The sequence below is a fragment of the Mesorhizobium sp. WSM4310 genome, from assembly GCF_007003935.1.
Lineage (GTDB): Bacteria > Pseudomonadota > Alphaproteobacteria > Rhizobiales > Rhizobiaceae > Mesorhizobium.
Map to the genome: position 1 here is coordinate 1 of NZ_VFTA01000008.1, position 112960 is coordinate 112960.

Annotated in this window: 102 protein-coding genes and 2 tRNA genes (1 of these 104 cut by a window edge); 49 read left to right on the top strand and 55 right to left on the bottom strand. The window is 63.4% G+C overall.

Features of this window, described 5'->3' with window-relative positions; translation table 11 throughout:
• From FJV80_RS11055 to FJV80_RS11115, 13 genes are all read right to left on the bottom strand, one after another.
• Positions 1-865, bottom strand: an 865-nt coding sequence (locus tag FJV80_RS11055; RefSeq protein ID WP_142876369.1) for an ABC transporter permease, incomplete at its 3' end; no start/stop codon positions are given.
• Positions 866-920: 55 nt separating this feature from the next.
• Positions 921-1832, bottom strand: a complete 912-nt coding sequence (locus tag FJV80_RS11060; protein ID WP_095770435.1) for an ABC transporter substrate-binding protein — start codon at positions 1830-1832, stop codon at positions 921-923.
• Positions 1833-2012: 180 nt separating this feature from the next.
• Positions 2013-3230, bottom strand: coding sequence for an MFS transporter (locus FJV80_RS11065; protein ID WP_142876370.1), 1218 nt, complete (start codon positions 3228-3230; stop codon positions 2013-2015).
• Positions 3227-3727 (bottom strand): transcription antitermination factor NusB, encoded by a 501-nt coding sequence (gene nusB, locus FJV80_RS11070; protein ID WP_019857616.1) that lies wholly within the window; start codon positions 3725-3727, stop codon positions 3227-3229. The genes FJV80_RS11065 and nusB overlap by 4 nt, the downstream gene beginning before the upstream one ends.
• Positions 3724-4218, bottom strand: a complete 495-nt coding sequence (gene ribH, locus FJV80_RS11075) for a 6,7-dimethyl-8-ribityllumazine synthase (RefSeq protein WP_095770437.1) — start codon at positions 4216-4218, stop codon at positions 3724-3726. Before ribH ends, nusB begins: the two co-directional genes overlap by 4 nt.
• Before the next feature lie 109 nt (positions 4219-4327).
• The gene (locus FJV80_RS11080) at positions 4328-4945 is read right to left on the bottom strand and encodes a riboflavin synthase (protein WP_095770438.1); all 618 of its coding nucleotides are present in this window, start codon (positions 4943-4945) and stop codon (positions 4328-4330) included.
• Positions 4946-4957: 12 nt separating this feature from the next.
• Complete coding sequence (ribD, locus tag FJV80_RS11085) at positions 4958-6088, bottom strand: bifunctional diaminohydroxyphosphoribosylaminopyrimidine deaminase/5-amino-6-(5-phosphoribosylamino)uracil reductase RibD (RefSeq protein ID WP_179301000.1); 1131 nt, start codon at positions 6086-6088, stop codon at positions 4958-4960.
• Positions 6089-6090: 2 nt separating this feature from the next.
• Positions 6091-6570 carry a transcriptional regulator NrdR gene (gene nrdR, locus FJV80_RS11090; RefSeq protein WP_010915593.1) on the bottom strand — a complete coding sequence of 160 codons (480 nt, stop codon included), beginning with the start codon at positions 6568-6570 and terminating at the stop codon, positions 6091-6093.
• 95 nt (positions 6571-6665) lie between these two features.
• Positions 6666-6995 carry a GlpM family protein gene (locus tag FJV80_RS11095; RefSeq protein ID WP_019857610.1) on the bottom strand — a complete coding sequence of 110 codons (330 nt, stop codon included), beginning with the start codon at positions 6993-6995 and terminating at the stop codon, positions 6666-6668.
• 26 nt (positions 6996-7021) lie between these two features.
• Positions 7022-7474: a hypothetical protein gene (locus FJV80_RS11100; RefSeq protein ID WP_245317961.1), complete on the bottom strand. Its 453-nt coding sequence runs from the start codon at positions 7472-7474 to the stop codon at positions 7022-7024.
• 222 nt (positions 7475-7696) lie between these two features.
• Complete coding sequence (gene glyA / locus FJV80_RS11105) at positions 7697-9010, bottom strand: serine hydroxymethyltransferase (RefSeq protein WP_095770440.1); 1314 nt, start codon at positions 9008-9010, stop codon at positions 7697-7699.
• Between the two features lie 193 nt (positions 9011-9203).
• Positions 9204-10847: a Na+/H+ antiporter gene (locus FJV80_RS11110; protein ID WP_142876371.1), complete on the bottom strand. Its 1644-nt coding sequence runs from the start codon at positions 10845-10847 to the stop codon at positions 9204-9206.
• A 309-nt stretch (positions 10848-11156) separates the two neighbouring features.
• Positions 11157-12410, bottom strand: coding sequence for a murein L,D-transpeptidase (locus tag FJV80_RS11115; protein WP_095770442.1), 1254 nt, complete (start codon positions 12408-12410; stop codon positions 11157-11159).
• Between the two features lie 357 nt (positions 12411-12767).
• Here FJV80_RS11115 and FJV80_RS11120 point away from each other — a divergent pair, with 357 nt between their 5' ends.
• On the top strand, positions 12768-13301 hold the full coding sequence (locus FJV80_RS11120; RefSeq protein ID WP_142876372.1) for a hypothetical protein: 534 nt from the start codon (positions 12768-12770) through the stop codon (positions 13299-13301).
• A 29-nt stretch (positions 13302-13330) separates the two neighbouring features.
• On the opposite strand, the gene FJV80_RS11125 is transcribed toward FJV80_RS11120, so the two are convergent.
• From FJV80_RS11125 to FJV80_RS11140, 4 genes are all read right to left on the bottom strand, one after another.
• Positions 13331-13732, bottom strand: a complete 402-nt coding sequence (locus tag FJV80_RS11125; protein ID WP_245317963.1) for a hypothetical protein — start codon at positions 13730-13732, stop codon at positions 13331-13333.
• A 192-nt stretch (positions 13733-13924) separates the two neighbouring features.
• Positions 13925-14440: a winged helix DNA-binding protein gene (locus tag FJV80_RS11130; protein ID WP_008875359.1), complete on the bottom strand. Its 516-nt coding sequence runs from the start codon at positions 14438-14440 to the stop codon at positions 13925-13927.
• Positions 14441-14678: 238 nt separating this feature from the next.
• On the bottom strand, positions 14679-15101 hold the full coding sequence (locus FJV80_RS11135) for a DUF6163 family protein (RefSeq protein ID WP_095770445.1): 423 nt from the start codon (positions 15099-15101) through the stop codon (positions 14679-14681).
• Complete coding sequence (locus tag FJV80_RS11140; RefSeq protein ID WP_142876373.1) at positions 15098-16141, bottom strand: enoyl-CoA hydratase/isomerase family protein; 1044 nt, start codon at positions 16139-16141, stop codon at positions 15098-15100. Before FJV80_RS11140 ends, FJV80_RS11135 begins: the two co-directional genes overlap by 4 nt.
• A gap of 185 nt (positions 16142-16326) precedes the next feature.
• Between FJV80_RS11140 and FJV80_RS11145 the strand changes: the two genes are divergently transcribed.
• The 3 genes from FJV80_RS11145 to FJV80_RS11155 all read left to right on the top strand — a co-directional run bounded on the left by FJV80_RS11145 (position 16327) and on the right by FJV80_RS11155 (position 19363).
• Positions 16327-17148 carry a DUF2066 domain-containing protein gene (locus FJV80_RS11145; protein WP_142876374.1) on the top strand — a complete coding sequence of 274 codons (822 nt, stop codon included), beginning with the start codon at positions 16327-16329 and terminating at the stop codon, positions 17146-17148.
• 149 nt (positions 17149-17297) lie between these two features.
• The gene (gene hemB, locus FJV80_RS11150; protein ID WP_142876375.1) at positions 17298-18329 is read left to right on the top strand and encodes a porphobilinogen synthase; all 1032 of its coding nucleotides are present in this window, start codon (positions 17298-17300) and stop codon (positions 18327-18329) included.
• 386 nt (positions 18330-18715) lie between these two features.
• The gene (locus FJV80_RS11155; RefSeq protein WP_095791606.1) at positions 18716-19363 is read left to right on the top strand and encodes a dihydrofolate reductase family protein; all 648 of its coding nucleotides are present in this window, start codon (positions 18716-18718) and stop codon (positions 19361-19363) included.
• Between the two features lie 139 nt (positions 19364-19502).
• Here FJV80_RS11155 and ppk2 read toward each other — a convergent pair whose 3' ends face one another.
• Entirely contained in the window at positions 19503-20423 is a 921-nt protein-coding gene (ppk2, locus tag FJV80_RS11160) for a polyphosphate kinase 2 (RefSeq protein WP_142876376.1), read from the bottom strand.
• 281 nt (positions 20424-20704) lie between these two features.
• Between ppk2 and FJV80_RS11165 the strand changes: the two genes are divergently transcribed.
• Complete coding sequence (locus FJV80_RS11165; RefSeq protein WP_095770449.1) at positions 20705-21748, top strand: aldo/keto reductase; 1044 nt, start codon at positions 20705-20707, stop codon at positions 21746-21748.
• A gap of 3 nt (positions 21749-21751) precedes the next feature.
• Here the strand turns inward: FJV80_RS11165 and FJV80_RS11170 are convergent, their stop codons facing one another.
• Positions 21752-22738: a glycosyl transferase family 90 gene (locus tag FJV80_RS11170; RefSeq protein ID WP_142876377.1), complete on the bottom strand. Its 987-nt coding sequence runs from the start codon at positions 22736-22738 to the stop codon at positions 21752-21754.
• Positions 22739-22934: 196 nt separating this feature from the next.
• Here FJV80_RS11170 and FJV80_RS11175 point away from each other — a divergent pair, with 196 nt between their 5' ends.
• The gene (locus FJV80_RS11175) at positions 22935-23081 is read left to right on the top strand and encodes a hypothetical protein (protein WP_019857598.1); all 147 of its coding nucleotides are present in this window, start codon (positions 22935-22937) and stop codon (positions 23079-23081) included.
• Positions 23082-23135: 54 nt separating this feature from the next.
• Here the strand turns inward: FJV80_RS11175 and FJV80_RS11180 are convergent, their stop codons facing one another.
• Complete coding sequence (locus FJV80_RS11180) at positions 23136-23396, bottom strand: DUF982 domain-containing protein (RefSeq protein ID WP_010915577.1); 261 nt, start codon at positions 23394-23396, stop codon at positions 23136-23138.
• Between the two features lie 102 nt (positions 23397-23498).
• A complete protein-coding gene (locus FJV80_RS11185; RefSeq protein WP_095770451.1) occupies positions 23499-24164 on the bottom strand; it encodes a GntR family transcriptional regulator in 666 nt (221 codons plus the stop codon).
• A gap of 117 nt (positions 24165-24281) precedes the next feature.
• On the opposite strand from FJV80_RS11185, the gene FJV80_RS11190 reads away from it, so the two are divergent.
• Together FJV80_RS11190 and FJV80_RS11195 are read left to right on the top strand one after the other, a co-directional pair.
• Entirely contained in the window at positions 24282-25535 is a 1254-nt protein-coding gene (locus FJV80_RS11190) for a multidrug efflux MFS transporter (protein ID WP_142876378.1), read from the top strand.
• 24 nt (positions 25536-25559) lie between these two features.
• Complete coding sequence (locus FJV80_RS11195; protein WP_142876379.1) at positions 25560-25925, top strand: DUF423 domain-containing protein; 366 nt, start codon at positions 25560-25562, stop codon at positions 25923-25925.
• Between the two features lie 17 nt (positions 25926-25942).
• On the opposite strand, the gene FJV80_RS34500 is transcribed toward FJV80_RS11195, so the two are convergent.
• Positions 25943-26092: a hypothetical protein gene (locus tag FJV80_RS34500; protein ID WP_185975181.1), complete on the bottom strand. Its 150-nt coding sequence runs from the start codon at positions 26090-26092 to the stop codon at positions 25943-25945.
• Between the two features lie 352 nt (positions 26093-26444).
• Between FJV80_RS34500 and FJV80_RS11205 the strand changes: the two genes are divergently transcribed.
• A complete protein-coding gene (locus tag FJV80_RS11205; RefSeq protein WP_142876381.1) occupies positions 26445-27521 on the top strand; it encodes a substrate-binding domain-containing protein in 1077 nt (358 codons plus the stop codon).
• Between the two features lie 8 nt (positions 27522-27529).
• On the opposite strand, the gene FJV80_RS11210 is transcribed toward FJV80_RS11205, so the two are convergent.
• A complete protein-coding gene (locus FJV80_RS11210; protein ID WP_095770456.1) occupies positions 27530-28708 on the bottom strand; it encodes an OpgC family protein in 1179 nt (392 codons plus the stop codon).
• 201 nt (positions 28709-28909) lie between these two features.
• Here FJV80_RS11210 and FJV80_RS11215 point away from each other — a divergent pair, with 201 nt between their 5' ends.
• Positions 28910-29569, top strand: coding sequence for an alpha/beta hydrolase (locus FJV80_RS11215; RefSeq protein WP_142876382.1), 660 nt, complete (start codon positions 28910-28912; stop codon positions 29567-29569).
• A 59-nt stretch (positions 29570-29628) separates the two neighbouring features.
• Here FJV80_RS11215 and sthA read toward each other — a convergent pair whose 3' ends face one another.
• The gene (sthA, locus tag FJV80_RS11220) at positions 29629-31014 is read right to left on the bottom strand and encodes a Si-specific NAD(P)(+) transhydrogenase (protein ID WP_095770458.1); all 1386 of its coding nucleotides are present in this window, start codon (positions 31012-31014) and stop codon (positions 29629-29631) included.
• 213 nt (positions 31015-31227) lie between these two features.
• Between sthA and FJV80_RS11225 the strand changes: the two genes are divergently transcribed.
• The 3 genes from FJV80_RS11225 (at position 31228) to FJV80_RS11235 (ending at position 33627) form a co-directional block, all read left to right on the top strand.
• Positions 31228-31698, top strand: coding sequence for an RDD family protein (locus tag FJV80_RS11225; protein WP_095788425.1), 471 nt, complete (start codon positions 31228-31230; stop codon positions 31696-31698).
• 139 nt (positions 31699-31837) lie between these two features.
• On the top strand, positions 31838-32602 hold the full coding sequence (locus FJV80_RS11230; RefSeq protein WP_019857587.1) for an arginyltransferase: 765 nt from the start codon (positions 31838-31840) through the stop codon (positions 32600-32602).
• Between the two features lie 128 nt (positions 32603-32730).
• Positions 32731-33627, top strand: a complete 897-nt coding sequence (locus tag FJV80_RS11235) for a DMT family transporter (protein WP_142876383.1) — start codon at positions 32731-32733, stop codon at positions 33625-33627.
• 39 nt (positions 33628-33666) lie between these two features.
• Here the strand turns inward: FJV80_RS11235 and FJV80_RS11240 are convergent, their stop codons facing one another.
• Positions 33667-34884: an AI-2E family transporter gene (locus FJV80_RS11240; protein WP_095770461.1), complete on the bottom strand. Its 1218-nt coding sequence runs from the start codon at positions 34882-34884 to the stop codon at positions 33667-33669.
• Positions 34885-35137: 253 nt separating this feature from the next.
• Positions 35138-37390, bottom strand: a complete 2253-nt coding sequence (gene parC, locus FJV80_RS11245) for a DNA topoisomerase IV subunit A (RefSeq protein ID WP_142876384.1) — start codon at positions 37388-37390, stop codon at positions 35138-35140.
• Positions 37391-37717: 327 nt separating this feature from the next.
• On the opposite strand from parC, the gene FJV80_RS11250 reads away from it, so the two are divergent.
• Positions 37718-38908, top strand: a complete 1191-nt coding sequence (locus FJV80_RS11250; protein ID WP_095770464.1) for a hypothetical protein — start codon at positions 37718-37720, stop codon at positions 38906-38908.
• A 117-nt stretch (positions 38909-39025) separates the two neighbouring features.
• On the opposite strand, the gene aspS is transcribed toward FJV80_RS11250, so the two are convergent.
• A complete protein-coding gene (gene aspS, locus FJV80_RS11255; protein WP_185975188.1) occupies positions 39026-40816 on the bottom strand; it encodes an aspartate--tRNA ligase in 1791 nt (596 codons plus the stop codon).
• A gap of 239 nt (positions 40817-41055) precedes the next feature.
• Between aspS and FJV80_RS11260 the strand changes: the two genes are divergently transcribed.
• From FJV80_RS11260 to FJV80_RS11275, 4 genes are all read left to right on the top strand, one after another.
• On the top strand, positions 41056-41238 hold the full coding sequence (locus FJV80_RS11260; protein WP_245438043.1) for a hypothetical protein: 183 nt from the start codon (positions 41056-41058) through the stop codon (positions 41236-41238).
• Positions 41239-41374: 136 nt separating this feature from the next.
• Positions 41375-42619 carry an MFS transporter gene (locus FJV80_RS11265; RefSeq protein WP_095770466.1) on the top strand — a complete coding sequence of 415 codons (1245 nt, stop codon included), beginning with the start codon at positions 41375-41377 and terminating at the stop codon, positions 42617-42619.
• Positions 42620-42694: 75 nt separating this feature from the next.
• On the top strand, positions 42695-43846 hold the full coding sequence (rnd, locus tag FJV80_RS11270; RefSeq protein WP_095770467.1) for a ribonuclease D: 1152 nt from the start codon (positions 42695-42697) through the stop codon (positions 43844-43846).
• Positions 43847-43860: 14 nt separating this feature from the next.
• Positions 43861-44895, top strand: coding sequence for an acyltransferase (locus tag FJV80_RS11275; protein WP_142876386.1), 1035 nt, complete (start codon positions 43861-43863; stop codon positions 44893-44895).
• A 7-nt stretch (positions 44896-44902) separates the two neighbouring features.
• Here the strand turns inward: FJV80_RS11275 and FJV80_RS11280 are convergent, their stop codons facing one another.
• Genes FJV80_RS11280 through guaB form a run of 3 tightly spaced genes read right to left on the bottom strand, consistent with a single transcriptional unit; the run spans position 44903 to position 47425 of the window.
• Positions 44903-45322, bottom strand: coding sequence for an MAPEG family protein (locus FJV80_RS11280; protein ID WP_095770469.1), 420 nt, complete (start codon positions 45320-45322; stop codon positions 44903-44905).
• Between the two features lie 26 nt (positions 45323-45348).
• Positions 45349-45972: a hypothetical protein gene (locus FJV80_RS11285; protein WP_095770470.1), complete on the bottom strand. Its 624-nt coding sequence runs from the start codon at positions 45970-45972 to the stop codon at positions 45349-45351.
• Positions 45923-47425: an IMP dehydrogenase gene (gene guaB / locus FJV80_RS11290; RefSeq protein ID WP_010915551.1), complete on the bottom strand. Its 1503-nt coding sequence runs from the start codon at positions 47423-47425 to the stop codon at positions 45923-45925. Before guaB ends, FJV80_RS11285 begins: the two co-directional genes overlap by 50 nt.
• A 262-nt stretch (positions 47426-47687) precedes the next feature.
• Here guaB and FJV80_RS11295 point away from each other — a divergent pair, with 262 nt between their 5' ends.
• Positions 47688-49109, top strand: coding sequence for an MFS transporter (locus FJV80_RS11295; RefSeq protein WP_142876387.1), 1422 nt, complete (start codon positions 47688-47690; stop codon positions 49107-49109).
• Positions 49110-49117: 8 nt separating this feature from the next.
• On the opposite strand, the gene FJV80_RS11300 is transcribed toward FJV80_RS11295, so the two are convergent.
• Both FJV80_RS11300 and FJV80_RS11305 read right to left on the bottom strand, forming a co-directional pair.
• Positions 49118-49915, bottom strand: coding sequence for an RlmE family RNA methyltransferase (locus tag FJV80_RS11300; protein WP_142876388.1), 798 nt, complete (start codon positions 49913-49915; stop codon positions 49118-49120).
• Positions 49912-51267, bottom strand: a complete 1356-nt coding sequence (locus FJV80_RS11305) for a Ppx/GppA phosphatase family protein (RefSeq protein WP_142876460.1) — start codon at positions 51265-51267, stop codon at positions 49912-49914. The genes FJV80_RS11300 and FJV80_RS11305 overlap by 4 nt, the downstream gene beginning before the upstream one ends.
• Positions 51268-51678: 411 nt before the next feature.
• Here FJV80_RS11305 and FJV80_RS11310 point away from each other — a divergent pair, with 411 nt between their 5' ends.
• From FJV80_RS11310 to FJV80_RS11335, 6 genes are all read left to right on the top strand, one after another.
• On the top strand, positions 51679-52611 hold the full coding sequence (locus tag FJV80_RS11310) for a lysylphosphatidylglycerol synthase domain-containing protein (protein WP_095770473.1): 933 nt from the start codon (positions 51679-51681) through the stop codon (positions 52609-52611).
• A 176-nt stretch (positions 52612-52787) separates the two neighbouring features.
• Positions 52788-52861 (top strand) — tRNA-Gln (locus FJV80_RS11315).
• A gap of 529 nt (positions 52862-53390) precedes the next feature.
• Complete coding sequence (locus FJV80_RS11320) at positions 53391-54515, top strand: HlyD family efflux transporter periplasmic adaptor subunit (RefSeq protein WP_246688944.1); 1125 nt, start codon at positions 53391-53393, stop codon at positions 54513-54515.
• Entirely contained in the window at positions 54499-57237 is a 2739-nt protein-coding gene (gene rbbA / locus FJV80_RS11325; protein WP_142876389.1) for a ribosome-associated ATPase/putative transporter RbbA, read from the top strand. Before FJV80_RS11320 ends, rbbA begins: the two co-directional genes overlap by 17 nt.
• Before the next feature lies 1 nt (position 57238).
• Positions 57239-58366 carry an ABC transporter permease gene (locus FJV80_RS11330; RefSeq protein WP_246688945.1) on the top strand — a complete coding sequence of 376 codons (1128 nt, stop codon included), beginning with the start codon at positions 57239-57241 and terminating at the stop codon, positions 58364-58366.
• 366 nt (positions 58367-58732) lie between these two features.
• On the top strand, positions 58733-59113 hold the full coding sequence (locus FJV80_RS11335) for a cupin domain-containing protein (RefSeq protein WP_095770476.1): 381 nt from the start codon (positions 58733-58735) through the stop codon (positions 59111-59113).
• Between the two features lie 186 nt (positions 59114-59299).
• On the opposite strand, the gene FJV80_RS11340 is transcribed toward FJV80_RS11335, so the two are convergent.
• Entirely contained in the window at positions 59300-59755 is a 456-nt protein-coding gene (locus FJV80_RS11340) for a hypothetical protein (protein WP_246688946.1), read from the bottom strand.
• Between the two features lie 158 nt (positions 59756-59913).
• Between FJV80_RS11340 and FJV80_RS11345 the strand changes: the two genes are divergently transcribed.
• The 4 genes from FJV80_RS11345 to FJV80_RS11360 all read left to right on the top strand — a co-directional run bounded on the left by FJV80_RS11345 (position 59914) and on the right by FJV80_RS11360 (position 63680).
• Complete coding sequence (locus FJV80_RS11345; protein WP_142876390.1) at positions 59914-60546, top strand: hypothetical protein; 633 nt, start codon at positions 59914-59916, stop codon at positions 60544-60546.
• A 105-nt stretch (positions 60547-60651) separates the two neighbouring features.
• Positions 60652-60725: transfer RNA gene (locus tag FJV80_RS11350), tRNA-Cys, on the top strand.
• Between the two features lie 369 nt (positions 60726-61094).
• A complete protein-coding gene (locus tag FJV80_RS11355; protein ID WP_179295929.1) occupies positions 61095-61775 on the top strand; it encodes an outer membrane protein in 681 nt (226 codons plus the stop codon).
• 225 nt (positions 61776-62000) lie between these two features.
• Positions 62001-63680: a hypothetical protein gene (locus tag FJV80_RS11360; RefSeq protein WP_142876391.1), complete on the top strand. Its 1680-nt coding sequence runs from the start codon at positions 62001-62003 to the stop codon at positions 63678-63680.
• Positions 63681-64198: 518 nt separating this feature from the next.
• On the opposite strand, the gene FJV80_RS11370 is transcribed toward FJV80_RS11360, so the two are convergent.
• A complete protein-coding gene (locus FJV80_RS11370; protein ID WP_095770482.1) occupies positions 64199-64981 on the bottom strand; it encodes a hypothetical protein in 783 nt (260 codons plus the stop codon).
• Positions 64982-65128: 147 nt separating this feature from the next.
• On the opposite strand from FJV80_RS11370, the gene FJV80_RS11375 reads away from it, so the two are divergent.
• From FJV80_RS11375 to FJV80_RS11405, 7 genes are read left to right on the top strand one after another with little or no spacing between them, the layout of a single operon-like run.
• A complete protein-coding gene (locus tag FJV80_RS11375; protein ID WP_179296313.1) occupies positions 65129-65755 on the top strand; it encodes a DUF4129 domain-containing protein in 627 nt (208 codons plus the stop codon).
• Positions 65752-66966 (top strand): DUF4350 domain-containing protein, encoded by a 1215-nt coding sequence (locus FJV80_RS11380; protein ID WP_142876392.1) that lies wholly within the window; start codon positions 65752-65754, stop codon positions 66964-66966. The genes FJV80_RS11375 and FJV80_RS11380 overlap by 4 nt, the downstream gene beginning before the upstream one ends.
• The gene (locus FJV80_RS11385) at positions 66953-67909 is read left to right on the top strand and encodes a MoxR family ATPase (protein WP_142876393.1); all 957 of its coding nucleotides are present in this window, start codon (positions 66953-66955) and stop codon (positions 67907-67909) included. The genes FJV80_RS11380 and FJV80_RS11385 overlap by 14 nt, the downstream gene beginning before the upstream one ends.
• Entirely contained in the window at positions 67906-69210 is a 1305-nt protein-coding gene (locus FJV80_RS11390) for a DUF58 domain-containing protein (protein ID WP_095770485.1), read from the top strand. Before FJV80_RS11385 ends, FJV80_RS11390 begins: the two co-directional genes overlap by 4 nt.
• A complete protein-coding gene (locus FJV80_RS11395) occupies positions 69207-70226 on the top strand; it encodes a stage II sporulation protein M (protein WP_142876394.1) in 1020 nt (339 codons plus the stop codon). Before FJV80_RS11390 ends, FJV80_RS11395 begins: the two co-directional genes overlap by 4 nt.
• Positions 70213-71076, top strand: coding sequence for an RDD family protein (locus tag FJV80_RS11400; RefSeq protein ID WP_142876395.1), 864 nt, complete (start codon positions 70213-70215; stop codon positions 71074-71076). Before FJV80_RS11395 ends, FJV80_RS11400 begins: the two co-directional genes overlap by 14 nt.
• Before the next feature lie 24 nt (positions 71077-71100).
• Positions 71101-71376 carry a hypothetical protein gene (locus FJV80_RS11405; RefSeq protein WP_179295927.1) on the top strand — a complete coding sequence of 92 codons (276 nt, stop codon included), beginning with the start codon at positions 71101-71103 and terminating at the stop codon, positions 71374-71376.
• A 19-nt stretch (positions 71377-71395) separates the two neighbouring features.
• Here FJV80_RS11405 and FJV80_RS11410 read toward each other — a convergent pair whose 3' ends face one another.
• Positions 71396-72082 (bottom strand): D-lyxose/D-mannose family sugar isomerase, encoded by a 687-nt coding sequence (locus tag FJV80_RS11410; protein ID WP_095770488.1) that lies wholly within the window; start codon positions 72080-72082, stop codon positions 71396-71398.
• Positions 72083-72267: 185 nt separating this feature from the next.
• Here FJV80_RS11410 and FJV80_RS11415 point away from each other — a divergent pair, with 185 nt between their 5' ends.
• Positions 72268-73326 carry a D-TA family PLP-dependent enzyme gene (locus FJV80_RS11415; RefSeq protein ID WP_142876396.1) on the top strand — a complete coding sequence of 353 codons (1059 nt, stop codon included), beginning with the start codon at positions 72268-72270 and terminating at the stop codon, positions 73324-73326.
• A gap of 28 nt (positions 73327-73354) precedes the next feature.
• On the opposite strand, the gene FJV80_RS11420 is transcribed toward FJV80_RS11415, so the two are convergent.
• From FJV80_RS11420 to hutI, 8 genes are all read right to left on the bottom strand, one after another.
• The gene (locus FJV80_RS11420) at positions 73355-74119 is read right to left on the bottom strand and encodes a heme ABC transporter permease (RefSeq protein ID WP_095770490.1); all 765 of its coding nucleotides are present in this window, start codon (positions 74117-74119) and stop codon (positions 73355-73357) included.
• A gap of 162 nt (positions 74120-74281) precedes the next feature.
• On the bottom strand, positions 74282-76054 hold the full coding sequence (locus tag FJV80_RS11425) for a glucan ABC transporter ATP-binding protein/ permease (RefSeq protein WP_095770491.1): 1773 nt from the start codon (positions 76052-76054) through the stop codon (positions 74282-74284).
• A 380-nt stretch (positions 76055-76434) separates the two neighbouring features.
• Positions 76435-85026 carry a glucoamylase family protein gene (locus tag FJV80_RS11430; RefSeq protein WP_142876397.1) on the bottom strand — a complete coding sequence of 2864 codons (8592 nt, stop codon included), beginning with the start codon at positions 85024-85026 and terminating at the stop codon, positions 76435-76437.
• 288 nt (positions 85027-85314) lie between these two features.
• The gene (locus FJV80_RS11435) at positions 85315-85893 is read right to left on the bottom strand and encodes a HutD family protein (protein WP_142876398.1); all 579 of its coding nucleotides are present in this window, start codon (positions 85891-85893) and stop codon (positions 85315-85317) included.
• Positions 85894-85905: 12 nt separating this feature from the next.
• The gene (gene hutU / locus FJV80_RS11440; protein ID WP_185975182.1) at positions 85906-87579 is read right to left on the bottom strand and encodes a urocanate hydratase; all 1674 of its coding nucleotides are present in this window, start codon (positions 87577-87579) and stop codon (positions 85906-85908) included.
• Positions 87580-87607: 28 nt separating this feature from the next.
• A complete protein-coding gene (gene hutG, locus FJV80_RS11445) occupies positions 87608-88426 on the bottom strand; it encodes an N-formylglutamate deformylase (protein ID WP_095791634.1) in 819 nt (272 codons plus the stop codon).
• Complete coding sequence (gene hutH, locus FJV80_RS11450; protein WP_095791635.1) at positions 88426-89967, bottom strand: histidine ammonia-lyase; 1542 nt, start codon at positions 89965-89967, stop codon at positions 88426-88428. The genes hutG and hutH overlap by 1 nt, the downstream gene beginning before the upstream one ends.
• Positions 89964-91193: an imidazolonepropionase gene (gene hutI / locus FJV80_RS11455; RefSeq protein ID WP_185975183.1), complete on the bottom strand. Its 1230-nt coding sequence runs from the start codon at positions 91191-91193 to the stop codon at positions 89964-89966. The genes hutH and hutI overlap by 4 nt, the downstream gene beginning before the upstream one ends.
• A 97-nt stretch (positions 91194-91290) precedes the next feature.
• On the opposite strand from hutI, the gene FJV80_RS11460 reads away from it, so the two are divergent.
• Together FJV80_RS11460 and hutC are read left to right on the top strand one after the other, a co-directional pair.
• On the top strand, positions 91291-92646 hold the full coding sequence (locus FJV80_RS11460) for a formimidoylglutamate deiminase (protein ID WP_095770496.1): 1356 nt from the start codon (positions 91291-91293) through the stop codon (positions 92644-92646).
• A 13-nt stretch (positions 92647-92659) separates the two neighbouring features.
• Positions 92660-93406: a histidine utilization repressor gene (hutC, locus tag FJV80_RS11465; protein WP_095770497.1), complete on the top strand. Its 747-nt coding sequence runs from the start codon at positions 92660-92662 to the stop codon at positions 93404-93406.
• A 127-nt stretch (positions 93407-93533) separates the two neighbouring features.
• On the opposite strand, the gene FJV80_RS11470 is transcribed toward hutC, so the two are convergent.
• Complete coding sequence (locus FJV80_RS11470) at positions 93534-93878, bottom strand: RidA family protein (protein WP_095770498.1); 345 nt, start codon at positions 93876-93878, stop codon at positions 93534-93536.
• A 221-nt stretch (positions 93879-94099) separates the two neighbouring features.
• On the opposite strand from FJV80_RS11470, the gene aztA reads away from it, so the two are divergent.
• From aztA to FJV80_RS11490, 4 genes are all read left to right on the top strand, one after another.
• Positions 94100-94912 carry a zinc ABC transporter ATP-binding protein AztA gene (aztA, locus tag FJV80_RS11475; protein WP_142876401.1) on the top strand — a complete coding sequence of 271 codons (813 nt, stop codon included), beginning with the start codon at positions 94100-94102 and terminating at the stop codon, positions 94910-94912.
• Entirely contained in the window at positions 94912-95787 is an 876-nt protein-coding gene (gene aztB, locus FJV80_RS11480; RefSeq protein WP_142876402.1) for a zinc ABC transporter permease AztB, read from the top strand. The genes aztA and aztB overlap by 1 nt, the downstream gene beginning before the upstream one ends.
• A 30-nt stretch (positions 95788-95817) precedes the next feature.
• Positions 95818-96759 carry a zinc ABC transporter substrate-binding protein AztC gene (aztC, locus tag FJV80_RS11485; RefSeq protein WP_142876403.1) on the top strand — a complete coding sequence of 314 codons (942 nt, stop codon included), beginning with the start codon at positions 95818-95820 and terminating at the stop codon, positions 96757-96759.
• 225 nt (positions 96760-96984) lie between these two features.
• Entirely contained in the window at positions 96985-97323 is a 339-nt protein-coding gene (locus tag FJV80_RS11490) for a TIGR01244 family sulfur transferase (protein WP_142876404.1), read from the top strand.
• Here FJV80_RS11490 and FJV80_RS11495 read toward each other — a convergent pair.
• Entirely contained in the window at positions 97320-97787 is a 468-nt protein-coding gene (locus FJV80_RS11495) for an Lrp/AsnC family transcriptional regulator (RefSeq protein ID WP_095791639.1), read from the bottom strand. The two genes, FJV80_RS11490 and FJV80_RS11495, sit on opposite strands and share 4 nt — an antisense overlap.
• Positions 97788-97924: 137 nt before the next feature.
• On the opposite strand from FJV80_RS11495, the gene hppD reads away from it, so the two are divergent.
• Both hppD and FJV80_RS11505 read left to right on the top strand, forming a co-directional pair.
• Positions 97925-99040 carry a 4-hydroxyphenylpyruvate dioxygenase gene (hppD, locus tag FJV80_RS11500; RefSeq protein WP_142876405.1) on the top strand — a complete coding sequence of 372 codons (1116 nt, stop codon included), beginning with the start codon at positions 97925-97927 and terminating at the stop codon, positions 99038-99040.
• A gap of 76 nt (positions 99041-99116) precedes the next feature.
• The gene (locus FJV80_RS11505; protein WP_280951023.1) at positions 99117-99290 is read left to right on the top strand and encodes a type II toxin-antitoxin system prevent-host-death family antitoxin; all 174 of its coding nucleotides are present in this window, start codon (positions 99117-99119) and stop codon (positions 99288-99290) included.
• A 14-nt stretch (positions 99291-99304) separates the two neighbouring features.
• Here the strand turns inward: FJV80_RS11505 and FJV80_RS11510 are convergent, their stop codons facing one another.
• The 5 genes from FJV80_RS11510 to hmgA are packed head-to-tail and all read right to left on the bottom strand — an operon-like array spanning position 99305 to position 103417.
• Positions 99305-99841, bottom strand: coding sequence for a DinB family protein (locus tag FJV80_RS11510; RefSeq protein WP_095770505.1), 537 nt, complete (start codon positions 99839-99841; stop codon positions 99305-99307).
• A gap of 20 nt (positions 99842-99861) precedes the next feature.
• On the bottom strand, positions 99862-100875 hold the full coding sequence (locus FJV80_RS11515) for a fumarylacetoacetate hydrolase family protein (protein ID WP_095770506.1): 1014 nt from the start codon (positions 100873-100875) through the stop codon (positions 99862-99864).
• Positions 100876-100890: 15 nt separating this feature from the next.
• Positions 100891-101232: a hypothetical protein gene (locus tag FJV80_RS11520; RefSeq protein ID WP_142876406.1), complete on the bottom strand. Its 342-nt coding sequence runs from the start codon at positions 101230-101232 to the stop codon at positions 100891-100893.
• Between the two features lie 2 nt (positions 101233-101234).
• A complete protein-coding gene (locus FJV80_RS11525) occupies positions 101235-102092 on the bottom strand; it encodes an MBL fold metallo-hydrolase (protein ID WP_185975189.1) in 858 nt (285 codons plus the stop codon).
• An 11-nt stretch (positions 102093-102103) separates the two neighbouring features.
• Positions 102104-103417, bottom strand: coding sequence for a homogentisate 1,2-dioxygenase (gene hmgA, locus FJV80_RS11530; protein ID WP_095770907.1), 1314 nt, complete (start codon positions 103415-103417; stop codon positions 102104-102106).
• Positions 103418-103534: 117 nt separating this feature from the next.
• On the opposite strand from hmgA, the gene FJV80_RS11535 reads away from it, so the two are divergent.
• The gene (locus FJV80_RS11535; protein ID WP_142876408.1) at positions 103535-104020 is read left to right on the top strand and encodes a MarR family transcriptional regulator; all 486 of its coding nucleotides are present in this window, start codon (positions 103535-103537) and stop codon (positions 104018-104020) included.
• Between the two features lie 2 nt (positions 104021-104022).
• Here FJV80_RS11535 and FJV80_RS11540 read toward each other — a convergent pair whose 3' ends face one another.
• From FJV80_RS11540 to FJV80_RS11550, 3 genes are read right to left on the bottom strand one after another with little or no spacing between them, the layout of a single operon-like run.
• Positions 104023-104646: a DUF4304 domain-containing protein gene (locus FJV80_RS11540; RefSeq protein ID WP_142876409.1), complete on the bottom strand. Its 624-nt coding sequence runs from the start codon at positions 104644-104646 to the stop codon at positions 104023-104025.
• A gap of 31 nt (positions 104647-104677) precedes the next feature.
• The gene (tdh, locus tag FJV80_RS11545; RefSeq protein ID WP_095770509.1) at positions 104678-105712 is read right to left on the bottom strand and encodes an L-threonine 3-dehydrogenase; all 1035 of its coding nucleotides are present in this window, start codon (positions 105710-105712) and stop codon (positions 104678-104680) included.
• A 52-nt stretch (positions 105713-105764) separates the two neighbouring features.
• Positions 105765-106952 (bottom strand): glycine C-acetyltransferase, encoded by a 1188-nt coding sequence (locus FJV80_RS11550; RefSeq protein ID WP_142876410.1) that lies wholly within the window; start codon positions 106950-106952, stop codon positions 105765-105767.
• Between the two features lie 308 nt (positions 106953-107260).
• Here FJV80_RS11550 and FJV80_RS11555 point away from each other — a divergent pair, with 308 nt between their 5' ends.
• Positions 107261-109330, top strand: coding sequence for an EAL domain-containing protein (locus FJV80_RS11555; protein ID WP_095770511.1), 2070 nt, complete (start codon positions 107261-107263; stop codon positions 109328-109330).
• Between the two features lie 68 nt (positions 109331-109398).
• A complete protein-coding gene (locus tag FJV80_RS11560) occupies positions 109399-110139 on the top strand; it encodes a polysaccharide deacetylase family protein (protein ID WP_142876411.1) in 741 nt (246 codons plus the stop codon).
• An 18-nt stretch (positions 110140-110157) separates the two neighbouring features.
• On the opposite strand, the gene FJV80_RS11565 is transcribed toward FJV80_RS11560, so the two are convergent.
• Complete coding sequence (locus tag FJV80_RS11565) at positions 110158-110586, bottom strand: MarR family winged helix-turn-helix transcriptional regulator (protein WP_095788389.1); 429 nt, start codon at positions 110584-110586, stop codon at positions 110158-110160.
• A 117-nt stretch (positions 110587-110703) separates the two neighbouring features.
• On the opposite strand from FJV80_RS11565, the gene FJV80_RS11570 reads away from it, so the two are divergent.
• Positions 110704-111111 carry a hypothetical protein gene (locus tag FJV80_RS11570; RefSeq protein ID WP_095788388.1) on the top strand — a complete coding sequence of 136 codons (408 nt, stop codon included), beginning with the start codon at positions 110704-110706 and terminating at the stop codon, positions 111109-111111.
• A gap of 159 nt (positions 111112-111270) precedes the next feature.
• Here the strand turns inward: FJV80_RS11570 and FJV80_RS11575 are convergent, their stop codons facing one another.
• Positions 111271-112960 carry the 3' portion of an NADH:flavin oxidoreductase gene (locus tag FJV80_RS11575; protein ID WP_142876412.1) on the bottom strand. Its footprint extends 356 nt past the window's final position, so only the last 1690 of its 2046 coding nucleotides appear in the window; its start codon lies beyond the right edge, outside the window — the gene reads right to left on this strand; its stop codon occupies positions 111271-111273.

Consider the following 112960-nt stretch of genomic DNA (forward strand, 5'->3'; position numbering starts at 1 on the left):
GGGGGGGGGGCGGGCGGCCCCCCCCCACGCCGGCGAGGCCGACCACGGTGTTGGCCACAACCGGCAGCAGCGAATAGAGGAACAGGGCGACGAAGGCCGGCGCCGTGCCGATGCCTCTGATGCCGAGCGCGGCCGCTCCCGGCACATGCGTGGCGACCCAGCCGAGCGGCGCGATCAGCAGGCCAAACAGCGCGATCGAAGGAATGGTCTGGATGATGTTGAGCACGTTGAGCACACCGGCCCGCAGCCTTTCGACACGATGACAGAGTATGCCGAGCGGCAGGCCGACGACGACCGCCGCAAGCAGCGAGCCAAGCGCCAGCGTCACATGCTTGGAACCTTCGACCCAGAAACTGTCGGCGCGGTTGGCGTATTCCTTGAGGATGGAAAGGTCGTTCCAGGCCCCCGACACCAAGAGCAGCCCAATGGCCCCGGCGGCGGCAACCAGCACACCGACACGGGCCCATGGCGACAGGTTCAGCCTCGTCAGCACGTCCGCCAGCAAAAGCGTGAAGGCAAAGATGAGTACCCAGAAACCGGAGGCCGGCGATACCCTGGCAAGGGTATTGCCAGCCGGCGTCAAGAATGTGCCAGCGACGCCGACGAGCAGCGCGAGCGCGGCAAGCGCCACGACACTGGACGCAAGGCGCAGCATAAGCGGTGTCCTGAAGAGCGCTGTGAGCGCCGCGACGATCACGATAGCCATCAGCAATGGCCCGGCGGTTGCCGGCAGCGCCTCGAGAATCGAGCGCGCCTGGCCCGGAACGATCCGATTGGCGCGGAACGTGGCGAAGGGAGCGAGGAACGCCGCATAGGCCGCGATCGCGGCAATGACCACGCCGAGCTTGTCGAAACGGATGTTCACGCCCTCCCCCGTCGGTCGTTCCGGCGCGCCACGCGAGCGGCGCGCCGGAATCGTCCTACTTCAGAAAGCCGTTCTTCTTCAGGAAGTCCTCGGCGACGCCCTTGACCGGCTCGCCGCCAACCTGCACACGGCCGTTCAGTTCCTGCAGCGTGACCAGGTCGAGCTTGGCAAAGACCGGCTTCAGCAGCGTCTCGATTTCGGGATGTTGCTTGAGCACGGATTCGCGGATGATGGGCGCCGGCTGGTAGACCGGCTGCACGGCCTTGTCGTCCTCGAGCACGACAAGGCCCGACGGCGCGATGCCGCCATCGGTGCCGTAGACCATGGCGGCGTTGGCGCCACTGGTCTGGTTGGCGGCCGCGGCGATGGTCGCCGCGGTGTCACCGCCCGAAAGCGTGATCAGTTGGTCCGGCTTCAGCGTGAAGCCGTAGGTGGTCTGGAAGGCCGGAAGGGCGGCCGCCGAATTGACGAACTCGGCGGAAGCCGCGAGCACCACCTTGCCGCCGCCGGCGACGTATTTGCCGAAGTCCGACAGCGTCACGAGCTTGTTCTGGTCCGTCACTTCCTTGCGCAGGGCGATCGCCCAGGTGTTGTTGGCCGGCGCTGGCGACAGCCAGACGATCTTGTTGGCGTCGTAGTCGAGCTTCTTGGCCGTCTCATAGGCCTTGGCGGCGTCCTTCCAGACCGGGTCGTCGGCCTTCTCGAAGAAGAAGGCGGCGTTGCCGGTGTATTCGGGATAGATGTCGATCTCGCCGGCGGTGATCGCCTTGCGCACCACCGGCGTGCCGCCGAGCTGGATGCGGTCCGATGTCTTGATGTTGTTGGCATTGAGAACGAGCTGGATGATGTTACCGAGCACGCCACCCTCGGTGTCAATCTTCGAGGAGACCACCACCTGAGCACTGGCGGAAGCTGCCGTGATGGCCAGCGCCAATGCCGCGCCGGCGAAAACCTTGACTGAAAACATCGTGAAAACCCTTTGCTGTGAACCGGAATGCGGCGGCCGCATATGAGCATGGGTTCAACGGCCAGTCGGGGCACACGGTTTCATAACAATAGGCACAGGCGCAATAATTTTGTTTCAGATCGGCAAATTCAACCGAAGCAATCCTGACAGCATCATGCCAGTTCGACAGCAGTTTTGGGATCAGGTGCGCGCGTTGCGCGGAGCCGTCAACTTGAGTGCGCCGAGGGCCACGAAGCACAGAACGGTGACCGGAAAGATCATCCAGTTCAGCATCTCCCAGCCCCAGGCGTTGTAGACCATGCCCGACAGCAGCGACGCGCAGGCGACGGAGCCGAACAGGACGAAGTCGTGGAACCCCTGCACCTTGCCCTTTTCCGACGGCCGGTAGCTGGCCGCGACCATGGCGGTGGCGCCGATGAAGCCGAAATTCCAACCAAGGCCGAGCAGGATCAGCGACGTCCAGAATTGCCACAGCGCCAGCCCCGACAAGGCAACGGCAGCACAGCCGATGAGCATGATCAGGCCGATGGCGACAATGCGCTCGGCGCCGAAGCGGTGGATCAGCGAGCCGGTGAAGAAGCTCGGCGCGAACATCGCCATGACGTGCCATGAAATGCCCAGCGTCGCATCGTCCTCCGACAGGCCGCAACCGACCATGGCCAGCGGCGCGCCGGTCATGACGAAGCTCATCAGCGCGTAACTGCCGACGGCGCAGAACAGCGCGGCGACGAAGCGCGGCCTGGTGACGATTTCGGACAGGGGCCTGGCATCGCCGCCGGAAACGTCAACCTTGCTCGCCGCCTTCGCCGGCAGGCGCAGAAACGACAGGATCATCGCGCCGACGGCTGCCAGCGGCAGGATGGAGGCGAACGATCCGGCAAACATCACCGGTGCGAACAGTTCCCGGGTGAAGATGACGATCTGCGGCCCGAGGATGGCGGTGACAATGCCGCCGGCCAGCACGAAGGAGATGGCGCGCGCCTTGAACTGCGGAGGCGCATTGTCGGCGGCTGCGAAGCGGAATTGCTGGACGAAGGCGCCACCGATGCCGATCACCAGCAGCGCGAACGCGAACAACCAGAAACTGCCGTGGAAAAGCGCCAGTGTGGCAATCAGGCCGCCAAGCGCGGTGACGACGGTTCCGGTCATGAAGCCGCCGCGCTGGCCCAGCTGGCGGATAATGGCCGCGGCGGGCAAGGCGCCGAGCGCGACGCCGATGTTGAAGCCGGTGATCGGCGCCGTGGCCAGCGATTTGTCGGCACCGAGCAGGTATTGGCCGGCCAGCGCGCCCATCGAAATGGCGATGGGTGCCGCCGAGCCGATAATCGCCTGCGAGGCGGCGAGGATCAGCGCGGTGCGCCGCGCCTCCCTGCCCGTCTCGATGGCGATGGCCGTCACGATGCGTCCTTGCCCCGCCCCTCGCCGCGCACCCGGCGTGACACGCGGTCGAGCACGGCATTGACGAGTTTCGGCTCGTCTTCCTCGTAGAAGGCCTTGGCAATGTCGACATATTCCGAAACGATGACCGCCACCGGCACGTCCTCGCGCTTCATCAATTCATAGACGCCCGCGCGCATAATGGCGCGCAGCGTCGAATCGAGCCTCGACAGCGGCCAATCATCGGTCAATGCCTGGCGGATGACTGGATCGATGGTCTTCTGGTTCTCGACGACGCCGGTCAGGATGGCGCGGAACCATTGCGCATCCGCCTCGCGATAGAGCGCGCCGTCGACTTCCTTGCCAAGCCGGAACGCCTCATATTCGGCGGTGATCTCGAAGACACCGCTGCCGGCGACATCCATCTGATAGAGCGCCTGCACAGCGGCCAGACGGGCCGCGCCACGCTTGTTGGCATGGCGCACAGCGGGCTGTCCGGGCGAAGCGGGTTCGCTCACGATCGCGCTCCCAATTGTTCCTTGAGCGCGATCATGGTCAGCGCCGCACGCGCGGCAAAGCCACCCTTGTCGCCTTCCGAGCGCTTGGCCCGCGTCCATGCCTGGGCGTCGTTCTCGGTGGTCAGGATGCCGTTGCCGACACAGACCGAGTCCTGCACGGACAGGTCCATCAGCGCGCGGCTGGATTCATTGGCGACGATATCGAAGTGATAGGTGTCGCCACGGACGATCGTGCCGAGGGCGACAAACCCATCGTAATTGGTGCCGCCTTCCGCCGCGCCGTCCAGCGCGAAGGTGATCACTGCGGGAATTTCGAGCGAACCTGGAACGGTGACGACGTCGTAAGTCGCGCCCGCTTCATCGAGCGCGCTCGTCGCGCCGTCGAGCAGCGCGTCGGCAAGGTCGTCGTGAAAGCGCGCTTCGACAATCAGCAGATGCGCCTTCGCCTTCGGACGAATGAAGGCTTTGCCGTGTTGGGATGTACCAGCCATAAAAGTCTCCGGGGGGTTGCCGGTGACTTAGGCCGAAGCCGGATTGATCGCAAGCGGAAGATTGCTGGAGTGTGTCTGACGCATTGGACCGGCCGGTCCGGCAGACTTTCTAGAGCCCCTCTTTCGCCGCCTCCGCCAGTCGTGCCGCATAGCGGGCCATGGTGTCGATCTCGAGATTGACGCGGTCGCCGACCTTGCGCTCGCCCCACGTGGTCACGGTCAGCGAGTGGTGGATCAACAGCACGTCGAAGCGGGTGCCCTCGACCTTGTTGACGGTGAGCGAGGTGCCGTCGAGCGCGACGGAGCCCTTTGGCGCGATGAATTTGGCCAGATGACGCGGTGCCTCAAGCGTGAAGCGCACCGCGTCGCCCTCGTCCTTGCGCTCGACGATCTCGGCGGCGCCGTCGACATGGCCCGATACGATGTGGCCGCCGAGTTCGTCGCCTATCTTCAGCGCCCGTTCGAGATTGACCTTGGTGCCGGATTTCCAGCTCGACGCCGTGGTAAGCCGCAAGGCCTCTTCCCAGGCCTCGACCTCGAACCAGCGCGCGTTCGAGCCATGTTCGGGCAGCGCCGTGACCGTCAGGCAGACGCCGCCACAAGAAATCGAGGCGCCAATGGCGATGGTTTCGGGGTCATAGGCGGTATCGATGCGCAAGCCGACGCCTTCGCTGAGCGGCTTGATGGCCGCGACGGTGCCGATATCGGTGACAATTCCGGTAAACATCGATGCTGATCCCTAGAGGTCCCTTACCCACTCGGCGTAGCTGTCCTCGCCGAAGCGCATCTCGCGCAACTTGCGGAAGCCTGCCGGGATATGGTCGGCATCGACCGGCGATGCAATGCCATCCTCGCCAATAGCCTCCGGCCCCTGGAACAACACGATGCGATCGACCAGATCTTCGTCGAGGAATGCCTTGGCGACCTGGGCGCCGCCCTCGACCAGCACGCTTGCCATGCCGAGCGCCGCCAGGTCTTCGAGCAGTTCCGGCAAGGCGACGACGCCGTCATGGGTTTCGGTGCCGATGAAGCGTACGCCGGCGCGTTCGAGCGCGGCGCGACGGTGCGGATCGGCTTCAAGACAGGCAGCGACATAAAGCGGCACGCGGTCGACACCGGAAACCAGCTTCGAGGCTTCCGGGAGCCGTATCTGGCGATCGAGGATGATGCGCGCCGGCGAACGGTTCTCCAGCCCCGGCAGGCGCACGGTCAGCGCCGGATCGTCTTCCAGCGCCGTGCCGATGCCAATCAGTATGGCGTCGGACTCCGCGCGCATCAGATAGACGTCGCGGCGCGCGATCTCGCCGGTGATCGCGACCTGGCCGGCGCCTTTCCTGCCGATCTGGCCATCGCTCGAAAGCGCAAGCTTCAGCGTCACTTCCGGACGTTTTCGCAGAGATCGAATCAAATAACCCGCCATCTGCTCGGCGGCTTCCGTGGCCAGGACCTTCTCCACCACCTCGATGCCGGCGGCGCGCAGGATGGCATAGCCCTTGCCGGAGACACGCGGATCCGGGTCGCTGGCGGCCCCCACGACGCGCGCAATGCCGGCATTGACCAGCGCGATGGCGCAAGGCGGGGTGCGGCCGTGATGCGCGCAAGGTTCTAGCGTGACATAGGCGGTGGCACCACGCGCGAGCGCGCCGGCCTCGGCCAGCGCCTCGGTCTCGGCATGCGGCCGGCCGCCGACCGCGGTGACACCGGTGCCGACGATCATCGGCCCCGCGCCGTCATCTCGCACGATCAGCGTGCCGACGGAAGGATTGGTGGAGGTGCGGCCGGCATTCCTGCGCGAAAGCCGCAAGGCGGCGGCCATGAAACGACGATCAAGGGCCGCTTGTTCGGCCTCGCTCAGTTGCGATGCTGCCATGCTCAGCCGGCGTCCTCTTCACTCTTGTCTTCGTCGCCCTTCAGCTCGCCCAGGAGTTCATGAAAATCCTTGGCCTCGCGGAAATTGCGGTAGACCGAGGCAAAACGCACATAGGCGACGTCGTCGAGCGACTTCAGCGCCTCCATGACCAGCCGGCCGACCTCGCCGGAGGCCACTTCCGTCTCGCCGGAGCTTTCGAGCTGGCGCACGATGCCGGTCACGGCGCGGTCGATGCGTTCGGGATCGACATTGCGCTTGCGCACCGCGATCTCGACCGAGCGCAGCAGCTTGTCGCGGTCGAACGGCACTTTACGGCCCGACTTCTTGACCACGACCAGATCGCGCAACTGGACGCGTTCGAAGGTGGTGAACCGGCCGCCGCAATCGGGGCAGACACGCCGCCTGCGGATCGCCGCGCCATCCTCGGCGGGGCGCGAATCCTTCACCTGCGTATCTTCGGACTGGCAATAGGGACAGCGCATGGAGAGCCTTGGGTTCGAGAATCTGGTGAGGCGAAAGGCTTAGAGCCTTTCCGACCGGGATTGAAGCCGTTCCGTCTCTTCAACGGACTGCAGCATCAGAGATAGCGAGGCGCGAGGAAGATTGCCAGCGCGGCAACCAGCCAGACGGCGATGCCGCCGGCAACAGCCAGGCGATAGTCGACCTTGTCGATGAACAACCAGCAGGCGCCGAGGAAGGCAAGATAGGCGGGAATTGTCTTCATTCCGGCAAGGCAGGCATCGCGGAAACCGCCCGGATCGCCCTTGGCGCCGACGGCGAGCAAGGCAATGACGGCAAAGGTCGGCGCCAGCGGCAGGATACCTGGCAGGACATTGCCCCGCTTGGACGCCCAGACGATCAGCGCCGTCACCAGCCCGCCGACCACACCCTTCCAGACAATGTCCATCCGCGGTCCCTACTGCGACCGAGCCGTCACGGCGCGACATCCTTGGTCGGGAAGCCGCAAGACGTTCCGAGGTTGCGGTAGGCCTTGGTGAAGCCGTCCATCGGGATGCTGGCGAAGGCCTGCTTGCCGAAAGTCACGTCGAGCGAGACGACCTGACGCATGGCTCGCAGCAGCGCGAGACTGGTCTTGGCCTGGTTGTCGACCGTCCAGCTCGGACGGCCGATGCCGGCATCGTTGGAATAGACCGTTGCCGAAACCTTGACGCCGGGATCGCCGAACGTCGCCGCGATCTTCTTGCCGGTCGGCAGTTGCTTGTTGTCGACGGTGAGCATGATGGCGGGATAGGCATCAGGCGGCAGCGCATCGCCGGTCGAGATCGACAAGGTCAGCGTGCCTGAATTGCCATTCGCGTCGAAGAACGCCGTCGAAGCCGCACAGGTCTTGTGCGCATCCTGGCCGGTATCGAGTGTATCGACCATGGTTGTCCATCGGCCGAAGGTGCTCGTGGCAGGCATGTCCGGAGCGGGCTGTGTCTGCGCCGAAGCGGGCCCACAGACGGCCAGCCAGCCGATAGCGCCGAGTAACGCGATACGAAAATTGCCCATCATCGTTTCTCCAGTTCCATGCGCCACCCGATCAGGGTGGCCCACCGCCGGCGGATAAAAGATGACGCTTCGCGCCTGGTCAATCGATAAGGATGGTCAGCCGAGATACGGATAGAGCGGAAAACGATCGGTCAACGCCACGACCTTGGCCTTGACCGCCGCCTCGACCGCGGCATTGCCCTCGTCCGAATTGGCGACCTTGAGACCATCCAGCACTTCGGCGATCAGCTTGCCGATCTCTCGGAATTCGGCCTGGCCGAAGCCGCGCGTGGTGCCGGCCGGCGTGCCCAGGCGCACGCCCGAGGTGACGAAAGGCTTTTCCGGATCGAAGGGAATGCCGTTCTTGTTGCAAGTGATGTTGGCGCGGCCAAGGGCTGCCTCGGCGCGCTTGCCGGTGGCGTTCTTGGGGCGCAAATCGACCAGCATCAAATGGTTGTCGGTGCCGCCGGAGACGATGTCGAGGCCCGTCTCCTTGAGGCTCGAAGCCAGCGCCTTGGCGTTGGCGGCCACACTCTCGGCATAGACCTTGAAGCTTGGCTTAAGCGCCTCGCCGAAGGCCACCGCCTTGGCGGCGATGACATGCATCAGCGGGCCGCCCTGCAGGCCGGGGAACACCGCCGAGTTCATCTTCTTGGCAATCTCTTCGTCGTTGCACAGGATCATGCCGCCGCGCGGGCCGCGCAGCGACTTGTGCGTCGTGGTCGTCACCACATGGGCGTGCGGCAATGGCGAGGGATGCACGCCGCCCGCCACCAGGCCAGCGATGTGCGCCATGTCGACCATCAGATACGCGCCGACCGCATCGGCGATCTCGCGAAAGCGCTTCCAGTCCCAGATGCGCGAATAGGCGGTGCCACCGGCCAGGATCAGCTTCGGCTTGGTCTCATGCGCGGTCTTCTCGATCGCGTCCATGTCGAGCAGATGGTCTTCCTTGCGCACGCCATAGGAGACGACCTTGAACCACTTGCCGCTCATGTTGACCGGCGAGCCATGAGTGAGATGGCCGCCGGAATTGAGGTCGAGGCCCATGAAGGTGTCGCCGGGTTGCAGCAGCGCCAGGAACACCGCCTGGTTCATCTGGCTGCCGGAGTTCGGCTGGACGTTGGCGAAATTGCAGCCGAACAGCTTCTTCGCCCGCTCGATGGCCAGTTCCTCGGCCACGTCGACGAACTGGCAGCCGCCATAGTAGCGCTTGCCCGGATAGCCCTCGGCATATTTGTTGGTCATGATCGACCCCTGCGCCTCGAGCACCGCGCGCGAAACGATGTTTTCCGAGGCGATCAGCTCGATCTCGTGGCGCTGGCGACCGAGTTCATTGCGGATGGCACCGAAAATCTCCGGATCGGCGTCTTCCAGCGTGGTTTCGAAGAAGGATTCGAATTTGTTCGACGCTGCCGCTGCTGTTGCCATGGCCTGAAATCCTCCGGTTCGGGGCAATTTGTTTATGCTTATCGTTGCCCCAAAACCGCTGCACACTTTTGGGCGACACGCATTGCCGCGCCATTAACACAGTTGTTTTCGACCCGCCACGTTTGCGGCGCGAAATTTGGTGGCCGGTTTGCGGCAGAGACTGCAAATCCGCAGCCGCCGAGCACCGCCGGTGCTATTTCCGTGTCTGCCTGCCGTTCAAAAGGGCTTCCGTCAGGGTGATCTCGGTGAACAGCGCCCGCGCTGTGTGGTCGTTGATCTCGCCGCGGCGAAGCATGGCGCGCAAGGCGCCACGCTCGGCGGCGATGCCGGCGAGCCTCAGATCGATCTCCAGCCTTCCCGCCTCCCGCACTTCGGCGCGCGCCTCATCGGCCTCGTCGGACGCCGCGATGCGGCGCCGATAGGCCGCGACAATGCCGTTGGCGGCGGCGAGCTTGAGGCCGGGCACATCGCCCTCCTCTTCATCCGTCTGGGCGATGCTTTCGAGGTGGGCGATCGCCGCCTTCGCAGCGCCAACGCGAGCCATGCGTTCCTCGGCGGCGCCGGCGTCTTCGCCGGGCTCGACCAGCCCGCGCGCGATCACCGGCAAGGCCAGGCTGGCGATCACAAGGGAGCAGATGATGACGCCGGCGGCGAAGAAGATGACCAGGTCGCGCGCGGGGAATGGCGAACCGTCCTGGAGGGCCAGCGGCAGCGACAATATGCCGGCCAGCGTGATGGCGCCGCGCACGCCCGAGACCGAACCGGCGAGCCGCACGCGCAGGCCGAACGGTTCGGTCTTACGCTTGCCGAGCCGCGCCGCAAAACCCGCCGTGATGTCGCCGATCCAAATCCAGACGAAGCGGAGCGCGATCAGGCAAAGGGTCAGCAGAAGGACCGTCAGCACCGGCTCGAGCAGCCAATGGCGGCTGGACAGCTCCGGCGGCACCTTGCGGATGATTTCGGGAAGCTGCAGGCCGAGCACTATGAACAGCGCGCCGTTGAAGACGAAGGAAAACGTCGTCCACAGCGAGATCGTCTGCATGCGCGCCGAGACGCCGAGAAAGCGGAATATACCGGTGCTTCCGGTCAAGAGACCGGCGGTCACCGCGGCCAGGATGCCCGAGGCCCCGAAATGCTCGGCGCCGAGATAGGCGACGAAGGGAAGCAGGACGGTGATCAGCACCTGCGCCTCGGCGGGCACGCCGCCTATGCGGTTCAGGAGTTGCAGCGCCTTGGCGGCGACGAACAAGGCCGCCACGCCGGCCAGGATACCGACCGCCACTGCGTAGACAAAACTCAGCGAAGCGGCGGCAAAGGAAAAACTGCCGGTCAATGCCGCCGCGACGGCAAAGCGAAACATGACCAGGCCCGACGCATCGTTGAGCAGGGACTCGCCTTCCAGAATGTGCATCAGCCGCGCCGGGACGACGTTCCTGTCGACGATCGAGGAGACGGCCACCGAATCGGTCGGCGACAGCACGGCCGCGAGCGCGAAGGCCACGACCAGTGGAATGCTCGGCACCAGCCAGTGCAAGGCATAGCCGAAACCGACAATGGTGAAAAAGACGAGGCCGATGGCAAGGTCGAGGATCGGCCCGCGCAGTGCCATCAGCTCGCGCTTGGGCGCGCCGAAGGCATCGCTGAACAGCAGCGGCGGAATGAACACCAGCAGGAACAGCTCCGGATCGATCTCGACATGAATGCCGCGCACCGGCCAGGCAAGGGCAGCACCTATGGCGATCTGCAGGACCGGCAGCGGCACCCGCACCAGCCGCACCAGCGCGCCGGAAACAGCGACGAAGACCAGCACGACGAGGACGAAGATAGCGGCTTGCATGGCACGATTCCGGCTGTTTTGCGAACCATGCGCAATCGTCGTCCTCGCGTCCAGACAGCGCCGGAACGGCGATGGCCGAGGCCGGCCTATGTTTGCGGTATAGAAAAAGCGGACCGCGCGGACGGCAGGCCGTCCATGCAAAAGGCGTTGCCCAAGCGACCGTCCGCTTCCGCGTCGACAATGTTGCAAACTCGGCGCCGTCAACCGCGCGCAAGCGATGGCGCGGTTGGTCAACCAACGGCTGATCTAACCACCCTGCAAACGAAAGGCCGCCCCTTCGAACGGCCTTTCGTCAAAATTGTCAGTCTCTTAGAGTGAAGAGGTAATCTGCAGTTCGCTGGCGCCGTCGAGCGCGTAGACGTCGTCGCGGAACTGCACGACCCCCGGGGCCGTCGACCAGGCCGAGAGATAGAGGAAGTGGACCGGAACCGGGTTGGTGACCTGGATCGGCGTGTTTTCGCCGGTCTTGATCGCCGCCTCGAAATGCTGACGGTCCCAGCCCGGCGTGTCGCGCAGGATCCAGGTGACGAGGTCGCGCACATTCTGCACGCGCACGCAGCCCGAGGAATCGAAACGCATCATCTTGCCGAAAAGGCTCTGCTGCGGCGTATCGTGCATGTAGACGCCGTCGGGGCTGGGGAAATTGATCTTGACCGAGGCCATCGCGTTGCCCGCGCCAGGATCCTGGCGGAAGCGATACTTGGCGGCGTCGTCGGTCGACCAGTCGACAGTGAGCGGATCGACCTCGCTGCCGTCCGGCGCGAACAGGCGGATATGGCTGTCCTTCAGATAATCGGGATTCTTGCGCATCAGCGGAATGATGTCCTTGCGCACAATCGAGACCGGCGCGTTCCAGTACGGATTGACGATGATCTCGTTGATCTTGGAATTGACGATCGGCGTCTGCCGATCGATCTTGCCGACGATCGCGGTGTGGCGGAGCACGACACGGTCGTTCTCGACCGCTTCGATCTGCGCGGCCGGAATGTCGACCAGCACGTAGCGGCTGCCGAGCGTCCCGGCCTTCTCCTTGAGCCGCTGCAGGTTGGTTTGCAACTGGCCGAGCCGGATCTGCGCCGAAACGTTCATCGCCGCATAGGTGTATTTGCCCATGGAGCCGTCGGCCGGCAGGCCATGGCGCAACTGGAAGCGCTTGACCGCGGAGTCGACATAGGAATCGAAGGCGGTCGAGATGCCGGCGCTCTGCGACAGATCGCCCGCGGCCATCAGACGCTTGCGCAGCGGCACGACATCGGGATCATCGACACCGAGCTGCAGTTTCTTGGTCGCGGGGACCTCTGCCCAGCCGCCCTGCCCGACGATGTTTTGGTACTGCGCGACCGCCTGCTCGGTGAAGGCGACGGTCTGCGGGCTGAAGATCGGCAGCGTCGAGGCCACTTTGCCGCCTTCGCTGGCGCGAGCGTCGAACTGGTCGTCCCAATTGCCGCGGGCCGAGGATTTCAGGATATCCCCGATCACATCCTGCGCGCTCGCACGGCCGGCCACCATGGCGGCGGCGAGCAACGAGGCTCCGGAAAGGAAAAAGCGGCGGCTGGTTCTCATGGACGTTCCAGACATTCTTGTAGCATTCGATCAGGGGCGATTTTGCCCGCACTCTAAAGTTGGCAATCTTAACAATTAGCCAACCATGTCCGCATCGGTTCGGCCACAAACGCGTGACGCACCGTCCGGTTCCAGGTGAACGCACAGCCTTGACCGCAGCTTCACCGGCATCCTCGGTTCCATTGGAATATGGCGGCAACGTGGCCTTGGCCCGCGATTTGCATCGGGCGACGCAGCGAAATGAAGAGCCCGTGCCTTTTCGGTACCGACGCGCGATCGGCGGCCGCGACATCGACCGATGAACCGCAGGCCGATGATGATACACTGACAAGCCAGTCCAAAGCGAGGAATGAGACCATGCCTGGTGTCCTTTCAGTCGTCGCGGCCTTCGCTTTGGCCGGAGGTCCAAACGGCAGCAGTCCAACGCCGGAGGAGACGGTCGCCTATTTCGTGCACGGCCTGGAACAGGGCGCGATCCCCAAATACGGGCAGCAGGCCGACGAACCGATGAAGCAGGTGTCCCGATCGCCGGCTATCTTCACCAGCACGGGCCCGAACGAGGTCGGCGACAAAACCGAAACGATCAGGTTCATCGTCACCAGGCTGGACGATTGCACCTACAAGGCAGAACAGCAGTTCGAGGAGGACGGCGACATCTACTACCGCCTGACCTACGAAGTTCGGCTTGGTAACGTGACCGCCCTGTCGTTCGACAGTCCGCCTTTTGCCATCTCGCTCAAGGGACTGGTGAAATCCTGCTCAACCGACACCGAGGGCAGCTGCGACCTGACGCGAGAACCCGAAACAATCGGCCCGTTCTTCGGCGAACCAGGCCCGGCCGAACAGGCGCTTACCTATTTCCACGAGAAATTCTGTCCGCTGAAGCCGTGATCCTGTCTGGCTGACTGTCGCACGATCCCTCAGCGTGGAGTTGCAACATTTGGGTCCGGACTTGGCTGCGCCCTCAATTCCGAACATCTTTGCAACACCTCATGCTGAGGATAGCGCAGGACCTTGTTATCCTCCAGTTTGAGCAACAGTTCCCGTCTCTCATCCGTGCTTTCACCATCCGTACACGACATGTCCAGGATGACGACATCCAGGCGGTTGATCTTCTGCACCTTGTCCAACGTGCAGCCCACCTCCCACATCTCCACTGCCTTGTCGGTATACGTCACGATCGAGTCATTGTGGTCACATGGGGAACTGCCTTCCGCTGCGAAAGAACCCTTCCACCACTCCTCGGCGAAGGCCGTTTGCGGGACCAGCAAAAGCACTGCGGCAACCGAGCAAGTCCTCGAGCGTTTTCCCAGACCCATCATGCGCGCGCTTCCCAGCCGTGACATTAGGCACTGCTGCAGCGAAAGCAAACCTGGCGGGATAGTGCCGACCGGGCGCCTGGGCTTCGGGATCAGGAAAAGAAAAAGGGCCGATGCCTTTCGGCACCAGCCTTGACCAGAGGTCGACATTTCGGCCGCGCTTCTGTGGCGCGGGCCAGATCTGATGTGGATGGCTTACATCCGGTAGGCGATGGTGTCGTTCCAGAAGCGGTCGAGGCGCTGCAAGGCGCGGTTCATCTGCTTGAACTCGTCGGTGTTGATGCCGCCGACCTGCTCGATCGAGCCGACATGGCGCTCATAGAGACCGGCGACGACCTCGGCCACCTCATTGCCCTTCGGGGTCAGCGAAACGCGGACCGAACGGCGGTCGATGCGCGAGCGTTGGTGGTTGATGAAGCCGAGATCGACCAGCTTCTTCAGATTGTAGGAGACATTCGAGCCGAGATAGTAGCCACGCGAGCGCAGTTCGCCGGCGGTCAGCTCGGAGTTGCCTATGTTGAAGAGCAGCAGCGCCTGGATGGCATTGATGTCGGAACGGCCGTTGCGGTCGAATTCGTCCTTGATGACATCAAGCAGACGGCGGTGCAGCCGCTCGACGAGCTGCAGCGATTCCATGTACAGCGAGCGGATAGCCTCGCGGCGGTCGTCGGAAACGTTGGCGGTCTTCGCCGCCGGACGCGAATTGATCACTGTCTTTGCCTCTCGTTTGTCGCCCTGGTGATTTTTTGTTTTTCACCTTGATCGCGACACTATCGAATACTCATAAAATTCGACTTAAACGCTAGGGCTAACAAGAGCTTACCGGTAAGAGGTTTCGGAAGAGGCTTAACGAACGGTCACCCGAGTAAGGATAATTAACCTAAAGGCTTAGGCACTTATCGCAGGGCTCAATCCGGGCGTTTGCCAAGTCGTCAACGGCCTCAACGGCTTAGTGCCGGACGGGGCGTTTCTGCAGCCAGATGACGACGCGAAAGACGATGTAGAGCAGCGCCACCGCCGCATGCGAGACCACGATCAGCGGCCGATGGCCAAAAAGCTCGGGAAACCCGGCATACATGACGGTCTCGGTGACCGCGCAGATGAACCAGATCACCGGGCCCCACGAGGCCAGCATCCACAACCCCGCCGCGGCAAAGGGGAAAAACACGGCGAGCATCACCGCCGCCACCTGCCAATGCACCGGCATCAGGTCGAAGCGCCACAGCGGGCCCGGATAGAAGCCGATCAGCTTGATCCAGTACAGGATGCCGAACAGCAGGCAGTAGCCTGATATGACGCGCTGGAACCAGGCGAAGATCACCTCGACCGTCGAGGGCTGCAGGACGACGCGTCTCGACGTCACCTCGTTCATAGCGGGAGTTCCCGTTCGCCGAGCGGGGCGAAATAGGCCTCGACATCCGCCTCGCCGACCGCATCGAGCGTTGCCGGCCGCCATTGCGGCTTCGATCCCTTGTCGATGATGGCGGTGCGGATGCCTTCGTAGAAATCGTGGCCGGCAAGCATGCGGTTGAGGATGCGGAACTCCATCTTCATGCACTCGTCCATCGACAAGGTCTGCCCGGCGCTGATCTGCCGCCAGGCGACGCGAAGGCTGGTGGGCGAGCGCGTGCGCATCGTCGCCAGCGTCTTTGCCGCGAATTCGTCGGTGCCCGCCGCGCGGTCCAGGCTATCGATGATATCCTGCAGCGACGGTTGGGCGAAATGGCGGGAGATCGCTTCCAGCGTCGGCCTGTCGGTCTCCCGCTTTGCCGGGACGAAGAAACCGCGCAGCACCGATTCCGGATCGCCGGTAAGCACCAGCCGATCGAGAAAGCTGGCCTGGTCCTCGGCCTTGATGGTGTGGGTGGCCAGCCCCGACCACAGCGCATCGCCATGGCGGATGCGGTTGCCGGTCAGGGCCAGATACATGCCGAACGAGCCGCCAAGGTCGGGCAACAGATGGCTGGCGCCGACATCCGGGAAAAAGCCGATGCCGACCTCCGGCATGGCGAACTGGGCATTCTCGGTCATCACCCGGTGCGAGCCGTGAAAGGAAACGCCGACGCCGCCGCCCATGACGATGCCGTCGATGAGCGCCACATAGGGTTTCTTGAAGCTGTTGATGCGGGCGTTGAGCCTATACTCGTCGGCGAAGAACTCGACCGGCAGCTTTCCAGCCCGGCCGGCTTCATAAATGTGCAGGATGTCGCCTCCAGCCGAAAACGCCCTGCCCTCGGCCTTGACCAGGACGACGTCCACGCCGTCGTCGCGCTCCCAGGCATGCAGGGCCTTGCCCAGCGCCCTGACCATGCGATGGGTGACGGCATTGAGCGCCTGCGGTCGCGTCAGCGTGACGACACCGGCCCTGCCCAAGCGCTCGAAGCGAATTTCGTCGCCTCCATCAAAATCCATCGCCAGAGAATCCCTCCCCCGCGCCTGCGGGACTGAAGTGCTAAAGGCGGCGCATGGGTGCGTCAATGGCAGCAGTCTCCGCGCCGTGGTCTTGGCGACCGGCGGCGGGCGGTGCTACGAAGATCGCCGCCGTTGCAAGCGACGCGCCGATATCGCGCACAGACGGCGTCGGGGAACAGCTGGCCATGCCCGGATTTCTTCGTGCCGTGCTTTTGACGATCGGGGTCATGATCGCTGGCCTGGCGCCTCGTGCCGCATTGGCCATCACGACCGACGATCTCTACCAGTCGCGGACCATCGTCACCGGCCAGGGCGAGGTGAACCGCCGGATAGGCTTCAAGGATTGCCTGGACCGGGTTCTGGTCAGGGTTTCAGGCGATCAACGCCTGCTGGAGAAACCCGAAATGGCGGCTCTGCGCGACAAGGCAGGCGATTTTGTCGACTCCTTCCGCTACCATGACCGGCTGGAGGGCATTCCGATCCATGACGAGCAAGGCACGCATGACCGGCCGCATGATCTGACCTGTCTCTACAAGCCCGCCACGGTCAACAAGCTGCTCGCGCAGCTTGGCAGCAAGCCCTGGCTTGGCGAACGGCCAACGCTCGCCGTCTTTCTCACCGTCGAACAGGGCGCGAGGCATTTCGCGCTCAGCGCCGAGGAGGAGCGTGGCAAGACGATGCGCGAGTCTTTCGCCAATGCCACCGATCCGCTGTTGATGCATGTCGTATTTCCGAAGGCGGTACAGCTGGCCGAGCTGGGCGAAAAAGGGCTGCGCACCGACGACATGGCAAGGCTGGATCTGCTGGCCAAACAGGCCGGTGGCGCGCAAGCGCTCGCCGGCAGCATCGTCTGGAGCGACAAGAATCTCGGGTGGATCGCCGATTGGCGCCTGGCCGATCACGGCAAGACCTATCGCTGGCGGGTGCGTGGCGTCAGCTTCGACGAGGCGTTCCGCGTGGCAATTGGCGGCGCCGCGCAGGTTCTTTCGGGTAATGGGCAGCCCTGACCGGATAGATATGGCGGGACGCGCCCATCTCGGCTTTACCGAGCATCTGCCCACAAGGCGGAGATTGGCGGCTTCGGCCTGGCACAATCGTGTCGCATTGGTCAGCGGCAAGGGCTCGTGATAAAACCTGCTGATCCGGAGTATTGGCCATGAACAAATTCACCCCGACAAAGCCAGCCGGCGCGCGCAGCGTCGACGACGTGACCGGCAGCCGCCGCCTGCGCCGCATGCGCAAGGCCGACTGGTCGCGCCGCCTGGTCCAGGAGAACCGGCTTTCGGTCGACGACCTGATCTGGCCGATCTTCGTTGTCGAGGGCAGGAATGTGCGCGAGCCGATCGCCGCCATGCCTGGCGTCTTCCGCCTGTCGGTCGATCTTGCCATCAAGGAGGCCGAACGCGCGGCCAGGCTCGGAATTCCGGCACTCGCCACCTTCCCCAATGTCGAACTGGCCTTGCGCGACCAGACCGGCTCGCACATTCTCGACCCGGAAAACATCATCAACCGCGCCACTCGCGCGATCAAGGACGCGGTGCCCGGGATCGGCATCATCACCGACGCGGCGCTCGACCCGTTCACCAGCCACGGCCATGACGGCATCCTGCGCGACGGCATCATCGTCAACGACGAAACGGTCGAACAGGTCGCGGCGGCGGCCGTCATCCAGGCAGCGGCCGGCGCCGACATCATCGCGCCATCCGACATGATGGACGGCCGGATCGGCGCCATACGCGACGCGCTCGACGCCAACGGTTTTCAGGACGTCGCGATCATGTCCTATGCGACGAAGTTCGCCTCGGCCTTCTACGGCCCCTATCGCGAGGCCGTCGGCACCGCAGGCCTGCTCAAGGGCGACAAGAAGACCTATTACATCGACCACGCCAATTCGGATGAGGCGGTGCGCGAGGCCGAGCAGGACATCGCCGAGGGCGCGGACATGCTGATGGTCAAGCCCGGCCTGCCCTATCTCGACATCATCCGCCGGCTCAAGGACGAATTCCAGATGCCGACCTTCGCCTACCAGGTGTCGGGCGAATATTCGATGATCAAGGCGGCGGGCGCCAATGGCTGGATCGACGGCGAGAAGGCGATGCTGGAATCGCTGCTCGCCTTCAAGCGCGCCGGCTGCGACGGCATCTTGACCTATTTCGCGCCCGAAGTGGCCGAAATGCTGAAGGGGTAGTCCGGCCTGGCCGGCAAAGCCTTTCAGTAGACGTCACCAATCTTTCGACCGGTCGGCATTTCTTTCGAATTCTCGCAGACAAAAACCGGCAGCCCCGGCTATGATAGCCGCACGGCCGGAGACGGCCGGCAGCCCGCACGTCGCCAGGAGGCATGGCGAACGCCTCCAGGATACGTCCTGACCCGCTTCACCCGTCGGGCGATCGGCGGCCGTCCCAGCGGCCGGTTGTGATCCGAATCGATCGTCACGAAACGATAGGGACATCGCTTGGAGGCGAGATCCGGGTATGTGTCTTTTTCCCCTTAGAAAATAGCGCTTGCAATTTGCAATTGGTTTGCTAAACAACAACCGATTGCAAAACGCAACTGGTTATCGAGGAGGCTTTCATGTCCATGCTGCGTGTCAACGCATTCACCCTATCGCTCGACGGCTATGGCGCCGGCCCCGATCAGGATCTGCAAAATCCGCTCGGCATCGGCGGGGAATCCTTGCACAAGTGGTTTATCGACACCCGCACCTTCCGTGAGATGGTGCTCGGGCAAGAGGGCGGCACCACCGATATCAACGAGGCGTTCGCGGCGCGCAGTTTCGAAAATGTCGGCGCCTGGATCCTCGGCCGCAACATGTTCGGGCCGATCCGCGGCGAATGGCCTGACGACAGCTGGAAGGGCTGGTGGGGCGACAACCCGCCCTACCATGTGCCGGTGTTCGTGCTGACGCACCACGCGCGGGCACCCATCACGATGGAAGGCGGCACGACCTTTTATTTTGTGACCGACGGCATCCATTCGGCGCTCGAGCAGGCGAAGGCCGCGGCGGGCGGCAAGGATGTGCGGATCGGCGGCGGGGTCGCCACCATCCGGCAATATCTGCAGGAGAGCTTGATCGACCAGATGCATCTGGCAATCTCGCCGGTGTTGCTTGGCAAGGGCGAGCACCTCTTCGCCGGCCTGGATATGTTGAGGCTTGGCTATCAATGCACCGAGCAGGTGGCGACGGCGCTTGCCACGCATGTGGTGATCAAGCGGGCGTAGTTACAGCGCTTTCTCCCCGCCAGCGGCAATTTCATCAGAACAGGTTTGGCTGCGCAACGCCAACGATCGAAGTCAGCGCCGCCCCTCATCCGCCCTTCGGGCACCTTCTCCCCGTGAAACGGGGAGAAGGAAAAGGTGCTCAATACTTCTCCGGCACGTAGAGCTCGCGCGGCAGCGTCTGGCGCTCGTATTCTGGGTTGAAGACGCGTTCCGGCAGCGTGATCTCCTCGTGCGGCACCTCTTCATACGGCATCTGCTTGAGCAGATGATCGATGCAGTTCAGCCGCGCCCGCTTTTTGTCATTGCCCTCGACGATGAACCAGGGCGCCTCGGGAATGTTGGTGCGGGCGAAGGTCTCTTCCTTGGCCTTGGTGTACTGCTCCCAGCGCACGCGCGACTGCAGATCCATCGGCGACAGTTTCCACTGCTTCATCGGGTCATGGATGCGCATCAGGAAGCGCATCTGCTGCTCCTCGTCGGTGATCGAGAACCAGTATTTGACCACGGTGATGCCGGAGCGCACCAGCATCCGCTCGAACTCGGGAACGTCGCGGAAGAATTCCTCGACCTGGCCGGCATCGGCAAAGCCCATCACCCGCTCGACGCCGGAGCGGTTGTACCAGGAGCGGTCGAACAGCACGATCTCGCCGCCCGCCGGCAGATGCGGGACATAGCGCTGGAAATACCATTGCGACTTCTCGCGCTCGGTCGGCGCCGGCAGCGCCACGACACGGCAGATGCGCGGGTTGAGCCGCTGGGTTATGCGCTTGATGACGCCACCCTTGCCCGCGGAGTCACGGCCCTCGAAAATCACCACCAGCTTCTTCTTATAATAGGCGACCCAGGACTGCAGCTTGATCAGTTCGGACTGCAAGGTGATCAGGTCGCGAAAATATTGCATGCGGTCGATCGAAGGCGGATGCGCGTTCTTGTAGATCTTGGCGATCTCCATCGACAGCGCCGGCTCCGACATTTCGAGCTCATAGTCTTCGTCGAGCGTGTCGGCGAGCTCGGCTTCGAGCCAATCCTTGGCGGGAGAATTCTGTCTTTGCTCAGTCATTTGCACTGCTCCGCTTGCAAGCCCTGTCGGTTCCCATACGGCGCCCCAAATTGCTGGCTAGCGGCCTGGAAGGGAAACACCTGAGCCGACTTCAATATAGAGCGGCAGTGACGGTTTTATTGCAGCCGGACGCTATAGCGGCCGCAGCGGTGTCCGCCATGTCCAATCGATCCATCGCCATGGCATGGCGACAAGCCGGCCGAATTGTCTTACAAATCCTCTGTCGCATTCCGGGCTGCCCTTTGGCCCCGCCCCCATTTAACGCAATCGCGAGGACTGACATGGAATACCGCATCCTTGGCCGTTCCGGCCTGAAGGTTTCGACACTGACTTTGGGCACCATGACCTTCGGCGGCACCGGGCCCTTCGCCGCGGTCGGCAACAGCGATCTTGGCGAAGCCAAGCGCATGATCGACATGTGCATCGATGCCGGCATCAATCTCATCGACACGGCCAATGTCTACTCCAACGGCCTGTCGGAGGAGATCATCGGCGAGGCACTCGGCGGCAAGCGCAGGAACGACGTGCTGATTGCCTCCAAGGCGCGCATGCGGATCGGCAGTGGACCGAACGACGAAGGCCTGTCGCGCCACCACCTGATTCGCGAATGCGAGAAGAGCCTGAAGCGGCTGAAGACCGATGTCATCGACATCTATTTCGTCCACCAGTGGGACGGGCTTACCCCGGTCGAGGAAACGGTCGCGGCGCTCGACACTTTGGTCAACCAGGGCAAGGTGCGCTATATCGGCTGCTCCAACTGGTCCGGCTGGCAGGTGATGAAGGCGCTGTCCGTCAGCGACAGCCGTCACCAGCAGCGCTTCGTCACCCAGCAAATCCACTACACGCTGGAGGCACGCGAGGCGGAATATGAACTGCTGCCGATCTCGGTCGACCAGGGGCTGGGCGTGCTGGTCTGGAGCCCGCTCGCCGGCGGCCTGCTGTCCGGCAAATACCACCGCGACAGCCCGACCGCACGGCAACTCGCCGGCTGGTCCGAGCCGCCGATCCGCGACGAGGACCGGCTCTGGCGGATCGTCGATGTGCTGGTCGAGATCGGCAAGGCTCGCGGCGTATCGGCCGCGCAGGTGGCGCTGGCCTGGCTACTCGGCCGTCCCGCTGTCTCCTCGCTGGTGATCGGCGCCCGCAACGATGCCCAGCTCAAGGACAATCTCGCGGCCGCAAGCCTGGCGCTCAGCCCTGAGGAACGCCAGCGCCTCGACGCGGTCAGCCGGCCGCCCGTGCTCTACCCCTATTGGCACCAGCAATTGACGGCCAAGGATCGCTTCGGCCCTGCCGACACGGTTCTCGACCGCAGCGTCATCTGACCATCAGGCGGAGGCGCGCTTGCCCTCGATGAAGCGCCAGAGCTCGGGATCGGGCTCGATCTGGCCGCTGAGCACGAAGTATTTGTAGAGCACGAGCAGGGAGATCGCCTGCTCGTCTCGCTCATTGGAGAATTTCCGGCAATAGGCATTGGCCGCGGCAATGATGCGCTCTGCCTGCGCCGGATGTCGTTCGAAATGGCGCACCTTTTCGTCGAGATCGGCGAAATCCGGATCGAGCGGCACATAGTGGACATTGGCCTCGAGCTGGCGCTCCGCGAACCATGTCTCGTATGTCGGCGGCGGCATCAGGCAAAGCGACTTCGAGCTCAAGATCCATTTGAGGTTGGTCGCCACGTCATTGCCCTCGAGCGAGACGATGTAGCGGTAGCGCTGGTGCTGGCTGATGCTGAGAAAGGGCTTGGCGTATTCGGCCGGTGCGTTCGGCTTGTGCGAGCCGGCATCGCAGAATGGCAGGTCGCGCACCGCTTGCAGAAACCGTGTCCTGATCGGATTGTTGAGATCACCGCGCCAGACCACCATAGGCAACTTGTCGGCGAACGAGATGGTGTCAGCCGGCATCTGGAAGTGACGGAATTTGTCGAGCTTCATGATGACCGCGTTCTGGTCGTCATCACGAATCGGCCTATCCTTGACGATCGTCGGCACCTTCGGCACGTCCCTGACGTCGCCGAATTCGACGTCGATGAGCAATCCGGGATCGAAATAGCGGGCGAATTCCTTCAGGTCGTAATAGTACATGGTCGGCGTGAACGGCAGTTTGCTGATGCGCACCGCATTGGCGCTTGGCGCGAAACCGTCCTGCAGCTTGTTGTAGTAGTTCAACCGCCGCCGCGCCGCCTCGTCGGAACGCATGGCCTGTTCTAGACGAATTGCCAGCCTGCGGCGGAACAGGGCTTGGGGAATGACATCGCGCACGACGTTTCGCGCATAGTAGAAAACCCGTGCCGACGTCCGCGCAATTGTAGCCATGATTCACTTGGTCAAAACAAACGGGCAGCACTCAAATACGCTGGCGCCCCGCGTTTCCTACATCATTATGGCGCCGATCTGGCAAGCCCCTCGATCTCCGGGGCCGCGCCCGTGCACTGTCGTTTCAGCTGTTGTGTTTGACGGCTAATGCTCCTAGGCAGGGTCGGAGCCGCAAGGCAGGTCAAAAGGAGCCGATATGGCACGAGCACCAAACTACGATCAGGAACGCAAGGAACGCGACCGGCAGAAGGCGGCGAAGAAAGCCGAAAAGCTGGCGGCCAAGGTTGCCGCGCGCGAACGTTCCAAGCCCGAGGCAGAGATCGAAAACGAAACGGCGGAATGACGGCAAAAGGCCCGCATATGCGGGCCTCGCGTCAATCCAGGCTGTGGTCCTGCGTCAGGCAGGAGCCTTGTCGCTGACAAAAACGTCCACTTCGCGCGCCGCGGCGATAAAGGCGCGCCGCGCGTTCATCGCCGGCTTGTCGCCGGCCAGTGCGTCGTGGCAGGCCTGCAGCGCCGCGCGATGCTTGGGACTGCGCTTGCCTGGCCAGCTGTTGAGTAGATATTCGGATGCCTCGCGGGCCGTTCGCAAGAGCTGGGTGCTTCCCGCCGTGACGGACTTGACGGTCACTGGTGTTTCAAATCGGTTGTTTTCCATCGCCGCTCTTACGCCATCGGCGTCCGTGAAGCGAGGCCGAAAGTGCGCTTGGCGCGAGGCGTCGCCTGTTTTTGCCGGCGAGCGCCCTGCCCCATAGCGGTGCTAAGCAGCGACGACGGCAAATCCCCTGGCGCGAAGGCCGCGCCGGTCGTTGGCGAGCGACGTCACCAGCCGGTCGCGGCTGCCGACGATGTGCGCAGAAAGCAGGCGGGCCGCTTCATCGGCATCGCCGAGGCGTGCCGCGGCCAGAATGGCGCGGTGTTCGGCCCAGGCGCGACCAAGGGCCGCTTCGTCACGCACTTCCAGCCAGCGAGCGCGCGACAGGCGCGTCATGGCATCGCGCACCGCCCTGAACAGAAATTCGTTGCCGGACAGGCGCGCCAGCTCGATGTGAAAATCCATGCCGACACGATGCCACTCCTCGCGCGGCGTATTGTCGTCGCAGGAATCGAGCATCGCCTCGATCACGTCGATGGTGCTGCTTTCGGCATGCGTGCATGTCAGCCGGACAGCCGCGACCTCGACTGCTTCGCGATAGACCGCGATCTGCTCGAGCTCGGCAAGGTTGATGGGCGATACCGTCCAGCCGCGGCCATCCCTGCCGACCAGCCCCTCGGTCTCCAGCCGCAGAAGTGCTGCCCTGACCGGCGTGCGCGAGGCGCCGAAGCGGCCTTCGATCCAACGCTCGGTCAATTTCTCGCCTGGACCGATCTCAAGCCCCAGGATCATCTCGCGCAACTGCCGTTCGACATTCTGCATCTGCGACATAGCGCTTCCTTGTTCCGAAGCCGCATTGACAGCAGCCGGGTTGGAGTTCATGACGGATACCAGTTTGGTATCCCAAAATGGTATCCGCAACAAGCGCTGATATCGGGCAGGCAGGACATGACACAGGAAGACACGCAACAGAGCGGCTACAACATCCACTGGCGGCGCAATCTCGCCGTCTGTTTCGGTGGCTCGTTCAGCACGCTCATCGCCATGACCCTGCTGTTGCCCTTCCTGCCGCTTTACGTCGAACAGCTCGGCGCGCAAGGCCATGCCGCCATCGTGCAATGGTCCGGCATCGCCTATGGCGCCACCTTCTTCGCCGCGGCCTTGGTCGCGCCCTTGTGGGGACGGCTGGGCGACCGCTACGGCCGCAAGGTGATGCTGGTGCGCGCCAGCTTCGGCATGGCGATCTGCATGTCGCTGACAGGCATGGTCGAGACGGTCTGGCAACTGGTGCTGCTGCGCCTGCTGATCGGCTTTGCCGGCGGCTATTCCTCGGGGTCGACCATATTGGTGGCCATGCAGACGCCCAAGGACCGTTCCGGCTGGGCGCTGGGCGTGCTGTCTGCGGGAATAACGGCGGGCTCGCTGGTCGGGCCCCTGCTTGGCGGTGCGCTGCCGCCAGTGATCGGCATTCGCGCCACCTTCCTTCTGTCCGGCGGCGTCATCTTCCTTGCCTTCCTGGCAACGACCTTCCTCATCAAGGAGACCCCGCGCCCGAAGCCGGTAAAGGCGGGATCTGGCGCCAGGCCGAAAAGCGGCTGGTCACGGATTCCAGACAAGCGCCCGGTCGTGGCCATGCTGATAACCGGTATGCTGCTGGCCCTCGCCAACATGTCGCTCGAGCCGATCATCACCGTCTATGTGCAGCAGCTCATCGAGGATCAGAGCCGGGTGACGATGGTCGCCGGCGTGGTGATGTCGGCGGCGGCGCTGGGCACCATCCTGTCGGCGTCCTGGCTCGGCAAGCTCGCTGACCGCGTCGGTCACTGGAACGTCGTCGTCGGGGCGCTGACCGTCTCGGCCCTGCTGCTGATACCGCAAGCCTTCGTCACCAATGGCTGGCAACTGATCGGCCTGCGCCTCCTGATGGGTCTGGCGCTCGGCGGCTTGCTGCCTTGCATCACCAGCGTCATCCGCCACAACATCCCGGACGGCGTCGGCGGCAATGTGCTTGGCCTGGCGATCTCGGCGCAGTATGTCGGGCAGGTTGCGGGACCATTGACCGGCGGCTTCGTCGGCGGTCATTTCGGCATGCGGGCGGTGTTTCTCGGCACATCGGCGCTGATGGCCGGCGGCGCCGTCTACAACTGGATCGTCCAGTCGCGGCGCATACGGCATATGGCGCTGGAAGCAAGTGAGTCCTGAGAGCGTTAGAGGGAGCTGGCCGACATGAATTCCGCCGAACCGAGCGCCAGCCGTCTCCTCGTGCTTGCCGGCGGTCTCTCCGGCGCGGCGGGCGTGGCGCTGTCGGCAGCGGCCGCGCACCGCGGCGGCGCCTTTACCGGCACGGCCGCGTCGTTCTTCTTGATGCACGCGCCTGTCTTCCTCGCCGTCGGCCTCATCGGCGCGAATCGCTGCCTGCGGATCGCGAGCCTCGTCCTGCTTGCCGGGCTCCTGCTTTTCGCGGGCGATCTCCTCGCCCGCGATTTCCTCGGATCGAGACTGTTTCCGATGTCGGCGCCAATCGGAGGCACCCTGCTCATCGCCGGCTGGCTGGGGATCGCGATCTCCGCCCTGGTGCGTCCGCGTTCCTGAGACCGACTACGCGGGTATCAATCCTTGGGACGTTCGATACGTACCCAAAGATCGCGATTGCGCGCGGCCGGCTTCGTCAGGCGCCGCACCCTCGGCCGCTCGGCGGCCGGGGCGATGCCCCAGTAGTTGCGATAGATGTCCTCGAACAAATGCTTGATGGGATGCATGGTTCTTCTCCCTTTGAATTGAATCGATCCAATCAGTGAGCAAAAAATGCGTCGGTTAGCTGCACTTGCGCTCCACAAGGAAGCGAAGATCGCGAATCCAAGGGCCGGTCCTGCCCCGGCGCCTGGAGCTGTTGGCGGATCCGATCCGCCAGCCGTTGCGGTAGATGTCTTGATAATTGACGGGATGCATGGCTACCTCCTCCTTGTCACTCAGCAGAGGCAAATCTGCAGTTTGGATCGATTCAAACATAGACTTCAAGGCATCTTCGGTCAAGCAAAATTTGAATCGATCCAACGAAAATGCTAGATGCAAATCCGGAACGTGCTAAATGCATGTCAGGAGGCACGCACAATGGCGTCACTCACCGCAGGCAATCGAAGACCCGTCCGGCTGGCCGACATCGCCAAGGCCGCCGGTGTTTCGCACGGCACCGCATCCAATGTCTTCAGCCGCCCGGAGATCGTGCGCGAGGAAGTCCGCGAAAGGGTAAAGGCGGCGGCCGAGGCGATGGGCTATGGCGGGCCGGATCCCAAGGGCCGCCTGTTGCGGGCGGGCAAGGTCAACGCCATCGGCGTTGCCACGGCCGAACCCCTCTCCTACTTCTTCGACGATCCCTTCGCGCGCGTCATGATGGCGAGCATCTCGCAGGCCTGCGACGCTACGGGAGCCGGCATCTCCCTGGTCTCGGCCGCCAACAATGAACAACTGGCCTGGAACATCCAGAGCGCCTTGGTCGACGGCTTCATCGTCTTCTGCATCGAAGGCGGCTCGCGCCTCGTGGAACTGGCACGCGAGCGCAAATTGCCCTTCGTGGCGCTCGACCTGGACTCCGAGGATGGGGCGGTTGCGGCGATCGGCGTCGACAACATCGCCGGCGCCAGCCTGGCGGCTCGCCATCTGACGGATCTCGGACATCGCCGCTTCGCCGTCCTGGCACTGCCTTTTGCCGACGGCAGGACAGGGCTCGTTTCACCCGAGCAGGTTCGATCCGCGACCTATGCGGGAACGCGCGACCGCCTCACCGGCTATCTCCAGGAACTCTCGCGGGTCGGCATCGACACATCCAAGGTGCCCGTCTACGAGACCGCCAACGATGCGGCCAGCACGAAAGCGGCGCTCGAAACCATCTTCGCCGTCAAGGAGCCGCCCACGGCCATCCTGGCGATGTCGGACAAGATAGCCCTGGTGACGCTCGAATGGCTGAGCGCACGCAAGCTCAACGTCCCAAACGATGTTTCCATCGTCGGGTTCGACGGTGTTCCGGAAGCCGCCATGTCGGAGCCGCCCTTGACCACGATCGCCCAGCCGATCGCCGAAATGGGCCGCCTTGCCGTCAAGGCGATCCTGGAGAGCGACGGCAAGGTCAGCCGGCAATTGCTGCCGGTCGAGCTGATCGTGCGCGCCTCGTCGGCTCCCCCGCGCGGCTGAAACGCCCCTCAGCGATTGGCCCTTGCTACCGCCGAGATGCCGAAAGACGCACGCACCGGCGTGATGTCCTTTTGCGGCGCGCGAACCTTGCCCAAGCCACCGATGGCCGACAGCCATTCGAGATAGAAGGCCAGCGCGAACTGCATGGCGATGCCGGCCGACAGCAGCAGGGTGTCATAGGCAAGCCCGCCCGGATTGATCAGTTTCATCACCTGCGCGACCATGGCGATCACCGTGCCGGCGATGAAGACCGGCAGAGAGCGCTTGCCGAGTATCGCCAGCGGGTGATCAGGGCTGGTGCGGAACAGGTTCGACAGCGCCGGCAAGGCGACGATGAGGTAGCTGACCGCCAGTATATGCAACAGCCGCGGCAGCGACAGGAACGTCTTGTCGAAGCCACCGAGCACCACGGGAAGCTTGAACCAGGTTATCTGCCCCCAAAGCGGGCTGTGCACCCAGACCAGCGCCGTCGCCACATAGGCCGCGGCCGCGCCGACCAGCCAGCGGTTGACCGGAATGACTCCGCCGCGCCTGACATGCAGCATGGCCGCAAGGCCGATGTTGAACAGGAACTGCCAGGACAGCGGGTTCAGGAACCAGAAGCCGGGCTCGGGATAATTGGGCGGAGCGATCTGCCAGATGCCGGCGACGAGCCACAGCGCACCGGACGCGGCAAGTGCCGCGGCAGGCCGGTAGCTGATGAGCAGGACGAAGGCCGGAGCCATCAAGAGCAGCGCGGCGTAGACTGGCAGGATGTTGTTGTAGCCAAGCTGATGGCCGAGCGTGACGATGCCGACCAGCACCTCCGGCGTGTTCTTCATCAATGGCTCGATGTTGATCAGTTTCAGCAGCTCCGGGCGCCTGGCGAACACCGCCACGGTGCAGAACAAGCCGATCACCACCATCGTGGTGACGATGTGGGCGACGTAGAGCACGGCTGCGCGCCGCCACATCTTCAACGTGGCCAGAAGCCGACCACCCGGCCGGAACTTGGTGCCGTAGGCGAGCGCGACCGAGATGCCGGAAATCAGCACGAAAGCCTCGGCCGCGTCCGAAAAACCTAAATTCTTGTAGGTCAGGGTTTCGAAAGCCGTGCCGGGCACATGGTCGATGAAAATGATGATCAGGGCCAGCGCGCGCAGCACATCGATACGCGTATCGCGTTGGGGCGAAATAGGGGTAGTCATCGACAAAAGGCCTCAAAGCTGGTTGTTCATGTCCAGCAATGCGACCCCCGGCGCACCGCTTCGATTCCTCCCACGCGGAGTATATCGGCGCATAAACGGGCCGGAATGCGCCCGGTTCAATCAACTTTCGCGGAGCATGAAAATATTGCGTTTTGAAGCCGGCAAATTGAGCGGAACCTCATATAATCAAGAGGATGCGGGATGATCGGCGACGACCCCGAAAACGCCCCCCTGGTCACGGATATGGCCTTTGCCTATCGCCTCATGGCCGCTGGCAGAGACAGCCGTGAGTGCCTGTTCCTGCTGCATGGGTCGGGTGTCGACGAGACGACCCTGATACCGCTGGCAAGACGGATCGCGCCCCGCGTCACGCTGGTCGCGGCGCGTGGCCGCATCCCCCAGGAGGACGGTTTTCGCTGGTTCGAGCGGATAAACCCGACGCGCTTCGAACAGAAGAGCATCCTCGTAGAGACGGCGGCTTTCGCTTCATTCGCAAGCGAGGCAGCCAGACGCCATGGGCTCGATCCCGATCGCGCAACGTACCTCGGCTATTCGAACGGCGCCAATCTGGTTTCCAGCCTGATGCTGCTCCATCCAGGCATCGTCCGCCAGGCGGCACTGCTGCGACCGATGCCCGTCCTCGACCATGTGCCCGCGACGGACCTGGCGGGAACAAGGATGCTGATCATCGCCGGTGCCGCCGACGAGACCTACGGACCGTTCGCGCCGGCGCTGGTGACGCTGCTCGGCCGCCACGGCGCCGAGATCGACGCCCGGATCATTCCCTCGGGCCATGAAATCGGCGATCCGGACGCGGACATAGTCAGGCAATGGCTGGTGGGATCGGCTGCCGTGGCGTAGGCCCAATCGCAGGCCGCGACCCGTGCCTGCGCTCCGGCAATCGACAGAAGGACTGGAGCCTACCGCCCCATCCTGTTCCAGGCATCAAGCCCGGCTATCTTGTAGGCTTCCGCCAGCGTCGGATAGTTGAAGGTGTTGTTGACGAAGAAGTCGACGGTGCCGCCCAGATTGATGACGGCCTGGCCGATGTGAATGAGCTCTGTGGCGCCCTCGCCCACGATGTGCGCGCCGAGCAGGCGGCGCGTTTCGATCGAGAACAACAGCTTGAGGAAGCCGGTGTTGACGCCCATGATGTGGCCGCGCGAGGTCTCGCGGAAACGCGCCACGCCGACCTCATAGGCGGCCCCACTTTCACGCACCTGTTCCTCGGACTGGCCGACGGTCGAGATCTCCGGCACCGCATAGATGCCATAGGGGAAGGTTTCCGGCGGCGGCGGTAGCGTCACGCCGAAAGCGTGGCAGGCGGCCACCCGGCCCTGCTCCATCGAGGTCGAGGCTAGACTCGGAAAGCCGATGACGTCGCCGGCGGCGTAGATGTTGGGGACGCTGGTCTGGAAGGTCTGCGGATCGACCTTGATGCGGCCTCGGGAGTCTGCCTCGATTCCGACCACGTCGAGGCCCAGGCTGCCGACATTGCCGGTGCGGCCTGCGGCGTAGAGCACGACTTCCGAACGGATGGTGCGGCCATCGGCCAGTTCCACTTCGGCGGCTTCGGGCTTGGAGCGGATTTCCTTCACCGCGCTGCCAAGCCTTATCGTCATGCCGCGATCGCGCATCTGGTGGATGAAATCGTCGACGATCTCGCGGTCGACGAAATCGAGGATGGAATTGCGCGGCTCGACCAGCGTCACCGGCACGTCGAGCGCGGAAAAGATCGTGGCGTATTCGACGCCGATGACACCGCCTCCGATCACCGTCAGCGTGCGCGGCAGGCGGTCGAGTTCCAGCATCTCGTCACTGTCGAAGACGCGGGTCTTGTCGAAGGGCACATCGCGCGGCCGGTGCGGCCTGGTGCCGACCGCGACCAGGGCGTTGGCGAATCCGACTTCGCTGTAATCGCCATTGTCTGATGTCAGGCTGACCTTGTTGGGGCCGAGAAATTTCACCGCCGCGCGGGCGCTCTTGACGGTGTTGCGGATGAACTGGTGCTGCAGCACCTCGACCTCGTGATCGAGCGTCTTGTGCAGGCGTTCGATCAGATCGCCGACGGAAATGTCCTGCTTGACCCTGTAGCCGCGTCCATAAAAACCGCGCTCGCGCCAGCCCGAGAGATTAAGCACGGTTTCGCGCAGCGTCTTCGAGGGGATGGTGCCGGTGTGTACGGAGACCCCGCCGAGGCGCCGGCCGCGGTCGACCACCAGCACCGATTTGCCGAGCTTGGCCGATTGCACGGCGGCGCGGCGGCCGGAGGGGCCGCTGCCGATGACCAGCATGTCATAGTCCATAGTGCCCCGTCCCTCTGCCCCTGAGCGCATTTGTTGCGCCGCAGCAAGCTAATGCCATCCGCCCGGCAAATTCAACCGATTCGGATCGTGTCCTGTGTCGCTCGCGCCTTGCGCCCCCCGACGGGATCCCGACCTTGATTCCTACACAGGCCTTCACCATTTCATTGGCGTGCGGCCCGCACCCTATGTTGGGCCTTGTTACGAGGAAATGACATGAACGCGCGCGTTCTTGACGGCGAAATCATCAACACCCGGCTTGACGATGTCCGGGCCTATGAAGGCGTGCGCACACGGCGCATCCTGGCCTTCGTGCTCGACTACATCATCGTTGCTCTGCTCACCATTCCCTTCGCCATACTGGTGTTCTTCCTCGGGCTTTTGACCCTCGGTCTCGGCTGGATGCTGTTCGGCGTCCTGGTGCCGGCCGTCGCCATCCTCTACATCTGGAACACGCTGGGCAGCGCCGACCAGGCGACCACGGGCATGAAGATGATGGGTATCCGCCTCGATCGTCTCGACGGGCGGCCGATCGACGGCCTGACCGCGGTCGTCCATTCCGTGCTGTTCTGGGCGGGCAACGTCATCCTGTCGCCGCTGGTCCTGCTGGTGACCTTGTTCTCCGACCGCAAGCGCACGCTGCACGACCTTTTGCTTGGCACGGTGGTCAGCCGCACCGACCGTTAAGGGCGTTTTTCGGGAGCGCTTCTGCCTTGTCGGCGCAAATGTGAAGGCGTTCGCATGCCTGCGCCTTCACAATCCTGTTGAATTTTTCGCTTTCCGCGCCAAAGGTAGAGCGACTCGAAGGAGCGTTTCCAAGACGTAAATGACGCAGCATCCGACCCAGTCGCCGCAGTTCTTCCTGACAGCGCCGTCGCCGTGCCCCTATCTCGACGGCCAGTTCGAGCGCAAGGTGTTCACGCACCTGGTCGGCGACAAGGCGTCGGAGATGAACGACCTGTTGACGCAAGGCGGCTTCCGGCGCTCACAGAACATCGCCTACCGCCCGGCCTGCGAGACATGCCGCGCCTGCGTTTCGGTGCGCATCCTCGCCCAGGAATTCACCGCCAGCCGCAACATGAAGCGTGTGCTGCAGCACAATTCCGACCTCGTCGGCGCTATGCACAATGCCGAGCCCTCGACGGAACAATATTCGCTGTTCCGCAGCTATCTCGATGCCCGCCACCGTCGCGGCGGCATGTCCGACATGACGGTGCTCGACTATGCCATGATGGTCGAGGATACCCACGTCGACACCAAGGTGATCGAGTACCGGCGGCGTGGGCCCGACACCTTCATCACCGGCAAGGGTCAGGGCGAACTCATCGCGGTGGCGCTCACCGACAAAATGGCCGACGGCCTGTCGATGGTCTATTCCTACTTCAATCCCGATTTCGAGGAGCGTTCGCTCGGCACGTTCATGATCCTCGATCACATCGCCCGCGCCAGGGCGATGGGCCTGCCCCATGTCTACCTCGGCTACTGGGTCAACGGCTCTCGCAAGATGAATTATAAGATGCGCTTCATGCCGCAGGAGCATCTCGGCCCCAAGGGCTGGGAGCGCTACACCAACGAAGCGGTTTCACGCTGAGTTTATCCACGATCCGCGCTTAAACGGTTTCAAGGCAGGGGATGCTGGTCTTTCAGCCGGTCGGCTGGAGAGAGTGCGCCATTGCACCGGTCAGCCCTCGGCCTGCATTTCATTGCGAAAGTTCCTGCATGTCCTCTCACAACCACCACCAGAAGGGCCTCTTGATAACCGCCATTGGCGGGCTGACTCTGACCGTCGACATTCCGCTGATCCGCCTCGCCGATGGCGGCGCATGGACGATCCTCATGTTGCGCACCGGCACCACTTTCATGGCTGCCCTGGTCATCTGGGCAGTCTGGCGCTCGCTGCGCAAGAACGCGCCGCAACTCATTCCAGGCTGGACAGGACTCGTCGTCGCCGCGTTCTACGGGCTTGGCTCGATCGCCTTCATCACCGGCGTCTTCAATACCTCGACGGCCAATCTCGTCTTCATCCTGGCTTTCACCACCATGTTCTCCGCGCTGCTGTCATGGCTGTTCCTGAAGGAGCGGCCGCGGCCTGCGACGCTCGCCGCGCTGGCGTTGATGATCTTCGGCGTGGCCATCATCGTCGGCGATTCGATCGGCGCCGGACATCTGTTCGGTGACCTGATGGCGCTGTGTTCGGCCTTCTGCATCGCATCGGCCATCACCATCTCGCGAGCCAGCGGCAAGGACATGGGTTTCACGGCTCTGATCGGCGTCATCCTGCCGCTTATCGTTGCGGTGTGCATGGTCTCGAAGACCGGCTTTCACGTGAACGCGCCCTGGTGGATCATCTTCAACGGCGCCGTCATCATGCCGATCTCGTTCTTCTGCCTCGCCGCCGGGCCGAAATACATTTCGGGGCCGGAAGTGGCGATGTTCTATCTGCTCGAAACCGTGCTGGCGCCGGTCTGGGTGTGGATGATCTTTGCCGAGACACCGACCCGCAACAGTCTGATCGGTGGCGCGATCCTGATCGTCACGCTGGTCGCCCATTCGCTCTGGCAACTGCATGACGGCCGTAGGCAGCGGGGTGACCTTGCGGTGCACCATCCGGTCTGACTTGTAATTGATGGGCCTGGCGCAAGTCGCGTTTCGGGATCAGGCGCTGGCCTTCTTCGCCACGCCGGGTTCCGGCAGGATTTCAATCTGCGGCGGCCCGCCTTCGATTTCGGCCGCCGAGTCGGCGGTCAACTCGTCGACCAGTTCCACCTCGCGCAGCCACTCGCGCCAGATGGCGACCAGCAGCGCCATCAGCACCGGGCCGATGAACAGGCCGAGGAACCCCATCGTCTTGACGCCGCCGATCAGGCCGAAAAAGGTCGGCAGGAAGGGCAGCTTTATCGGCCCGCCGACGAGCTTCGGGCGCAGTGTCTTGTCGACGATGAACAGTTCGACCGCGCCCCACAGGAACAGCGCCAGACCGGCCATGGGCGAGCCGCTGGCGGCCAGATAAATCGAGACAAGGGTGAAGGACAAAGGCGCCCCGCCGGGGATGAGCGCCATGACGCCGGTCAGGGCGCCAAGCGTCACCGGCGACGGCACGCCAGCCAGCCAGTAGGCGATGCCCAGCACCAGCCCCTCGCCGATGGCGATCACGGTCATGCCGGTCACCGTCGAGGAAATGGTCGCCGGGACGACTCGCGAAATCCGCTCCCATCGCGTCGGCAGGATGCGTTCGCCCAGGCGATCGACCTGGCCGGCAAAATGCTCGCCGTCGCGATAGGCGAAGAACAGGGCGATCATCATGAACAGCAGCGTCAGGAGCAGCCCAAACGCACTGCCGCCGGCGGCGAGCGCGCCGCGATAGATGCTGCCTATGTTTGCGCCGCTGATCAGCTGGATCAGTTCACCAATGCCGCCGGGATGACCAAAATTGGTCGTCCATTGCTCGTTCAGCCAGTCGCCTACGACAGGCATGGTCGCGATCCAGTGCGGCGTCACGGCCCCATGCCGATTGGTCTCGATCGCCCAGCCGACCCACTCGCGCACCTCGTTGATGGCGTAGGTGCCGGCGAGCGCGATCGGTATCACCAGGAAGGCGAGGATGAACAGGATGGCCAGAGTGGCGGCGATAGTGCGGTTGCCGCCGACACCAGCCAGCAGCCGCTGGTAAAGCGGCCAGCTGGCGAAAGCGATGACAAGTGCCGCCAGCACCGGGAACAGGAAACCGTGGAAGAAATAGACGCCGGCGGCGACGATCAGCACCAGCAGCCAGCGCGCCGCCGACAGCGGCGGAATGACGGCCGACCGCAGCGGCGTCGACAGGCCGAACAGGCGCTGCTGCCGTTCCGGTTTCTGGATCCTGGATTCTTTCAAACGCCCGTCTCTCCCAAACACCTTTCCCCGTTATGCACTGATATAGTGCAGCAATCGTGACGATACTCCAAATGCCCTGGAATCGGCCCCCTTGAGGGAGGTGGCCGGCTGGCCAGAGGGGGGTTGCCGCGCGTAAAGCGCCAGCGTTCTCTGCTCAAAGTATCAGGTCGCGTCCGGTCGAAGCCGGAGGCCGGTCCGGTCGAACCGACCCTCTGTCGCCTTTGGCGACGTCTCCCCTCGAGGGGGAGAGCAGCTACCCGAACTTGCCCGTCCTCGGGAAACCCTTCGGCACCATGCGGCCGGCCGATGCCCGGGCGCCGATCCATTCGGCCAGTTCCTCGCGCGACCTCGTGAAAGTGCGGTCGGCCGAATCCTGCCAGGACAGGCCCGTCTCCAAGCTGAACGGCTTGAGATCGAGCAGGCCGCCATCCTTGTATTTCTGCAGCCGCACGCCCTTGCCGCGGCCCATCTCGGGAATTTCCGAAAGCGCGAACACCAGCATTTTCCGGTTCTCGCCGACGATGGCGAGGTGATCGCCGGTGACCGGCACGCAACGCTTGGCCTCGTCCGGCGCCTTGACGTTCATCACTTGCTTGCCCTTGCGGGTGTTGGCGACCACTTCCTCCTCCGGCACGATGAAGCCATTGGCGTCATATGAGGCCAGCAGCAGCTTGCGCTTCGGATCGTGGACGAAGGCGGTGACGATGTCCTGGTCATTGTCCATGTCGACGATGATGCGGATCGGCTCGCCATGGCCGCGCCCGCCGGGCAGCCGGTCGGCGCCGATTGTGTAGAACTTGCCGCCGGTGGTGAAGACCAGCACCTTGTCGGTGGTCTGCGCGTGGAAGGCGAGCTTGAGGCTGTCGCCTTCCTTGAAGGTCAGCGTCGAAAGGTCGGCCAGATGCCCCTTCATCGCCCGCAGCCAGCCTTTTTCCGAAACCACCACGGTGACCGGCTCGCGCTCGATCATGGCGTGCGCGATGTCGGTCAGGTCGTGCTCGGGTGCATCGGCGAACTGGGTGCGGCGCTTGCCGAGGTCGGTCTCCGGGCCGAACTTGTCACGGATGTTGGTGACTTCCCACTTGATCGTCGACCATTGCTTGGCATCGGACGCCAGCAGCGCCTCGATCTGCTTCTTCTCGGCGCTCAGGCCATCGAATTCCTTGCGGATCTCGAATTCTTCCAGCTTGCGCAAGGCGCGCAGGCGCATGTTGAGGATGGCCTCGGCCTGGTTGTCGGTGAGCGACCAGCGGGCCATCATCACCTGCTTGGGCTCATCCTCCTCGCGGATGATCTTGATCACCTCGTCGATGTTGAGATAGGCGATCAGGTAGCCGGCAAGGATCTCCAGCCGTCTTTCGATCTCGCCCAGGCGATGTTTCGAGCGGCGGATCAGAACGTCGCGGCGGTGGTCGAGCCATTCCTGCAGCACGCCCTTCAGCGACAGCACGTTGGGCACCTTGCCGCGCGACAGCACATTCATGTTGAGGGGGAAACGGCTTTCAAGCTCGGTGAGCTTGAACAGCGATTCCATCAGGATGCCCGGATCGACGGAACGGCTCTTCGGTACCAGCACGACGCGGATATCCTCGGCGCTTTCGTCCCTGATGTCCTCGAGCAGCGGCAGTTTGCGGGCCATCAGCAGTTCGGCGATCTTCTCGATCAGCCGCGCCTTCTGCACGCCATAGGGGATTTCGGTGACGACAATGCTCCAGGTGCCCCTGCCCTGGTCCTCCTGGCTCCATTTCGAGCGCACACGAAAACCGCCGCGGCCGGTCTCGTAGGCCTCGAGAATGGAGGCGCGGCTGTCGATGATGATGCCGCCGGTCGGGAAATCCGGACCCTGGACGAAATCCATCAGCTTCGACACCGGCGCATCGCGATGCTCGATCAGGTGCAATGCGGCGTCGCAAAGCTCGGCCGCATTGTGCGGCGGGATCGATGTCGCCATGCCGACCGCGATGCCGGACGAGCCGTTTGCCAAGAGGTTCGGGAAGGCGCCGGGGAGCACCACCGGCTCCTCGTCCTCTTCATTGTAGGTCGGCCGATAGTCGACGGCATCCTCGGTGATGCCGGACAACAGTTCGGTCGCCACATCGGTCATACGCGCTTCGGTGTAGCGCATGGCGGCGGCGTTATCGCCGTCGATGTTGCCGAAATTACCCTGCCCGTCGACCAAGGGATAGCGCATCGAAAAATCCTGCGCCAACCGCACCAGCGCGTCGTAGATCGACTGGTCGCCATGAGGGTGGAACTTACCCATGACCTCGCCGACGATGCGGGCGCATTTGGCAAAACCCTGGTCGGGGTTGAGCCTAAGCAGCCGCATGGCGTGCATAATGCGGCGATGGACCGGCTTCAGCCCGTCGCGGACGTCGGGCAGCGCCCGGTGCATGATGGTCGACAGCGCATAGGCCAGATAGCGCTCTTCCAGCGCCTTCTTCAGATCGACCGGTTCAATGTGATCGCCACCGCCATCTTGAGGCGGCAAAAGCCTTTTTCCCATGGGCTGGAACTAGCCGAGCGGGCGATTCGCGGCAAGAGGCCGACAGATATACCCGCCGTTCTGCAACATGAAACCGTATGCCTGGGGATGTCGACCAACATCAGCCTGTTACATCAGGCCTTTATGGCCAAGCGTGATGATATCGGGCAACCGGCTCTTCATGACAAATTCACCGGTTTGCGCCAAGACGGTGGGATCGAGTTTGCCTTTCACCGTGATTTTCGACCATGGTACCGGGACACGCCTTTTTCCCGTCCAGTTCGTCACGGAATGGTGATGGCGCGAAGAATTGAAAAACAATTTCAGGACACTCTCAGGGACCTTGCGATGACAATCAAACGCTCAACTCTCCGGAAATTCGCTCTTTCGACCTTCTTGTTCACACTGCCGCTGAACGCGGCCCTTGCCCAGGATGCCGCAGTTGCCGACCGGCTGAAGGCCGCGCTGGCTGCCCAGGGCGTCAACATCTCCTGGACCGGGGTGACCGGCGACAACACCAGCATGGTGCTGCAGGGCGTTGCGATCAAGCCGGCCGCGGAAAAGGAGGCCCTCACCATCGGCGACGTCAAACTCGAGAACGTGACCGCGGCCAATGGTGGATTCGATATCGGCACCGTCTCGACCTCGGCCTTCGAGCACGCCAAGGACGGCGTCACCCTCAACCTCAGCCCCTTCGTCATCCATGACATGGTGGTTCCGGCCGATGGCGCCACCGGCCCGCTGGGCTCGCTGATGATGTACAAATCCGCCGAACTCGCCAACATGACGGTCAAGGTCGCCGACAAGACCGCCTTCTCGATGGATGGGCTTGCCATCCAGATCACGCCGCCCGCGGACGGCAAGGCGATGGAATTCACCGGCAATACGGAAAAATTCACGGCCGATCTCTCTTTGGTCGACGACCCCAAGTCCAAGGAAGTCATCGATGCGCTGGGCTACCAGAACATTTCGGGCAATCTCGCAATGGCTGGCACCTGGCAGCCCTCGGACGGCAAGATGGAACTGTCGAAATACGACATCTCCGTCGAGAATGCCGGCACGCTCGGCATGACCTTCGACCTCGGCGGCTACACGATCGACTTCATCAAGTCGCTGCAGGAAATGCAGAAGAAGATGGCCGCGCAGCCTGAAGGCGCGGACAATTCGGCGCAAGGCATGGCCATGCTCGGCCTGTTGCAGCAGCTGTCGTTCAACGGCGCCTCGATCCGTTTCGACGACGATTCGCTGACCGGCAAGGTGCTGGAATATGTCGGCAAGCAGCAAGGCATGTCGGCCAAGGACATCGCCAACCAGGCCAAGGCGATCGTGCCCTTCGGCATGGCGCAGCTCAACAATCCGGAACTGACGGCGCAGGTGACCGCGGCGGTCAGCAAATATCTCGACGACCCGAAGAGCCTCGAAATCTCGGCCGAGCCGCCGGCCTCGGTGCCGTTCGCGCTGATCATGGCCGGCGCCATGTCCAACCCGCTCGACCTGCCGAAGACGCTCGGCATCAGCGTCAAGGCGAACGAAGACTGATCGAACGGCCTCAGAATACAAAAATAGCCCGGCAGCGATGCCGGGCTATTTTTTTGGATTATCGAGTCGAAAGAATCGGTTCTGGCGGGTTTTTAAAGTACTGCCCGAACCTCGCCATCAGGCGTCCTTCCTGGTCGGGGCGACACGCAGTGCTAGTTCGCGAAGCTGCTGCGGGCTTGCTTCCGACGGCGCGCTCATCAACAGGTCGTAGGCCTGCTGGTTCATCGGGAACATGGTGATCTCGCGCAGGTTCTTGGCGCCGACCAGCAGCATGACGACGCGGTCGACGCCGGCCGCCATGCCGCCATGCGGCGGCGCGCCATACTGGAAGGCGCGGTAGAGGCCGCCGAAGCGTTCCTCGACGGTGGCACGGTCCAGTCCGACCGTCTCGAAAGCCTTGACCATGGTTTCGGGCAGATGGTTGCGGATGCCGCCTGATGCAATCTCGAAACCGTTGCAGACCATGTCGTACTGGAAGGCCTTGATGCCGAGCAGGTCCTCGCCGTTCAGCGCATCGATACCGCCCTGCGGCATCGAGAACGGGTTGTGGGCGAAGTCGATCTTCTTCTCCTCCTCGTTCCGTTCGAAGAACGGGAAGTCGACGATCCAGCACAATTCGAAGCGCTCGCGGTCGACGAGATTCAGTTCCTCACCGGCGCGCGTGCGGGCCGCACCAGCGAAAGAAACGAACTTCTTGGGATCACCGGCAACGAAGAAGGCGGCATCGCCGTCGGCAAGGCCGAGCTGCTGGCGGATCGCCTCGGTGCGCTCCTCGCCGATGTTCTTGGCAAGCGGACCGGCGCCTTCGAGCTTGTCGCCCTCCTTGCGCCAGAAGATGTAGCCCAGCCCCGGCTGGCCCTCGCCTTGCGCCCAGGAATTCATGCGGTCGCAGAAGGCACGGCTGCCGCCGGTCTTGGCAGGAATGCCCCACACCTCGGCCTTCGGGTCGTTGGCCAGGATGTTGGCGAACACCTTGAAGCCGGAATCGCGGAAATGATCGGAGACGGCCTGCATTTCGATCGGGTTGCGCAGGTCTGGCTTGTCGGAGCCGTATTTGCGCATGGCGACATCGTAGGGAATGCGCTGGAACTTCTGCGTCACCGGCTTGCCGTTGGCGAAGGTCTCGAAGACGCCCCGCATCACCGGTTCCATGGTCGACAGCACGTCGTCCTGTTCGACAAAGCTCATTTCCAGGTCGAGCTGGTAGAATTCGCCCGGCAGACGGTCGGCGCGCGGGTCCTCGTCGCGGAAGCACGGCGCGATCTGGAAATAGCGGTCGAAGCCCGACACCATGATCAGCTGCTTGTACTGCTGCGGCGCCTGCGGCAGCGCGTAGAACGTGCCGGGATGGATGCGCGACGGCACGAGGAAGTCGCGCGCCCCCTCGGGCGATGAAGCCGTCAGGATCGGCGTCGAGAATTCGGTGAAGCCGACATCGTTCATGCGCTTGCGCATCTCGGCGATGATTTTTGTGCGCGCCACGATGTTCTTGTGCAGCGTGTCGCGGCGCAGGTCGAGGAAGCGGTACTTCAGCCTGATGTCCTCGGGATAGTCCGGCTCGCCGAACACCGGCAGCGGCAATTCCTTGGCCGCCGACAGCACCTCGATCTCGCGGGCGAAAATCTCGATCTCGCCGGTCGGCAGGTTGGCGTTGACCGTTTCCGGCAGGCGCGCCTTGACCTCGCCGTCGACGCGGATGACCCATTCGCCGCGCACGGTCTCGGCGACCTTGAAGGCTGGCGAATCGGGATCGGCGACGATCTGGGTCAGGCCATAGTGGTCGCGCAGGTCGATGAACAGCAGGCCGCCATGGTCGCGCACGCGATGCACCCAGCCCGACAGGCGAACGGAAGAGCCGACGTCGCTCTTTCTCAACTGGGCACAGGTATGGCTGCGGTAACGGTGCATTGTCATTGGTAAAGTCCGGGGTGCTGGGTGGCAGGCCAAAGCATCGAAGCCCGGCCCAAAATTTGCGCGAAAAGCGCATGGGAGGCCGGATTTGTCAAGGCAAGGAGACGTTGGGCCGTATCCAGGTTCGACCGTCAGGGCTCAAGTCTTTGCCGGCCTCCACGCATTGCCGCTGGACGTGTTTCCTGAGACAACGCATTTATCAAGCGATCTGGTATCAAGCGACCTGGAGACGCCCAGTGCCAAAACGCACTCTCCCGCCGGGCATTGGGCCACACAATGGCCGCGAGCTGGAACTGATGCTTCAGGGCGACAAGCCAATGGCCTTGTTCCAGGCCGAACCGGGCATGGACACCGAAGATATTGGCGACGCCGTCGCACATGCTGCATCGCTGAAACTGCTGAATTCTAGCATGGATTGAACGACTGCGTCCCAAGCCGGGACGAATTCGCCATGGAATGCAACGGCCTGCCCCCTCAATGCCGGCCTACATTTGCCGCTGGCATTGACGAGGGTAATGGTTCAAGAAGGGATCACCGATACGTGATCGCCTTTTCATGTCCTCCATCCGCCCGCTGATCCCGCTTCTTGTCGCCGCAGGCATCCTGCTCGGCGGCAATGGGCTGCAAAGCACGCTGATCGCACTGCGCGGCGCGCAGGAGGGGTTTTCCGCTTCCTCCATCGGCCTGATGGGCACCTTCTATTTCGCCGGCTTCCTGCTCGGCTGCCTGGCCATTACCCGAATCATGAAGGCGGTCGGCCATATCAGGGCGTTTTCGGCACTGGCCGCCATTGCATCGGTCGGCACTCTGCTGCTGGTTCTGGTGCTCGATCCTGTGATGTGGTGCGCCGTGCGCTTTGCCGGCGGCTTCTGCTTCGCCGGACTGTTCACGATCGTCGAAAGCTGGCTGAATTCCGGCGTCACCAACAAGGATCGCGCGCGGGTGCTGGCGATCTACCGGATGGTCGACACCGGCTCGGTGACATCGGCCCAGTTCCTGATCCCGGTCTTCGGCGCCGGCGGCTTCACCATCTTCGCCATCATGTCGATCATGATAACGCTGTCGCTGGTGCCGGTCTCGCTCGGCGACCGCTCCAACCCGACACCGCCGGAGGAGGTCAAGCTCGACCTGGCGCGCGTCTGGCGCATTTCGCCGCTCGGCTGCTTCGGCTGCATCGCCGTCGGCGTCACCAACAGCGCATTTCGCACGCTGTCGCCGGTCTATGCCGAACAGATCGGCATGTCGGTCGCCGATGTCGTAACCTTCGTCAGCGTCGGCATTTTCGGCGGCGCCATCATCCAGTATCCGCTCGGCTACCTCTCCGACCGCTGGGACCGGCGCCGGGTGCTGTTGCTGACGACCTGCTGCGCGATGCTTTCAGCCCTGGCGCTGGTGTTCATCGCCGGCAGCAATCCGCTGTTCAACTTCATCATCATCTTCATCTTCGGCTGTTTCGCCATGCCGCTTTATTCGCTGTCGGCGGCGCATTCCAACGACCGCGCCGGCACGGGCGAGTTCGTGCTGATCAATGCGGCGCTGATGCTGTTCTACTCCTTCGGCGCCATCGGCGGCCCTTTCGCCGCCTCGACAGTGATGCAGCATTTCGGGCCGAGCGCGCTGTTCGTTTTCAGCGCCACCGTCTATGCGATCTTCATCGCCGTCATCCTCTACCGGATGCAGGCACGCTCCGGCGTGCCCGTGGGCAAGCGCAGCCGCTTCATCGCGCTGTTGCGCACGTCGACCGTTTTCGCGCGGCTGGCCAGGCGCAATGGCGATACCGATGGCCCGGGAAGCGCATGATGGCGGCGCCAAAGCTTGACGAAAGCCTTCCCGGCTGAAATCTAGGAAGACCTTACTCCTGCCAAAAGCGATTTGATGCACGTCATCACCACACAGAAAGAACTCGAGACCGTTCTCGCCGCTTTCGAAAAGTCGGATTTCGTTACCGTCGACACCGAGTTCATCCGCGAAACGACCTTCTGGCCGATCCTGTGCCTGATCCAGATGGCGGCGCCCGGCGTCACCGCGCTGATCGACCCGCTGTCGCCCGACATCAACCTCGCCCCGTTCTTCCGGCTGATGGCCAACGAGGCCGTGGTCAAGGTCTTCCATGCGGCGCGCCAGGACATCGAAATCATCGTCCATCTCGGCGATCTCGTGCCGCACCCGGTGTTCGACACGCAGGTCGCGGCCATGGTCTGCGGCTTCGGCGACAGCGTTTCCTACGATCAGCTCGTGCAGCGCATCACCGGCGCGCGGCTCGACAAGTCGTCGCGCTTCACCGACTGGCGCCACCGGCCGCTGTCCGAGAAGCAGCTCGATTACGCGCTCGCCGACGTCACCCATCTGATCGAGGTCTATCAGCATTTGAGCGCCGAACTGGCGCGGGAGAACCGTGCCCACTGGCTGAACGAAGAGATGGACGTCCTGACCTCGCGCGAGACCTACGATCCGCATCCCGAAGACGCCTGGAAGCGGCTGAAGATGCGGCTGCGCAAGCCGCAGGAACTGGCGATCGTGCAAGCCGTGGCGGCATGGCGCGAACGTGAGGCGCGCGAGCGCGACGTGCCGCGCGGCCGCGTGCTCAAGGACGACGCGATCTACGAGGTGGCGCAGCAGGCGCCGCGCGACACGGCTGCCCTCGCCAAGCTGCGCACGACGCCCAAGGGCTGGGAGCGCTCCTCGACGGCGACGGCCCTGCTTGGGGCGGTCAATACCGCGCTGGCCTTGCCCAAGGAGCAGATGCCGAAACTGCCGAAGAATTTCCAGCCGCCGGAAGGCTCGAGCGCCGCCGCGGAATTGTTGAAAGTGCTGCTCAGGATCGTCGCCGAAAAGCAGGGCGTGGCCTCGAAGGTGCTGGCCTCCAGCGACGACATCGACCGCATCGCCGCCGAAGGCGAGGACGCCGATGTGCCGGCACTGCAGGGCTGGCGGCGCGCCGTGTTCGGCGAAGCGGCGCTGAAGCTGGTGCGCGGCGAGATCGGGATAAAGTTCGACAAGCGTAAAATAGCGGTGTTCGACCTCTAGAGGCTTTCTAGCCGATGCGTTCGGATCAGGACGAGAACCGGCGATACGAAGCGATCGACGCATTGCGTGCGATTGCCGTGATGCTGGTTCTGATCTTCCACTATACGTCCCGCTTTCCCACCGACTACATCGGGTTCGACCACCAGATGACGCTGCCATGGCAAGGGATAGTTGGCGTCTTTCTCTTTTTCATTATCAGCGGCTACTGCATCGCGATGACAGCAGAGCGGTCTGGAACCGTGTGGATGTTCTGGCTGCAGAGATTTACGCGGCTGGAGCCCGCGCTCATCGCCTGTATCTCGATCACGCTTGTCGTGGTTGCGGCTCTGGGTCTTCCGGGTAGGGAGGTTTCAGCGCTCGACGGACTGAAAAACGCAAGCTGGGTAACCCTGTTCGCTCCAACGCCGCTTGTCGACGGCGCCTACTGGTCACTGCTTGCGGAAGCAAAATTCTACTTCGTGTTCGGCCTCATCTTCTATCTCTGGCCAAATCGCGTCCTCGTCCTTTTCACCGGCTTTACCGTTCTGGGCGCAATTGCACAGTTTTCAGGGTTGTGGAGAGACCATCAGGCTCTGATTTACCCCTTCAAGGGCGTCGCCATGCCGTATTTTCTGTTCCCCTACAGCCTCTTCTTCTTGATGGGCATCGCGGCGAGGCGATCGACCCGAACTGTGCAGACGGTCGTGACAGCCGGATGCCTGGTGGTTGTTGTCAAGCTGTGGGGCGGTTCAGCATTCAGTGCCTGGGTGATCGCGCTTTCAATTCTTGGGGTCATCGGCCTCCAGCTGCGCGATATCAAGATCTGGCGAAGCGTTAGTTACATCGGCTTGATCAGCTATCCTCTGTATCTTCTGCACCAGAATGTCGGTGTCGCGATCATACGATGGCTGGCTCCGTGGATCGCCTCCCCGTATCTTCGGATCGGCATAGCGTTCTGCACCGTGGTCGCCCTTGCAGCATTCGTCGCGTGGGCGGTCGAGCATAGATTTCGGCGGAGGATCGAAATCCATGCGGCGCGCTTGATGTCGAGGGCCGCAACCCCCGCATGACCCTGCCTCAGACGATGTCGAGCAAATGCAGCGCAAACCAGATCCAGGCCAGCGCCAGCACCACCGCACCGGCGAAGAAAGAGCGGCTGCGCAGCCGCAGATTGTTGCTGGTCAGGTGAACCCAGGCATGAAAATAACGCGTCAGGACGAAAATCCACGCCAGCGCCAAGGTCAGATAGTTGACCCCGTTGGTGACGTGGAGCGTCAGGCACAGCACATAGAAAAGCACCGGCAGTTCGAACTGATTGCAGAGATTGGCGGCAACGGTGATGCTGGACGCCGGCTCGGTCGAGCGGGCCTTGTACTGTCCGACCTCGGCCTCACCTGATCTGATTGCGCCATTTCTGCGGCGCCCCAATACGCCGTAGACGATGTAGACCAGAGCCACATGCGCCAGAACGGGCCAGAAGATCGTCGTCTGGTTCATGGATATTTCCCCTGCTCTGTCCGGCTTCAGGCCTGGCGTCTTTGGCCCACCAGCCAGAAAGCGGCGATGACGACCACCGGGATGGCGAGAAGCGCGAATTTGGTGACGATCAGAGCAGAAGCGAAAGACAGTGAATCCGGGTTGGCCGACAGGAAATCGGACAGAAGCCGCGCCACGGCGATGTTCTGGGCATAGTCGGCCAGCGTGTAGGGCAGCACCAGAACCAGGGCGAAGATCGACTGCACCTGCCCGGGAAGCTCGCGGAAGTTCTGCAGGCGCCGGCCGCTGGCCAGGACCAGGCTCACCAAGGTCAGCGACAGCAGCGCCGGGAACAACAGATCGAAGGTCAGATAGTGCCAGACCAGAATGATCTCGCCGCCGCGCCGTCCGAGCGCCGTCAGCCAGGCCATGCCTTCGTCGGGCGTGAAGCCGAAATAGCGCATGTCGAGCGACGGCAGGCCGCCGCTCAACTGGCGGAAATAGAAGAATTCCATCACCGTCATGGCGATGAAAACCGCCGCCGACAGGAAACACAGTGCGGCCGCGTGGCGTGGCAGCCGCAGGACCGTCGCGGTCAGGCTCCGCCCGAGCCCGTATTGTTCAGGCTCCGCCGGGATAGTTCGGGCTTTCGCGGGTAATCGTGACGTCATGGGCGTGGCTTTCACGAAGTCCGGCGTTGGATATGCGCACAAAAGTGGCGCGCTCGCGGAAATCGGCAAGGTCGCGGCCACCGACATAACCCATAGCGGCTTTTAGCCCGCCCGCAAGCTGGTGCAGCACGCCAGACACAGGTCCTTTGTATGGAACCTGGCCCTCAATGCCTTCCGGGACCAGTTTGAGGGTATCGCGCACCTCGGCCTGGAAGTAGCGATCGGCCGAGCCGCGCGCCATGGCGCCGACCGAACCCATGCCGCGATAGGCCTTGAAGGAGCGACCCTGGTGCAGATAGACCTCGCCCGGGCTCTCATCGGTTCCGGCCAGCAGCGAGCCGATCATGGCGGCACTGGCGCCGGCGGCGAGCGCCTTGGCGAGATCGCCGGAATATTTGATGCCGCCGTCGGCAATCACCGAGACGCCCGACTTATGCGCCGTCTCGACGGCGGACATGATGGCTGAAAGCTGCGGCACGCCGACACCGGCGACGATGCGGGTAGTGCAGATGGAGCCCGGGCCGATGCCGACCTTGACGGCGTCGGCGCCGGCGTCGATCAGCGCCTGCGTGCCTTCGGCGGTGGCAACGTTGCCGGCCAGGATGCGCACCGAGTTGGAGAGTTTTTTCGCCCGGGTGACGGCGTCGAGCACGCGCTGCGAATGGCCGTGCGCGGTATCGATGACCAGAAGATCGACCCCGGCGTCGATCAGGCGCTCGGCGCGCTCGAAGCCATCGTCGCCGACGCTGGTGGCGGCCGCCGCGCGCAGGCGGCCCTGCGCATCCTTGGTGGCGTGCGGGTTGAGCTGCGACTTCTCGATGTCCTTGACGGTGATCAGGCCGACGCAATTGCCCTGCTTGTCGACGACGACGAGTTTTTCGATGCGGTGCTGGTGCAGAAGCCGCTTGGCTTCGTCCTGGTCGACATTCTCCTTGACCGTGATCAGGTTCTCACGGGTCATCAACTCATAGACCTTCTGCGCCGGGTCGGAGGCAAAGCGCACGTCGCGGTTGGTCAGGATGCCGACCAGCCTGCCAGTCTTGTGGCCGCCAGTGCCGCCATTCTCGACCACCGGAATGCCCGAGATCGAATAGGTTCGCATCAGCGACAGCGCATCGGCGAGCGTGGCGTCCGGACCGATGGTGACCGGATTGACCACCATGCCGGATTCGAATTTCTTCACCTGCCGCACCTGCTCGGCCTGTTCGGCCGGCGAGAAATTGCGGTGGATGACGCCGATGCCGCCGGCCTGGGCCATGGCGATGGCAAGACGCGCCTCGGTGACGGTGTCCATCGCGGCGGAGAGGATCGGCACGTTGAGATCGATGTCGCCCGCGATGCGGGTGCGGACATCGGTTTCGCCGGGCATGACCTCGGAGTGACCCGGCTGCAAAAGCACGTCGTCAAAGGTCAGCGCCAGTGCGCCTGTGGACGTTTCGATGATTTTTGCCATGGCCAGCCCTTTAGAATGCGGAAAAAGCGCTGGACCGGAATGGACAGCGCCGACTCTCATCTTCCCTTTCAGGATTGGCGCTGGCTGGTAACACGTCGCGACGCGGATGAAAAGCCGATCGTTGCATTGCACAACAGCCACCCACGGTTGCGGTCGCACAAAAGTGACAGCAATTTAACACGACATGGGTGTCCAGCCATGATAACCGCCCCCTGTATCGGTTCGCCCCCGGCCGAAGAGAAAATTTGAAACGGTCACGCTCGTGAATCGCACCATTCCGCTGATCCTGGCGGTCGCACTTTTCATGGAAAACATGGATTCGACCGTCATAGCGACATCGCTGCCGGCGATCGCCGTCGACATCCACACCAGCCCGATCGCGCTCAAGCTGGCGCTGACGGCCTATCTGGTGTCGCTGGCGATCTTCATTCCCATCAGCGGCTGGATGGCCGACCGCTTCGGCGCCAAGAACATTTTTCGCGCCGCGATTGCGGTGTTTATCGTCGGTTCGGTCGCTTGCGCCTTGTCCGGTTCGCTGCCGGCCTTCGTGGTGTCGCGCTTCCTGCAAGGTATTGGCGGCGCCATGATGACGCCGGTCGGGCGCCTGGTGCTGGTGCGGGCCACGCCCAAGAGCGACCTGGTCGCCGCCATGTCGTGGCTGACCGTTCCCGCGCTGGTCGGACCGCTTGTCGGCCCGCCGATCGGCGGCTTCATCACCACCTACTTCACCTGGCACTGGATCTTCCTGATCAATGTGCCGATCGGCCTGGTCGGCATCTGGCTGGCGACGCGCTTCCTGCCGGAAACCGAATCGATGGAGACGCCGCCGCTCGATTTCATCGGCTTCGTGCTGAGCGGGCTTGCGGCATCCGGCGTGGTCTTCGGCCTGTCGGTGGTCAGCCTGCCCTATCTGCCGCCTGCGACCGGATTCATCACCGTGGGGGTCGGGCTGCTGTCGGGCGCACTCTACCTCATGCATGCGCGGCGCGCCAAAAATCCACTGCTGGCGCTCGAACTGTTCCGCAACCAGGTGTTCCGCTCATCGGTGCTTGGCGGCTCGCTGTTTCGCATCGGCATCGGAGCAGTGCCGTTCCTGCTGCCGCTGATGTTCCAGATCGGTTTCGGGCTGACGCCGTTCCAGTCCGGCATGATCACCTTTGTCTCGGCGGTCGGCGCCATCGGCATGAAATTCGTCACCGCACTGATTTTTCGCCTCGCCGGATTCCGCCGCGTGCTGATCGTCGGCTCGCTGGTCGCCGCCGCATCGATCGCCATCTACGGCCTTTTCACCCCGGAAACGCCTTACGCACTGATGCTGGCCATATTGCTGGTCGGCGGCTTCATCCGCTCGATGTTTTTCACCGGGGTCAACGCGCTCTCCTATGCCGAAGCGTCGGCCGAAGACACCAGCAAGGCAACGCCGATCACGGCGGTGTTCCAGCAGCTGTCGATCGCGCTTGGCGTGGCGCTGGCCGGCGGCATCCTGGAAGTCGCGACCTCGATCCATGGCGGCCCGCTGACGCTGGGCGATTTCCACATCGCCTTCTTCATCGTGGCGGCCGTATCGGCGGCGGCGTCGCTGTTATTCATGCGGCTGGCGCCCGATGCCGGCAATGCCGTCTCCGGCCATGGCCGGCTGACGACACCCAAGACGCTGGAACCGGCGAGATCGCCGGGCGAGTGAGGGCCAGCTCAGCGGTCAGCGTCCCCCGGCCCTTCGCTATGGCTCCGGGCGCTCGAGTCCTTCGGAACGTCCACTGGACGTTCCGATCCGCCTGATGGCGGAACGGACTCTCGCCCTTTGAAGTCCTTTGCCAACAGATAAAGCTCGACCGATTCATCGCGCGAGGCCGGCGGCTTGACGTGGTGGACGGAGCGGAAATTCTTCTTGAGCATGGACAGCAGTTCGTTCTCGGCGCCGCCCTGAAAAGTCTTGGCGAGGAAATGGCCGCCCGGCTTCAGGACGGACAGCGCGAAATCGGCCGCCACTTCGCACAGATGCATGGTGCGGATGTGGTCGGTGCGCTTGTGGCCGGTGGTTGGTGCCGCCATGTCGGACAGCACGACATCCGGGTTCCCACCCAACGTCTCGGCGAGCTTGCGCGGCGCATCCGCATCCAGGAAATCCATCAAAAGCACCGGTGCGCCGGGCACGGCATCCATTTCCAGATAGTCGATGCCGACGACATGCGGATTTTCCGCCGTCGATTTCGTGCGCGCGGCCGCGACCTGGCACCAGCCGCCGGGGGCGGCACCGAGGTCGATCACCTTCATGCCGGGCTTCAGCAAATGGTGCTTGTCGTCGATCTCGATCAGCTTGTAGGCCGCGCGCGAGCGATAGCCGTCAGCCTTCGAGCGCTGGACATAGGGATCGTTGATGTGGCGCTGCAGCCAGCGCCGCGACGATTCCTTCAGGCCGCTCTTTTTCTTGATCCGCGTCTTCAGCACGCGAATGCCGGCCGATCCTGGATTTTCCGGTTTCTTGGTCATTGACGGCCACGCCCATCGTTGCGCCAGACGCCGTCATCGGCCATCAGCTCGCTCAATATGCCTTCGCGCAGGCCGCGGTCAGCGACGCGCAGCCGCTCCGAAGGCCAGACGGCGCGGATCGCTTCGAGGATGGCACAGCCGGCCAGCACCAGATCGGCGCGGTCGGCGCCAATGCAAGGGTTGGCGCAGCGCTGCTGGAAATCCCAGCCGACCAGTCGCTCCACCATGCGGTCGACGCTGTCGCGGTCCATCCACAGCCCGTCAACCCGACGACGGTCGTAACGCTCGAGATCGAGGTGGACGCCGGCCAACGTCGTCACCGTGCCGGACGTGCCCAGCAGATGGAAATTCGGGCTGGCCTTGAGGTGGCTCAGCCGGTCGCGGCCGTCGAAGCTCGCCAAACGGCTGGCGACGTCGTCGACCATGGCGTCGAAGATCCCGCGCGTCACGGTACGGCCACCAAAGCGCTCGGCCAGTGAGACGACGCCGACCGGCAGCGACGTCCACGAGACGATATGATTGGCGAGCCGCGGCGAACGGCGGCCAGTGAGATCGATCAGCGCGATCTCCGAAGAGCCGCCGCCGATGTCGAACAGGACGACGCCCTGCGTGTCGCGCTCGACCAGCGAGCCGCAGCCGGAAACCGCCAGCCGCGCCTCGGTCTGGCGGTCGATGATCTCGAGCTTCAGGCCGGCCTCGCGCTCGACGCGTTCGAGGAATTCGACGCCGTTCTCCGCCGAGCGGCAGGCTTCGGTGGCAATCAGCCTGGCCTTCCTGATCTTGCGGCCGCGCAATTTGTCGCCGCAGATCTTCAGCGCCTCGACGGCGCGATCCATCGCCGGCTGGCCGAGGCGGCCATTGGCGGTGAGCCCCTCGCCCAGCCTGACGATGCGTGAGAAGGCGTCGATGACGCGGAACTGGCCATGCCGTGTGGGAACGGCGACCAGCAGCCGGCAATTGTTGGTGCCGAGGTCAAGGGCCGCGAAGACCGGCAGCTCATGCACCGGCGGCCGGCGCGTGCCCTGTTCGGGGCGTGGCGCGGGAGCGGTGGGGGAGACTGCCGGCGCCGTCGGCAGCTTCGCTTCCAAAGCCGGAACAGCCTGGCCTGGCACCGGCGCTCGATTGCCCTGCGTTTCGTCGCGCGCAAAAACCTTGCGCCCGCGCCTTCGCTTGCGCCGCTTCTTGGGCTTGCCCTTCTGGTGATGGGTCGCGTCACCCGCCTGCCCACCGGCGGAGCGCGGTTCCGTCGGGCGGCGTTTCTGCCAACCGGCTGTCCCCGAGCCCGATGGCCCTGGGGAAGCGCTGGACGCGCCCACCTCCGACGCGCCTGCGCCGGTGTCGCGGTCTTCCACTGTCGTTCCTTCCGGCGCCGCGCGAACCGGTGAAGGACGCAGCAGGCGCTTTGGCATGTTTCAAGTTGCCGCCAGACTAACAGTGCCGTGGCCGATCACCAAGAGCCGCATGCCGAATTTTGCCGGCTGGGCGCGGACGGCCTTTTTAAGCTACCGCGTAATGTACCGGCAAGGCTGGACTGGTAGCGCGGATGCCGGCGAGGACAATGCTGGTCGAAGCCGATGCGTTATCCCCGCCGTTTGCGCCGCCTCGGTGCGAGCAGATCTTGCCGGCGGCCAGCGCGACGAGTGTTCGCGGTTGAATAGCCGGCTTCGATGAGGCATTTCTGAAATGAATGGAAGTCACCGGGCAGCCGGCCTCCCACCATCGAGCGAAAAGGACGCGGGCACGCAGCGCATGGCAGTCAGGCAATGAACTGGAAACGCTATTTCTGGCCGGTCGTCGGCATCGCCGCGGTGATCTTCTCGCTGCTGCTGCTCTGGCATGAACTGCGCGGCATTTCGCTCGACGATGTCTGGGATGGGCTCGCCGCCATCCCAACCCGCGGCTGGGTGCTGGCGGCGCTGAGTTCCGTCATCGCCTATGCCGCGCTCGCCGGCTACGACCACATCGCACTGCTGCATATCGGCAAGCGTGTGTCGTGGCTGTTCGTGACCCTTTGCTCCTTCACCACCTATGCGCTGTCGCACAATATCGGCGGATCGGTGTTTTCGGGCGCCGTCATCCGCTACCGCGCCTATGGCACCAGGGGGCTGACCGGTCAGGATGTCGGCGTGCTGGTGGCGATCTGCTGGATCACCTTCGTGCTGTCGACGATTCTCGCCTCCGGCCTCGTGCTGGTGTTCGAGCCTCAGATCATCGATCGCTTCTCTGGCATCGCCCATCATGGCCTGTCGGAAGCGGCGGGCATCGCGATGCTGCTCCTCGTCGCCGCCTACATCTTCGGCAGCTGGCTGCATTTGCGCCCGTTGAAGATCGCCAGATTCCAACTGCACTATCCGGCACTGCCGATCGTCGCCAGGCAATTGCTGATCGGCCCGATCGAACTGATTGCCGCCGCGGCGATCATCTTCTTCGCCCTGCCCGAGGCGCACAATCCCGGCTATTTCGTCGTGCTCGGCGTCTTCCTCGTCTCCTTCTCGGTCGCCCAGATCTCGCACGCGCCGGGCGGCCTTGGCGTGTTCGAGGTGGTGTTCCTCACCGGGCTTTCCGACATGGAGCCGGTCGGCGTGCTAGCGGCGCTGCTGGTGTTCCGGCTGTTTTACCTGATCATCCCGCTGATTCTGGGCCTGGGCGTGGTGCTGTTCTTCGAGCGTTCGCAGTTCAGCCGGACGGAGAGCTGAGGCGCGGATTGGATTTTGTGCCCGCCCCCGCGCACCTGAACCCCAGCGTATGAAACCCAGCTGTCAAAACGTAGCGATTGAACCGCAGAGCAGGCTTGACTATTTTCCGCTGGTGGCTACAAGGCAGCGCTCAAGCGGCTCAGCCGTTCGGCCCGCGCGGTTCATACCGCGCCTGCTGGGGAATAGGTTAACGGTAGACCCACGGACTCTGACTCCGTTAGTCCTGGTTCGAATCCAGGTTCCCCAGCCATATATCTTTAGGTCCGTTCCTGGCACGTGGATTACGGTTTTTACCGGAGGCATGGGTAACACTCTTGGCCCGAACGGGTTTGGAGTGGTTCGAGCCTGCATGCATCATCATCGAAGCCAGATACGGTCCTCAACCTGTTTGATGCCGATCTCGAAGCCGATCGTTCGCCGAAGTGCTTCGCCAGCACGCCTTTGATGCGCTCTGCCGACCAGTCCATGGCGCGCGCCGCCACGATCAGCGCCTTCGTGGAATCGAAGCCGCCCGACGCGCCCATGATTGCGTGCTCGAGGTTGGTGGCCGAAAGCCGCGTCGCCAGACCCTGGACTTGGATGTGATTGGCTTTGTCCCAATCTTCCTGGCCCCGTTTAGCTGGTTTCCTGGCACTTTGGTACGTTTCCTAGGCTTTGCCGCCTTCATATTCGTAACTTGCTGACAGAACCGTCTGCGCGCCTGCCAACTACTTTTGACACAGATCAACGTCCGGTCGCCGCATTCGGGCGAAGTTAAGTCTGGCTGATTGGATCGACGAATGCAAAACACCGATTTCATTGACGCAGGCAGTACCGAGTTGATCCCCCCGAAGGACCGTTCGGTGAGCCGAATGCTCGTGCCGAGTTTACCCGAGCCTACTTCTCTGCAACCTGTCGCTTCCGCCGTGAGACCGCGCCGCCGGCTTTGGCTTGGGTTGGCGCTGGGTTTAGCCGCGGCCGCGGCCGCGGCAGGCGGATATTGGTGGCAGCATGCCGAGCCTGGACTTCCAGCAGGCATCGCCTTCGGCAACGGCCGGGTCGAGGCCGACGAGATCGACATCGCAGCCAAGTTCGGCGGCCGCATCGCCGCGCTCCTTGCCGACGAGGGCGACGGCGTCCGCGCCGGCCAGGTAGTCGCTCGGATGGATACGCAAGACCTCGAAACGTCGCTCCACAAGGCCGAGGCACAGATGCTCGGAGCGAGCCGCATGCTCGACGAGGCGAGCGCCAGCGTCGAGCAGCAGAAGGCACAGGTGAAGCTCGCTGAGCAGCAGCTCGCCCGCGCAATCTACCTTGCCGACAAAGGCTATGCGACGACCGAGATCCTCGACCAGCGCCACCAACAGATGGACGCCGCCAACGCTGCATTTGCGGCAGCCAACGCGCGTGTCGGCGAGGCCGAACAGACACTGGCTGCGGCCAACCACGATGTCGACCTCTATCACATCAACATCGCTGACAATTCGCTCGTCGCGCCGCGCGCTGGTCGCATCCAATATCGCCTCGCGAATGTCGGCGAGGTGATCGGCGCCGGCGGCAAGGTCTTGACCATGCTCGACACCGGCTATGTCTATATGGATGTCTTCTTGCCCACGGCAGAAGCCGGTCGCGCGATGATGGGCAGCGACGCCCGTGTGGTGCTCGACGCCAGGCCTGATGCACCAATCCCGGCCAAGGTGGTCTTCGTCTCCGACCAAGCACAATTCACGCCGAAGGCGGTAGAGACCAAGGCGGAACGCGACAAGTTGATGTTTCGGGTCCGCGTGCGGGTGGACGCCGACTATCTGCGCGCCCACTCGGCAGAGGTCGGCTCCGGTCTTCCAGGCTTGGCTTATGTTCGACTCGATCCGGGCGCGGAATGGCCGATTTCGCTTGCAGGCCGGACCGATGAACAGTCCCGATGATCCCGTCATAGCCGTCGACGGGCTATCGCACCGCTATGGCCGGACACTGGCGCTTGACAATGTGACGCTCGCCCTCCCGGCCGGCGCACTCGTCGGGCTGATCGGCCCGGACGGTGTCGGGAAATCGACGCTGCTCGGCCTCATCGCCGGTGCAAAGCGCATCCAGAGCGGCTGTGTGGCGGTGCTTGGCGGCGATATGGCGGACCGCGGCCACCGCGTCGCCGCTTGCCCGCGCATCGCGTATATGCCGCAAGGCCTCGGCAAGAATCTTTATCCCGATCTCAGCGTGCGGGAGAACATCGACTTTTTCGGCCGCCTATTCAGCCAGCCGGCACTCGAGCGCCATCGACGTATCGACGCCCTTCTCGAGGCGACCGGCCTCGCCCCTTTTCCCAACCGTCCGGCCAAGAAGCTCTCCGGCGGCATGCGGCAAAAGCTCGGCCTCTGCTGCGCCCTCGTCCACGACCCAGATCTCCTCATCCTCGATGAGCCGACCACCGGCGTCGACCCTTTGTCGCGCAGGCAGTTCTGGGAACTGATCGAGCGCATGCGCGCCGCACGCCCTGGCATGAGCGTAGTTGTCGCCACCGCATATATGGAGGAGGCAGAGCGCTTCGACGAAATCATCGCCATGAATGCCGGCCGCATCCTCGCGATAGGCTCGCCGGCCGAGTTGAAGGCGCGCACAGGACAGCCTAACCTGGAAGAAAGCTTCATCGCGCTCCTGCCCGAGGCAGTCCGCGCCAGGCGGCGGACGCTCTCCGTCCCACCGCGTCCGTCCGGCGAGCGCGAGGCGGCGATAGTCGCCCGCAACCTGACCCGGCGCTTCAGCGACTTCGTCGCTGTTGACGGCGTGAACTTCACCATCGAGCGCGGCGAGATTTTCGGCTTCCTCGGTTCGAACGGCTGCGGCAAGACCACGACGATGAAGATGCTGACCGGGCTGCTGCCAGCATCCAGTGGCACGGCTTGGCTGTTCGGGCAACCGATCGACGGCACCGACATGCGCCTGCGCAGACGCGTCGGATATATGTCGCAATCCTTCTCGCTCTACACGGAGCTCACCGTGCGGCAGAACCTCGACCTGCACGCACGGCTCTTCCACCTGCCCGCCAACAAGGCGCGAGTCCGCATTGCGGAACTGGTCGAGCGCTTCGGCCTAGGACCCCATATCGATCAGCGGGCAGCGCAGTTGCCTCTTGGCATCCGCCAGAGGCTCTCGCTTGCTGTCGCAGTGGTTCATGAGCCGGAACTCCTTATTCTCGACGAGCCAACCTCGGGGGTCGACCCACTCGCTCGTGACGGCTTCTGGGAACTTCTCGTCGATCTGTCGCGCCGTCACGGTGTCACCATCTTCGTCTCCACCCATTTCATGAACGAAGCGGCGCGCTGCGATCGTCTCGCGCTCATGCAAGCGGGGCGTGTGCTGGCCACCGGAACGCCTGCCGAACTGGTCACCGCCACGAGTGCGGCCAATCTCGAGGACGCCTTCGTCGCCTATCTTGAAGCCGGTGAAAGAGAAACGCCCCGGCCCTCGCCGGCCCGCCATGCAGTCGGCCCCGCCGTTGGCCCGGTGCGCGCTACGCCACGGCGGGGCTTCAGCCTCGGGCGGCTCCTCGCCTATTCGCTACGCGAAGCGCTGGAGGTGTGGCGGGATCCTGTCCGGCTCGGCTTCGCACTCCTCGGCACGGCCTTCCTCATGATTGTGTTTGGGCTCGGCATCAACACCGACGTCAACCAACTGAGCTTCGCGGCGCTAGATCGCGACAACACGCCGGAGAGCCGCACCTATCTGCAAGAGTTCCGCGGCTCGCCTTATTTCACCGAGAAATCGGTGCTCGCCGACTACAGCGACCTGGAAAATCGCCTGAGGAGCGGCATTGTGACGGTGGCCATCGAAGTGCCACCCGGTTTCGGCCGCGACGTGCGGCGAGGGACTTCCGCCGAGATTGGCGCCTGGGTGGACGGCGCGATGCCGTTCCGAGCCGAGACAGCGCGGGCCTATGTGAGCGGCGTACATCAGCAATACCTGACCGATCTGGCGCGTCTGCAGCCGAACGGCCCGTCGGCGGCGGCTCCGGCCAGCATCGAGACGCGCTTCCGCTATAACCAGGACTTCGACAGCATCTACGCGATGGTTCCCGGCACCATCGCCATGCTGCTTGCCTTCATCCCGGCTATCCTCATGGCCGTGGGCGTGGTGCGCGAGAAGGAGCTCGGCTCGATCACCAACCTCTATGTAACGCCGGTCCGTCGCCTGGAATTCCTGCTCGGCAAGCAACTCCCCTATGTGGTGGTCGCCTTCGTCAGCTTCTTGAGTCTGCTTGCCATGGCGATCTTCCTGTTCGGCGTGCCGCTCAAGGGCAGCCTGCTCGCGCTGCTGGTCGGCGCGGTCCTCTATGTGACCGCCATGACCGGGTACGGATTGGTGATCTCGACCTTCACCAACACCCAGATCGCTGCCATCTTCGCCACCGGCATCATGACTTCTCTACCGGCCGTGCAGTTCTCAGGCATGCTGACGCCCGTCTCCTCCCTGGCGGGTTTTCCGGCCTTCATGGCCCACACGTTCCCGGCGATGTATTTCCTGCGCATCTCGGTCGGCACCTTCACCAAGGCGCTGGGCTTCCAAGAGCTTGCCGGAAACCTGCTGGCACTTGCGGTCTTCATCCCGCTTCTCACCTTGATCAGCCTGGCATTCCTCCGCCGGCAGGAGCGGTGACGTGACCCAGCACATGGCGAACATCTTCTGGCTCGGCGTCAAGGAGTTGCGGAGCTTCTCGCGCGATTTCGTACTCTTCGGCTTCGTCGTCTACTCCTTCTCGTTGGCGGTCTATACGCAGGCTGAGAGTCCCGCACAGGAGATCCACAACACTGCCGTCGCTATCGTCGACGAGGACCACTCGGTCCTCTCGCGCTCGATCGCCACGGCTCTGCTGCCGCCCTATTTCAGCCGTCCAACCGAGGTAGCAGCCGGCAAGGTTGACGAGCTGATGGGCGCCGCCCGCAGTACGTTTGTCCTCGACATCCCGCCCTATTTCGAGCGCGACGTCATGGCAGGGCGCCGGCCGGCTATCCAGGTCAATGTCGACGCCACCGCTATGATGCAAGCCGGCATCGGCGCTGGTTATCTGCAGCAGATCATCGCCGGCGAAATCGCTCGCTCTGCCGCTCATGCCAAACCGTTACGATACGACCCGGCAAATCTCGCTGTCCGCGTCGCCTTCAATCCCAACCTCACCACGCAACTTTTCAATGCCGTCATGGCCATCATCGGCAATGTCAACATGCTAGCCATCATACTTGCGGGCGCTGCAATCATCCGCGAGCGTGAACACGGCACCCTGGAGCATCTGCTGATCATGCCGCTTACGCCTCTCGAGATCGCAGCTGCCAAGGTGTGGGCGAACGGCCTGGTAATCACCGTCGCGGTCGGCCTGTCGCTTTGGCTGGTGATAGAGACATTGCTCGGAATTCGGATCGTCGGATCCATTCCGCTATTCATGGCAGGCGTCATGCTCTATTTGTTCTTTGCTACCGCCATCGGTATCTTCCTGGGCACGGTCGCCCGCTCAATGCCGCAGCTAGGGCTCCTGTTCATCCTGATCGCCCTGCCGATGAACATCCTCTCCGGTGGCAATACGCCGCTCGACAGCATGCCAGCATTCCTGCGGGCGGTGATGCAGTTGTCACCATCGACCCATTTCGTCAGCTTCGCCCAGGCAATCCTCTATCGCGGTGCTGGGTTTGACGTCGTGTGGCCGCAATTTGCCGTTGTTGGCCTGGTCGGCGGCGGATTCTTTGCCCTGTCCATCATGCGTTTCCGCAAGATCAGTGCCATGGTGATGTGAGTAACCGCGCAGTCTCCATGCCATACTCCTCAGTTGAGGTCAGTTGAGGGACGGGCACATGCGGACGTGCTGATCAGGCTTGCCCCATAGCGCCTCCTGATATCCCGATCTCAGCCATGAGCACGCGCAATTCGGCCGGAGGTGCAAGGCAGAAAGTTCGAAAAGCTTCCAAGAACCCCAGCCAAGTTTATTCATAATTTCAATCAGCAGCTTACACAGAACTTTATGTCCTGATGCAGGCCATTCCAGGTCACCCGTTCAGGTGGTGAGCGCGGCTGTGGTCGATCTTCGCGATATATAAAAGCAATTGCTAATATATTGAAAAGGTGACAGCATCGGGCTCCGCGTCGCGTATGGGAGGATGCCATGGCCGATGGTGGAATAAATGTCACCAAACTTGAATCCAAATCTCACGACAACCCGGATGAGGTTCGCTCGCCCGACAAGACACGTGTCGAGGTGGTGCGGCTTCCAGGCTTTACGCTCGGGCGGCTCAACATGGAGCCGGGATGGAAATGGTCCGAATGCGTGAAGCCGGTCGTCAAGACGGATAGCTGTCAGGTATCGCATGTCGGCTACGTCGTTTCCGGAACCATCACCGTCAAGATGAACGACGGGACCCAGAAGACGTTAACGAAGGGTACGTCCTATACGATCCCGCCCGGCCACGACGCCTGGGTGGAAGGCAACGAACGCTTCGTCTGCATCGAGGTCATGAGCGCCGAGCAATACGCCAAGCCGGCGTAGGGCAAACTGCTGGGCTGCTGGCTAAAAGGTTTCTCGTCGGGCGGCGAGGCTGCTGTCCCGACATGAATATGGTTGCAGCTCCGCCCGTCGGCCGCAGGCAGAAGACAAATCCTTTCGTTTCTCGAAAACGGAAGGATTTGGCGAACCTCCCTTGCCGGATACTGTTATGGTTGCACGCCGGTCGCCTCATGCCTTCCACATGGTCGATCGAAGAACAGCCTGCATATGCTCTGCGAGGTCGAGTTCGCCGCGCGCCTCTATCTCCAAAAGATATCGGGCCTTGGCCAGGCGATCGCCTTCCTCAACCGCGGCATGGCCGCAGATGGCGAGCAGCGCCCTCTCCTCCTCCCGGCTGGCCCTGTCGGAGTCGCCGCCTAAGTCGTGCAGCGCCTTGCCGAACGCCGCGTATGCCGCCCTGTGTGCCTCGATCAGCTCTCGCAGTCTATCGGACGGTTCCTGGTCTTGGCCCGGCGACCCTGTGCCGCGTGCGGTTGCCGCAACCGTCGAGGCGACGACTGCGCTGCCGGAGTGGAAAAGCAAGGCGCGGCGGTTGATCCTGGACGTGGCGAACTCTCCCATTTGCTGCGATCGCCATGCGATCGATGACATGACACCATCTGACTGTAACACGACGGTTTGCATATTCTTGTCAGGATGGAAGGTTCGAGGCAGCCGACAGCAAGCGGCGCGTCACTCTTTAGGCGGCTCGAGGAAGGTGATATTTCCCGAGTGAAAAAGATTGATGGTGGCAGGTGCGTTCCAATGGCCAAGCTGCCTGAAGTTCTGCACGAGGCCGGATAATGGTCACCGACACCGAGTTCATTCACGAAAGCATCAGCCAAGGCTGCGTGACGCTTGCCAATGGCGAATTCCTCATCGACAGGCTGGTGAAATATGTCGGCAACGGAAGGATCCGTTGGCATGTCGAGTTTCGTGGGCATCGCGTCGAGTTCACGACCGGCCAGCTCAAGAAGCAACCGACCTTCCGAAGGAAGATACTCGAACAGGCCGGCGTACTGCCGCCCCAGCGTGCCGGGGCCGATTACAGGCGATGGGCCATCGAGTTGAGGAAGAAGGCCGTCGAACTGCCTTGGCGGGACAGGCCGGTCGATGCCGGTTTCTCCATCGACAGCCTTGTCAGTCTTGGAGGCGATCGCTGGACGATCGACTATCAAGGCAAGGTCATCAAGTTCACGACGACCAAACTGCGCAGGCAAACCAGTTTCCGCAAACGCATGCTGGCCAAGGCCAAGGTGCTGCCGCCGCAACTGGATCCGGTCGCCTATCGGAAGTGGGTGGACTGGCTGATTCGAAACGCCATGGAGGCCGCACCGCAGGCCCGAGATACTTTGATGAGCGAGAAAAGTTGGCTCGACGACCTGCCGGAGCTGGCCGGCTGGCAAAACGAAGGGCCGCACGACGGGACCAATTAAGGGCGGCGCGCCACCTACAGTCCCCGTATCGTCACCCAAACCGCGCAGGGGCACGCCGACAGAACAGGTTGACGCGTGTTGGTGGGGCGGCCTTAAGACCAGCACGGTCTGAGGGCGGTACGGTGACGCATCGGTCTGCAAAACCGACGTAATGGGTTCAATTCCCATTCAGAGCTCCATTTTCAACAGCCGCCCACGCTGGCACAAGCAGGGCGGCTTTTTTGTCAGAGACGCCAGCCCTACCCCTCTTAAACAGCGGCGGTGCAACCATGGCGTTTGCAATGCTTGGAGGCACACCTTGATGGCGAAGGAATCCAGGCGCGGCTGACTCACCGTGGCGACGCGGGTCCTCCGCGAACTCGAAGATCGGAGCGACAATCGTTCGGAAACAGGCCAAACGCCCCTCCAAAACACCCTTTTGTTGCGCCGTCGCAACATGCTTTGGGAAAAGTGTGCGCCTCGACCCTGCAATTGCCTTCCGTGAGGGAACTCCTGTGATACTGATACACAGAGCTAGGATTAGGCATAGCTCCATGCGGGGACAGGCCATGAAATACCTTTTGGCAGCAGCATTTTTGGGCGCCACCCTTACTTCGGCCATGGCGGCAGATGTTGTGAACGAGCTTCCGGTCGCTTCCACGTACGATTGGACAGGCGCCTATATCGGCGGCCAGATCGGTTACGCGTGGGGCAAGGACCATATCCAGGACGAGAACATCGCCAGCGGCGATTCAGATTATTCGGATAGCTTCAGGCTCCGTGGGGTCACCGGCGGTATTTTTGCCGGCTACAATATGCAATGGGGCAATATCGTCGGCGGCGTCGAAGGCGATATCGAGGCCTCCGGAATTGTCGGCCACAACCCGGACTGGCCGTTCGGAAGTGACGACAATACCCATGTCGATGCCCAGGGTTCGTTGCGCGGGCGCCTGGGCTATGCCTTTGACAACTGGCTACCCTATGTCACCGGCGGTTTGGCGCTGGGAGACATTCATACGAAGTTCGAAGACGGGCCGGCAACGGATTCCAAGTCTACCATCAAGGCCGGCTGGACGGTCGGCGCGGGTCTCGCTTACGCTTTCAACAAGAACTGGGTCGGCCAGGCCGAATATCGCTATACAGATTTCGGCAAGGTTACGACTGCAACCGATAACACTGACTCGGGTTGGGAAGAGCACGAACACCTCAAGACCAACGAGGTCCGAATCGGGATCGCCTATAAATTCTGATTTGCAGATCCTGTTTTTCAGGTCACCCGCTCAGCAGTTCCAAATATCGGTGCGTGTTCCGTACAGTGGTGCCACGATATATAGTGGTGCCATATAGGGTGATGCGGATATGCGGGTTAAAATAGCCAAACTGCAAGTTAGTCTGGATTGTGCTGAAGGTCAGAAAGCATTGGGCACACCGACTGCGCTTGTCTGACGAAGACAATGAGTCAGACGAGCCGGGAAATGGACCGCTTCAACCTTGGCACCTATCGCCGCCCGATCTCCACCCGCTCGACTGAGACCCAGCGCTGGTTCGATATCGGGCTGAACTGGTGCTACGGCTTCAACCATGAGGAAGGCATCAAGTGCTTTGAGAAGGCCTTGGAGACCGATCCCGGCTGCGCGATGGTGCATTGGGGCATCGCCTATGCCGCCGGGCCTTTCTACAATCTGACCTGGAAGGAACATGGTGAGGTCGAGGTCAACAGCGCGACCAGGCGCTGCTTCCAGCATGTCCGGCTTGCGCGTGCCCACGCGGCCGGCGCCAGCGATGTCGAACGGCGATTGATCGAGGCGCTGGCCTCTCGCTTCCAGAAGCCGCACAAGGTCAGCCCGCAGGAATTCGAACGATGGGATGATGCCTATGCCGCCGCGATGCGGCGGGTCTACCAGGATTTTCCCGACGACCATGATGTGATGGCGCTGCTGGTCGAGGCGCTGATGATGCGCACGGTGCGGCGGCTGTGGAACCTCAAGACCGGCGAGCCGGCGCCGAATTCGGACGTGCTTGAAGCGCTGGAGGTTTGCGAGCGGTCGATCCGGCTTGCCGACGAGGCAGGCGCGGCGCAACATCCGGCGATCCTGCACCTGCACATCCATCTCCTGGAAATGTCCACCATGCCGGAGCGCGGCCTGCGCTCGGCCGACCGGCTCGGCGAAATGTGTCCCGATGCCGGGCACATGAACCACATGCCGGGGCATATCTACGTGCTGTGCGGCGACTATGAGAAGGCGAGGATCGCCAGCGAAAAGGCGGTCCGCGCCAATGACCTCTATCTCGCCTATGCGGACGAGCCGACCTATTACCTGCTCGGCTGCTGCCACGACCTGCATCTGATGATGTTCACCTGCATGTTCCTTGGCCAGTACCGGCCGGCGCTGTGGGCCGCCGACAAGGTGCGCAGCCTGGTGACGCGAGACGTGGTCGCCATCCTGGACCGGCCCAAACTGACGCAAACGGTGGAGGGCTACCATGCGATGAAATCGCACGTGCAGGTGCGCTTCGGCCGCTGGCAGGAGATCATCGACGAACCGGCGGTCGAAGAGCCCGGCCTCTATGTGCTGACTGCGGCCATGCAGCATTACGCCAAGGGCGTCGCGCATGCGACGCTGAGGCAATTCACGGAAGCCGAGCGCGAGCGCGACCGGTTCCACCGGCATATGGAGACCATTCCGGCCGAACGGCGTTTCCTCAGCAACCCGACCCGCGCCTCGCTCGCTGTCGGTGTCGCCTTGCTCGACGGTGAGCTTGCCTACCACAAGGGCCGACACGAGGAGGCCCACGCCCATTTGCGCCAGGCGGTCGAGCTGGATGACAACCTCTCCTACACCGAGCCATGGGCGTGGATGCACCCTCCCCGCCATGCGCTGGCGGCCTTGCTTCTCGACCGGGGCCACATGCAAGAGGCCGAGCGGGTCTATCGCGACGATCTCGGCATCAGCGGCAAGGTGCAGCGCTGCGCCCAGCACCCGGACAATGTCTGGGCGCTGCATGGGTTGGTTGAATGTTTGAGGCGGCGTGGCGAGAGCGAGGAGTTGCCGGCCCTGCAGGCAAAGCTCGCCACGGCGCTGGCCAAGGCGGATGTGGCGATCAGCTCGTCATGCCTGTGCCGGACGAGCGTGCAGCGCGGTTGTTGTCACTGAGATTCCGATCTGAGGATGTTTCTTCAGAAGATCTTCAGGCGATGGAAGCCCGAGCCGCCACAGCACGGACCGGGCAGCGCGGCGGCATCAGCCGATCAGGCCAGGCTGAAGGAACGGCTTTCCTCAATTAGTGCGGAGCAGTCGATCTCATCATGAAATTGGGCGCATGCATCAGGTGCAAGCCAGGAAGCGTAAGACCGAAGCCGTTTGAGCCTGGCTGTTTTCTCGAGCCGCGCCAGGCGCTCATCTTCGGCTGGTTGGGTATGAGGCGGCCTTTTGTTCCTCTCGGCGGGATCTTGCATATCGACTGTCCTCGGTCGGAGCCTACAAAGAGGCCCGCTTAATGAGGGAGTTGGCCCACTCACCGGAAGATAGGATCACCTGTTGCTCGGGGGGCCGCTCTCCACCTGGGCTCGATGCCACCACAGGCGCGGACGAAAGTCGCCATCCATTTTGATGACGCTGCCGCGAAGGTGTCGGACTCGGCAGCTGTAGCCCTCATGTGATGGCGCCGTCCGCTACGAGAATATCCGCGCCAGTTCGTCGATGCTTGCGCCTTCCTTGACCTGGCGCAGCTCGACATAGCTGACCGCGGCGGCGATCGACAGCACCATGGAGACCACGGTCTGCACCAGCGCGGCGCCCAGCTGCGCGAGAATCCCGCCAAACAGGACGAAAACCAGCAATATCCCCCACTGGATGACCATCGCGATGATCATCAATATGAGAAACAGGCCAAACAGCGACCAGCGGTTGCCCTTGGTCAGGGCACGGCTGCGCGACATCGAGCCGAAAACGCCCCGCCGCTCCTGAATCAGGACCGGCACCGACATCGACCATCCGAGCCACAAGATGATGCCGGGCACAATCAGGGCCAGCATGGCAAGGACCGAGCCAAAGGCGACGAGGAAGCCAATCGCCAGCGTCGGCAGCAGGAAGCGGATCGCAATCTGAATGCAGTCGCCGAAGGAGGGCCGCCTGCCGTTCAGGTCCTCGATCGTCGCCCGGACCAGTGACGACTGAAGCAGCATGGTGAAAACGAAGGAAACCAGCCCGGCGACGAGGCTGAGGTAGGAATTGCGAAACATCGCATGGGGATCCGCCATCGCGCCCGGATCGCCATGCAACATCGCGTCGACCTGAGGCTGGGTCCACAACCGGACAAGCAGCGTCGGCGCGCCGGCGAACAGCGCGGCAAGGCCAAGGCAAAGCCCGATGTTGCGGCCGATGACGGCAAAGGTGTTGTTGAACACCCTGCCGATCTCGAATCGGCCGGGTTGTCCCAATGTCGCAGTGGTCATTATATTCCCCCGAGCCGCCGCAACATCCAAACAACCAACCTCGAAAGTAAATCTGGCAAGATTAAAAGGCTTCGTCCAGTGGCCTTGCAATTGTCCAGGCGTATTGCCAGTGTCGGCACCAAACCGCAGGTGCAGAGGGGCGAGCGGGTGACAGTCGCACAGCCGCAGGACGCCGAATGGCTGGCAAAGATACACAAGCAGTTGCTTGCGGACGATTCCATCCAGTTTGACCTGCCGACGCTGGTGCAGCCCGAGCCGCCGGAATGGCTGCGGCCTTTCCTGGAAGCATTGGCGAAGATCGGCCCTTACATGATCTACCTGTTCTGGGGCGCGGTGATCGTCGGCGTCGCGGTCATCGCGCTTCTCGTTGCCCTGGAGACCAAGGGCGTGGCATGGCGCCTGCCGTGGCGGCGCGCCCGTAAGCAGGCAGAGGCGGAAGAGGCATGGCGCCCGGATGTTGGTGCCGCGCAGATCCTGCTGTCCGAGGCCGACGCGCTCGCCGCGCGCGGCGACTATGACGAAGCGGTGCATCTTCTGCTTCGCCGCAGCGTCGCCGACATTGCAGGGCGGCTGCCCGACTTTCTGCGCCCGTCGCTCACCTCGCGCGACATCGCCAGCGCCACATCGTTGCCGGCGCGGGCACGCAGCCCCTTCAGCGAGATCGCGCGCATCGTCGAGGCAGCGCTGTTTGCCCGCCGGCCGGTCGGAGCCGATGGCTGGCAGCAGGCGCGCGGCGCCTATGAACGCTTCGCCTTCAGGGATGCCTGGACATGAGCGCGCCGGCGGTCGAGGCCGCGCAGGAACCGTTCAACCGCAAAACCCTGTTCTGGGGCATTTTTGCCAGCCTGCTGGCGGCGGCGGGATTTTTCCTGCTGTCGACCTACGCGCCGGACTTTCGCCAGCCGGAAGGCGGCGGCACGCCGCTCTCCAAGGGCGGCTCCGGCTATGCCGGGCTCGTCGAATGGCTGAAACTCGCCAATGGACAGGCGCCACCGATGGCGCGCAGCGAGGAAGCGCTCAGCTCCGGCCTGGCGTCCGAATTCCTGCTGATCGTCACCATCGCGCCAAACAGCGACCCGGGCGCGCTGGCAAGAATCATCAAGCTTCGCTCGGGCAAGGCCACGCTGTTCGTGTTGCCCAAATGGATCACCTTGCCGTTGCAGGACCATGAAGGCTGGGAGATGAAGCTCGAACGGCTGCCCGATACCGCCGTCAATGACTGGCTCGGGCGCATCGCCAAGGCCAAGCTTGGCGAAGGCAAGAGTTCGGTCGGGCAGATCGACGTCGCCGGCCGCATGGTCGCCGCGCCGGAAGACCTGCAATGGGTCGCGGACGATCACCCCTTGATCGCGGCGGGCAATGGCAAGGCCGTTCTCACGGAGCTCGACGAAGGGCCGTTCTACATCCTGACCGACCCCGATCTTATCAACAACGCGGCGTTGAAGGATCCGCAAAAGGCGGCGGCGGCACTCGACATCATCGCCATGCTGGAGCCCGGCAAGGGCGCGGTGATGTTCGACCTGACGCTGCATGGCGTCGGGCAGAAATACGATCTTGCCAAGCTTTTGGTCGAGCCGCCCTTCCTGGCGCTGACGCTGTCGGTGCTGGCGGCGGCGGCCCTCGCCTTCCTGCATGGGCTCGGCCGGTTCGGGCCGCCGCGCACCGAGGCCCGGGCGATTGCCTTCGGCAAGCGGGCGCTGGTCGACAGCACGGCGATGCTCTTGAAGCGCGCCGGGCGGCTCGGGGACCTCGGCGATCGGTATGCGGCGCTGATGCGTGCGCGTGCCGGCGCATTGCTCGGCGCGCCGCAAGGCTTGCCGGGCGAAGCGCTCGACCGCTGGCTCGATTCTCGCGACCGAAGCGAAACGCAGGGCTTCAGCCGTCGCTTCAAGGCCGCGAGCGAAGCTGGGAACCTGGCGCAAATGCATGAAGCAGCGGAAGCGCTGCATGACTGGACGACAAGGAGGCTCGGTGAACGTCGATGATGTGAAGGCCCTGGCGACCGCGATCAGGGAAGAAGTGGCGAAAGCAATCACCGGGCAGCGCGACACGGTCGATCTGATGCTGACGGCATTGTTCGCCGGCGGTCACATATTGCTGGAAGGCCCGCCGGGAACCGCCAAGACCATGACCGCGCGATGCTTCGCGCAAGCGCTTGGCGTCGCCTATGGCCGCATCCAGTTCACGCCCGACCTGATGCCTGGCGATATCGTCGGCTCCAACATCTACAATTTCCAGAGCGGGCAGTTCACGCTGACGCGCGGGGCGATCTTCTGCGACCTTTTGCTTGCCGACGAGATCAACCGCACGCCGCCGAAGACGCAGGCCGCCCTTCTGGAGGCCATGCAGGAACACGCCGTCACTTTCGACGGCACCACGCATGCGCTCAGCCAGAACTTCATGGTGGTGGCGACGCAGAACCCGATCGAGCATCAGGGCGTCTACCCCCTGCCCGAGGCACAGCTCGACCGCTTCCTGTTCAAGCATCGGGTGAGCTATCCCAATCTCAAGGAGGAACGGGCCATCATCGTCCATCATGGCGGCGGCACCGCCTCGCACGATATTGCGCAATACGGCATCAACGCGCAGACGGACCGCAAGACGCTGGAAACAGCACTTGCCACGGTTGGTGACGTGACGCTGGTCGACGATGTCGTCGGCTATATAGCGGCCCTGGTGCGCCGCACGCGCGAAAGCCCGGACCTTGAGGTCGGCGCCAGCCCGCGGGCGGGCGCCATGTTAGCCCGGGCCGCACGCGCCAGGGCGGCACTCGACGGCCGCGCCTATGTCATTCCCGACGACGTCAAGGCGCTCGCCATACCAGCGCTGCGCCACCGCGTCATCCTGTCGCCGGCGGCGCAGATCGATGGGCGGCTGGTCGAGCAGATCGTTTCCGACCTCGTCGACCAGACGGAGGCGCCGCGTTGATCTACCCGACCGGCAAAGCGGTGTGGGCAGCGGCGGCGGGGGCGATCCCTGCCTTCCTCATCGCGCTTGCGCTGCCGCATGTCTGGTACCTGGGCCTGCTGTGGATCTGTGTGCTGCTTGCATTTCTCGCGGTCGACGCGGCGGCCGGGCGTGGGCGTGCCTCGCTCAGCGCCAGTCTCTCGGCGCCACCGCAGGTCGGCGTCGGCGGGCGCTTTACCGTGCATGTCGCGGCCAGCCTCGGCCAGCAGGCGCGCGTGCTGCAAGCGCGTGTCGGCCACGATCAGCGTGCGGAGCCGGTCGGCCGCACAGGCGGCGCGTTGCCGGCGAATGGCGGCACGCTCGATCTCGAATTCACGGCGCGCAGGCGCGGCATTGCCAGTTTCGACCGGGTCTGGCTGCGCTGGAACGGCCAGTTCGGGCTGACCTGGAACCAGGTCGTGCTGCCGATGGACCGCAAGGTGGCGGTACTGCCCGACGTCAGCAGCGCGCGCGACGAGGCGATCACTTTGCTGCAGCGCTCCGCGCTGGCCGACGGCCACGCGCAGAGGCGAGCCGGCCAGGGCCGCGAGTTCGAGGCGCTGAAGGACTATCAGCCAGGCATGGGCCGGCGGATGATCGACTGGAAGCGCAGCGCCCGCCACGGCAAGCTTCTGGCGCGTGAGTTCAGGATCGAGGAGAACAACAACATCGTGCTGGCGATCGACAGCGGCCGGCTGATGTGCGAGCCGGTCGACGGCGTGCCGAAAGTCGACCGGGCGGTGACGGCGGCACTTCTGTCGGCCTTCATAGCGCTCAAGGGCGGCGACCTCGTCAGCCTGTTCTCCTTCGATGCCACGCCCCGCGTCTCGAGCGGCGCGGTGCGCGGCTCGCCGAGTTTCACGATGATCCAGAAGCGCGCCGCCGAGATCGACTATTCCGGCGAAGAGACCAATTTCACGCTGGCGCTGACGACATTGGCGGCCAAGCTCGACCGTCGCTCGCTGGTCATCGTCTTCACCGATTTCGTCGACCCGATCAGCGCCGAACTGATGCTACGCACCGTCGGCCGGCTGACCGAGCGGCATCTGGTGCTGTTCATGCTGATGAAGGATGTCGAACTGGAGACATTGGCCGACATGCAGCCCGCGAAACCCGAGGATGTGGCCCGCGCGGTCACCGCGGGCGGCCTGCTTCGGGAACGGCAAGTGGTGATCGGGCGACTGCGGCTGCTGGGCGCGCATGTGATCGAGGCCGACCATCAGCGGCTCGGTCCGGCCTTGGTCGAGCGTTATATCCAGCTCAAGGAGGAGAACCTCCTATGACGCTGCCCGCCGGCACCGATGCCGTACGCCAGTCGCTGGCAAGCTTCCGCCAGGAGCGCGAGGCCGACTGGAAGGCGTTCGAGGCGCTGCTGGCCCGCGTCGAAAGACGCGCGCCGCGCACGCTTTCTGAAGACGAGTTGCTGTCGCTGCCATTGCTCTACCGTTCTGCGCTGTCCTCCCTCTCGGTGGCCCGTGCGACATCGCTCGACAGCGCGCTGATCGCCTATCTGGAGGCGCTCAGCCTGCGCGGCTATTTCTATCTCTACGGCGCGCGACGAAGTTTGAGGGAGCGCGTCGGCGATTTCTTCCTGCGTGACTGGCCGGCGGCGATCCGCGATCTGTGGCGCGAGACCTGGGTGTCGGTCGCACTGACGGTGACTGGCGCCATTGCCGGCTACTGGCTGGTGGCCTCCGACAAACGCTGGTACGACGCCATCATCGCACCCAGCCTTGCCGGCGGGCGCAATCCGGATTCGTCGACCGAAGTGCTGCGCAGCGTGCTCTACGATGGCGGCAGCAGCCACTTCCTGTCCGGCTTTGCCGCCTATCTGTTCACCCACAACACGCAGGTGGCGATCCTGGCCTTTGCTCTCGGCTTCGCCTTCGCGGTGCCGAGCGTGCTGATCATCCTGATGAACGGATGCATGCTGGGCGCGCTGTTCCAGGTCTATGCGGCCAAGGGGCTGGGCTTGGAACTCGGCGGCTGGCTCTCTATCCACGGCACGACGGAGCTGTTCGCCATTGCGCTGGCGGGCGCGGCCGGCATGCGCATCGGCACGCGCATCGCCTTCCCCGGCGAACTGACCCGGATGGCCGCCGCCGCCCGGGCCGGGCGGGTGGCGGCGACCGTGATGGTCGGCGTGATGATGATGCTTCTGTTTGCCGGCCTGCTCGAAGGCATCGGCCGCCAGACGATCACCAGCGATGCGACGCGCTACGCCATTGGCGGCGGCATGCTGACGTTGTGGATCGCCTATTTCTACCTGTTCCGGATGGTGCGGCATGGCAACGGCTAGGAGCCCTGCCGAGCTGATAAGGCCGCTGATCACGCCGGAAGGTGTCGACCTCAGGGTCAAGCTGGCGGACGCCGGGACGCGGGCTTCGGCCTTCCTGCTCGATGTTGTGATCATCGTCGCGGCCGCTGTTGCGGTCACCCTCGTCGTCATCTTCGGCCTCGGCGGCCTTGGCGTGAAGGAGGCGGAGCCGCTCTTCATCGTCTGGATCATCTTCATCTTCCTGCTGCGCAACGTCTATTTCATCGCCTTCGAGGCGGGGCGGCGGGCCGCGACGCCCGGCAAGCGGATCGTCGGCGTGCGGGTCGCCTCGCGCAGCGGCGCGGGTCTCACCATCGACCAGGTCATCGCGCGCAACCTGATGCGCGAGATCGAGGTTTTCCTGCCGCTGTCGATCATCGCCGCGCGCGGCGGCGCCGGCGTAGCCGACACGCTGTCGACGATTTTCGGCCTGGTGTGGTCGCTGCTGTTCTCGCTGTTTCTACTGTTCAACCACGACCGGCTGCGCATTGGCGACCTGCTTGCCGGAACCTGGGTGGTGGAGACGCCGAAATTCAAGCTGGTCGAGGACCTTTCGCAGCGAAAGGATCCGGTCGCCAAGCGCTTCCCTTTCAGCCCGGCGCAGCTCGACGCCTATGGCATCGCCGAATTGCACAAGCTGGAAGAAGTGCTGCGCCGCGACGATTATTCTGCGATGAAAGCTGTGGCGGAAACGATCGGCCGCAAGATCGGCGCGAGGATCGAGCCGATCGATTCGAAGGCCTTTTTGACCGCCTACTACGGTGATCTGAGGGCGCATCTCGAGCGCAAGCTGCTGCTCGGCAACCGCAAGGCGGACAAGTATGCGCGGTAGCAACCTACAGCCTGCGGGACTGCCATGAACACATCGCCATCCGACCTCGAACTCCAGGAAATGGAGGCCCGGGCGGCCATGGCCCAGCCCGGACCGTGGAAGTCATGGATCGAAGGCCGGGATTTTCTAAGCGGATCGAATTTCATTCAAATCGGGGCAGGAGCTGGCCGAGGCGAAGATATCGAGCTGAGCGGCGCTACTGTCGCCGACCAGGATTTCATAGCAGCCGCACGCCAGGACATCCCTCGCCTTGTGGCCGAAGTCCGCAGACTTCGCGGAATCCTCGATCGTCAGGAATAAGGAGTCAGCGAGGCCTGCCCTACCTCAGCCACTTCTCATAGTCGGCCACCAGCAGGTGCACCGGGGCGACATCTTCGTCGATGTTGGAGAAGCGGCCGATCGGCTCGCGGAAAACATTGTCGGTGAGATCGTCGTTGACGGTCGACACCTCACCGATCAGCACATCCTTGCCCTCGGCCCAGAAGGCATGCCAGACGCCCGGCAGCAGCGTGACGCTCTGGCCCGGGTCGAGCTTCAGCAGGCCGCCAGCCGGCAGCCGGTGGATGGTTCCATCGACGGGCACCGACACCTCGGCCTTGAGATCAATGCCGCCGTCGCGGTCGTGCATGAACAGTTCCAGCACCAGCTTGCCGCCGCCACGGTTGATGATGTCCTCGGCCTTGATGTTGTGGCGGTGCATGGGCGACAGCTGGTCCTTGCGCGAGATCATGATCTTCTCGGCATAGAGCATGCCCATGCCCTTCTTCATGTCCTCGTAGCGGCCGTTGCGCACGGTGAACAGGAACAGGCCGAGCTCGTTGAATTTTTCCTGGCCGTAATCCGTGATGTCCCAGCCGAGTCGCGAGGTATAGATCGCCGAGGAATCGACCTGGCGCGCCTTCATCTCCTCGGGCGACCAATAGGCGAAGGGCGGCATGATATAGCCGAACGAGCGGATGAAGGCGTCGGCTTCGCGGATGATGTCGTTGATGGCGGAGCGTTTCATGATCGTGACCCTTCGTGTGGATTTTTTAGACAAATCGCATAGCCGAACGCCGCTGCGGTGTCGATCCATCTCGCCGTGCCCGCGCCTGCGCTACTCGCGGATGGCCCAGCGGTCCGGTCCGCTGGCCGCATGACATCAAGCACTTTCAGGCTCATAAACCCTGCGAATTCTCACAGGGATAGAAGATGCCGACCGTCCACGATCTCGATACGCCGTCGATCCTGATCGACGCCGCTCGCGCCGAAGCCAACATTGCCCGCGCACAGGCCCACGCCGACAGGAACGGACTGAAGCTGCGGCCGCATATCAAGACGCACAAGCTGCCCTATTGGGCGAAGAAGCAGGTCGCGGCGGGTGCCGTCGGCATAACCTGCCAGAAGATCGGCGAGGCCGAGGTGATGGCCGATGCCGGGCTGTCCGATATTTTTCTACCCTACAACATCCTCGGCCGCGCCAAGCTGGAACGGCTGAAGGCGCTGCACGGCCGCGTAACTCTGTCGGTCACTTCCGACAGCATGGAAACGCTGGAAGGGCTGGTGGCCACTTTCACCGATTCCGGTCATCCTCTCCAGGTTCTGGTCGAATGCGACACCGGCATGGGCCGCTGCGGCGTGCAAACGGCTGATTGGGCGGTTGCGCTGGCAAGGCTGATCGACAAGGCCGATGGCCTCGCCTTCGGCGGGCTGATGACCTATCCAGCCGCTGGCCGCGCGGCCGAGGCCGAAGCCTGGCTTGCGAAAGCCAAGCAGGTGCTGGCCGCTTCAGGCCTCGCTTGCGAACGCATCTCCAGCGGCGGCACCCCGGACATGTGGCGCTCCAGCGATGCATCGGTCGTCACCGAATATCGTCCTGGCACCTACATCTATCTCGACCGCTACCAGGTCGCCAAAGGCGTGGCCACCTTGAGCGATTGCGCGCTGACGGTGCTGTCGACGGTGGTCAGCCACCCGACGGCAACCCGCGCCATCCTCGATGCCGGCAGCAAGGCGCTGTCCAGTGACACGCTGGGGCTGAAAGACTTTGGCGAGCTCCTCGGCGCTCCCGACGCAAGGGTCACCGGGCTCAGCGAAGAACATGGCACCGTCACGCTTTCCGGCGACGCGAAGCTGCGCATCGGCGAGCGTGTGCGCGTGGTGCCCGACCATTGCTGCGTCGTCACCAATCTGTTCAACGAGGTCAACCTGATCGACGGCGAGCAGGTGCTCGAAACGTTGCCGGTGGCAGCGCGCGGGCTGATGGCCTGACCGCCTACGGTCCAGTGACAGGTGGGTTTCAGGCCGGTTGCCGCTCCGCCTGCCGAGCCGCTACCCGCCGCATGGCGATCACCCGGCGGCGGCGGATTTCGGTGCGCATCGCCATCAGGTGCAGCGTGAAGAACAACGCCGTGAACCCGACGGCCATGACCAGCAGCGGCCAGAGCAGGCTGGGGTCGATGGTCGGGCCGCCGAGGCGGAACACCGAGGCCGGCTGGTGCAGCGTGTTCCACCAGTCGACCGAGAATTTGATGATCGGGATGTTGATGAAGCCGACCAGCGTGATGATGGCGGCGGCCCACGCGGCGCGGCTGGCGTCGTCGAGCGCACGGGTCAGCGCGATGATGCCGAGATACATCAGGAACAGCACGAAGACCGAGGTCAGGCGCGCGTCCCAGACCCACCAGGTGCCCCACATCGGCTTGCCCCAGATCGAACCGGTAATCAGCGCCAGTGCGGTGAAGACGGCGCCGATGGGGGCCGCCGATTTCAGCGCGACATCGGCCAGCGGATGCCGCCAGACCAGCGTGCCAAGGGCTGAGACCGCCATCAGCGAGTAACACATCATGGCGAGCCATGCGAAGGGCACATGGATGTACATGATGCGCACGGTGATGCCTTGCTGGAAGTCCTCGGGCGCGGCGAAACTCATATAAAGCCCGACGGCAAGGATGAGCGCGGCGATCGTCGCCAGCCATGGCACGACCTTGTCGGCCAGCCCAACGAAGCGCGTCGGGTTGGCAAGGTCCATCCAGCCGCTCAGGCGTGAAGTCGTGTCGCTCATGCGGCTTTACATAAACCGCCGGCGCGATTGGGGCAATCGAGCGGCGGTGTCGCAGGCTTGGTTACCCCCTTGTTGGGAGGGTCGCTGCGAAGCAGTGGGGCGGCACTGCCCCACCGGGACCTTCGGTCCGACCTCCCCACAAGGGGAGGTAAAGAACAATGATTACGCTGCCTCGCCCTGCACGGAGCGGCTGAGGCGGCGGACTTCCTCGTCGTTGAGCAGGCCGCCGGCGCGCAGCAGGCTGGCAAAGCGGCCGTTGCGCAGCGACAGTTCGGCGAAGCCACCCATTTCGACCACCCTGCCCTTGTCCATGAACACGACCAGATCGGCGTCGCGAACAGTGGTCAGGCGGTGGGCGATGATGAAGGTGGTGCGGTCGCGCCGCAATTCGTCGATCGCTTCCTTGACGCGGTCCTCGGTCTCGACGTCGAGCGCGCTGGTCGCCTCGTCGAGCACCAGGATCGGGGCGTCCTTCAGCACGGCGCGAGCGATGGCGATGCGCTGGCGCTCACCGCCCGACAGCTGGCCGCCACGTTCGCCGACCACCGTGTCGTAGCCATTGCTCTTGGCCAGGATGAAGTCCTGCGCGGCAGCCGCGACGGCCGCGGCATGGATCTCGTCATTGCTGGCTTCGGCACGGCCGACGCGAATGTTGTCCTCGATCGAGCGGTTGAGCAGTCCGGCATCCTGGAACACGGTGGCGATCGAATGGCGCAGCGACTTGCGGGTCACGGTGCGGGTGTCGATGCCGTCGATCAGGATGCGGCCGCTGGACGGCGAGAAGACGCGCTGCAGCAAATTGATCAGCGTGGTCTTGCCGGCACCCGTCGGTCCGACAATGGCGACGGTCTGGCCGGCCTGAACCTCGAAGGATACGTCGCTGACGCCCTGTCCCGAATTGGCGAACTCGAAGCAGACATCCTCGAAGCGGACATGGCCGGTGACATTGGTGAGATCGCGCAGGCCATCCGGTTCGGCGGCATCGGCGGCCGAGTCCTCGAGCTTGTAGAACTCCTCGAGTTTGGCGCGAGCCTCCGATATCTGGTTGGCGAAAGCCGACATCTGGTCGAGCCGCGAGATCAGCAGCGTGGCGAAGCCGGTGAAGGCGATGACATCACCGACGCGCAGCTGGCCATGGGTCACCAGATAGGCGCCGATCAGAAGCACCACCATCATCGAGATGGTCGACGAGAGGCGATTGAGCGCATTGGCGATGGCCCACCAGTCGAGCACCGGGTTCTGGGCGTCGAGCAGGTTCTTGACATAGCGGCGCAGAGTCTCGGCCTCATGGCCAAGGCGGTTGTAGCTCTGGAGAACGGCGACGTTGCTCACGGAGTCCGTCACATGGGCGAACACCTTGTGATAATGGCGCTCCACGGCGGCCTGGCCCCCCTTGGTGCGCTTCATCACCAGACGGCCGATGCCGACATAGAGCACGCCAAGCGCGAGCAGCACCATCGACATACGCACATCCATGCTGAGCGCCGTCGGCACGAGCAGGACGAGCGCGACAGCCGTGGACAGATGCTGGCGCATGAATTCGAGCCACAGGCTGAACAGCGTCTCAACGGCACGCAGCAACGTGTGCAGGGCGTTGGACGTGCCGCGCTGATGATGCCAGGCGAGCGGCATGGTGATGACGCGCTCGAAGGACTGGCACAGCACTTCGCTGCGCCGGGCGTGAGCAAAGCGGTCGGCGCCGCGCGCCACCAGGACGAAAGCGATGACGTTGAAGGCGCCCAAACCGGCCCACACGGCAAGCGTGGAGAATACCGAGCCATGCGCGGAGATGGCATCGATCACCCGGCCAAACATGATCGGCTCCAGGATGGCGATGGCGGCAAGTGCGACATTGGCGCCGCAAATCAGCGCGACGCGCCTCTTGTCGGCGGCCAGATAGCCCAGCGCTCTCCAATAGATCTGCAGAAGTGACACTTCAGCTACTCCGCCAATTCTCTACTGTGCTCAATGCGATATTGTGCACTGCACCATTGCTTGACACGTAACGGTTGACGCGTCGCAAAACAATGCCCGTCTATCGCTTCCGTTCCCATTTAGCGAACAAAAGATGACGACGATGCGAAATCTGACGTGATCACCTAACGGTTTGAGATAAAAGGTGAAATGTCAGCCTTGCGGCAAAATCATGGCAGTGGCCGAGAGCTGCCACATTTTTAATCACGGCAGGCTTGCATGAATTGTCAGGCGACGCCTGGCGGACCCTGGCGGACGCCGTCAGCGACCGCACGCAAGTAAACATTCGCGGCATCGCGCGTCCCGAAGGACGCGCGATCTATCGACCTAAGACGTTGATTTTACGCCGGTATCTTGACCACGACCTCAGTCTGGGTGCCGGCTTTCGGTTCGAAGGAGGCGGACTTTGTTTTCGAACCATCGACTTCGAGCGAGATCGTCTTGGTTTTTTTGTCGCGAACGACATGAACCTTGATCTCGGCGCCCAGCATCTTGAGGGAAGCCTGGTAGCCATCCCAATGGCTGGGCAGTTTCGGCCGGAACGTGATCTGCTTGCCGCGCCGTTCGATGCCGAGGATGCCTTCGACCGCTGCCCGATAGAGCCAGCCCGCCGAGCCGGTGTACCAAGTCCAGCCGCCGCGCCCGCCCTTGTCGTCTCCGGCATAGATATCGGCGGCCACCACGTAGGGTTCGACGCGGTATTGCTCGGCCGAGGCCTCGTCGGAGGCGTGATTGACCGGATTCAGCATGGAGAAGCAGCGATAGGCTTCGTCGGTTTGCCCCATCTCGGCCAGCGCGATGACGAACCACGTCGCCGCATGCGTGTACTGGCCGCCATTCTCGCGCACGCCGGGCGGATAGCTCTTGATGTAGCCGGGGTCCTTCTGCGTCTTCGAGAAGGGTGGCGTGAACAGTTTGACGATCTTGAGCTTGTCGTCGACGAGCAGGCTGGTCGCCTGCTGCATCGCCGTCGTCGACCGCGCCGGGTCGCCCTCGCCTGAAAGCACGCTCCAGGACTGGGCGATGGAATCGATCCTGCACTCTTCGGAGGTGCGCGACCCCAAGGGCGTGCCGTCGTCAAAACTGCCGCGCCGGTACCACTCGCCGTCCCATGCCGTGCTCTCGAGCGCCCGCTTCAGCGCCTCGGCATGCTTTGCCCAGGCCTGGGCGCGCTTGTTGTCGCCCTCGCTCTTGGCGACGGCGGCGAAGTCGCCCAGCGTCTTCAGCAGGAACCAGCCCAGCCACACGCTCTCGCCCTTGCCGTGCTCGCCGACACGGTTCATGCCGTCGTTCCAGTCACCGCCAAGGATCAGCGGCAGGCCGGCAGGACTGCTGCGCTTGATGGCCAGGTCGAGCGCGCGCGCGCAATGGTCGTAAAGCGACACCGTCTTCTTCGAGATTTCGGGAGTGAAGAAGGCGTCATGCTCGCCCTCCCCCAGCGCCTGCCCGTCGATGAAGGGCAGTTGCTCCTTGAGGATGGCGGCGTCGCCGGTCACGCTGAGATAGCGCGCCGTGGCGTGGGCCAGCCAGACCACGTCGTCGGAAATCAATGTGCGCACGCCGGCCCCGGTGCGCGGCAGCCACCAATGCTGCACGTCGCCTTCAGGGAACTGCCGCCGCGCGGCGTTGAGGATCTGATCGCGCGCCAGTGTCGGATCATGCGCCAGCAGCGCCAGCGTGTCCTGCAACTGGTCGCGGAAGCCGAAGGCGCCGCTTGCCTGGTAGAAGGCCGAGCGGGCGCGGATGCGGCAGGCAAGGCTCTGATAGGGCAGCCAGTGATTGACCATGGCATCGAGCGCCTTGTCCGGCGTCTCGACCTGAATGGTGTCGAGGAAACCGCGCCACTCGCGCTCATTGTCGGCCAGACGCTGGTCGAAATCCTTGCCCCGATGCGTCTGCACCAGCGCGCTTGCCTGCGCCGGGGTGTCGGCATCGCCGAGCAGCCAGAGCAGCGTGACGTCGCCGCCGGCCGGGATCTCGACATCGCGGGCGATCGCCGCGCAGGGATCGTCGCCGGCCTCGACACGGCCCGACAGGGCCGCGCCGGTCAGCACAGCCTGCGGCAGTTCGCTGGACCCGTGCCGGCCGAGGAACTCCGACCGATCCGATGTCACCGAATGGACAGCGGCGTCGGCGGCCAGGAAGGCGACGCGCTCGCTGAAATCGAGCCCATAGGGGTTTTGCGCCAGCAATGCGCCGGTCGCCCCGTCGCGGGATGGGACGATGGTGGCGGCCGTCCGCGACCGATGTCCGCCAAGCACCCATTCGGCATACGCATAGACGCGCAGCCGCGCCGGCACCGGGCCAGAATTCTGGATGCGCAGCCGCGTGATTTTCACCGGATCGACGGGGTCGACCACATGGGTCAGGTCCATCGATAGCGGCCCGCGCTTCGAGCGGAAGGTGGAGAAGCCCTGGCCATGCCAGGCCTCGTAGGTCATCGAGGGATCGCGCACCACCGCGGCGATCGGCGAGAACGCCCTGCCGCTGGCCTGGTCGTAGATATAGATGCCCTCGCCCGGCCGGTTCGAGACCGGATCGTTGGACCACGGCGTCAACTGGTAGTCGCGGCTGTTGCGGCTCCAGGTGAAGGCTGCCCCCTCGGCCGACGTATGGAAGCCGAACGAGGCGTTGGAGACGACATTGATCCAGGGCTGCGGCGTGGTGCGTCGGCCGGCGAGGCGCACCACATAGTGACGTCCGTCGCCGTCGAAACCGCCAAAGCCATTCCATTGGCTGAGGCCAGAGCCATCGGCACTGACATCCGCCACGTTCTGCGGGGCAAAGGCATGCGCCGCCGGGATTTCGCGTGGAGCCGGCAATCCGATGGACGGCAGGCCGTCGCGCGCCTGCAAGGCAGCCGCCTCGGCCCGTTCGATCTGATCGAAGATGGTGCCGTTGCGCGTATGCAGCACCACCCGGGCGACGGCGAGCAACGTCTTGTAGGTGGTCTCTTCCATCAGGTCGCGGCGCACCGCGAAAATGTGCTGGCGGGGACCGAGTTCCTTGCCGCGCAGACGGCTGTTTTCGCACAGCGTCTCGACCGCGCGCTGCAGATCCTGGACATAGGACGAGGCCTGCTCGTTGACGACGACGAAGTCGATCATCATGCCGCGGGTGCGCATATATTCCTGGAAGCGCAGCGCCTGGGCGACGATCTCCAGATCGGCGACGTCGCCGATCCTGACCAGGAAGATCGGAAAATCGCCCGAAATGCTGGTCGGCCACAGGCTCGACTGCTTGCCGAGGCCCGAAGCGATGGATTCGGCCGGCAAGCGCAGGAACGCGTCGGGATAGATCAGGTAGCGCGCCAGTTTCTGCACATTGGCGGCGTCGGTCAGGCTGAGGCCCATATGGCGCGTCTGCACCTGGCTGCGCGTCCAGGCCAGCATGGCCTGACGGGCAAAGCTCTCCTGATGGTCGAGACGGTTTATCGCCTCTTCCAGTTCGGTGCGGTTGGCCCCGACCACCGTCCAGAAGGTCAGGGATATCTTCTTGTTTGCGGGCACCCGCACCTGACGGCGCAGCGAGGCGATGGGATCGAGCGTAAAGCCGGAATGACCGCCAAGTCTGGCGCCCGGATCGAAAGCGGCGGCATCGACGATCGAGCGGCCACGGCCGATAAAGGCGCGCCTGTCGGTCTCGGCCTCGGCATCGCGCGCCGGACCCGACGGATCGGTGACGAAATGCACCAGGTTGATATCGGGCTCGCTGGTTTCGCGCTTGCGGCGCGTGGCGAAGATCGCTCCGTTGTTGGTGGCGATTTCAGTCTCCACGAACATCTTGGAGAAGGCCGGATGCGCGTAATCGGAGGCCTCCAAACCCAGCACCAGTTCGGCAAAGGACGTCACCTCGATGAAACGATCGGACGTGCTTTCATTGTAGAGCGTGATGCGACGGCCCTCGCCATTGCCTTCGGAAACGACGATGCATTCGACCTCGGAGCGCAACGTGCCGACCAATTTGACGAAGCTCGCCTTGTCGTCGGAGAACAGGGTCTGCACCTTCTCCTCGGCCGCGCGCTTTGGCTCCGCCGTTGCCGACCACCAGTCTCCAGTGCTGACGTCACGCAGGAAGATGTAGGAACCCAGACGATCCTCGACCGGGTCCGGCTGCCAGCGCGTAACGGAAAGGTCGCCCCAGCGGCTGTAGCCGGAGCCGGTTGCGGTCACCATCACCGAATAGCGGCCGTTCGACATCACATTGGTCGAACGCAGCGCCCGCAGGGGATCGAGCACGATGCGCGTGTCAGGGCTCTCGGTTTCGGTCTCGTCCTTGGCGCGCTCGTCCGCTTCGGTCCTGACGGTCGCGGTCGGGATGTCGCGCGGCGCCCTTTCCTGCAGCAGGAGTTCAGCCGATTCGATGACCGGATCGCTGTGGAAACGGTCGCGCAGACGACCCTCGAAGATCGCGTCGGCGACCGCCGCGATCGACATGCCCGAATGGTGCGCATAGTAATTCAGCACGACCGCGTGGTTGGTACCTTCAGGCACGCGCTGCGGCGTGAAGTCGACCGCATCGTAAAAGCCATGCGGGCCAAGCGCACCGATGCCGCGCAGACGCGCGAGATTTTGCACGGCTTCGCGCGGGTTGAACTGCGCCGCCATTATGGTGGCGTAGGGCGCGATCACCGTGTTCTGGCCAAGACCGCGCTTCAGCCCAAGCCCGGGCACGCCGAAATTGGTGTACTGGTAGGTCAGTTCGCGGTCGCGGGCGTTGTAGGCCGCTTCCGAGATGCCCCAGGGCACGTTTTTCTGGCGACCGTACTGGATCTGGCGCTTGATGATCAGCTTGCTGGTCTGGTTGAGGATCGAGCCCTGCGCCTCCTTCATCACCAGCGGCGGCATCAGATATTCGAACATCGAGCCCGACCAGGACATCAGCGCGCCCTGGAAGCCGATCTCGACGATCGGACGGCCGAGCCGGAACCAATGTTCGGTCGGCAGGTCGCCCTTGGCGATGGCGAACAGGCTGGTCAACCGCGCCTCGGAGGCGAGAAGGTCGTAGCAGCTTTCGTCGAGCTGGTGTTCCTCGACCCGGTAGCCGATCGACAGCAACTTGCGTTCCGGCCGCATCAGGAAGGCGAATTCCATCTCGAAGGCGAAACGACGGGTGCGCTCGCGCAAGGTCAGAAGTTTGGCGCGCAGCGCTTCGACGGCGTTGTCGTCGCTGTGGGCATCATGGACATGTGCCTCGCAAGTGGCTTCCAGCCTCGCCGCCCAGTCGACGATGACGTCGCTCTGGGCCGAGGCCGCCTCGGTGTGGATGGCGGTGGCCAGCTTGCGGATCTCGCCCGCCAGCACGGCGAGGTTGATGGTGCGGATCGAGGCCATTTCCGGCTGCGCCTTGATCGTCTCGACGGCGCGCCGCATGCCGTCCAGGCGATCGACGAGACGCTGGCGCAGAGGCCTGAGCTGACGGCGGTCGTCGGGCAACTCATCGAGGCTTTCGCTCAGGATGGTGACCGTGTCGAGAATGCCTTCGAAATCGCCCTGGAGGTGAACGGAAGGCGCTTCCGCCCATTCGGCACAGGCAGCCGCCACAGCCACCAGATGGCCGGCGAGATTGCCGCTGTCGACAGCCGAAATGTAGAGCGGGTAGAGCGGCTTCAGCGTCGTGGTGTCGTACCAGTTGAAGAGATGGCCGCGGTGGCGCGGCATGCTCTCTATGGTCGTCATGGTGGCGTCAATGCGGGTGATGGCATCCGACAGGCTGATCCAGCCGAAATCGCGCGCCGAGACCACCGACAGGAGATAGACGCCGACATTGGTCGGCGACGTGCGCGGCGCCACGACCGGCGCCGGGCTTTCCTGGAAATTGTCCGGCGGCAGATTGTGATGCTCCGCCGTGACGAAGCTTTCGAAATAGTGCCAGGTGCGCCGCGCAATAGTGCGCAGCGTGTGGATATCGGCCTGCGATATGCGCAGCCGGTCCTCGGTTTCGGCCGAGCGGCTGATCCAGCTGGCGATCGCCGGCGAGCCTATCCAGAACAGGGCGAAGAAGAAGGCGACGAAGGCGCCGGTGGAATCGGCCAGCACCGGAATGGCCAGGCCGACGAAGCCGATGATCACGGCGCCGTACATCATGCCGTAATAGGAGCCGACATCGTTGTCGCCGGCCTTGTGGGCCTGGGAAGCGGTGCGCCATTCCAGGAGATTCTGGCGGCTGACGAACAGCCGGTAGAGCGTGCGCACGATGGCGTCGCCCATCATCCAGGCGTTGTGCGCCATCAGCACGATCTTCAGGGCCACCATGGCGGTGCCGAAGGCGACATCGCGCGCCAGCGCCGAGAAATGGCCGCGCGGTGTCTGGTCGCCGCTCTTGGGCAGGATGGCGTTGACGACATCGAAGGTCGGCGCCATGAACAGGCTGAGGATCAGCAGTGCCTGCCATTGCGCGGCCTGTGTGAAGGGCAGCAGGGTCCAGCCGGCGATCGCCGCCATCACCCAGAAGGTCGGCGTCAGCGAGCGGCGCAGATTGTCGACCATCTTCCAGCGCGACAGGGCCGGAACACCGGAACGAGGATCGAGGATGAAGCCCAGCAGCTGCCAGTCGCCACGTGCCCAGCGATGGTGGCGCGAGGCGTCGACCGAGTAGCGAGTCGGATAGTCCTCGACCAGTTCGACGTCGGTGACCAGTGCCGCGCGCGCCAGCGCGCCTTCGAGTAGATCGTGGCTGAGGACGGTGTTTTCCTCGATGCGGCCTTGCAGCGCGGCTTCGAAGGCATCGACATGATAGAGGCCCTTGCCGGTGAAGGACCCATCGCTAAAGACATCCTGATAAAGGTCGGAGACGGCGAAGACATAGGGGTCCAGGCCGCGATTGGCCGAGAACACACGCTGGAAGAACGAGGCCTCGTCGCCTGATGTCAGCGAAGCGGTGATGCGCGGCTGCAGGATCGTGTAGCCGGCGGTGACGACGCGCCTGGCGGCGTCGAAATGCGGGCGGTTGAGCGGATGGCAGAGCTTGCCGACGAGGCTCGCCACCGCATCGCGCGTGGTGCGCGTGTCGGCGTCGAGCGTCATCACATGGACGACTTTTTCCGGCAGCGGCACGTCGAGCGGCAGGAAAGTCGTGTCGCTGTCGCCACGCAGCAAAAGGTCAAGCTCATGCAGCTTGCCACGCTTGCGCTCCCAACCCATCCAGGCCCCTTGAGCGGCGTTGAAGAGCCGGCGGCGATGCAGGATGTAGAAGCGCGGCGCGCCTTCCGTGGGATAGCGGGCGTTGAGACGGGCGATCTCGCCACGGGCATATTCGAGGATCTCGGTGTCGGCCGCATCGATCTCGATCTTGGAGTCGGGCCAGTCCGACAGCAGCGCGAAATGGATCTCGTCCACCAGATTGGCAAGGTAATGGACTTCGAGGTTGCGGATGTTTTCCTCGACATCGTCGCGCGAGCCGATGAGCGATGGCACAACCACCAGCGTGCGCGCCTCGGGCGGCACACCGTGCCTGTAGTCGTAGCCGATCAGGCGTGTCGGCTTGAGGAAGAGCGAGACAACCGTGTTGAAGAAGGCCAGCGCGCCCTCGCTCGCCGGCACGGCAAACAGCGCCAGCATCAGGACGATCGAGGCCACCGAAAGGCCGAGATTGGCCAACGCGTTGCCGGTGACGACAAGAAGCAAGGCCGTCAGTGCGAAAACAGGCAGGACGATGCCCAACCATCCGGTCTTGGCGAAGGTCCGCTTGACCGTCTGGCTGATGGTGAGCCGATAGCCGATCGCTTTTTCCAGCTCCAGACGGCGCGGACCGACGAGGAAGAAGCCGACATCGGTATGCGCGGACGGAGCCGGAGCTGAATCGTCGCCATCGCCGGCCGATACGTGTTCGCTGGCGGCGTGTTCGCTAGCGGCCTGGCCGGCCAGTTCGATCGCCTTTTCGGCGACGCGGTATTCCGACAGGTTCGAGCGGCGGGCCAGTTCCTCGATCGCGGTGCGGTATTGGTCGCGCGAGAAGAAGTCGAGCGCGGCAAAATCGGTGCGCTCGCGCAGCACGGTGTCGATGCGGCTGACGCCTTCGAACCACACCGTCCAGTCGACGTCGTTGATGAGGCGCAGGCCGCGGATGATGTTGCCGGTCGTCACATTGCCACTGGACAGCGTGTGATGCTCGGAGATGATGATCTCCTCGGCATCGGAACCAGTCTTTTCGAGCTCGCCTTCCAGCCATTCCAGGGCCTTGCCGGCATTCTGCGAGCCATCGCGCAAGCGGTAGAGAAGCTGCGTGGCAAAGGTTGTGTCCTGCGCGTGAGTGCTGAAATTGGCCAGGATCGCCTGGCGGTCGGCACTCTCGTCGGTCGCCAGCACCTTGTCGGCCACATCGTTGGCGATCTGGCGCATCTGGCGGGTGCGATTGACCCTGACGGCCAGCCGGCGGAGATTTTCGATCAGCACGAAGCGCAAAAGCGACGGCAGCGCCCAGAGTTCACCGATCTTCAGCGGCTCGACCGACTGAAAACCCTGGACGATGGACTTGAACATGGTCGCCGAGACGGAACTGTCCGAATGCGCCACATAGGTCCAGGCCAGCGCCAGCGCGCGCGGCACGGTGCCGCCGTCAGGCAGTTTCAGCGTCGGCAGCTGACGATAGAAGCGGCGCGGCAGGTCGCGCTTGACCTGGAAAATGGTCTCCTCGACCAGATAGTTGTTATCGAGCAGCCATTGCGCGGCCGGGGTGATCGTTTCACCCTTGGCCTGCGCGGCATTGGTCGAACGGTAGACTTCGAGGATCTTCTTGGCGCTGTCGCGGATGCGGGCCTGGAAATCGAAGGGGATCAGGCCGAACAGGTCGGCGAGATCGCCCTTTGCCAGGCTTTCGCCGAGCAGCCTCAGGCGCTCCTCCGGCAGGAATGTCGACCTTATCGGCTCTTCCGTGATGGCCGGGAAGCTCGCGCTTGTCTTCTCGATCTGGGCAGGATTCGTCTGAATATTCATTGAAAATTCCGTAAGCGGGCACTCAGCGGCGTCACCGCCACGGCAATGGCCCTAAAACCGGTTCAAATGCAATTGGTTGCATCGACCCCTATGCCGAAAGTTTGTTTCCGCACCACGACAGAGCGTCATCTTTCGACCAAACTCAAAGACGAGCGCCCCTCGCTCTCGTCAGGATCGATCGACGGAGAGGATTCGGGCTTTTTCGTGATCCCGGCGGGAGCTTACGCTATATTTCGCCGGCATTGCGATCATGTTTGGAAACAGGCGGTAACCGTTGGCGCGAAAGCGTCAGGCGGCGGTGGTTATCCGGACCACGAACAGCGTCGTATCCCGCGCCGGCTCAACCCTCAGAAGAGAAGTCTCCGGCCCGATCAGCAGCGTGTCGAGCGGCCCGAGGCGAATTGACCCGGCCTCGGGGAAAACAGCTTCGCCCTTGTGGCAAAGGATGAGGGTCGAACCGGCCCGGGTCGCGATGTCCACAGGCCGTGAAATCGCCAAGCGCTCGACCGAATGCAGCGTGCGGCCGCGGCGCGTCATGACGTTGAGGTCGGTGATCGGGCCGGCGATCAGCGCGGCACTGGTCGGCAGGTCTGCTGGAAAGGCAAAAGGCGCGGAAGCCGGCGTCAGCCGCACGGCGGGCCGGCCGGCGACATCGAGCACGACGCCATCGCCTTCCAGCACCGACAGCGTGCGGTCTATGCCGGCAAAGCTGGAGAACGGCCCGCTGCCCTCGACGCGGGCCATCGACACGCGCCAGTCGAATTCGTCAAGGCCGGCGCCGTCGGGCGAGACAGCGATTTCGGTCGTCGTGCCGCCGCCGTTCTTCCACGGCATGACGCGGTAGTCGGCGGCACGAAGAATGCGCATGATTTCAGCCTATCAGCCGAGAATGCCGGGCAAATTGAGCTGGTGCTCCTTGGCGCACTCGATGGCGATGTCGTAGCCGGCATCGGCGTGGCGCATCACGCCGGTCGCCGGATCGTTCCACAGCACGCGCTCCAGGCGCCTGGCGGCGTCCTGCGTACCGTCGGCGACGATGACCATGCCGGCATGCTGGGAAAAACCCATGCCGACGCCGCCACCATGATGCAGCGACACCCAGGTGGCGCCCGACGCGGTGTTGAGCAGCGCATTGAGCAGCGGCCAGTCGGACACGGCGTCCGAGCCGTCCTTCATCGCCTCCGTCTCGCGGTTCGGTGAGGCGACCGAGCCGGAATCGAGGTGATCGCGGCCGATGACGACCGGCGCCTTGAGTTCGCCCTTGGCCACCATCTCGTTGAAGGCGAGGCCCAGCCGATGGCGGTCGCCGAGACCGACCCAGCAGATGCGCGCCGGCAGGCCCTGGAACGAGATGCGCTTGCGCGCCATGTCGAGCCAATTGTGCAGATGGGTGTTGCCCGGCGTGAGTTCGCGTACCTTGGCGTCGGTCTTGTAGATATCCTCGGGATCGCCGGAGAGCGCGGCCCAGCGGAACGGACCAATGCCGCGGCAGAACAGCGGGCGAATATAGGCCGGCACGAAGCCTGGGAAGGCAAAGGCGTTCTCAAACCCTTCTTCCTTGGCGACCTGCCGGATGTTGTTGCCGTAATCCAGCGTCGGCACGCCCGCGTTCCAGAACGCCACCATCGCCTCGACGTGTTCGCGCATGGACGCGCGAGCCGCCTTCTCGACCGCCTTCGGGTCGCTGACGCGCTTCTCGCGCCATTCGGCCATCGTCCAGCCCTTCGGCAGATAACCGTTGATGGGGTCGTGGGCCGAGGTCTGGTCGGTAACCATATCGGGGCGTATGCCGCGCCTGAACATTTCCGGCACGATCTCTGCCGCATTGCCGAGCAGGCCGACGGACTTCGCCTCGCCGGCCTTGGTCCAGCGCTCGATCATCTCCATTGCCTCGTCGAGCGTCTCGGCCCTCTCGTCGACATAGCGGGTGCGCAGGCGGAAATCGATGGAGTCCGGGTTGCACTCGATGGCCAGGCAGCAGGCGCCGGCCATGACGGCGGCCAGCGGCTGGGCGCCGCCCATGCCGCCGAGGCCGCCGGTCAGGATCCATTTGCCCTTGAGATTGCCGCCATAGTGCTGACGGCCGGCCTCGACGAAGGTCTCGTAGGTGCCCTGCACGATGCCCTGCGTGCCGATGTAGATCCACGAGCCGGCCGTCATCTGGCCGTACATCATCAGGCCCTTTTTATCGAGGTCGTTGAATTTATCCCAGGTCGCCCAGTGCGGCACCAGGTTGGAGTTGGCGATCAGCACGCGCGGCGCATCCGCGTGGGTGCGGAACACGCCGACCGGCTTGCCCGACTGCACCAGCAGCGTCTCTTCCTCGCCAAGCGTCTTCAGCGAGGCGACGATGCGGTCGAAATCGTTCCAGGTGCGTGCCGCGCGGCCGATGCCGCCATAGACGACCAGTTCGTTGGGGTTCTCGGCGACATCGGGGTCGAGATTGTTCATCAGCATGCGCAGCGGCGCTTCGGTCGTCCAATAGCGGGCGTTGAGCTTGTCGCCGCGCGGCGCTCGCACTTCGCGGATGTTGTGGCGAGGGTTGTTCATCATTGTCCCTTTCAGCAAGACGGGCGACGCGTCAGCGCCTTGCCCAGTCGATCGCGGTTTCGAGGATGGTCTTCAGCGTCGCTCGGATCGGCGCTGCATAGGTGGGGTCATAAGGGACCGGCCAGTTCTCCGGCGACCCCTTCTGCGACGGCTCGCGCATGTAGCCACGGTTGGAGAGCTCCATCTGCAGCGCATGAACACCGTTCTGCGGCTGGCCGAAGCCGCGGGTGATCGAGCCGCCCTTGAAGCGGCCGTTGACCACCCAGGTCTCGCCGGTCGCGGCGAGGATGGCGGCGACCTTGTCCTGAAGAACGGGATCGGTGCTCTTGCCGTCATTGGTGCCGAGATTGAAGACCGGCAGCGTGCCTTCGAACAGGCGCGGCAGCACCGAGCGGATCGAATGGCAGTCGTAGAGCACGATCTTTTCATGCATGCCGCGCAGGCGTTCGATCTCGGCCTGCAAGGCGGCATGATAGGGCTTGAAATAGCTCTCGCGACGCTGATCAATCTCGGATGGGGTCGGTTCCTCGCCCATGCGATAAAGCGGATCGCCGTCAAATGTGTCGGTCGGGCAAAGCGTGGTCGTGGTCTGCCCGGGATAAAGCGAAACGCCTGACGGGTCGCGATTGACGTCGATCACGGTGCGCGAAATGGCGGTGTGCACGACGGTTGCGCCGAGGTCGTTGGCGAAGTCATAGAGCTTGTCGATCCACCAGTCGCAATCGCGGCGGCCGAGCCAGGGCGACACCAGCCGGGGTTCGAGGCCAGCGAGGTCGATGCCAGTGTGCGGGATCGACACCAGCAGCGGTGCTGTGCCTCGGCTGACGGTGAGCCAGGGTGTGGCGGCCATCACGCCGTTCCCGCAATCGACGGCAGCGCCACCGCGCCGGCAGCCCTGACGGTCGCGCCGCTGCGCACCATGGCGATTGCCTTTTCCATATCGGGGTGGAAGTGGCGGTCATTGTCGAGATGCGGCACTTCGGCCCGGACCAGCTTGCGCACCGCTTCCAGCGCAGCGCTCGACGCCAGCGGCTGGTGGAAATCGCAGCCTTGCGCGGCGGCCAGCAATTCGATGCCGATCACCGCGGTGGCGTTCTCGACCATGCCGATCAGCCGGCGCGCGCCGTGCGCGGCCATCGAGACGTGGTCTTCCTGGTTGGCCGAGGTCGGGATCGAATCGACGCTGGCCGGATAGGCCTTCTGCTTGTTTTCCGAAACGAGTGCGGCCGCCGTCACCTGCGGGATCATGAAGCCGGAATTGAGGCCGGGCTTGGGCGTCAGGAAGGCCGGCATGCCGGACAGCGCCGGATCGACCAGCATGGCGATGCGGCGTTCCGACAGCGAGCCGATCTCGCAGACGGCCAACGCGATCATGTCAGCGGCGAAAGCCACCGGCTCAGCGTGGAAATTGCCGCCGGAGAGCGCCGTGTCATCCTCGGCGAAGATCAGCGGATTGTCGGTCACGCCATTGGCTTCGGTGCCGAGCGTATCGGCAGCCTTGCGCAACACGTCGAGGGCGGCGCCCATGACCTGCGGCTGGCAGCGCAGGCAATAGGGATCCTGCACGCGCTCGTCACCGACACGGTGCGATTCGCGGATGACACTGCCGGCCATCAGATTGCGCAGCGCCTCCGCCGTCTCGATCTGACCTCGATGCTTGCGCAGTAGATGAATGCGCGGATCGAAAGGCGCATCGGAACCCTTGGCGGCATCGGTCGACAGCGCGCCGGCAACCAGCGCCGACTGGTAGAGCACTTCGGCTTCGAACAAAGCGGCGAGCGCGTAGGCGGTCGAAAACTGCGTGCCGTTGAGCAGCGCCAAGCCTTCCTTGGCGCCCAGCGTCACGGGCTCGAGGCCGTGCGAGACGAAGGCGACCTTGGCCGGGAACCGGCCATGCGGGGTAAAGCATTCGCCGACGCCGATCATCACCGCCGTCATGTGCGACAGCGGTGCGAGATCGCCGGACGCGCCGACGGAGCCTTGCGCCGGCACCACCGGGATGACGTCGTTGGCGAGCATCGCTTCCAGCAAATTGATGGTTTCGGGGCGCACGCCGGAGGCGCCCTGCGCCAGGCTGGCAAGTTTCAGCGCCATCATCAGCCGGGCAATTGCAACCGGCATCGGCTCGCCGACGCCGGCGGCGTGCGACAGCACGATGTTGCGCTGCAAGGTCTCGAGGTCGCCGGCGGGAATGCGCACGCTGGCCAGTTTGCCGAAGCCGGTGTTGATGCCGTAGACCGGCTCCCCTTTGGCGACGATCCTGGCGACAGCCTCGGCGCTCGCCTTGATTTTTGGACGACAGGCCTCATCCAGCTTCGGCACGGCGCCACGGTAGATGGCGCGCCAGTCGGCCAGCGTCGCATTGCCGGGCTTCAGGGTCAGTTCGGTCATTGTCCTCTCCAGATGCGGGCATGCAGCGGGTTGAAGCCCATGCGGTAAACGAGTTCGGCGGGGCGCTCGATGTCCCAGATCGCCAGGTCGGCGGATTTGCCGGATTCCAGCGTGCCGGCCTTGTCGAGAAGGCCAAGCGCCCGCGCGGCCTCGCGGGTGACGCCGGCAAGGCATTCATCGACGGTCAAGCCAAAGAGCGTTGCCGCCATATTCATGGTGAGCAACAGCGAGGTGAGCGGCGAAGTACCGGGATTGCTGTCCGTCGCCACCGCCATCTTCACACCATGGCGGCGGAACAGCTCGACAGGCGGCTTCTTGGTCTCGCGGATGAAGTAATAGGCGCCAGGCAGGATCGTCGCCACCGTGCCGGCCTTCGCCATCGCGGCAGCGCCTGCCTCGTCGGTGTATTCGAGATGATCCGCCGACAACGCACCATAGCTGGCGGCAAGCGCGGCGCCGTGCAGATTCGAAAGCTGGTCGGCATGGAGTTTCACCGGCAGCCCAAGCGCTTTCGCCTTGTCGAAGACGCGCGCCATCTGCTCCGGCGAAAAGGCGATGCCCTCGCAAAAACCATCGACGGCATCGGCAAGTTTCTCAGCGGCGACGTCCGGCAGGATCGTGCCGGCGACGAGATCGATGAAGGCGTCCTTGTCACCATGGGCTTCGGGCGGCAGCGCGTGCGCGGCAAGGCACGTCGTGCGGACGGTGACGGGGCGCTCATTGGCTAGCCGGCGGGCGGCACGCAATGACTTCTTCTCATTGTCGAGATCGAGGCCGTAGCCCGATTTGACCTCGACCGTCGTGACACCTTCGGCCATCAGCGCATCGAGGCGCGGCAGCGTCTGGGCAACGAGCTCATCCTCGCTAGCCGCGCGCAGCGACTTGACCGAAGACACAATGCCGCCGCCGGCGCGGGCGACTTCCTCATAGGTGGCACCTGCCAGCCGCATCTCGAATTCGTTGGCACGGTTGCCGGCATAGACAAGATGCGTGTGGCAATCGATCAGGCCCGGCGTGATCCAGCGGCCCTCGCAATCGACGGTCTCGGCGCCCTGCCCCGCCGAAGCCGGCATGTCCGCTTCGGCGCCCGCATAAACAATGAGACCATCGCGCGCGGCGATCGCGCCTTTCTCGACAATGCCGAGAACAGCCACACCGTCGGCCATGGTCGCCAGGCGCGCATTGCGCCAGACACGAAGGCCGCTCTTCCCGTTTGCTCCACCCATCATCTTTTCCATTTGAAAGGATGGCAATTATGTATATACATATTGGAACGCGACGCAAGTGGTCTCGTCGCCCGGGCATGCAGATTTGGAGACAGACGTGACGGTGATCTTTGCGGAACAGGCGCTGCTGCCGAAGGGCTGGCAAGGCAATGTCAGGATCACGCTCGATGGCGGCCGCATCGCCTCTGTCGAAGCGACCGCCATTCCGCAGGCCGGCGACGAGCGCTGCGCCATTCTCGTGCCCGGCATGCCGAATCTGCACAGCCACGCCTTCCAGCGCGGCATGGCCGGCCTGGCTGAGCTTCGCGGCCCCTCCGCCGACAGTTTCTGGAGCTGGCGCGAGGTTATGTACCGCTTCGCGCTGTCGATGACGCCCGATCAGGTCGAGGCGGTCGCCGCGCAGCTCTATGTCGAGATGCTGGAGGCCGGTTTTTCCCGCGTCGGCGAATTTCACTATCTGCACCACGACCGCGACGGAAACCCTTACGCCAATCTTGCCGAGATGGCCGAGCGCATCGCCGCCGCCGCCGGCGAAACGGGCATCGGCCTGACGCTGCTGCCGGTGTTTTACGCGCACTCCTCTTTCGGCGGAGCGGCTCCGAACGAAGGCCAAAGGCGATTCATCAACGATGTGAATCGGTTCTCCCGGCTTGTTGAGAAGTCCAGCGAATCGGTTCGCGCGTTGAATCAGGCTGTCGTTGGCGTCGCCCCGCATAGTCTGCGCGCCGCCACACCGGAGGAATTGACCCAAGTTGCTGCTTTGGCGCCGAATGGGCCGATCCACATCCACGTCGCCGAACAGGTGAAGGAGGTCGAGGACTGCCTCGCCTGGTCCGGCGCGCGCCCGGTCGAATTCCTGCTGGCCAAAGCCGAGGTCGACCAGCGCTGGTGCCTGATCCACGCCACGCATATGACCGATGCGGAGACGATCGCCTTGGCCAGGAGCGGCGCCATCGCCGGCCTTTGCCCGATCACCGAGGCCAATCTCGGCGACGGCACGTTTGCCGCACCGCTTTTCAGGGAGCACGGCGGCCGCTTCGGTATCGGCTCCGATTCCAACGTGCTGATCGGCCTGCCGGATGAGCTGAGGCAGCTCGAATATTCGCAGCGCCTCGCCCACCGCGCCCGCAATGTGCTGGCCGTGGCCGGTGGTTCGACCGGGCGGGCGCTGTTCGATGCCGCGCTCGATGGCGGCAGCGTTGCGCTCGGTGCCGGCGCCTCGCAGATCGCCATTGGCGGTCCGGCCGATTTCGTCTCACTCGACGCCGGCCATCCTTCGCTGGCCGGCAAGACCGGCGACGCCATCCTCGATGCCTGGATCTTCGCCAATGGCAGCACGATCGATTGCGTCTGGGTGCACGGCAAGAAGCAGGTCAGCGGCGGCAGGCATGCCAAGCGCTCGGCAATCGCCGAGCGATTCCGCAAAGTCATGACCGACCTGTCGCAGAATTGAAGCAGGACGTTTGATGAGCTTGATCGAGACAGACGATGTTGACGGCGCAGAGAGCATCTCGCTGCATCAGCGCATCCTGTCCGACATCAGGGAAAAGATCCTGTCGGGCGCCTGGGCGCCCGGACATCGCATCCCGTTCGAGCACGAACTGACGACCGAGTACAATTGCTCGCGCATGACCGTGAACAAGGCGCTGTCGCAGCTGGCCAAGGCCGGGCTGATCGAACGCCGCCGCCGCTCGGGCAGCTTCGTCCGCCGGCCGCAGTCGCAGGCAGCGGTGCTTGAATTGCACGACATCAGGATCGAGGTCGAAGCGCTTGGCCTGTCCTATCGCTACGAGCGGCTGGAACAGCTGAAGCGCCGCAGCAACGCGGAGGACAGAGCGCTGCTCGGGCTATCCGCCGCAGGGTCGGTGCTATGGGTCGAAGGCCTGCATTTTGCCGGCGAACGGCCATTCGCGCTCGAGCAGCGCCTGATCAATCTTTCCGCGGTGCCGGAAGCCGGGGACGAAGAGTTTCTGGAGATCGCCGCCGGCCCCTGGCTGATCGGCCGCGTACCATGGAGCGAGGCCGAGCACCGCATCCGTTCCATGGCCGCCGATGAGGCTATCGCCGACGCGCTCGACATCGATCCGCGCGCGCCTTGCCTGGTGGTCGAGCGCCGCACCTGGAGTGCTGAACGCCCGGTTACGCATGTGCGGTTTATCTATCCGGCGGAAAGTCACACGCTGGTGGCAAGATTCACGCCATCGCAGGGGTAAGCACCTCTTACCCTTCCCCTTGTGGCGAGGGTCGCTGCGAAGCAGCGGGGTGGGGGCGGCGCCAGCCCCCCACCCGGACCTGCGGTCCGACCTCCCCATAAGGGGGAGGTAGAAGGCCGGCCGTGCCTTAAATCGCCGCCGTAACGATAATCTCGACCAGATATTCCGGGCCGGCGAGCTTGGCTTCGCCGGTGGCGCGGGCGGGGGTGTGGCCCTGCGGCACCCACTTGTCCCATTCAGAATTCATTTCTGCGAAGGTACCCATGTCGGCCAGCCAGATGATCGCCTGGACGATCTTGGTCTTGTCGGTTCCGGCCTTGGCCAGCAATTCGTCGATGGTCATCAGGATGTCGCGGGTCTGCGAGGCGACGTTGCCTCCGGGCTCGCCGACCTGGCCGGCCAGATAGACGGTGTTGCCGTGGATGACAATCTGGCTCATGCGCGGGCCAACATCGATGCGACGAATGCTCATGGGAGGTTCCTTCCTGTTACGGGTTGCGACTGTTTAGAGTTGCGGTTCGCTTCGGGCAAGGCCGCGGGCGCCAAATCCCCTTGGACCAGTGCGCAAAGGACTCACGGCAAGTTGAGCCGCCGGTCGCAATTCCGCCCGATTGGCTTGTTGACTAATGTAATAACATCACATATCCAGTCGACCCTTGCCCGCGGCCGGACTTCGCTGCTCCACGGAACGACATGACCCAGACCTGCCTGACATTCCGTGACCTGACGCTGGGCTATAACAGCCACCCGGCTATCCACCATCTCGACGGCACGATCCGCAAGGGCTCACTGACCGCCGTTGTCGGCGCCAACGGCTCCGGCAAGTCGACGCTGATGAAGGGCATTGTCGGCGTGCTGAAGCCGATGGCCGGCGAGGTTGTTCGCGCGCCAGGCGTGCGCGCCGCCTACCTGCCGCAGCAATCGGAACTGGACCGCTCCTTCCCGGCGCGCGTCGTCGACCTGGTCTCGCTCGGCCTCTGGCCGAAGCGCGGCATGCTCGGCCGCTACACATCGGAGGATCGCGCGGCGGTCAGCCAGGCGCTGATGGCCGTCGGTCTCGGCGGCTTCGAAAAGCGGCCGATCGACACGCTGTCAGGCGGCCAGCTGCAGCGCACGCTGTTTGCCCGCGTGCTGTTGCAGGATGCCGACCTGATCCTGCTCGACGAACCATTCAATGCCGTCGATGCCAAGACGGTCGGCGACCTGATCGCCCTGATCAAGCGCTGGCACGGCGAGGAACGCACCATCATGGTCGTCGTCCATGATCTCGATCTGGTGCGGCAGAATTTTCCCGAAACCTTGCTGCTTGCCCGCCAGCCGATCGCCTGGGGCGAAACGCGCGAGACGCTGAAGCCGGAAAACCTGCTGCGAGCCCGTCGCTTCCATGAAGCCTGGGAGGAGAACGCGCCCTGGTGCGAACCGGACGAGCATGGTCATGACCATGGCCATGATCATCATGGCCACGATCACGACCATCACCATGGCGCCGGTCCGAGGGCTGCCTGATGGACGCGCTCTACGGTCTGTTCATCGCACCGTTCGCCGATTTCGGTTTCATGCAGCGGGCGCTGTTCGGCTCGCTGATGCTGTCGCTCGGCGCCTGCCCGATCGGCGTCTTCCTGATGCTGCGGCGCATGAGCCTGTCGGGCGACGCCATGGCACACGCCATCCTGCCGGGTGCGGCCGCCGGCTTCCTGTTCTACGGGCTGGAAATCCTGCCGATGACCATTGGCGGACTGATCGCCGGCATCATCGTCGCGCTCGGCGCCGGTGCCGTCTCGCGCTTCACCATACAGCGCGAGGACGCCTCGATGGCGGCCTTCTACCTGATTTCTCTGGCCATCGGCGTGCTGATGGTGTCGATCCGCGGCTCCAGCGTCGATCTCATGCATGTGCTGTTCGGCACGGTGCTGGCGCTCAACAACGAGGCGCTGACGCTGATCGGCGGCATCGTCACGGTGACGCTGGTCAGCCTCGCCATCTTCTGGCGGGCGCTGGTCGCCGAATGCCTCGATCCGCTGTTCCTGCGGTCGGTCAGCCGGATGGGCAGCCCGGTGCACTTCATCTTCCTTGGTCTGGTCGTGCTCAACCTCGTTGGCGGCTTCCAGGCGCTCGGCACGCTTCTGTCGGTCGGACTGATGATGCTGCCGGCAGCCGCCGCCCGCTTCTGGACCGTGCGCGTCGAGCCGATGTGCGTGCTGGCCGTGCTGATCGGCTTTGCCTCCTGCGTCGCCGGACTGCTTCTGTCCTATCACGCCTCGCTGCCGTCCGGCCCGGCCATCATCCTGTCGGCCGGCGTCGTCTACTTCGCCTCGATCCTGTTCGGCACGCGCGGCATTCTGCGCGCCCGCATCATCCATCACCGTCACAGAACGGCCTGATCCCCGCCCCTCGAAAGGAGTCCCCCGCCTATGCTGAGATCCATCCGTGCCGCCCTGGTGATGAGCGTTATAACATTAACTGCCTTTGGCGCATCGTCGGCTTTCGCGGCGCCGCTGAAAGTAGTCGCCAGCTTCACCGTCATTGCCGATTTCGCCAGGAATGTCGGTGGCGACCGCGTCGACATCACCACCATCGTCGGGCCGGATGGCGACGCCCATGTCTATGAGCCGAGCCCGGCCGACGCGGTCGCCATGGCCAAGGCCGATGTCGTTCTGGTCAACGGCCTGCATTTCGAGGGCTTTTTGCAACGGCTGGTCGATGCCAGCGCCACCAAGGCCTCGATCGTCACCTTGACCAAGGGCGTGACGCCAATCGACTTCAAGCCTGAATTCGCCGACGCCGATGCGGCCGAAGGTGCCGGCACCGAGGGCGGCAAGACGGTGACCGACCCGCACGCCTTCCAGTCGATCGCCAATGCCAAGATCTATGTGAAGAACATCGCCGAGGCCTTCTGCGCGGCCGACAGCGAGGGCTGCGTCAGCTACCAGACCAATGCCGCCGCCTACACCAAGAAGCTCGACGCGCTGGAAGGCGAAGTGAAGGCGGCGATCCAGTCGATCCCGGAGGCCAAGCGCGTCGTCATCTCCTCGCATGACGCCTTCGGCTATTTCGAACACGAATACGGCCTGACCTTCCTCGCCCCGCAAGGCATTTCGACCGATTCCGAACCGTCGGCCGCCGATGTCGCCAAGCTGGCCGAGCAGGTCAAGCAGCACAAGGCGGCGGCGATCTTCGTCGAAAACATCACCAACCCGCGCCTGATCGAACAGATCGCCAGCGAAACCGGCATCAAGGTGGGCGGCACGCTTTATTCGGATGCGCTGTCACAGCCTGATGGCCCGGGTTCGACCTATATCGACATGATGCACAACAACATCCGTCAGATCAAAGGTGCCATCCTCGGCAGCTGAGGAGCGCCGTTCTCCGAAAGGCAAAGGCGGTCTCTGCCTTTTTCGGCCCAGGACTTCCGGCTCGACCTGTGGCGCGGTCTGCCCGATCCGTTCCAGGACTGGACGGCTTGAGTTGGAATCTTCGCCGGAAACGTCTATCTCTGCAGAACGATTTCCGCTGGCGGATTGCCGGCTACGTCGGGGAGTGGCAAGACTCCCCGCAAATCAGATTGCGAGGATGCTGCGATGGAATACCGTGAAATCAGCGACGACTATTCGGTCTCTGGCCAGATCCAGCCCGAAGATGTCGCTGCCATCAAGGAAGCCGGTTTCAAGGCCGTCATCTGCAACCGGCCGGATGACGAGCAGCCCGGCCAGCCTTCGGCCAAAAGCATCGGATTGGCGGTCGAAGCCGCCGGTCTCGCTTTCCGCTACATCCCGGTGATCAGCGGCCAGATCACGAAAGAGAATGTCGAGGACCAGGCCGAGGCGCTGGACGAATTGGAAGGTCCGGTGTTCGCCTATTGCCGCTCCGGCGCGCGTTGCACGAATCTGTACGGGCTGATCCAGCAGTCGAAGGGCTAAATCGGCAGCGCGCCGGTCTCCTTCAGCGTCTCCAGCACGATCGCCGTCTTCACATGCTGCACGGATTCGTGCGGCAAGAGCACGCCGTTGACGAACTCCGACAGCGATTTCAGGTCGGGTGTCACCACCTTCAGTATGTAGTCCATCTCGCCGGTCAGTGCGTGCGCCTCCTGCACTTGCGGCAGCCGCGCCACCAATTCGCCGAAGCGTCGCGCATTGTCGCGGTTGTGGGTGGCCAGGGTCACCGAGATGACGTTGACCAGCGAGAAGCCGAGCTTGTCGCGGTCGAGCACTGCCCGATAACCCTTGATGAAGCCGTCCTCTTCGAGCCGCTGTCGGCGGCGCGAGCATTGCGAGGCCGACAGATTTACCCGCTCCGAGAGATCGTTGTTGGTCAATCGCGCATCGCCCTGCAGCAGCGCCATTATCTTGCGGTCAAATTGGTCAATGCGCGTCTCATCCATGGTTTTGTCTCTCAACATGCATGCTTCACGCATGAGATCATCATTTCAAGCGTTTGAATGCAAGCACCATGCGCCGGCTCCGCGCTATGATGGCTTCAGATGGCCTTTTCAGGCCAAGCCAGCTTTGGAGGAATGCCATGGGTCCCTTCCCGCACGACGCCCCGCCCGCCAAAATCAGCAAGGACAATCCTGCCGGCACCGATGGTTTCGAGTTCGTCGAATTTGCGCATCCGGAGCCGCGGAAGCTCGCCGAACTGTTCACCCGCATGGGCTATGTGGCGGTGGCCAGGCATCGTACCAAGAACATCACCGTCTGGCGCCAGGGCGACATCAACTATGTCGTCAACGCCGAGCCCGGCTCGCATGCGATGAAGTTCGCCGACAAGCACGGCCCGTGTGCCGCCTCGATGGCCTGGCGCGTGGTCGATGCCAAGCATGCGTTCGATCATGCCGTCTCGAAGGGCGCCACGCCTTACGAAGGCGCCGATAAGGCGCTCGACGTGCCGGCAATCGTCGGCATTGGCGGCTCGCTGCTCTATTTCATCGACGCCTATGGCAAGAAAGGCTCGGCTTACGACGCCGAATTCGAATGGCTCGGCGCGCGCGATCCGCGGCCGGAAGGCGTCGGCTTCTATTATCTCGACCACCTGACCCACAATGTCTATCGCGGCCAGATGGACAAGTGGTGGGATTTCTACCGCGAACTGTTCGGCTTCAAGCAGATCCATTTCTTCGACATTGACGGCAAGATCACCGGCCTGGTCAGCCGCGCCATCACCTCGCCCTGCGGCAAGATCCGCATTCCGCTCAATGAATCCAAGGACGAGACCAGCCAGATCGCCGAGTATCTGAAGAAGTACAATGGCGAGGGCATCCAGCACATCGCGGTCGGCACCGACGAGATCTATGCCGCCACCGACAAGCTGGCCGCCAACGGGCTGAAATTCATGCCGGGCCCGCCGGAGACCTATTACGACATGTCCTATGCCAGGGTGAACGGCCATGACGAGCCGATCGAGCGGATGAAGAAACACGGCATCCTGATCGACGGCGAAGGTGTGGTCGATGGCGGCATGACCAAGATTCTGCTGCAGATCTTTTCCAAAACCGTGATCGGCCCGATCTTCTTCGAATTCATCCAGAGGAAGGGCGACGAAGGTTTTGGCGAAGGCAATTTCCGCGCACTGTTCGAATCGATCGAGCAGGACCAGATCAAGCGCGGCGTGATCAAGGTGGATGGCAAGGCGGCCTGAAATCTCAAGCTCGTTTGCGGCTCGATCGGCTTTGATTTAAGTTCCGATCATAAGAGGTCGAGCCGAGAACGTCTCCATAACCGAAGCCAGGGCTAGACTGCCGGAACTCGTGAGGCGCGCGAAGGCCGGCGAGGAGATCGTGATCACCCGACGCGGCAAGCCGGTAGCGCGTCTCCTCCCGCCTCCGGTGAGGGCGTGCCTTCTGCCACGCATCGGCACCAGTTCAGCTGTTGATGGGCCGACTATTTAAGATGAAATTGGCGACTAAAGTCCCAGCCGCTCAACCTCCGCCTTCCTCAGCTTCAAATCATAATCGAGCAAAAACTCGTCCAGTTGCGGTGGCACAACCGATGTGCCGGACAGCATGGCGTGCACCTGGCCGCGGTGGTGGATGTCGTGCAGGAAGACATGGGCGAGGATGTCGCCGATCCTTTCAGGGATCATACCGTCCTCGCGCCGGTCGGTGACGACACGGCGATCGAGATCGGCTTCCGACAGGCCATCGCAGAAGGCGATCAGCCGCCGGTCCGCGGCCACCTGAGCGGCAAACAGCGGCTGCGGTTCGTCGAAGGGCGCAAAATCATCATGGGCCGCGGCGCCGACGCCGCCCTCTTCGAGAAAATCGAGATAGAGATAATCGACCGCGAGGATGTGGTTGAGAGTTGCCTTGATCGACGGGAAAAAGCTGGTGCGTTCGGCCTCGAACTCACCCGGCTTGAGCGCGAGCACGGCGCGATAGAGCCGGTCGTTCGACCACAGATTGTTGCCGGCCATGCGGCGCAGATGATCCAGAAGATTCACCGCTGAAACCTCCGTATCCCCTATCCCTGGTATTTCTCGACCTTCTGCTCGATGGCGCCGAAGATCGAATGGCCCGTACTGTCCTTCATCTCGATGCGCACGGTGTCACCAAAGCGCAGGAATGGCGTCCTGGGTTCGCCATTCTCAATGGTCTCGATCATGCGCAGTTCGGCGACGCAGGAATAGCCGGCGCCACCGGCCGAGACAGGCTTGCCCGGCCCGCCGTCGAGCTTGTTGGAAACCGTGCCCGAGCCGATGATGGTGCCTGATACCAGCGGCCTTGTGCGGGCGGCATGGACGATCAGCGCCGGAAAATCGAAGGTCATGTCGACGCCGGCATTGGCGCGGCCGAACGGCTTGCCGTTGAGGTCGGCAAGCAGCGGCAGGCTGACCTTGCCGCCGTCCCAGGCGTCGCCCAGCTCATCCGGCGTCACCGCGACCGGCGAAAAAGCCGAGGAGGGTTTTGATTGGAAAAAGCCGAACCCCTTGGCCAGTTCCGGGCCGGTGAGCGCGCGCAACGTGACATCATTGACCAACATGACCAGCCGGATCGCGGCACGCGCTTCATCAAGGCTTGCGCCCATCGGCACATCGTCGACGATGACGGCGACCTCCGCCTCCATGTCGATGCCGAAGGCTTCGTCGGCCATGCGGATCGGATCGCGCGGCGCAATGAAGGAGTCCGAGCCGCCCTGGTAGATCAGCGGGTCGGTCCAGAAGCTCGCCGGCATCTCGACGCCACGCGCTTTGCGCACCAGTTCGACATGGTTCACATAGGCGGACCCGTCGGCCCATTGATAGGCGCGCGGCAACGGCGAATGCGCGTCGTGCTCGTGAAAGCGGGCTGACGGCACCGCATTGTTCTCCAGCGATTCCGCGATTGTCGATAGGTGCGGCGCGATCCGGCGCCAATCGTCGAGCGCCGCCTGCAGCGTGCGCGCCAGGAACGAGGCATCGGTGTACTGTGTCAGGTCGCGCGACACGACGACGAGTTTCCCGTCGCGCGTCCCGTCCTTCAATGTGGCAAGCTTCATGCGTCCTCCCAATGATTATTCGTAATATTTGCCGGCATAGAGAATTCTGGCCGCGGCTTTCCAGGGATTTTCATCCGCCAGGAATCCCGGGGCATGTCTCCGATTGTCTTCGACGCAGGCGACAGCTGATTCAAGAAAAGTGGCTATCGAATTGTTTTCCCAGCCATTCCAGCTGATGTCAGGTCCCGACGGCTGCAACGCTTCCTTGCGGTCAGCATCCTCGCGGTCCTTCCACAGCGCGTCGATGAAGCGGACAAAAGACGGCAAGTCCCGCACGTCGTTGAGAAACGAGGAGATGTGCGCCCAGGATGTCTCTCCGGACTTGCGTACCTCTTCCCAAAGCTCGTCGTCGGCCATCGTTACTCCCGGAACCCCACAACAAGGCCGTCGCGGGCGATCGTCAAGTCGCCGGCCCATGTTTTCCTGACAGCAGCAAGCCAATCGGCCTCGACGATCTCGGGGTCGTCGGCGGGAATGAGGTGGTTGAGCACCAGCCTCTTCACGCCGGCATCGCTGGCGATGCGCCCTGCCTCCCCGGCAAAGCTGTGGCTGGCGAGCAGATGTTCCTTGAGCCGAGCGCCATTACCCGTTCTGGCAACCAGCCGCTCGATGCCCTCCTCCAGCATGGCTTCATGGACGAGAATGTCGGCATCCTTGGCGAAATCGGCGAGCGGTGGGAAGAAAGCCGTATCGGCGGAGAACACCACGCTTTTGCCGCCTTGGTCGAAGCGCAGGGCAAAGCAGTCAGTCACCGGCGGATGATCGACGCGAAGCGCTGAAACCTTCAGGCCGAGTTGGTCGAGCACATGGCCCTCGGCGAATTCGCTGACCGAAACCAGTTCGCGAATATCAGGCCGGCCCTCATCGACGATGCGGATTTCGATATCGAACTCTATCGCCTGACAGAAGCGCCGCCAGTAATGGCCGGTGCCGGGCGGGCCGAACACGTCGACCGGTGTCGCCAGCCCCGCCGTCCAGGCGGTGTGGACCAGCGGCCCGAGTTCCAGCACGTGGTCGGAATGCAGATGGGTGATGAAGATCAAGTCGAGCGCCTTGAGGCTGATCCCGGCATCGACCAGACCGCGCGTCACGCCGAGCCCGCAATCGACGACGATGGTCCGCCCACCGATCTCAAGCAGCGATGAGCTCGGCCACGGTCCGCCCGGCCGCAGCGCCGGGCCGCCCTTCGAGCCCAGCAGCACCAGCCGGTCCGGCATTGGCTTACCGCTCAAGACCAGTCGCCCTCGGGCGTGCCATTGAAGCGCTTCTTCAAGTCGGCCCAGCAGTCGATGTAATTGTCCTGCCGGGTTTCCAGTTCGGCGCCGTAGCGGGTCAGCATCTGCGGGAAACGTGTCTCGAACATGAAGGCCATTGTGTTGTCGAGCTTGACCGGTTTCAGCTCCGCGCGCGAGGCCTTTTCGAAGCCAGGCGCATCCGGGCCATGGGCCAGCATCAGATTGTGCAGGCTGATGCCGCCCGGAACGAAGCCTTCCTCCTTGGCATCGTACTGGCCGTGGATCAGCCCCATGAACTCGCTCATGATGTTGCGGTGATACCAGGGCGGACGGAACGTATCTTCCGCCACCAGCCAACGCGGCGGGAAGATGACGAAGTCGATGTTGGCGGTGCCTTCCTCGCCGCTCGGCGCCGTCAGCACGGTGAAGATCGATGGATCGGGGTGATCGAACAGGATGGCGCCGACCGGCGAAAACGTCGCCAGATCATATTTGTAGGGCGCGTAGTTGCCATGCCAGGCGACGACGTCGAGCGGCGAATGGCCGATCTCGGTGACGTGGAAATTGCCGCACCATTTCACGATCAGCCGGCATGGCGTTTCCTTCTCCTCGAACCAGGCGCAGGGCGTCTTGAAGTCGCGCGGGTTGGCCAGGCAATTGGCGCCGATCGGGCCGCGGTCGGGCAAGGTCAGCTTGGCGCCGTAGTTTTCGCAGACATAGCCGCGCACTTCAGCATCGACCAGTTCGACCTTGAAGACGAGGCCGCGCGGCAGCACGGCGATCTCGCCGGGCCGAAGCTCGATGACACCCATTTCGGTGATCAGACGCAAGGCACCGACCTGCGGGACAACCAGCAACTCGCCATCGGCGTTGAAGAAATGATCGTCGACCATCGATGTGTTGGCGACATAGACATGGGCCGCCATGCCGGTCTGCCCGAGCACGTCGCCGGCCGTGGTGATGCTGCGCATGCCCTTGATGAAATCGGTCGGCTCCTTCGGCATCGGCACCGGGTTCCAGCGATACTGGCCAAGCGCCAATTCGTGATCGCCGACATTCGGCGCTGTCTTCCACAGGGGATAGGTCGCCGCCTTGAAACGGCCGGTGTGCTTGACGCTCGGCCGGATGCGGTAGAGCCAGGAGCGCTCATTGGTGCCGCGGGGAGCGGTGAAGGGTGAACCGGAAAGCTGCTCGGCATAGAGGCCGTAGGCCGGCCGCTGCGGCGAGTTCCGGCCTTGCGGCAGTGAGCCGGGTAGTGTCTCGGTCTCAAAATCGTTGCCGAAACCCGGCATGTAGGAAAAGGCCATCCGATCCTCCCTGATCTCGGCTCCAAGCTTCACAAAGCCAAGTCTGCCGGTGATATTGACCAAACTGGTTTCATTTGTAACCATCGAAAATGTAACTATCAACGGCCACGGCACGTCATGGAACCCGACATTCTCGAGCTGGAAAGCTTCCTGCCCTACCGTCTCTACCGGCTTGCCGATGCCGTCAGCCGCGAATTCTCCAGGATTTACCGGGATCGCCACGGCCTGACGCGACCGGAGTGGCGCACGCTTTCAGGCCTCGGCCAGTGCGGCACGATGACCGCGACCGAGCTCGGCGAGCAGTCGGCCATGCATAAGACCAAGGTCTCGCGCGCGGTGGCCGAGCTCGAGCGGCGGCGCTGGCTGACGCGCACGCCTGACGAAAATGATCGCCGGGTCGAGCACCTTGCACTGACCAAAGCGGGGCTTGCCGCCTACCGCGAGATGGTGCCGCTGGCGATAGCGTTCGAGCGGGAGTTGCTGGGTCGACTGGGTGCAGAGGAACGTGCGGCCATTGTGAGCGGCGTGACGGCGCTGGAGGCAAAGTTGACCCCCGAGCAAGGCATAGGCCCACGCCGGGCACCGCCTGTCGATCAATCTTAGAACTAGATTCCAACGTTGGTCGGCAATGCCCCTAGCTTGAAATAGGCGCGCTCCGCTTCGATCATGCCCAGTACATGGCTTCGGAACCGCACCGGGTCGTCAACGACAGCTAGGAGCGACCGCACCTTCGAAGCCGCGTGTCTTCGAACGCTTTTAAACAGCCGACTTGCCGATTCAAAGTCACCAGCCAAGCCTGCCGCTACCCCGGCGTGGAAAGCTGCCCATTCGCCGTACGCGCCCGGTCGCAATTCATTCAAGAGGATCGTCGCAGTCGCCTGCACAGAAGGAAACGTCAGTCGGTGAAACTGATCGATTTCGACTGCCTTCTTGGCCATGTGATCGACCGCGAGCAGAAACCGTGCCGGGCTCTGGAACTGAGCGAAGTCTCCAATGCGCTCAGCGCGATCGAAGGTAAGTGTTTCTGGGAGCGAACCCCAGAGCCAGTGAACGGCTACGTTCAGGTAAGAGCCTTTCGACCAAGAGCTGGGTTGGAACTCGACTACGCTTAGCCAGAAGCCACGGTCAGCCATCCAGATCCGTGACTGACCCTTTCGCCGAAATCCGGCGGGCTGCAATACGGTCTTTGCCTGCGAGGCGATGATACGTCCGTGCTCGTTTTCCGCCATATTGGCCCCCCACAAGCAACCGGCTTAGCGCCTACCAATCCATCACCACCTTGCCCGAACTGCCGCTCCGCATCGCATCGAAACCCGTCTGGAAATCGTCGATGCCGATGCGGTGCGTGATCAGGCCGGTCACGTCGAGCGGGCCTTGCACCAGCGCGATCATCTTGTACCAGGTCTCGAACATTTCGCGGCCATAGATGCCTTTGAGATGCAGCATCTTGAAGATGACCTTGTTCCAGTCGATCTCGAAGCCCGTCGGCGCAATGCCCAGAATGGCGATCTTGCCGCCATTGTTCATGGTGTCGATCATGTCGCGGAAGGCGGGGGCAGCGCCCGACATTTCCAGGCCGATGTCAAAGCCCTCGGTCATGCCGAGGGCCGGCATGACGTCGCGCAGCTTTTCCTTCGAGGCGTCGACGACATGCTGGACGCCGAGCTTTTTCGCCAGCGCCAGGCGCACCGGGTTGATGTCGGTGATGACCACTTTTCGCGCGCCCACGCATTGGGCGACGAGCGCGCCCATGATGCCGATCGGCCCCGCGCCGGTGACCAGCACATCCTCGCCGACAAGATCGAAGGACAGTGCCGTATGCACCGCATTGCCCAGGGGGTCGAAGATCGCCGCGATCTCGTCCGGCACGTCGTCGGGGATCGGCACGACATTGTGCTGCGGGATCGCCAGATATTCGCCGAAGGCGCCGGGACGATTGACGCCGACGCCGAGCGTGTTGCGGCACAGATGCCCTCGCCCCGCGCGGCAGTTGCGGCAGTGGCCGCAGACGATGTGGCCCTCGCCCGAGACGCGCTGGCCGACCTTGTATTCGGTGACCGCGGCGCCGAAATCCGCCACCGTGCCGACAAACTCATGGCCGGTCACCATCGGCACCGGCACTGTCTTCTGTGCCCACTGGTCCCAATTGTAGATATGCACGTCGGTGCCGCAGATCGCCGTCTTCTTCACTTTGATCAGCACGTCGTTGGGGCCGATCTCCGGCACCGGCACCTCTTCCATCCAGATGCCTGGTTCGGCCTTGGCCTTTACCAGCGCCTTCATCATGTTCGACATTCTTTTGTCCCTTGAATCTCTTGATCCGGAATCGCTTTTCGGCGCTGGCCGCTCACGAAATCACGCCCAGCTCCCTGCCGACCGCGCCGAAGGCCTCGACCGCCCTGTCGATATCGGCACTGGAATGCGCCGCCGACATCTGCGTGCGGATACGCGCCTGGCCTTTCGGCACCACCGGGAAGGAAAAGCCGATGACATAGATGCCGCGCTTCAGCATGCGCGCCGCCATCTCCTGCGCCAGCGTCGCATCGCCCAGCATCACCGGAATGATAGGATGGTCGGCCCCGGCGAGCGTGAAGCCGAGTTTGCCCATCTGCGACCTGAACCGCGCCGCATTGGCATAGAGGCGCTCGCGCAAGGCGTCGCCATTGCGGATCAGCTCGAACACCTTGATCGAGGCGCCGGCGATCGCCGGCATCAGCGTGTTGGAGAACAGATAGGGTCGCGAGCGCTGGCGCAGCCAGTCGACCACTTGCCTCTTGCCCGAGGTGTAGCCGCCCGAAGCGCCGCCGAGCGCCTTGCCCAGCGTACCGGTGATGATGTCCACCCTGCCCTCGACGCCGCAATGCTCAGCCGAGCCGCGGCCTTGTCTGCCGACGAAGCCGACAGCGTGGCTGTCGTCGACCATGACCATCGCATCGTATTTGTCGGCGAGGTCGCAGACGCCCTTCAGGTTGGCGATGATGCCGTCCATCGAAAACACGCCATCGGTGGCGATCAGCCTAAAGCGGCAATCCCTGGCTTCCTTCAGCCGCGCCTCGAGATCGGCCATGTCGTTGTTGGCATAACGGAAACGCTTGGCCTTCGACAACCGGACGCCATCGATGATCGAGGCATGGTTCAGCGCATCCGAGATGATCGCGTCTTCCTCGCCAAGCAGCGTCTCGAACAAGCCACCATTGGCGTCGAAGCAGGAGCCATAGAGGATGGTGTCTTCCAGGCCAAGGAAGGATGAGATCGTCGCTTCGAGCTCCTTGTGTTCCTCCTGCGTGCCGCAGATGAAGCGCACCGACGCCATACCGTAGCCATAGCGGTCCAGAGCCTGCGCGGCCGCCTTTCGCAGGTCGGCGCTATCGGCGAGGCCGAGATAGTTGTTGGCGCAGAAGTTCAGCACCTTCTCGCCGCTGACCTCGATCTGCGCCGACTGCATCGAGGAAATCACCCGCTCGGACTTGTAGAGGCCGGCCGATTTGAGCCCGGCAAGCTCGCTGTCGATATGGGAGAGAAATGCTGCGGTCATGATCGGGCCTCGTTTGACGTGGCCAGACTGTCGTCCGGCCCGCGCAAAAAATCCATCGCAAAAGCGACCGGATGGGGTGGCCGGGCAGCATCGGATGAGACGCACGGGTACAGCCCAGGCCACCAGTTGGGAACACTCGCGCCAACCAATGTTCAAATGCGGGCCGGCGGCGAAAGGAGCCGATAACCATTTCGCGATCTTTCCGCATCTTCCCCTTGCCGTCAGGCTGTCGGTTTCCAGTCCTGTTAACGTTTGCGGCTCAATGGTGGTCATACAGGAATCCGTTGGCAAAAGGGCCGCCCCCGAACATGTCGCAGCAGCCGGTGCAAACCGTTTCAGGCAAGCTCATATTGCTGATCAAGGCCGGCTATTGGCTGGCGCTGCTGATCATTGCGGCCATGGTGGCGGCGTCCTTCGTCTTGCTGCAGCAGACGATGGCCACGCAGCAGCACAACAACACCTTGCTCGACATTGTCGGCACGCAGAAGACCTTGTCGCAGCGCATCGTCTTCCTGGCCGGTGCAACCGGTGCCGCCTCGCGCGACAAGCGGCCGGCATTGGTCAGCGCACTGAAGCAGGCCACCGCCGAGTTCGAGACCAATTACGATCTGCTGCTCGAGCAGACCGGTGCGGATCCGCAATCGCCGGCCAAGTTCGATGCGAAGTCGATCGAGAGCGTGCTTTTCGCCAAACCCTTCCATCTCGATTATTTCTCGGTCGGGCTGATCGCCAATGGCGACCGCCTGATCTCAGCCCTTGAATCGCAACTCAATCTCGACAATGACGGCTACAAAGGCAGCGCAGAACGCGTCAACCTCGATGCCTCGGTCGCCAACGCCACCTTGTCGGGCTATGCCGCGCTCGGACAGCGCATCAGCGCCGATGCCGACGAGCGCTCCGAAAAGCTGCTCGCGCTCCACCGCACATTGTTCTACGCCACCCTCGGCGTCATCCTGCTGGTGGCGCTGTTCATCTTCAGGCCGATGTCCAACGCGATCCTGCGCAAGACACGTGAACTGGTCGATGCGCGCAATTCGATGGCCTTCATCGCGGTCCATGACGGCCTGACCGGCCTGCACAACCGCACCTTCCTGACCGATCATTTCGACACGCTGATCAAGGGCGCGCACCGCCGGCGCGAACGGCTGGCGGTGGTCCAGCTCGACCTCGACCGCTTCAAGCAGATCAACGATACGCTCGGCCACGCCGCCGGCGACTATGTCCTGGTCGTCACAGCCCAGCGCATGCGCGATTCCTGCCGGGCGTCCGATCTGTGCGCGCGGCTCGGTGGTGACGAATTCGTGATGATCCTCAACGGAGCGGGCAGCACCGAGGACATCAACATGCTGGCGCGGCGCATCCTGGCGCACATCAACGAGCCGATCGTCTTCCAGGGCACCACCATCCTTCCGGGCGCAAGCGGCGGCATCGCCGTCTATCCGATCGACGCCGACAACGCGCAGGACCTGCTCGTCCATGCCGATCTGGCGCTATACTCCGCCAAGAAAATGGGCGGCGGCAACTTCTCGTTCTTCTCGGAGGAGTTGCGCCGCGAGCTCGACTACCGCAAGCAGCTCGAACACGACATCAAGGTCGCCATCTCCGAGCGGGCATTCCAGGTTTATTTCCAGCCGCAGGTTTCCTTGACCGACGGCACGATCAGCGGCATCGAGGCCCTGGTGCGATGGAACCATCACGAGCGCGGCATGATCTCGCCGGGCGAATTCATTCCGGTCGCCGAGAAATGCGGCTTCATGCCGGAGATCGGCCGCATCGTCATCAGCAAGGCGATCAACGAAGCCGCCGAATGGAACCGCGCCGGGATTGCCTTCGGACGGCTTGCCGTCAATGTCTCGGGCACCGAGCTGCGCGAGCACGATTTCGATGCGTTTCTGTTCGAGACGCTGGAAAAGGCCGGACTGCCGCCGCAGAAACTGTCGCTGGAAATCGTCGAATCCGTCATTCTCGACGATGAGAAGACAGGCATCGCGGCGAAACTGCGTCACATCAGGGCAGCCGGGGTCCACCTGGAACTCGATGATTTCGGCACCGGCTATGCGTCGCTCAGCCACGTCAATCCCAATGAAATCGACCGGCTCAAGATCGATCGCCGGTTCGTCCAGAATATCCATGAGAACGGCGACAACTCGAAGATCGTGCGCGCCATCACCGAGCTTGCCCGGGGGCTGGGCATCTCCATCGTCGCCGAGGGTGCTGAAACCGAGGCCGAACTCGACTCGCTGATGGCGATCGGCTGCGACCAGGTACAGGGCTATTCCATCGCCTTTCCGATGCCGCAAGACAAGGCGCTGGAATGGCTGACCGCCCGCATGCCGAAGAAGGCGAAACTGCGGGTCTTGCAGGGAAGCCTGGCGTAACTGCCCGCCTTGACAACCAGCCGCCGAAATGGCGGCCTGCGGCAAGTGCAACCGGATCGCTGGAGCTTATGACATTCTTTCAGTTTGTCCTGGCGGCCATTCTGATGTCCGCGCTGCCGGCCCATGGGGCGGACCGCATCATCTATCTCACCTTCGACGACGGCCCGCTGAACGGCACCAGCAACATCCTCGACGTGCTGCAGGCACAGCAGGTTCCGGCAACACTGTTCATGGTCGGCATGCATGCCGAGGCCAGTGCGTCCACCAAGGCGCTGGTGCGGCGCGCCAAGGCGATGCCGCTGGTGACGATCGGCAACCACAGCTACAGCCACGCCTATAATCACTACCGGCACTTCTATGGCGATACGGAAGGGGTGGTTGCAGACATGCTCATGGCGAATGCCGTGCTGGGCCTGAAGCCTGCGGTGCATGCACGACTGCCGGGGCGCGATGTGTTCCGGCTGCCCTCTATGTCAAAGGACGACAACTCGCTCGGACCCGCGCAAGCCGGCCGCGAGGACCCCGACTACGAGTTCGTCGCCGCTTCCGGCTTCTATCTGTATGGCTGGGATCATGAATGGGTGCACAAGGACAACGGCGAGCCGGTGCAGAGCGTCGATCATCTGGTCAGCGAGATCGATCATCTGTTCGGCTATGGCCACTTCGACAAGCCCGGCAGGCTGATCCTCTTGATGCATGACGAGATGTTCCAGGACGGTTTTGACGGCAAGACGAAGCTTGCCGACCTGGTCACCGCGCTGAAGTTGCGCCATTACGCCTTCGGAGCGATCCCGAATTATGAAAACTGAGCCGATGGTTCGGTATTCCTAGCTTTCGACATTGTCGCGTAGCGCCGCCAGTACCTGCGCAAACTCCGCCAGGCGCTCGTCGGGCAGCCCTGTGCGAAGCCGCCTGTCGAAGGCAAGCGCGGCCTGCCGCAACGTCTCGAACAGCGCTTCTCCCGCTTGCGTCAGTTCGACCTGATGGACCCGGCGGTTGACGGGATCGCGGCGGCGAGTCAGCAGGCCCTGCGCTTCCATCGCATTGAGGTGGTGGGTCAGCGTCGCCCCCTGGATGCCGATCATGCCGGCAAGTTCGCGCTGATTGGCGAGCTCGCTCGACTTGACCGACAGCAGCGTGAGCCAGACCGGCAAGGTGCCGCCCGCTTCGACCAAAGCGGCGTCGAAGGCCTGGGCGACAAGTTTGGCGGTGCGGCCGAGGTTCATGCCGATTGGCGGGCGTTCAAAGGGCGTCATTGCCGGACACTAGACGGTGTTTTTCCCAGATGGAACTGACTCCCGCTTTATACATTGACATCTAACTGTTAGATATCTAATTGTTAGATACCCCCCACAGATGAGAGGAGAGCCGTCATGGAATATGTCTACATCGTCGTCATCGGTCTTCACGTCATGACAGGGGTGTTCTGGGCCGGCACCACCATCACGCTTGCCCGCGATCCGGAGATCAAGGCGGAACGCTTCATCCAGCCGCAGATGGGCGCGGCCGGTATGGTTTTCCTGACCGGGGCGCTGCTGTGGTATTTCTTCCATGGCGCCTATTTCGGCTCGATGGAAATGGTGCTGGCGCTCGGCATACTGGCGGCTTTCGCCGCCGCCGGCGTGCTCGGCGCCATGGTCAGGGCGCCCAGCCGGCGGCTTGCCGGCGCCAATGCGGAAATCGAAACGCAACTGCGGGCCAGAATGGCCCTGGGCGAACGCATCGCTGCGTGGCTGCTGGTGGTCACGGTGCTGTGCATGGCGATCGCCAGGATGGTCTGAGCACCGTCCACGCCAAAAAGCTCCGAGATCGCACGTTGCCCGGCGATGAGCCAGTGACGTGCGGGCGCGCGGCCAGGCCGGCATACATGGGCTCTCGTATGCAGGTCCGACCGCGCGCCACCAACACCACAAATTGCGCCAGCCCGAGCTGGCCTTGCATCAGAACCGCAAGCCGAACCTGATGCCGTCATAGATGGCGGCGTGAATGTTACGCGAAGCGACCGCATCGCCGATGCGCAACAGCACGAAGCCTGCTTCGGGGTTGCGTGCCGGGAAAATGTCGCCGCCGGCGACCAGACGTTCATAGTCGATCGCGCCGCCATTCTTCGAAAGCGGCTTCAGGCTGAGGTAAAGATCGTCGAGCGGCGCCGTGCCGTGCTCGACCACCACCTGGTCGACCCTACGTTCCCCGCGCCAGCCGTCGGCAAAGTCCGAAGCGAGTTCGGCGACCAGTTGGTTGCCCTCGCGCCGCACCGAGCGCAGGCGCGTGTTGATGGTGATGGTGACGCCTTTCACCTGGAAAGCGCGCATATACGGCACGTGGTTCATGCCGCCCATTTCGGGGGCGAAGAAACGCTCCGGCGAGACCAGCTCCAGCCTCGCACCGCTGTTGGCGATCAACTCGGCCGCCCCCATGCCCTGATGGCCGCCATTGTCGTCAAAGAGCAGAACGTTTTCGGCCGGCTTGACGCTGCCGGCCATGATGTCCCAGCTCGACGTGACGAGATTGTCGCCGCTCGTCAACGGCGGGTTCTGCGGCAGGCCGCCGGTGGCGACGACCACAACATCGGGCGCCAGTGCCAGAACATCGTCCTTTTCCGCCCAGGTGTCGTAGCGGATCTCGACGCCGAGCCGATCGAGTTCGGCCAGCCGCCAGTCGATGATGCCGATCAGCTCCTTGCGGCGCGGATTCTGCGTTGCCAGACGGACCTGGCCACCCGCTTGCGAGGATGCCTCCAGGATCGTGACCTGGTGGCCGCGCTCGGCTGCGACACGCGCCGCCTCCAGTCCGCCGGCCCCAGCACCGACGACGACGACTTTCCGCTTCGGCCCTTCGGTCTTGACGATGATGTGCGGAATCTCGGCCTCGCGGCCGGTCGCCGCGTTGTGAACGCAGAGCGCCTCGCCGCCTTCATAGATGCGATCCAGACAATAGGTGGCGCCGACACAGGGGCGGATCTCGTGCTCGCGGCCTTCCATCACCTTCCTGATGATGTGCGGATCGGCAATATGCGCACGGGTCATGCCGACCATGTCGAGCTTGCCGGTGGCGATCGCATGGCGCGCGGTGGCGACATCGGAGATGCGCGCCGCATGAAAGGTCGGGAACTTTGTCGCCGCCCTCACCTCGCCGGCAAAATCGAGATGCGGCGAAGACCGCATGCCGGTCACCGGAATAACCTTGGTCAATGCCGCGTCGCTCTCGATCGAACCGCGGATGATGTTGAGGAAATCGACCTTGCCGGAGCCGGCCAGCCGCCTGGCGATCTCGACGCCTTCCTCCTTCGACAGGCCTTGCGGAAAATCCTCGTCGGCGACCATGCGGATGCCGACGACGAACTTTTCGCCGACCGCCGCGCGCACCGCATCCAGCACCATGTTGGTGAAGCGCAGGCGATTGTCGAGCGAGCCGCCATACTCGTCATCGCGATGATTGGTGGCCGGCGACCAGAAGCCATCCATCAAGTGGCCGTAGGCCTCGAACTCTATGCCGTCGAGGCCGGCGGCCTGACAGCGCTGCGCAGCCGACGCATAGTCGGCAACGATGCGTTCGATGTCCCAGTCCTCGATGGTTTTTGGGAAAGCGCGGTGCGCCGGCTCGCGCACCGGCGAGGCCGAGAGCACCGGC

What these genes read in the sequence shown, in the direction of transcription:
- FJV80_RS11405 (WP_179295927.1), top strand. Translation starts at nt 71,101, where the DNA reads ATGAACACATCGCCATCCGACCTCGAACTCCAGGAAATGGAGGCCCGG.
- FJV80_RS11155 (WP_095791606.1), top strand. Translation starts at nt 18,716, where the DNA reads ATGTCCATGCTGCGTGTCAACGCATTCACCCTATCGCTCGACGGCTAT.
- FJV80_RS11265 (WP_095770466.1), top strand. Translation starts at nt 41,375, where the DNA reads ATGTCCTCCATCCGCCCGCTGATCCCGCTTCTTGTCGCCGCAGGCATC.
- FJV80_RS11210 (WP_095770456.1), bottom strand. Translation starts at nt 28,708, where the DNA reads ATGACTACCCCTATTTCGCCCCAACGCGATACGCGTATCGATGTGCTG.
- FJV80_RS11195 (WP_142876379.1), top strand. Translation starts at nt 25,560, where the DNA reads ATGAATTCCGCCGAACCGAGCGCCAGCCGTCTCCTCGTGCTTGCCGGC.
- FJV80_RS11335 (WP_095770476.1), top strand. Translation starts at nt 58,733, where the DNA reads ATGGCCGATGGTGGAATAAATGTCACCAAACTTGAATCCAAATCTCAC.
- FJV80_RS11550 (WP_142876410.1), bottom strand. Translation starts at nt 106,952, where the DNA reads ATGACCGCAGCATTTCTCTCCCATATCGACAGCGAGCTTGCCGGGCTC.
- FJV80_RS11490 (WP_142876404.1), top strand. Translation starts at nt 96,985, where the DNA reads ATGGAATACCGTGAAATCAGCGACGACTATTCGGTCTCTGGCCAGATC.
- FJV80_RS11165 (WP_095770449.1), top strand. Translation starts at nt 20,705, where the DNA reads ATGGAATACCGCATCCTTGGCCGTTCCGGCCTGAAGGTTTCGACACTG.
- FJV80_RS11215 (WP_142876382.1), top strand. Translation starts at nt 28,910, where the DNA reads ATGATCGGCGACGACCCCGAAAACGCCCCCCTGGTCACGGATATGGCC.
- FJV80_RS11535 (WP_142876408.1), top strand. Translation starts at nt 103,535, where the DNA reads ATGGAACCCGACATTCTCGAGCTGGAAAGCTTCCTGCCCTACCGTCTC.
- hutC (WP_095770497.1), top strand. Translation starts at nt 92,660, where the DNA reads ATGAGCTTGATCGAGACAGACGATGTTGACGGCGCAGAGAGCATCTCG.
- FJV80_RS11495 (WP_095791639.1), bottom strand. Translation starts at nt 97,787, where the DNA reads ATGGATGAGACGCGCATTGACCAATTTGACCGCAAGATAATGGCGCTG.
- FJV80_RS11320 (WP_246688944.1), top strand. Translation starts at nt 53,391, where the DNA reads ATGCAAAACACCGATTTCATTGACGCAGGCAGTACCGAGTTGATCCCC.
- FJV80_RS11370 (WP_095770482.1), bottom strand. Translation starts at nt 64,981, where the DNA reads ATGACCACTGCGACATTGGGACAACCCGGCCGATTCGAGATCGGCAGG.
- hutH (WP_095791635.1), bottom strand. Translation starts at nt 89,967, where the DNA reads ATGACCGAACTGACCCTGAAGCCCGGCAATGCGACGCTGGCCGACTGG.
- hutI (WP_185975183.1), bottom strand. Translation starts at nt 91,193, where the DNA reads ATGGGTGGAGCAAACGGGAAGAGCGGCCTTCGTGTCTGGCGCAATGCG.
- FJV80_RS11125 (WP_245317963.1), bottom strand. Translation starts at nt 13,732, where the DNA reads ATGATGGGTCTGGGAAAACGCTCGAGGACTTGCTCGGTTGCCGCAGTG.
- FJV80_RS11570 (WP_095788388.1), top strand. Translation starts at nt 110,704, where the DNA reads ATGGAATATGTCTACATCGTCGTCATCGGTCTTCACGTCATGACAGGG.
- FJV80_RS34500 (WP_185975181.1), bottom strand. Translation starts at nt 26,092, where the DNA reads ATGCATCCCATCAAGCATTTGTTCGAGGACATCTATCGCAACTACTGG.
- hutG (WP_095791634.1), bottom strand. Translation starts at nt 88,426, where the DNA reads ATGGCCGCCACACCCTGGCTCACCGTCAGCCGAGGCACAGCACCGCTG.
- ppk2 (WP_142876376.1), bottom strand. Translation starts at nt 20,423, where the DNA reads ATGACTGAGCAAAGACAGAATTCTCCCGCCAAGGATTGGCTCGAAGCC.
- FJV80_RS11345 (WP_142876390.1), top strand. Translation starts at nt 59,914, where the DNA reads ATGGTCACCGACACCGAGTTCATTCACGAAAGCATCAGCCAAGGCTGC.
- sthA (WP_095770458.1), bottom strand. Translation starts at nt 31,014, where the DNA reads ATGGACTATGACATGCTGGTCATCGGCAGCGGCCCCTCCGGCCGCCGC.
- FJV80_RS11340 (WP_246688946.1), bottom strand. Translation starts at nt 59,755, where the DNA reads ATGCAAACCGTCGTGTTACAGTCAGATGGTGTCATGTCATCGATCGCA.
- hemB (WP_142876375.1), top strand. Translation starts at nt 17,298, where the DNA reads ATGAACAAATTCACCCCGACAAAGCCAGCCGGCGCGCGCAGCGTCGAC.
- ribD (WP_179301000.1), bottom strand. Translation starts at nt 6,088, where the DNA reads ATGGCAGCATCGCAACTGAGCGAGGCCGAACAAGCGGCCCTTGATCGT.
- FJV80_RS11135 (WP_095770445.1), bottom strand. Translation starts at nt 15,101, where the DNA reads ATGAACGAGGTGACGTCGAGACGCGTCGTCCTGCAGCCCTCGACGGTC.
- rbbA (WP_142876389.1), top strand. Translation starts at nt 54,499, where the DNA reads ATGAACAGTCCCGATGATCCCGTCATAGCCGTCGACGGGCTATCGCAC.
- aztC (WP_142876403.1), top strand. Translation starts at nt 95,818, where the DNA reads ATGCTGAGATCCATCCGTGCCGCCCTGGTGATGAGCGTTATAACATTA.
- FJV80_RS11300 (WP_142876388.1), bottom strand. Translation starts at nt 49,915, where the DNA reads ATGACCAAGAAACCGGAAAATCCAGGATCGGCCGGCATTCGCGTGCTG.
- FJV80_RS11145 (WP_142876374.1), top strand. Translation starts at nt 16,327, where the DNA reads ATGCCCGGATTTCTTCGTGCCGTGCTTTTGACGATCGGGGTCATGATC.
- FJV80_RS11115 (WP_095770442.1), bottom strand. Translation starts at nt 12,410, where the DNA reads ATGAGAACCAGCCGCCGCTTTTTCCTTTCCGGAGCCTCGTTGCTCGCC.
- FJV80_RS11250 (WP_095770464.1), top strand. Translation starts at nt 37,718, where the DNA reads ATGACAATCAAACGCTCAACTCTCCGGAAATTCGCTCTTTCGACCTTC.
- FJV80_RS11360 (WP_142876391.1), top strand. Translation starts at nt 62,001, where the DNA reads ATGGACCGCTTCAACCTTGGCACCTATCGCCGCCCGATCTCCACCCGC.
- hppD (WP_142876405.1), top strand. Translation starts at nt 97,925, where the DNA reads ATGGGTCCCTTCCCGCACGACGCCCCGCCCGCCAAAATCAGCAAGGAC.
- FJV80_RS11140 (WP_142876373.1), bottom strand. Translation starts at nt 16,141, where the DNA reads ATGGATTTTGATGGAGGCGACGAAATTCGCTTCGAGCGCTTGGGCAGG.
- parC (WP_142876384.1), bottom strand. Translation starts at nt 37,390, where the DNA reads ATGGGAAAAAGGCTTTTGCCGCCTCAAGATGGCGGTGGCGATCACATT.
- FJV80_RS11470 (WP_095770498.1), bottom strand. Translation starts at nt 93,878, where the DNA reads ATGAGCATTCGTCGCATCGATGTTGGCCCGCGCATGAGCCAGATTGTC.
- FJV80_RS11060 (WP_095770435.1), bottom strand. Translation starts at nt 1,832, where the DNA reads ATGTTTTCAGTCAAGGTTTTCGCCGGCGCGGCATTGGCGCTGGCCATC.
- hmgA (WP_095770907.1), bottom strand. Translation starts at nt 103,417, where the DNA reads ATGGCCTTTTCCTACATGCCGGGTTTCGGCAACGATTTTGAGACCGAG.
- FJV80_RS11285 (WP_095770470.1), bottom strand. Translation starts at nt 45,972, where the DNA reads ATGACGTCACGATTACCCGCGAAAGCCCGAACTATCCCGGCGGAGCCT.
- FJV80_RS11110 (WP_142876371.1), bottom strand. Translation starts at nt 10,847, where the DNA reads ATGCAAGCCGCTATCTTCGTCCTCGTCGTGCTGGTCTTCGTCGCTGTT.
- FJV80_RS11120 (WP_142876372.1), top strand. Translation starts at nt 12,768, where the DNA reads ATGCCTGGTGTCCTTTCAGTCGTCGCGGCCTTCGCTTTGGCCGGAGGT.
- aspS (WP_185975188.1), bottom strand. Translation starts at nt 40,816, where the DNA reads ATGCACCGTTACCGCAGCCATACCTGTGCCCAGTTGAGAAAGAGCGAC.
- FJV80_RS11190 (WP_142876378.1), top strand. Translation starts at nt 24,282, where the DNA reads ATGACACAGGAAGACACGCAACAGAGCGGCTACAACATCCACTGGCGG.
- FJV80_RS11185 (WP_095770451.1), bottom strand. Translation starts at nt 24,164, where the DNA reads ATGTCGCAGATGCAGAATGTCGAACGGCAGTTGCGCGAGATGATCCTG.
- guaB (WP_010915551.1), bottom strand. Translation starts at nt 47,425, where the DNA reads ATGGCAAAAATCATCGAAACGTCCACAGGCGCACTGGCGCTGACCTTT.
- FJV80_RS11395 (WP_142876394.1), top strand. Translation starts at nt 69,207, where the DNA reads ATGACGCTGCCCGCCGGCACCGATGCCGTACGCCAGTCGCTGGCAAGC.
- nrdR (WP_010915593.1), bottom strand. Translation starts at nt 6,570, where the DNA reads ATGCGCTGTCCCTATTGCCAGTCCGAAGATACGCAGGTGAAGGATTCG.
- FJV80_RS11205 (WP_142876381.1), top strand. Translation starts at nt 26,445, where the DNA reads ATGGCGTCACTCACCGCAGGCAATCGAAGACCCGTCCGGCTGGCCGAC.
- glyA (WP_095770440.1), bottom strand. Translation starts at nt 9,010, where the DNA reads ATGGCAACAGCAGCGGCAGCGTCGAACAAATTCGAATCCTTCTTCGAA.
- ribH (WP_095770437.1), bottom strand. Translation starts at nt 4,218, where the DNA reads ATGGCTGGTACATCCCAACACGGCAAAGCCTTCATTCGTCCGAAGGCG.
- FJV80_RS11520 (WP_142876406.1), bottom strand. Translation starts at nt 101,232, where the DNA reads ATGGCCGACGACGAGCTTTGGGAAGAGGTACGCAAGTCCGGAGAGACA.
- tdh (WP_095770509.1), bottom strand. Translation starts at nt 105,712, where the DNA reads ATGTCGAACATGATGAAGGCGCTGGTAAAGGCCAAGGCCGAACCAGGC.
- FJV80_RS11230 (WP_019857587.1), top strand. Translation starts at nt 31,838, where the DNA reads ATGACGCAGCATCCGACCCAGTCGCCGCAGTTCTTCCTGACAGCGCCG.
- FJV80_RS11515 (WP_095770506.1), bottom strand. Translation starts at nt 100,875, where the DNA reads ATGAAGCTTGCCACATTGAAGGACGGGACGCGCGACGGGAAACTCGTC.
- FJV80_RS11560 (WP_142876411.1), top strand. Translation starts at nt 109,399, where the DNA reads ATGACATTCTTTCAGTTTGTCCTGGCGGCCATTCTGATGTCCGCGCTG.
- FJV80_RS11400 (WP_142876395.1), top strand. Translation starts at nt 70,213, where the DNA reads ATGGCAACGGCTAGGAGCCCTGCCGAGCTGATAAGGCCGCTGATCACG.
- FJV80_RS11095 (WP_019857610.1), bottom strand. Translation starts at nt 6,995, where the DNA reads ATGGACATTGTCTGGAAGGGTGTGGTCGGCGGGCTGGTGACGGCGCTG.
- FJV80_RS11415 (WP_142876396.1), top strand. Translation starts at nt 72,268, where the DNA reads ATGCCGACCGTCCACGATCTCGATACGCCGTCGATCCTGATCGACGCC.
- rnd (WP_095770467.1), top strand. Translation starts at nt 42,695, where the DNA reads ATGCACGTCATCACCACACAGAAAGAACTCGAGACCGTTCTCGCCGCT.
- FJV80_RS11275 (WP_142876386.1), top strand. Translation starts at nt 43,861, where the DNA reads ATGCGTTCGGATCAGGACGAGAACCGGCGATACGAAGCGATCGACGCA.
- FJV80_RS11565 (WP_095788389.1), bottom strand. Translation starts at nt 110,586, where the DNA reads ATGACGCCCTTTGAACGCCCGCCAATCGGCATGAACCTCGGCCGCACC.
- FJV80_RS11525 (WP_185975189.1), bottom strand. Translation starts at nt 102,092, where the DNA reads ATGCCGGACCGGCTGGTGCTGCTGGGCTCGAAGGGCGGCCCGGCGCTG.
- FJV80_RS11080 (WP_095770438.1), bottom strand. Translation starts at nt 4,945, where the DNA reads ATGTTTACCGGAATTGTCACCGATATCGGCACCGTCGCGGCCATCAAG.
- FJV80_RS11175 (WP_019857598.1), top strand. Translation starts at nt 22,935, where the DNA reads ATGGCACGAGCACCAAACTACGATCAGGAACGCAAGGAACGCGACCGG.
- aztA (WP_142876401.1), top strand. Translation starts at nt 94,100, where the DNA reads ATGACCCAGACCTGCCTGACATTCCGTGACCTGACGCTGGGCTATAAC.
- FJV80_RS11410 (WP_095770488.1), bottom strand. Translation starts at nt 72,082, where the DNA reads ATGAAACGCTCCGCCATCAACGACATCATCCGCGAAGCCGACGCCTTC.
- FJV80_RS11225 (WP_095788425.1), top strand. Translation starts at nt 31,228, where the DNA reads ATGAACGCGCGCGTTCTTGACGGCGAAATCATCAACACCCGGCTTGAC.
- FJV80_RS11235 (WP_142876383.1), top strand. Translation starts at nt 32,731, where the DNA reads ATGTCCTCTCACAACCACCACCAGAAGGGCCTCTTGATAACCGCCATT.
- FJV80_RS11170 (WP_142876377.1), bottom strand. Translation starts at nt 22,738, where the DNA reads ATGGCTACAATTGCGCGGACGTCGGCACGGGTTTTCTACTATGCGCGA.
- FJV80_RS11540 (WP_142876409.1), bottom strand. Translation starts at nt 104,646, where the DNA reads ATGGCGGAAAACGAGCACGGACGTATCATCGCCTCGCAGGCAAAGACC.
- FJV80_RS11380 (WP_142876392.1), top strand. Translation starts at nt 65,752, where the DNA reads ATGAGCGCGCCGGCGGTCGAGGCCGCGCAGGAACCGTTCAACCGCAAA.
- FJV80_RS11430 (WP_142876397.1), bottom strand. Translation starts at nt 85,026, where the DNA reads ATGAATATTCAGACGAATCCTGCCCAGATCGAGAAGACAAGCGCGAGC.
- FJV80_RS11420 (WP_095770490.1), bottom strand. Translation starts at nt 74,119, where the DNA reads ATGAGCGACACGACTTCACGCCTGAGCGGCTGGATGGACCTTGCCAAC.
- FJV80_RS11280 (WP_095770469.1), bottom strand. Translation starts at nt 45,322, where the DNA reads ATGAACCAGACGACGATCTTCTGGCCCGTTCTGGCGCATGTGGCTCTG.
- FJV80_RS11435 (WP_142876398.1), bottom strand. Translation starts at nt 85,893, where the DNA reads ATGCGCATTCTTCGTGCCGCCGACTACCGCGTCATGCCGTGGAAGAAC.
- FJV80_RS11355 (WP_179295929.1), top strand. Translation starts at nt 61,095, where the DNA reads ATGAAATACCTTTTGGCAGCAGCATTTTTGGGCGCCACCCTTACTTCG.
- FJV80_RS11180 (WP_010915577.1), bottom strand. Translation starts at nt 23,396, where the DNA reads ATGGAAAACAACCGATTTGAAACACCAGTGACCGTCAAGTCCGTCACG.
- hutU (WP_185975182.1), bottom strand. Translation starts at nt 87,579, where the DNA reads ATGATGAACAACCCTCGCCACAACATCCGCGAAGTGCGAGCGCCGCGC.
- aztB (WP_142876402.1), top strand. Translation starts at nt 94,912, where the DNA reads ATGGACGCGCTCTACGGTCTGTTCATCGCACCGTTCGCCGATTTCGGT.
- FJV80_RS11100 (WP_245317961.1), bottom strand. Translation starts at nt 7,474, where the DNA reads ATGGTCGATACACTCGATACCGGCCAGGATGCGCACAAGACCTGTGCG.
- FJV80_RS11310 (WP_095770473.1), top strand. Translation starts at nt 51,679, where the DNA reads ATGAACTGGAAACGCTATTTCTGGCCGGTCGTCGGCATCGCCGCGGTG.
- FJV80_RS11555 (WP_095770511.1), top strand. Translation starts at nt 107,261, where the DNA reads ATGTCGCAGCAGCCGGTGCAAACCGTTTCAGGCAAGCTCATATTGCTG.